The 115,343-nt window shown below is 44.6% G+C and carries 101 protein-coding genes (1 of these 101 running past the window's edge); 39 read left to right on the top strand and 62 right to left on the bottom strand.

Going from position 1 to position 115,343, the window contains the following annotated elements; genetic code table 11:
• From tsaA to AB4558_RS02320, 6 genes are all read left to right on the top strand, one after another.
• A protein-coding gene (tsaA, locus tag AB4558_RS02345) for a tRNA (N6-threonylcarbamoyladenosine(37)-N6)-methyltransferase TrmO (protein ID WP_017063354.1) crosses the window boundary here: on the top strand, positions 1–668 show its 3' portion. The gene continues 28 nt to the left of window position 1, outside the view; only the last 668 of its 696 coding nucleotides appear in the window; the start codon falls outside the window, past its left edge; it ends in the stop codon at positions 666–668.
• A gap of 101 nt (positions 669–769) precedes the next feature.
• On the top strand, positions 770–2,485 hold the full coding sequence (locus tag AB4558_RS02340) for a proline--tRNA ligase (protein ID WP_010436451.1): 1,716 nt from the start codon (positions 770–772) through the stop codon (positions 2,483–2,485).
• Positions 2,486–2,675: 190 nt separating this feature from the next.
• Complete coding sequence (locus AB4558_RS02335; RefSeq protein ID WP_017063352.1) at positions 2,676–3,365, top strand: tellurite resistance TerB family protein; 690 nt, start codon at positions 2,676–2,678, stop codon at positions 3,363–3,365.
• Positions 3,366–3,529: 164 nt separating this feature from the next.
• A complete protein-coding gene (locus tag AB4558_RS02330) occupies positions 3,530–3,733 on the top strand; it encodes a YaeP family protein (RefSeq protein WP_008222923.1) in 204 nt (67 codons plus the stop codon).
• 1 nt (position 3,734) lies between these two features.
• The gene (locus tag AB4558_RS02325) at positions 3,735–3,926 is read left to right on the top strand and encodes a DUF4250 domain-containing protein (protein ID WP_004738555.1); all 192 of its coding nucleotides are present in this window, start codon (positions 3,735–3,737) and stop codon (positions 3,924–3,926) included.
• Positions 3,927–4,156: 230 nt separating this feature from the next.
• Positions 4,157–4,483, top strand: coding sequence for a hypothetical protein (locus tag AB4558_RS02320; RefSeq protein WP_017072003.1), 327 nt, complete (start codon positions 4,157–4,159; stop codon positions 4,481–4,483).
• A gap of 499 nt (positions 4,484–4,982) precedes the next feature.
• On the opposite strand, the gene glyA is transcribed toward AB4558_RS02320, so the two are convergent.
• Complete coding sequence (gene glyA / locus AB4558_RS02315; RefSeq protein WP_017066387.1) at positions 4,983–6,233, bottom strand: serine hydroxymethyltransferase; 1,251 nt, start codon at positions 6,231–6,233, stop codon at positions 4,983–4,985.
• Positions 6,234–6,580: 347 nt separating this feature from the next.
• Between glyA and AB4558_RS02310 the strand changes: the two genes are divergently transcribed.
• Complete coding sequence (locus tag AB4558_RS02310) at positions 6,581–7,183, top strand: YitT family protein (RefSeq protein ID WP_017060757.1); 603 nt, start codon at positions 6,581–6,583, stop codon at positions 7,181–7,183.
• A gap of 180 nt (positions 7,184–7,363) precedes the next feature.
• Here AB4558_RS02310 and treC read toward each other — a convergent pair whose 3' ends face one another.
• The 5 genes from treC to gmhB form a co-directional block, all read right to left on the bottom strand.
• Positions 7,364–9,049 carry an alpha,alpha-phosphotrehalase gene (gene treC / locus AB4558_RS02305; RefSeq protein ID WP_372157910.1) on the bottom strand — a complete coding sequence of 562 codons (1,686 nt, stop codon included), beginning with the start codon at positions 9,047–9,049 and terminating at the stop codon, positions 7,364–7,366.
• A gap of 141 nt (positions 9,050–9,190) precedes the next feature.
• Complete coding sequence (gene treB, locus AB4558_RS02300) at positions 9,191–10,615, bottom strand: PTS trehalose transporter subunit IIBC (RefSeq protein WP_372072552.1); 1,425 nt, start codon at positions 10,613–10,615, stop codon at positions 9,191–9,193.
• 205 nt (positions 10,616–10,820) lie between these two features.
• Positions 10,821–11,765 carry a trehalose operon repressor TreR gene (gene treR / locus AB4558_RS02295; RefSeq protein WP_017060760.1) on the bottom strand — a complete coding sequence of 315 codons (945 nt, stop codon included), beginning with the start codon at positions 11,763–11,765 and terminating at the stop codon, positions 10,821–10,823.
• Between the two features lie 84 nt (positions 11,766–11,849).
• Positions 11,850–12,197, bottom strand: a complete 348-nt coding sequence (locus AB4558_RS02290) for an MliC family protein (protein WP_372072554.1) — start codon at positions 12,195–12,197, stop codon at positions 11,850–11,852.
• 112 nt (positions 12,198–12,309) lie between these two features.
• Positions 12,310–12,894 (bottom strand): D-glycero-beta-D-manno-heptose 1,7-bisphosphate 7-phosphatase, encoded by a 585-nt coding sequence (gmhB, locus tag AB4558_RS02285; protein WP_017060762.1) that lies wholly within the window; start codon positions 12,892–12,894, stop codon positions 12,310–12,312.
• Positions 12,895–13,101: 207 nt separating this feature from the next.
• On the opposite strand from gmhB, the gene metN reads away from it, so the two are divergent.
• From metN to AB4558_RS02270, 3 genes are all read left to right on the top strand, one after another.
• Positions 13,102–14,136: a methionine ABC transporter ATP-binding protein MetN gene (gene metN / locus AB4558_RS02280; RefSeq protein WP_017060763.1), complete on the top strand. Its 1,035-nt coding sequence runs from the start codon at positions 13,102–13,104 to the stop codon at positions 14,134–14,136.
• Positions 14,126–14,809, top strand: coding sequence for a methionine ABC transporter permease (locus AB4558_RS02275; protein WP_017060764.1), 684 nt, complete (start codon positions 14,126–14,128; stop codon positions 14,807–14,809). Before metN ends, AB4558_RS02275 begins: the two co-directional genes overlap by 11 nt.
• Before the next feature lie 66 nt (positions 14,810–14,875).
• On the top strand, positions 14,876–15,685 hold the full coding sequence (locus AB4558_RS02270; protein ID WP_017060765.1) for a MetQ/NlpA family lipoprotein: 810 nt from the start codon (positions 14,876–14,878) through the stop codon (positions 15,683–15,685).
• A gap of 120 nt (positions 15,686–15,805) precedes the next feature.
• Here the strand turns inward: AB4558_RS02270 and AB4558_RS02265 are convergent, their stop codons facing one another.
• A complete protein-coding gene (locus tag AB4558_RS02265) occupies positions 15,806–16,582 on the bottom strand; it encodes a Zn-ribbon-containing protein (RefSeq protein WP_017060766.1) in 777 nt (258 codons plus the stop codon).
• A 4-nt stretch (positions 16,583–16,586) separates the two neighbouring features.
• Positions 16,587–17,132, bottom strand: a complete 546-nt coding sequence (gene syd, locus AB4558_RS02260) for a SecY-interacting protein (protein WP_050633962.1) — start codon at positions 17,130–17,132, stop codon at positions 16,587–16,589.
• A gap of 131 nt (positions 17,133–17,263) precedes the next feature.
• Here syd and queF point away from each other — a divergent pair, with 131 nt between their 5' ends.
• From queF to xni, 5 genes are all read left to right on the top strand, one after another.
• Complete coding sequence (queF, locus tag AB4558_RS02255) at positions 17,264–18,109, top strand: NADPH-dependent 7-cyano-7-deazaguanine reductase QueF (RefSeq protein WP_171732499.1); 846 nt, start codon at positions 17,264–17,266, stop codon at positions 18,107–18,109.
• Between the two features lie 58 nt (positions 18,110–18,167).
• Entirely contained in the window at positions 18,168–20,426 is a 2,259-nt protein-coding gene (locus tag AB4558_RS02250; RefSeq protein WP_102393215.1) for a tetratricopeptide repeat protein, read from the top strand.
• A 118-nt stretch (positions 20,427–20,544) separates the two neighbouring features.
• On the top strand, positions 20,545–22,110 hold the full coding sequence (locus tag AB4558_RS02245; protein WP_081229491.1) for a GGDEF domain-containing protein: 1,566 nt from the start codon (positions 20,545–20,547) through the stop codon (positions 22,108–22,110).
• 243 nt (positions 22,111–22,353) lie between these two features.
• On the top strand, positions 22,354–23,718 hold the full coding sequence (ppnN, locus tag AB4558_RS02240) for a nucleotide 5'-monophosphate nucleosidase PpnN (RefSeq protein WP_372157905.1): 1,365 nt from the start codon (positions 22,354–22,356) through the stop codon (positions 23,716–23,718).
• 94 nt (positions 23,719–23,812) lie between these two features.
• Complete coding sequence (gene xni, locus AB4558_RS02235) at positions 23,813–24,586, top strand: flap endonuclease Xni (protein ID WP_372157902.1); 774 nt, start codon at positions 23,813–23,815, stop codon at positions 24,584–24,586.
• 77 nt (positions 24,587–24,663) lie between these two features.
• On the opposite strand, the gene rlmM is transcribed toward xni, so the two are convergent.
• The 7 genes from rlmM to pomA form a co-directional block, all read right to left on the bottom strand.
• On the bottom strand, positions 24,664–25,755 hold the full coding sequence (gene rlmM, locus AB4558_RS02230) for a 23S rRNA (cytidine(2498)-2'-O)-methyltransferase RlmM (protein ID WP_017070491.1): 1,092 nt from the start codon (positions 25,753–25,755) through the stop codon (positions 24,664–24,666).
• Entirely contained in the window at positions 25,752–26,150 is a 399-nt protein-coding gene (locus tag AB4558_RS02225) for a DUF423 domain-containing protein (RefSeq protein WP_017069500.1), read from the bottom strand. The genes rlmM and AB4558_RS02225 overlap by 4 nt, the downstream gene beginning before the upstream one ends.
• Complete coding sequence (locus AB4558_RS02220) at positions 26,140–26,763, bottom strand: alpha/beta fold hydrolase (RefSeq protein ID WP_017069501.1); 624 nt, start codon at positions 26,761–26,763, stop codon at positions 26,140–26,142. The genes AB4558_RS02225 and AB4558_RS02220 overlap by 11 nt, the downstream gene beginning before the upstream one ends.
• Entirely contained in the window at positions 26,756–27,664 is a 909-nt protein-coding gene (locus tag AB4558_RS02215; protein ID WP_017063339.1) for a transcriptional regulator GcvA, read from the bottom strand. The genes AB4558_RS02220 and AB4558_RS02215 overlap by 8 nt, the downstream gene beginning before the upstream one ends.
• A 671-nt stretch (positions 27,665–28,335) precedes the next feature.
• Positions 28,336–29,784 (bottom strand): tRNA uracil 4-sulfurtransferase ThiI, encoded by a 1,449-nt coding sequence (gene thiI / locus AB4558_RS02210; protein WP_029235325.1) that lies wholly within the window; start codon positions 29,782–29,784, stop codon positions 28,336–28,338.
• Positions 29,785–30,100: 316 nt separating this feature from the next.
• Positions 30,101–31,048, bottom strand: coding sequence for a flagellar motor protein MotB (locus AB4558_RS02205; RefSeq protein WP_372157898.1), 948 nt, complete (start codon positions 31,046–31,048; stop codon positions 30,101–30,103).
• A gap of 12 nt (positions 31,049–31,060) precedes the next feature.
• The gene (pomA, locus tag AB4558_RS02200) at positions 31,061–31,825 is read right to left on the bottom strand and encodes a flagellar motor protein PomA (RefSeq protein ID WP_081229496.1); all 765 of its coding nucleotides are present in this window, start codon (positions 31,823–31,825) and stop codon (positions 31,061–31,063) included.
• A gap of 298 nt (positions 31,826–32,123) precedes the next feature.
• On the opposite strand from pomA, the gene xseB reads away from it, so the two are divergent.
• Genes xseB through dxs form a run of 3 tightly spaced genes read left to right on the top strand, consistent with a single transcriptional unit; the run spans position 32,124 to position 35,176 of the window.
• Positions 32,124–32,366, top strand: a complete 243-nt coding sequence (xseB, locus tag AB4558_RS02195) for an exodeoxyribonuclease VII small subunit (protein ID WP_372157895.1) — start codon at positions 32,124–32,126, stop codon at positions 32,364–32,366.
• Between the two features lie 20 nt (positions 32,367–32,386).
• Positions 32,387–33,271: a (2E,6E)-farnesyl diphosphate synthase gene (gene ispA, locus AB4558_RS02190; protein ID WP_372157892.1), complete on the top strand. Its 885-nt coding sequence runs from the start codon at positions 32,387–32,389 to the stop codon at positions 33,269–33,271.
• 21 nt (positions 33,272–33,292) lie between these two features.
• The gene (gene dxs / locus AB4558_RS02185) at positions 33,293–35,176 is read left to right on the top strand and encodes a 1-deoxy-D-xylulose-5-phosphate synthase (RefSeq protein WP_061038707.1); all 1,884 of its coding nucleotides are present in this window, start codon (positions 33,293–33,295) and stop codon (positions 35,174–35,176) included.
• A gap of 118 nt (positions 35,177–35,294) precedes the next feature.
• Here the strand turns inward: dxs and pgpA are convergent, their stop codons facing one another.
• From pgpA to AB4558_RS02115, 14 genes are all read right to left on the bottom strand, one after another.
• Complete coding sequence (pgpA, locus tag AB4558_RS02180; protein ID WP_050619963.1) at positions 35,295–35,801, bottom strand: phosphatidylglycerophosphatase A; 507 nt, start codon at positions 35,799–35,801, stop codon at positions 35,295–35,297.
• Positions 35,801–36,775, bottom strand: coding sequence for a thiamine-phosphate kinase (gene thiL / locus AB4558_RS02175; RefSeq protein ID WP_372157933.1), 975 nt, complete (start codon positions 36,773–36,775; stop codon positions 35,801–35,803). The genes pgpA and thiL overlap by 1 nt, the downstream gene beginning before the upstream one ends.
• A 114-nt stretch (positions 36,776–36,889) precedes the next feature.
• The gene (gene nusB, locus AB4558_RS02170; RefSeq protein ID WP_004734399.1) at positions 36,890–37,357 is read right to left on the bottom strand and encodes a transcription antitermination factor NusB; all 468 of its coding nucleotides are present in this window, start codon (positions 37,355–37,357) and stop codon (positions 36,890–36,892) included.
• A complete protein-coding gene (gene ribE / locus AB4558_RS02165; RefSeq protein WP_004741508.1) occupies positions 37,357–37,827 on the bottom strand; it encodes a 6,7-dimethyl-8-ribityllumazine synthase in 471 nt (156 codons plus the stop codon). The genes nusB and ribE overlap by 1 nt, the downstream gene beginning before the upstream one ends.
• Before the next feature lie 295 nt (positions 37,828–38,122).
• A complete protein-coding gene (ribBA, locus tag AB4558_RS02160) occupies positions 38,123–39,232 on the bottom strand; it encodes a bifunctional 3,4-dihydroxy-2-butanone-4-phosphate synthase/GTP cyclohydrolase II (RefSeq protein WP_017060784.1) in 1,110 nt (369 codons plus the stop codon).
• A 108-nt stretch (positions 39,233–39,340) separates the two neighbouring features.
• Positions 39,341–39,997: a riboflavin synthase gene (locus AB4558_RS02155; RefSeq protein ID WP_010436361.1), complete on the bottom strand. Its 657-nt coding sequence runs from the start codon at positions 39,995–39,997 to the stop codon at positions 39,341–39,343.
• A 69-nt stretch (positions 39,998–40,066) separates the two neighbouring features.
• Positions 40,067–41,146: a bifunctional diaminohydroxyphosphoribosylaminopyrimidine deaminase/5-amino-6-(5-phosphoribosylamino)uracil reductase RibD gene (gene ribD / locus AB4558_RS02150; RefSeq protein ID WP_372157888.1), complete on the bottom strand. Its 1,080-nt coding sequence runs from the start codon at positions 41,144–41,146 to the stop codon at positions 40,067–40,069.
• A gap of 40 nt (positions 41,147–41,186) precedes the next feature.
• Complete coding sequence (gene nrdR / locus AB4558_RS02145; protein ID WP_004734394.1) at positions 41,187–41,636, bottom strand: transcriptional regulator NrdR; 450 nt, start codon at positions 41,634–41,636, stop codon at positions 41,187–41,189.
• A gap of 156 nt (positions 41,637–41,792) precedes the next feature.
• Complete coding sequence (locus AB4558_RS02140) at positions 41,793–43,043, bottom strand: glutamate-5-semialdehyde dehydrogenase (protein ID WP_372157885.1); 1,251 nt, start codon at positions 43,041–43,043, stop codon at positions 41,793–41,795.
• A 66-nt stretch (positions 43,044–43,109) separates the two neighbouring features.
• A complete protein-coding gene (proB, locus tag AB4558_RS02135) occupies positions 43,110–44,294 on the bottom strand; it encodes a glutamate 5-kinase (protein ID WP_012604650.1) in 1,185 nt (394 codons plus the stop codon).
• Positions 44,295–44,370: 76 nt separating this feature from the next.
• Positions 44,371–44,760: a sigma factor-binding protein Crl gene (gene crl, locus AB4558_RS02130; protein ID WP_017060787.1), complete on the bottom strand. Its 390-nt coding sequence runs from the start codon at positions 44,758–44,760 to the stop codon at positions 44,371–44,373.
• Between the two features lie 144 nt (positions 44,761–44,904).
• On the bottom strand, positions 44,905–46,158 hold the full coding sequence (frsA, locus tag AB4558_RS02125) for an esterase FrsA (RefSeq protein ID WP_017060788.1): 1,254 nt from the start codon (positions 46,156–46,158) through the stop codon (positions 44,905–44,907).
• Between the two features lie 89 nt (positions 46,159–46,247).
• Positions 46,248–46,712, bottom strand: a complete 465-nt coding sequence (gene tet(34) / locus AB4558_RS02120; RefSeq protein WP_009847475.1) for an oxytetracycline resistance phosphoribosyltransferase domain-containing protein Tet(34) — start codon at positions 46,710–46,712, stop codon at positions 46,248–46,250.
• An 84-nt stretch (positions 46,713–46,796) separates the two neighbouring features.
• Positions 46,797–48,086 carry an NCS2 family permease gene (locus tag AB4558_RS02115; RefSeq protein ID WP_017060789.1) on the bottom strand — a complete coding sequence of 430 codons (1,290 nt, stop codon included), beginning with the start codon at positions 48,084–48,086 and terminating at the stop codon, positions 46,797–46,799.
• Positions 48,087–49,149: 1,063 nt separating this feature from the next.
• Here AB4558_RS02115 and AB4558_RS02110 point away from each other — a divergent pair.
• Positions 49,150–50,622: an aminoacyl-histidine dipeptidase gene (locus AB4558_RS02110; RefSeq protein ID WP_372057905.1), complete on the top strand. Its 1,473-nt coding sequence runs from the start codon at positions 49,150–49,152 to the stop codon at positions 50,620–50,622.
• 138 nt (positions 50,623–50,760) lie between these two features.
• Here AB4558_RS02110 and AB4558_RS02105 read toward each other — a convergent pair whose 3' ends face one another.
• Positions 50,761–51,300, bottom strand: coding sequence for a DUF3332 family protein (locus AB4558_RS02105; protein WP_017066819.1), 540 nt, complete (start codon positions 51,298–51,300; stop codon positions 50,761–50,763).
• A gap of 271 nt (positions 51,301–51,571) precedes the next feature.
• Here AB4558_RS02105 and AB4558_RS02100 point away from each other — a divergent pair, with 271 nt between their 5' ends.
• On the top strand, positions 51,572–52,618 hold the full coding sequence (locus tag AB4558_RS02100; RefSeq protein WP_372157882.1) for a succinylglutamate desuccinylase/aspartoacylase family protein: 1,047 nt from the start codon (positions 51,572–51,574) through the stop codon (positions 52,616–52,618).
• A gap of 201 nt (positions 52,619–52,819) precedes the next feature.
• On the opposite strand, the gene AB4558_RS02095 is transcribed toward AB4558_RS02100, so the two are convergent.
• Positions 52,820–53,137 (bottom strand): DUF3622 domain-containing protein, encoded by a 318-nt coding sequence (locus AB4558_RS02095; RefSeq protein WP_017069509.1) that lies wholly within the window; start codon positions 53,135–53,137, stop codon positions 52,820–52,822.
• A gap of 354 nt (positions 53,138–53,491) precedes the next feature.
• On the opposite strand from AB4558_RS02095, the gene AB4558_RS02090 reads away from it, so the two are divergent.
• Complete coding sequence (locus AB4558_RS02090; RefSeq protein ID WP_372157879.1) at positions 53,492–54,499, top strand: adenosine deaminase; 1,008 nt, start codon at positions 53,492–53,494, stop codon at positions 54,497–54,499.
• A 67-nt stretch (positions 54,500–54,566) separates the two neighbouring features.
• Here the strand turns inward: AB4558_RS02090 and AB4558_RS02085 are convergent, their stop codons facing one another.
• Positions 54,567–55,751 carry an NnrS family protein gene (locus AB4558_RS02085; RefSeq protein ID WP_136973734.1) on the bottom strand — a complete coding sequence of 395 codons (1,185 nt, stop codon included), beginning with the start codon at positions 55,749–55,751 and terminating at the stop codon, positions 54,567–54,569.
• 288 nt (positions 55,752–56,039) lie between these two features.
• Between AB4558_RS02085 and AB4558_RS02080 the strand changes: the two genes are divergently transcribed.
• Complete coding sequence (locus AB4558_RS02080) at positions 56,040–56,594, top strand: gamma-glutamylcyclotransferase family protein (protein WP_017060795.1); 555 nt, start codon at positions 56,040–56,042, stop codon at positions 56,592–56,594.
• 46 nt (positions 56,595–56,640) lie between these two features.
• On the opposite strand, the gene AB4558_RS02075 is transcribed toward AB4558_RS02080, so the two are convergent.
• Entirely contained in the window at positions 56,641–56,973 is a 333-nt protein-coding gene (locus tag AB4558_RS02075) for a tRNA-binding protein (protein ID WP_017060796.1), read from the bottom strand.
• A gap of 197 nt (positions 56,974–57,170) precedes the next feature.
• Here AB4558_RS02075 and AB4558_RS02070 point away from each other — a divergent pair, with 197 nt between their 5' ends.
• Entirely contained in the window at positions 57,171–58,169 is a 999-nt protein-coding gene (locus tag AB4558_RS02070) for a substrate-binding domain-containing protein (protein WP_017066816.1), read from the top strand.
• A gap of 224 nt (positions 58,170–58,393) precedes the next feature.
• On the opposite strand, the gene galM is transcribed toward AB4558_RS02070, so the two are convergent.
• From galM to galE, 4 genes are all read right to left on the bottom strand, one after another.
• On the bottom strand, positions 58,394–59,473 hold the full coding sequence (galM, locus tag AB4558_RS02065) for a galactose-1-epimerase (protein WP_017063325.1): 1,080 nt from the start codon (positions 59,471–59,473) through the stop codon (positions 58,394–58,396).
• A gap of 111 nt (positions 59,474–59,584) precedes the next feature.
• Complete coding sequence (gene galK, locus AB4558_RS02060; RefSeq protein WP_017060799.1) at positions 59,585–60,745, bottom strand: galactokinase; 1,161 nt, start codon at positions 60,743–60,745, stop codon at positions 59,585–59,587.
• A 234-nt stretch (positions 60,746–60,979) separates the two neighbouring features.
• Positions 60,980–62,032 (bottom strand): UDP-glucose--hexose-1-phosphate uridylyltransferase, encoded by a 1,053-nt coding sequence (locus AB4558_RS02055; RefSeq protein ID WP_017069513.1) that lies wholly within the window; start codon positions 62,030–62,032, stop codon positions 60,980–60,982.
• A gap of 228 nt (positions 62,033–62,260) precedes the next feature.
• Entirely contained in the window at positions 62,261–63,271 is a 1,011-nt protein-coding gene (galE, locus tag AB4558_RS02050) for a UDP-glucose 4-epimerase GalE (protein ID WP_372157875.1), read from the bottom strand.
• Between the two features lie 393 nt (positions 63,272–63,664).
• Between galE and ebgR the strand changes: the two genes are divergently transcribed.
• The 7 genes from ebgR to ygjK all read left to right on the top strand — a co-directional run bounded on the left by ebgR (position 63,665) and on the right by ygjK (position 76,014).
• Positions 63,665–64,648, top strand: coding sequence for a transcriptional regulator EbgR (gene ebgR / locus AB4558_RS02045; RefSeq protein WP_017069515.1), 984 nt, complete (start codon positions 63,665–63,667; stop codon positions 64,646–64,648).
• A gap of 324 nt (positions 64,649–64,972) precedes the next feature.
• A complete protein-coding gene (ebgA, locus tag AB4558_RS02040) occupies positions 64,973–68,104 on the top strand; it encodes a beta-galactosidase subunit alpha (protein WP_372145637.1) in 3,132 nt (1,043 codons plus the stop codon).
• A 3-nt stretch (positions 68,105–68,107) separates the two neighbouring features.
• Positions 68,108–68,560 carry a beta-galactosidase subunit beta gene (locus AB4558_RS02035; RefSeq protein ID WP_017066026.1) on the top strand — a complete coding sequence of 151 codons (453 nt, stop codon included), beginning with the start codon at positions 68,108–68,110 and terminating at the stop codon, positions 68,558–68,560.
• 142 nt (positions 68,561–68,702) lie between these two features.
• On the top strand, positions 68,703–70,127 hold the full coding sequence (locus tag AB4558_RS02030) for an amino acid permease (RefSeq protein WP_017063320.1): 1,425 nt from the start codon (positions 68,703–68,705) through the stop codon (positions 70,125–70,127).
• A gap of 573 nt (positions 70,128–70,700) precedes the next feature.
• On the top strand, positions 70,701–72,134 hold the full coding sequence (locus AB4558_RS02025; RefSeq protein ID WP_210454591.1) for an amino acid permease: 1,434 nt from the start codon (positions 70,701–70,703) through the stop codon (positions 72,132–72,134).
• A 406-nt stretch (positions 72,135–72,540) separates the two neighbouring features.
• Complete coding sequence (ygjJ, locus tag AB4558_RS02020; RefSeq protein ID WP_372125709.1) at positions 72,541–73,605, top strand: protein YgjJ; 1,065 nt, start codon at positions 72,541–72,543, stop codon at positions 73,603–73,605.
• Positions 73,606–73,620: 15 nt separating this feature from the next.
• On the top strand, positions 73,621–76,014 hold the full coding sequence (ygjK, locus tag AB4558_RS02015; RefSeq protein WP_136973742.1) for an alpha-glucosidase: 2,394 nt from the start codon (positions 73,621–73,623) through the stop codon (positions 76,012–76,014).
• 173 nt (positions 76,015–76,187) lie between these two features.
• Here ygjK and AB4558_RS02010 read toward each other — a convergent pair whose 3' ends face one another.
• From AB4558_RS02010 to AB4558_RS01995, 4 genes are all read right to left on the bottom strand, one after another.
• Positions 76,188–79,304 (bottom strand): beta-galactosidase, encoded by a 3,117-nt coding sequence (locus AB4558_RS02010; RefSeq protein ID WP_372157870.1) that lies wholly within the window; start codon positions 79,302–79,304, stop codon positions 76,188–76,190.
• Positions 79,305–79,465: 161 nt separating this feature from the next.
• The gene (locus AB4558_RS02005) at positions 79,466–80,692 is read right to left on the bottom strand and encodes an ABC transporter substrate-binding protein (RefSeq protein ID WP_372154702.1); all 1,227 of its coding nucleotides are present in this window, start codon (positions 80,690–80,692) and stop codon (positions 79,466–79,468) included.
• A gap of 177 nt (positions 80,693–80,869) precedes the next feature.
• Positions 80,870–81,721 carry a carbohydrate ABC transporter permease gene (locus AB4558_RS02000; protein ID WP_050649668.1) on the bottom strand — a complete coding sequence of 284 codons (852 nt, stop codon included), beginning with the start codon at positions 81,719–81,721 and terminating at the stop codon, positions 80,870–80,872.
• Positions 81,721–82,641 (bottom strand): carbohydrate ABC transporter permease, encoded by a 921-nt coding sequence (locus AB4558_RS01995; RefSeq protein WP_372157867.1) that lies wholly within the window; start codon positions 82,639–82,641, stop codon positions 81,721–81,723. Before AB4558_RS01995 ends, AB4558_RS02000 begins: the two co-directional genes overlap by 1 nt.
• Positions 82,642–82,937: 296 nt before the next feature.
• On the opposite strand from AB4558_RS01995, the gene AB4558_RS01990 reads away from it, so the two are divergent.
• Complete coding sequence (locus AB4558_RS01990; protein WP_136973744.1) at positions 82,938–84,020, top strand: ABC transporter ATP-binding protein; 1,083 nt, start codon at positions 82,938–82,940, stop codon at positions 84,018–84,020.
• A 278-nt stretch (positions 84,021–84,298) separates the two neighbouring features.
• Positions 84,299–85,639, top strand: a complete 1,341-nt coding sequence (locus AB4558_RS01985) for an MATE family efflux transporter (RefSeq protein WP_017060807.1) — start codon at positions 84,299–84,301, stop codon at positions 85,637–85,639.
• A gap of 93 nt (positions 85,640–85,732) precedes the next feature.
• Here the strand turns inward: AB4558_RS01985 and AB4558_RS01980 are convergent, their stop codons facing one another.
• Together AB4558_RS01980 and AB4558_RS01975 are read right to left on the bottom strand one after the other, a co-directional pair.
• On the bottom strand, positions 85,733–87,427 hold the full coding sequence (locus tag AB4558_RS01980) for a solute:sodium symporter family transporter (RefSeq protein WP_102319935.1): 1,695 nt from the start codon (positions 87,425–87,427) through the stop codon (positions 85,733–85,735).
• A gap of 102 nt (positions 87,428–87,529) precedes the next feature.
• Positions 87,530–89,632 (bottom strand): alpha-galactosidase, encoded by a 2,103-nt coding sequence (locus AB4558_RS01975; protein WP_372157862.1) that lies wholly within the window; start codon positions 89,630–89,632, stop codon positions 87,530–87,532.
• A 248-nt stretch (positions 89,633–89,880) separates the two neighbouring features.
• Between AB4558_RS01975 and AB4558_RS01970 the strand changes: the two genes are divergently transcribed.
• Positions 89,881–90,954 (top strand): LacI family DNA-binding transcriptional regulator, encoded by a 1,074-nt coding sequence (locus AB4558_RS01970; RefSeq protein ID WP_372157859.1) that lies wholly within the window; start codon positions 89,881–89,883, stop codon positions 90,952–90,954.
• A 233-nt stretch (positions 90,955–91,187) separates the two neighbouring features.
• Here AB4558_RS01970 and AB4558_RS01965 read toward each other — a convergent pair whose 3' ends face one another.
• Positions 91,188–92,114 carry a LysR family transcriptional regulator gene (locus tag AB4558_RS01965; protein WP_017060808.1) on the bottom strand — a complete coding sequence of 309 codons (927 nt, stop codon included), beginning with the start codon at positions 92,112–92,114 and terminating at the stop codon, positions 91,188–91,190.
• 101 nt (positions 92,115–92,215) lie between these two features.
• Between AB4558_RS01965 and chrA the strand changes: the two genes are divergently transcribed.
• A complete protein-coding gene (gene chrA / locus AB4558_RS01960; RefSeq protein ID WP_372132611.1) occupies positions 92,216–93,364 on the top strand; it encodes a chromate efflux transporter in 1,149 nt (382 codons plus the stop codon).
• A 75-nt stretch (positions 93,365–93,439) separates the two neighbouring features.
• On the opposite strand, the gene AB4558_RS01955 is transcribed toward chrA, so the two are convergent.
• The 17 genes from AB4558_RS01955 to AB4558_RS01875 form a co-directional block, all read right to left on the bottom strand.
• Positions 93,440–94,153 (bottom strand): class I SAM-dependent methyltransferase, encoded by a 714-nt coding sequence (locus tag AB4558_RS01955; protein WP_017065822.1) that lies wholly within the window; start codon positions 94,151–94,153, stop codon positions 93,440–93,442.
• A 9-nt stretch (positions 94,154–94,162) separates the two neighbouring features.
• Positions 94,163–95,092, bottom strand: coding sequence for a glycosyltransferase family 2 protein (locus AB4558_RS01950; protein ID WP_372122405.1), 930 nt, complete (start codon positions 95,090–95,092; stop codon positions 94,163–94,165).
• Positions 95,085–96,866, bottom strand: coding sequence for a hypothetical protein (locus AB4558_RS01945; RefSeq protein WP_372122403.1), 1,782 nt, complete (start codon positions 96,864–96,866; stop codon positions 95,085–95,087). The genes AB4558_RS01950 and AB4558_RS01945 overlap by 8 nt, the downstream gene beginning before the upstream one ends.
• A 21-nt stretch (positions 96,867–96,887) precedes the next feature.
• Entirely contained in the window at positions 96,888–97,889 is a 1,002-nt protein-coding gene (locus AB4558_RS01940; RefSeq protein ID WP_017066696.1) for a lipopolysaccharide assembly protein LapB, read from the bottom strand.
• Positions 97,886–98,857 carry a type II secretion system F family protein gene (locus AB4558_RS01935; protein ID WP_017084215.1) on the bottom strand — a complete coding sequence of 324 codons (972 nt, stop codon included), beginning with the start codon at positions 98,855–98,857 and terminating at the stop codon, positions 97,886–97,888. Before AB4558_RS01935 ends, AB4558_RS01940 begins: the two co-directional genes overlap by 4 nt.
• 3 nt (positions 98,858–98,860) lie before the next feature.
• The gene (locus AB4558_RS01930; protein WP_017066694.1) at positions 98,861–99,826 is read right to left on the bottom strand and encodes a type II secretion system F family protein; all 966 of its coding nucleotides are present in this window, start codon (positions 99,824–99,826) and stop codon (positions 98,861–98,863) included.
• A gap of 9 nt (positions 99,827–99,835) precedes the next feature.
• Complete coding sequence (locus AB4558_RS01925; protein ID WP_017066693.1) at positions 99,836–101,284, bottom strand: CpaF family protein; 1,449 nt, start codon at positions 101,282–101,284, stop codon at positions 99,836–99,838.
• A 33-nt stretch (positions 101,285–101,317) separates the two neighbouring features.
• Positions 101,318–102,538: an AAA family ATPase gene (locus AB4558_RS01920; protein WP_017066692.1), complete on the bottom strand. Its 1,221-nt coding sequence runs from the start codon at positions 102,536–102,538 to the stop codon at positions 101,318–101,320.
• Between the two features lie 26 nt (positions 102,539–102,564).
• A complete protein-coding gene (locus AB4558_RS01915; RefSeq protein WP_372157852.1) occupies positions 102,565–103,062 on the bottom strand; it encodes a TadE/TadG family type IV pilus assembly protein in 498 nt (165 codons plus the stop codon).
• Positions 103,062–103,490: a TadE/TadG family type IV pilus assembly protein gene (locus AB4558_RS01910; RefSeq protein WP_372157849.1), complete on the bottom strand. Its 429-nt coding sequence runs from the start codon at positions 103,488–103,490 to the stop codon at positions 103,062–103,064. Before AB4558_RS01910 ends, AB4558_RS01915 begins: the two co-directional genes overlap by 1 nt.
• A gap of 2 nt (positions 103,491–103,492) precedes the next feature.
• Positions 103,493–104,761 carry a Tad domain-containing protein gene (locus AB4558_RS01905; RefSeq protein ID WP_171732474.1) on the bottom strand — a complete coding sequence of 423 codons (1,269 nt, stop codon included), beginning with the start codon at positions 104,759–104,761 and terminating at the stop codon, positions 103,493–103,495.
• 16 nt (positions 104,762–104,777) lie between these two features.
• The gene (locus tag AB4558_RS01900) at positions 104,778–105,050 is read right to left on the bottom strand and encodes a hypothetical protein (protein WP_061032538.1); all 273 of its coding nucleotides are present in this window, start codon (positions 105,048–105,050) and stop codon (positions 104,778–104,780) included.
• On the bottom strand, positions 105,040–106,494 hold the full coding sequence (locus tag AB4558_RS01895; RefSeq protein ID WP_372157844.1) for a type II and III secretion system protein family protein: 1,455 nt from the start codon (positions 106,492–106,494) through the stop codon (positions 105,040–105,042). Before AB4558_RS01895 ends, AB4558_RS01900 begins: the two co-directional genes overlap by 11 nt.
• Positions 106,495–106,502: 8 nt before the next feature.
• Entirely contained in the window at positions 106,503–107,252 is a 750-nt protein-coding gene (cpaB, locus tag AB4558_RS01890; protein WP_372157841.1) for a Flp pilus assembly protein CpaB, read from the bottom strand.
• Positions 107,245–108,594 carry an AAA family ATPase gene (locus tag AB4558_RS01885; protein WP_372157838.1) on the bottom strand — a complete coding sequence of 450 codons (1,350 nt, stop codon included), beginning with the start codon at positions 108,592–108,594 and terminating at the stop codon, positions 107,245–107,247. Before AB4558_RS01885 ends, cpaB begins: the two co-directional genes overlap by 8 nt.
• A 38-nt stretch (positions 108,595–108,632) precedes the next feature.
• The gene (locus AB4558_RS01880) at positions 108,633–109,163 is read right to left on the bottom strand and encodes a prepilin peptidase (protein WP_372157835.1); all 531 of its coding nucleotides are present in this window, start codon (positions 109,161–109,163) and stop codon (positions 108,633–108,635) included.
• Between the two features lie 195 nt (positions 109,164–109,358).
• Positions 109,359–109,541 carry a fimbrial protein gene (locus AB4558_RS01875; RefSeq protein WP_017067895.1) on the bottom strand — a complete coding sequence of 61 codons (183 nt, stop codon included), beginning with the start codon at positions 109,539–109,541 and terminating at the stop codon, positions 109,359–109,361.
• A 193-nt stretch (positions 109,542–109,734) separates the two neighbouring features.
• Here AB4558_RS01875 and AB4558_RS01870 point away from each other — a divergent pair, with 193 nt between their 5' ends.
• The 3 genes from AB4558_RS01870 (at position 109,735) to AB4558_RS01860 (ending at position 113,494) form a co-directional block, all read left to right on the top strand.
• Positions 109,735–110,478 carry a helix-turn-helix domain-containing protein gene (locus tag AB4558_RS01870; RefSeq protein ID WP_372122396.1) on the top strand — a complete coding sequence of 248 codons (744 nt, stop codon included), beginning with the start codon at positions 109,735–109,737 and terminating at the stop codon, positions 110,476–110,478.
• Between the two features lie 83 nt (positions 110,479–110,561).
• Entirely contained in the window at positions 110,562–112,250 is a 1,689-nt protein-coding gene (locus tag AB4558_RS01865) for an AMP-binding protein (protein WP_372157830.1), read from the top strand.
• A gap of 338 nt (positions 112,251–112,588) precedes the next feature.
• Positions 112,589–113,494 carry a LysR substrate-binding domain-containing protein gene (locus AB4558_RS01860; RefSeq protein ID WP_372157828.1) on the top strand — a complete coding sequence of 302 codons (906 nt, stop codon included), beginning with the start codon at positions 112,589–112,591 and terminating at the stop codon, positions 113,492–113,494.
• Between the two features lie 129 nt (positions 113,495–113,623).
• Here AB4558_RS01860 and AB4558_RS01855 read toward each other — a convergent pair whose 3' ends face one another.
• Complete coding sequence (locus AB4558_RS01855; RefSeq protein WP_372157826.1) at positions 113,624–113,830, bottom strand: DUF1127 domain-containing protein; 207 nt, start codon at positions 113,828–113,830, stop codon at positions 113,624–113,626.
• Positions 113,831–113,933: 103 nt separating this feature from the next.
• Between AB4558_RS01855 and AB4558_RS01850 the strand changes: the two genes are divergently transcribed.
• Entirely contained in the window at positions 113,934–114,884 is a 951-nt protein-coding gene (locus tag AB4558_RS01850) for a LysR substrate-binding domain-containing protein (protein WP_017060830.1), read from the top strand.
• A 45-nt stretch (positions 114,885–114,929) separates the two neighbouring features.
• Positions 114,930–115,142 carry a VF530 family DNA-binding protein gene (locus AB4558_RS01845; protein WP_012604684.1) on the top strand — a complete coding sequence of 71 codons (213 nt, stop codon included), beginning with the start codon at positions 114,930–114,932 and terminating at the stop codon, positions 115,140–115,142.
• Positions 115,143–115,343: the final 201 nt, after the last annotated feature.

Here is a 115,343-nt window from a genome sequence, read left to right as displayed (position 1 = left end):
TTGAGTCTCCTTATAAAGAGAAGTTCGCTGTGCCAAGGCAGCCCAGGTTGGTACCCACATCCACCTCAAGAGTCAGATTGGTTGATGCAGCAAACTGCCTTGAGTCTGTTCGTGATATAGAGCAATTTAGCCATGTTTGGTTACTATTTCTGTTCGACAAGAACCTTGAAGCAGGCTGGAAACCAACTGTGAGGCCACCTCGCCTTGGCGGGAATGAACGTATTGGTGTATTCGCGTCACGTGCCACATTCAGACCAAATGGAATTGGCATGTCTGCGGTTGAACTAAAAGGTGTGTCTCAAGAGAAAGGACAGACTTGGTTGGATCTCGGCAGCGTCGACTTAGTAGACGGTACACCGATCATCGACATCAAGCCTTATATCCCCTATTCAGATTCGATTCCGGATGCATTGGGAGGGTTTGCCGCCGATGAACCAGAAGTGCTCGACGTTAACTTTTCGCAGCAAGCGCAAAGTAAGCTCGCAAGCCATCCACAAGCGCGCCATATCATTCAGGTGATCAAAGAAGTATTAGGCCAAGATCCGCGACCTGCCTATAAAAAAGGCAAGCCTGACAACAAGGAATATGCGGTAAATTTGTTCAATCTTAACGTGAAATTCGTGGTTGAAACGCTTTTCATCAATGTAACTGACATTGAACGCTTTTGAGATCCCAAATAGGCTGATATTATATGCGGCTATATCAGATTTGCTGTGGTTACGAACGACAGCAAGTTTTCTTTTATCAATGATGAAACGGATACCATAGAATGCGTACCAGTAACTACCTTCTTTCTACTCTGAAAGAGACTCCAAACGACGCAGAAGTTATCAGCCACCAGCTGATGCTACGTGCAGGTATGATCCGTAAGCTAGCTTCAGGTTTATATACTTGGCTACCTACTGGTCTACGTGTACTGCGTAAAGTCGAAAATATCGTTCGCCAAGAGATCGATAATGCAGGTGCCGTTGAAATCTTGATGCCCGTAGTTCAACCGTTTGAGCTTTGGGAAGAGACTGGCCGTTCTGAAAAGATGGGGCCTGAGCTACTTCGTTTCACAGACCGTCACTCTCGTCCATTTGTTCTTAGCCCAACAGCTGAAGAAGTGGTAACGAGTCTAGTACGTAACGAGATCAGCTCTTACAAACAGCTACCTCTAAATCTGTACCAAATCCAGACTAAATTCCGTGATGAGCGCCGCCCTCGTTTTGGCGTAATGCGTGCACGTGAATTCTCTATGATGGATGCGTACAGCTTTGATATCGACAAAGAAGGCTTAGAAAAGTCTTACCAAGCGATGCACGATGCTTACTGTAAAGCATTCGACCGCATGGGCCTTGAATACCGCCCGGTATTAGCAGACTCTGGCGCAATCGGCGGCAGCGGCTCTCAAGAGTTCCACGTTCTTGCTGAAAGCGGCGAAGACCTAATCGCATTCTCTTCTGAATCTGATTACGCAGCGAACATCGAGAAAGCAGAAGCACTAGCTCCTACTGAAGAAGTTGCAGCGCCTACTCAAGAGATGGAATTGGTTGATACGCCAAACGCAAAAACAATCGCAGAACTTGTAGAGCAGCACGGTCTAGCAATCGAGAAGACAGTTAAGACTCTATTCGTTAAAGCATCTGATGAAGTAGAAGCAGATATTATTGCTCTAATCATCCGTGGTGACCACGAGCTTAACGAAGTGAAAGCAGAAAACCTTCCACAGGTTGCTTCTCCGCTAGAGATGGCTTCTGAAGAAGAAATCCGCGCACTTGTTGGTGCAGGTCCTGGTTCACTTGGACCTGTTGGCCTAGAGCTACCATTCATCGTTGACCGCTCTGTTGCTGTAATGAGCGACTTTGGCGCTGGTGCAAACGTAGATGGTAAGCACTACTTCGGCATCAACTGGGGTCGTGACGTTGAGCTGGCTCAAGTTGAAGACCTACGTAACGTAGTTGAAGGCGACCTAAGCCCATGTGGTCAAGGTACTATCCAGCTTAAGCGTGGTATTGAAGTTGGTCACATCTTCCAACTAGGTAATACTTACTCTAAAGCAATGAACTGTAACGTGCTTGGCCCTGATGGTAAGAGCGTAATCCTAGAAATGGGTTGTTACGGTATCGGTGTTTCACGTGTTGTTGCATCTGCTATCGAGCAAAACCACGATAAATTCGGTATCACTTGGCCAGACGCACTAGCGCCGTTCCAAGTTGCTATCGTACCAATGAACATGCACAAATCTGAGCGCGTTAAAGAAGCAGCTGAGAAGCTATACGCTGAATTAACAGCTATGGGTATCGAAGTTTTATTCGATGACCGTAAAGAGCGCCCTGGTGTTATGTTTAAAGATATCGAGCTTGTGGGTATCCCTCACACTATCGTTATCGGCGATCGCAGCATGGACGAAGGTAACTTCGAATACAAAAACCGTCGTACTGGTGATAAAGAAGCTATCGCAATGGACACGGTTATCGAGCACCTTAAGGCTCAACTAGCTTAGTAATCCGATTACTGACTAGATAAACATTGAAAGGCTGCCGTTAGGTGGCCTTTTTTGTGCCTGTCATTTCGCTTCAAACTCCCTTCTATTTATCAGTAGAGTAAATAACGTAAGTTAATCCCCTGTTCATCTTTAAATCCGTATATTGGTGTCATCAACTTTTTGGACATGCTCACCATTGGAGGTATCGATGGATATCAAAAGCTTACTGAACCAAGCACTTAAATCAGATCTCGTAAAACAAGGTACTCAGCAACTTTCACAAGGGTCTTCAAGTTTAAGTGGCCTTTCTCAAGGCAGCAATAGCAAGAGTAGCAGTAAAAGTACACTCGGAGCCTTCGGTGCAGGCGCAGTTGGCGGAGGACTGTTAGGTGCGTTAATGGGCTCTAAGAAGACTAAGAAAATGGGTAAGAAAGCGGCTGGGATTGGCGGCGCAGCAGCACTGGGCGCTTTGGCTTATAAAGTCTACAACGACTACCAGTCCAAACAAGGCCAGACACCTAACGCCGAACAGGCTCAGTTTGATGAAAATGATGCAAACCACAGCGTGCTGATTCTACGATCGATGATTGCCGCGTCTAAAGCTGATGGCCATGTTGATGAAGAAGAGATGGCTAAGATAGAGCAAGCCGTCGAGAATATGGGCGCTGATTATCAACTGACTAAATTGGTCTCTGAAGAACTGCATAAGCCACTCGACCCAAGCGAAATCGCTCAACTGGCAACGTCACCTCAACAGGCGAGTGAGATCTACTTAGCCTCTTTGATTGTGGCCGACGAACAGAATTTCATGGAAAAGGCGTACCTGAAAGAGCTCGCGAAACAGCTCAATCTTGCTGATGAAGTCACCTATCAACTTGAACAACAAGTCTCTGGCTAATCGGCAAGTACCAAACGAAGCCGTAAAGAACGGCCTAAGCAGCGAGCTAACCAAGTGAGATATTGAGCAAGGACAAACTAACTCTGAACTTAATCAGATCCACTTTGTTTTTGCTTATCTCTATGTGTATATTGAGATCAGTTATCATTTGGTTAGGTATAAAAATGAAAGTATACGATTGTTGTGATTTGGTGCGTGAACTGTATTCTCAAATTGGCAGTGGCGACCAAGGCTATATCCCTAAAGCGATCACCTGCGCGGTAAAAACATTGAATGACCTTGCTGCAGATGAATCTCTTCCTAAAGAAGCGCGTGAGCGTGCAGCCTTTGCCGCTGCAAACCTGCTGATCTCAGATTTCGAGGACTAATATGAACCTCGCTAATTTTGAAAAAATGGATCCTGTAATGTTGATGAGTATCGTCAACATGAAGCTACGTGACGACTTCGGTGGTGATTTGGATCGAGTGGTCAACTTCTACGAGATCGACAAAGCAGCATTGATCGCAAAGCTCGCGTCTGCTGGTTTTGAGTATCTTCCAGAAGCTAAACAGTTTCGATAGTCGTTAAAAAAATCTTCCTATTTAAAGGCCAACCTCTGTGTTGGTCTTTTTTTTGGTGATACGTAACAAGCAAACATGCAGCAAACCCGTTATAAATTATCTGTCTGCACCTATACTTTTATATCTTAGAGTCAACGAACGCGCCTTGAACCAAAGCGTATTGTTGTATAGGCTACCCAAACTAGCATATAAAACTCATCACCCAACTTGATGATAGTGAAGGATTAACAATGAAAAGACTCGGACTTTTAGCCGTTATCGCAGCCGCACTCACCGCAGGTTGCGCTTCAAATACTCAGCAAGACAACTTTCGCGAAGCCTCTTTTGAGCTGTGTAATACTGAAGTCGATATTTACTCTGTAAGCCATGATGAACGAGTTCGTATCGTCTGTTCTGATGGCTCTAAATTCGCTTTGAACAGCGAAGACACATTAGAAGTGATGCGTGACATCAACATCGACTACTGTGATGGCGAAGGCCTAGGTAAGTTCAGTGAAAGCCGCCACTACTACTCTTTCAAGTGTAAGTCAGGCACCCTACTTAGCATCAAAAAGTAGAATCGACACTACCAAATACCAAAGGGTTAATGTGAAAGCATTAACCCTTTTTAATACCCGCTTTTCTTTACTCTTAATCCCAAATCCACCAGCCACCAGATACAAAAAATAGCTCCTTTAAAGAAGCCTCTAGTATCATTGCTTTTCAAAGTAGTTGTTTGAAATTCTAAGAGAGCACGCAGAGATTACGGGTGTAAGTGAGCATGCTCGACAACAATTTTAAAACTTCCAAGTACAAAAAAGGCCCCTATTAAGGAGCCTCTAGTATCAATATTTTTCAAAGTAGTTGTTTGAAATTCTAGGAGAGCACGCGGAGCTTACGAATGTAAGTGAGCATGCTCGACAACGTAATACCCAAAAAAACAAAAAAAGCTCCCAACAGGAGCCTTTCAAATCGTATTTTTCAATCAAATAGCTTTAGTTCAAGGAAAAGGCGCGGAGTTTACGAATGTAAATGAGCACCTTTGACACAGAAATTAAGCTATTTGAGCCAGAAAAATTAAGCGTAAACAGGTAGACGCTTACAGATCTCTAGTACTTTTGCTTTAGTCGCTTCGATAACAGACTCATCACCCATGTTATCTAGGATGTCACAGATCCAACCTGCTAGCTCTTTCGCGTCTGCTTCTGAGAAACCGCGACGAGTGATAGAAGGAGAACCGATACGGATACCTGAAGTAACGAATGGGCTACGTGGGTCGTTTGGTACTGAGTTCTTGTTTACAGTGATGTTTGCTGCACCTAGTGCTGCATCTGCTTCTTTACCTGTGATGTCTTTGTTGATTAGGTCAACTAGGAACAGGTGGTTCTCTGTAGAACCTGAAACGATGTTGTAACCACGAGCTAGGAATTCAGCAACCATTGCTTTTGCGTTAGCAACAACGCGTGCTTGGTATTCTTTGAACTCTGGCTCTAGAGCTTCTTTGAACGCTACTGCTTTACCAGCGATAACGTGCATTAGAGGACCACCTTGGCCGCCTGGGAATACTGCTGAGTTCAGCTTCTTGTAAAGATCTTCGCCTTCGTTAGAAAGGATTAGACCACCACGAGGACCCGCAAGCGTTTTGTGCGTCGTTGTAGTTACTACGTGAGCGTGTGGCACTGGGTTCGGGTAAACGCCTGCAGCGATTAGACCTGCTACGTGAGCCATATCTACGAACAGGTAAGCACCTACTTTGTCAGCGATTTCACGCATGCGCTTCCAATCACAGATTTGAGAGTAAGCAGAGAAACCACCGATGATCATCTTAGGCTTGTTCTCGATAGCCAGCTTTTCCATCTCTTCGTAATCGATTTGACCCGCTTCATCGATACCGTAAGGGATGATGTTGTAAAGCTTACCAGAGAAGTTTACTGGAGAACCGTGAGTTAGGTGACCACCGTGTGCTAGGCTCATACCTAGAACCGTATCGCCTGCATTTAGTAGTGCCATGTATACAGCGTTATTTGCTTGAGAACCTGAGTGAGGCTGTACGTTTGCGTACTCTGCACCAAATAGTTCACATGCACGTTCAATTGCTAGAGTTTCAACTTTGTCTACGTACTCACAACCACCGTAGTAACGCTTGCCTGGGTAGCCTTCAGCGTATTTGTTTGTTAGCTGAGAACCTTGAGCTTCCATTACACGTGGGCTTGTGTAGTTTTCTGAAGCGATAAGTTCGATATGCTCTTCCTGACGAAGAGTTTCTTCTTGGATAGCTGCGAATAGATCCGCATCGTAATCAGCAATGTTCATGTCACGCTTAAGCATCTGTATCTCCTGACTCAGATTGTACTGAAAGTTTCAAAAAAACCACACAACGACCGAAAGCAAACGTTTCCGTCACCGTTTTGATGTGACGCATTCTACATAATTTGATCTAGGTCATAAAGAGCTAATTGCAATTTTATCATGCAGTTTTTTCATAATCACATATAAGATTCATCATGGTTATTTGGCTTATCCAACCAAAGATGGCGCTTACTGTCAATTTTACGCTTTACACCCTGTAAAACGCAGATTACATAGGTTTACCTTAATTTTGCCCCTCAAGCTACCGAAAGCTAAGGTTTTTCTCTACTATGCACGCCTTTATTGGTTAGGTAATTATAAAAACGATGGAAAAACACTCACGTAAAGAAGATTGGGTAGCGATTCTCACTGGCACGTTTTTAGTGGCGTTAGGCGTCTTCTTTTTACAGTCAGCGAACCTGCTTACCGGGGGCACTACTGGCTTGGCTCTGCTTTTGAGTCAATTCTTGCCTGTAACCTTTGGTATTTTGTACTTTGTTGCCAATTGTCCATTCTATTTATTAGCATGGAAACGATTCGGCCGTAGCTTTGCTATTAGCAGTGCGATTTCTGGTGCTTTAGTGTCTGTGTTTGCCGATCATTTATACTTAGTTATCTCGCTAGAAGTTCATAACGAGATCTATTGTGCTGTTGCCGGCGGCTTACTAATGGGCTTAGGTATGCTAATCCTATTCCGTCACCGCTCAAGTCTGGGTGGCTTCAACGTACTGTGCTTGTTTATCCAAGACCGCTACGGTATCTCGGTAGGCAAAACACAAATGGGTATTGATGCGTGTATTCTGTTTGCATCGTTCTTCTTCGTGTCACCTTGGGTGATTGCCGTTTCTGTATTAGGCACCGCAGTATTGAACATCGTATTGGCAATGAACCACAAACCAACTCGCTACTCGGTGAATTACGCGTCTTAGAGTTCATTACCTGCTCTGTCGTTGCTGGCACTCGATGCTCAAACTTCTCGCAAGTAGACTCGAGGCACGATATTCCAGCCATCACTAAAACAAAAAAGGCTTTGGGGAGCACTCCAAAGCCTTTTAACAGCCGAATCCTTTAAGGGGAAGAGAATCAAGCCGATTGAAATAAAAACAAGGTTAACCTTCAATCAAGAGAATACGAGTCTCGTAAGGACGTAAGACTTGATGATGTAATGCAACTGAAGTGTTCGCTTGTTGATAGTTAGACAACAGACTCTTCGCCTTAGTCATATCAAAACGTTCCGGTAAAACGCACTCCGCCTCTTCACCATAATAGTTGTTAATACACAGCAAGGTTTGCCCTTCGTTCTCACGTGCATATGCAAAAATGGATGAGTGATCAGGCAATAGATCTTGATAGCTGCCATCTGTAATCACTGGCACTTGTTTACGTAACTCAATCAAACTCTTATAGAAATAGAAAACAGAGTCTTTGTCTTCCAGTGCTTGCTCAGCGTTAATCCCAGGGTAATTATTCGCTACATCAAGCCATGGCTGAGCTTGTGAGAACCCTGCGTAAGGCTCACTGTTCCATTGCATTGGTGTACGAGAGTTATCACGAGACTTCTGCGCCAAAATCGCCATCATATCTTCATGAGCCACACCATCACGGTTCACCATGATGTCGTACATATTGGTACTCTCAACATCACGATACTGGCTAATTTCAGTATAGCTAGGGTTAGTCATGCCAATCTCTTCACCTTGATAGATATAAGGTGTGCCCTGCATCATGTGGATAGAAGCGGCGAGCATCTTGGCTGATTCAACGCGATATTGCTGATCGTTACCTAAGCGACTCACCACTCTTGGTTGGTCGTGGTTACACCAGAATAGTGCGCCCCACCCTTTGCCATTCAATCCCGTTTGCCAGTGGTTAAAGATCGATTTGAGCTGTAAGAAATCAAACGGCGCATTGGTCCACTTCTCACCATTGGTGTAATCGACCTTAAGGTGGTGGAAGTTAAACACCATCGATAGCTCACTGTTATCAACGTTTGAGTATTGCTGGCAGTGTTCCAACGTGGTTGAAGACATCTCGCCTACGGTCACGCTGCCGTACTTCTGAAATACGGCTTCGCTGATCTCTTTCAGGTATTCGTGTACACGTGGACCATCGGTATAGAAACGACGGCCATCACCGATATCATCATTAGGAAAGTCTTGCTGCTTCGAAATCAGGTTGATCACATCCAAGCGGAAACCATCAACGCCCTTTTCTGCCCAAAAGCTGATAACGTCTTTCACTTCTTCACGTACAACCGGGTTCTCCCAGTTGAGGTCAGCCTGTTCTTTGGCGAATAAGTGTAGGAAGTATTGCCCAGTCGCCTCATCTAGTTCCCACGCATTACCACCGAACTTAGACTGCCAGTTAGTTGGTGCTTGACCATCTACGGGATCTTTCCAAATATAGTAATCGCGGTAAGAGCTGTTTTTGTCGCCCAAAGCAGATTGAAACCATGCATGCTCTGTCGAGGTGTGGTTTACCACGATATCCATCACGATACGGATACCACGTTGGTGCGCTTCAGACAGCAATAAGTCGAAGTCTTCCATGGTGCCGAATTGAGGATTAATCGCGTAGTAGTCTGAGATATCGTAACCATTATCGATCATAGGAGATGCGTAAACCGGGGTTAGCCAAATCGCATCGACACTCAAATGTTTGAGGTAATCCAGTTTCGAAATGATCCCTTTGATGTCGCCAGTACCTTTACTGCCACTGTCGCAGAAGCTCTTTGGGTAGATTTGATAGATGGTTGCGGTTTTCCACCAGCTTTCATCATGTTCAGTCATCGCCATCTCTAACACTCACTTACCAGAAAATATAAAATAAAAATCACCATGTGAATCATGGTCGAATAGCCGTTATAACTAAAAGAAAAAGCTATAACTAAGAGAAAAAGCGATGGCTCACTTTGGAGTCATCGCTTATTAAATGCATTACGCGTTGGCGGTTTCTAGTTCGCCTTTCATCTGTGCTCGTTTATAGAAGAACAGTGTTAACGTGACGGGTAGTACAATCGCCACCAGCATCGCAATTAAGTAAACAGACCAATATTGAGGTTGAATCGATAGGATGCCCGGCAAGCCGCCGACACCGATACCATTCGCCATCACACCCGCGCTACCACAGATTGCGGCTGCAACAGCACTACCAATCATTGCGCTCAGCATTGGGAATTTGTATTTAAGGTTAATACCGTACATCGCAGGCTCTGTTACACCTAAGTAGGCTGAGATTGCCGCAGGAACCGAGATATCTCGTTCACCTTCACGCTTACTCAAGATAATGATGCCGACTACTGCCGATGCTTGTGCAATGTTTGATAGTGCAATCAAAGGCCAAATTGGTGTCCCGCCTAAGTCTTGCATCAGTTGCAGATCCACCGCGTTGGTGGTGTGGTGAATACCCGTGATAACCAAAGGTGCGTATAGGAAACCAAAAACCACTGAACCAAGAATCGCAAAATCACCTGTCATTGCAGCTTTAGCCGCGAATGCCACACCATCGCCTAACATACGACCGAATGGGCCAATGAAAGCGTGCGCTAGAATCACAGACAAAATAATCGATACAAATGGCACAACCACTAGGTACAAGTAAGCAGGGACGATACGCTTAAGATTGGTTTCAATGAACGCCAAAGCCACACCCGCTAACATCGCTGGGATCACCTGAGCCTGATAACCGACCTTCTCAATCACGAACAGCCCAAAATCCCATACCTCAGGTACCGATTTACCTATCATGTATGCGTTCATGAGTTGTGGTGAAACTAAGGTCACACCGAGCGTGATACCCAAAATAGGGGTTCCGCCAAGCTTCTTAACCGTAGCCCAACACACGCCAACCGGTAGGAAGAAGAAAATAGCTTCGCCGATCAACCATAAGAAAGAGTGAACGGTTGCCCAGAATTGACTGATTTCAACGAGGGTTTTGCCGTCGAACATGCGAATGTCGCCAATCACATTACGGAAACCAAGAATCAAACCACCTGTAATGATGGCAGGCAGCAGTGGTACGAAAATTTCGGCTAAATGGGAGATACCACGCTCAAGGAAGTTCATGTTTTGACGAGCAGCCAGCTTCGCCTCATCTTTTGATGATGCCTCTTTACCTGTCTGTTCAATCAGAAGTGCGTACACTTCATCAACTTCAGTGCCAATCACAACTTGGAATTGGCCTGCATTAGTAAAACAGCCTTTTACTAGCTTCAGTTTTTCGAGTTCAGCTTTGTTGGCCTGCTCTGTATCGTTCAATACAAAACGCAGTCGAGTCAGACAGTGGCTGACACTCGCAATGTTTTCTTTACCACCGACTAACTCGATAAGACGCGCAACGTCTTGCTTCGCTATCTTACTCATACTACCCCACCCTGGTTTCATTCAATTACTCATCTAAACCATGCAAGCTATAATCACTCAGACTTAGATTTATGGGAACATTCCCAATTACGGTTATTATAATGCCCGTATGAATGATAAATTAAAATGGGAACAATCCCATTAATTGAAAGAGATCACACTCTAATTTTAATCTAAGCCGTTCAATTTCGCTTAATTGAGTGGATTATAGAATAGGAGATTGCGTATGATGAGAGATCTCTGAATTGCCTAAAAGCTGAGAGATCAATAGATTAGCAGCCAACTTACCTGCAGATTGGTAACCAGGATCAATGCTAAATACTCGTGGGAATAAGAAAGAGAGAAGATCATTACCACCAACGCCAGTCACCACCACATCTTCACGTTGTAGTTCTTGCAGACGCTTGATTACACCAAGAGCCAGCGTATCACTGGCACAAACGATCGCTTGAGTCGCGGGAGTTAACACCTCATCCACCAGCTGATAAGCACTTTCGTGATGAAGTTGACCAGTACGATAGTTTGCCACTGAACCTGTGTTTTCACACCAATCGAGATAAGCCTTAAGACGCAGTTCACCGGTTGATTTATCACTAGGATCAACCCCGATAAAGCCAACGTCAGAGATCCCTTGATCCGATAAATGCACCAACGCACTATTGATCACCTGTTGGTTATCATAGTTAATCGACGTCACGTTCTCGGTATCCAGAGCAATCACCACCGCTTTGTGTTCCCAAGCTTCGATTGCCGGAATATCGCAGTCAGTAAAACCAAATACAATAATGCCATCAACGTTACGACGCTTTAGAACTTGCAGGTGCTCATTGGCTTTATCTCTATCAAGTTGGCTTTCCATGATCACGACATCGTAATCCGCTCGATACAACTCGGCCAGCATCGTACTTACCGCTTTGTTTTCAGAAGGAGAGTCCAGACGAGAAATGATTACGCCGATGACTTTTTGACTGCCACCGCGCATCGATTGCGCAGATTTTGAAGGCGTGTACCCAGATTCTTGAATTACTCTTTCCACCCTTTCACGGGTTTCAGGTTTCACTTTTGGATCATTGGTCAGAACGCGTGATACGGTTGACTTACCAACACCGGACAGCTTTGCAATATCAAGAATAGTGAGTTTTTTGCTCATAAAAAGTCTAACGTTAAAGGGAAGAGAAGAAAAAGTGAGGGTAGATTCCCTCACTTAACTGTTTGTAAATACTAGCAGTTCTTACTATGACTTACTTTGGCAATTTCGATAGACTACGCGACCAAGTTCTAGACGCGCATTGTCACCTTTCGTGCGCAAAGTGATGCTGTTAATCATCTCTGAAGTGCCATCATCTAAGATGTATTTGGTTCCTGAGCCCGCTGGAACTTGAGTCAGGCGGTATTCATTATCAGGCAAGCGTAGTACCGCTTTTTCATTATCAAGGTAAGACACATCAAACGAGACGTCAGACTCACATTGATAAGTCGCGAATTGATCATTCGATGTTGCGCTATCAGTCTCAGGGGCTGCTGATTTAGAGCACCCAACCAATGCTACTGTACATAGAGATGCTACCAACATAGCTTTCATACTTCGTTCCTCATCTTTATATAGTCAACGACACTTAGCCTATTCACAGGTTCGAACAAACCTAATGTAAGTGCCTAATGATAGGTCCATACCTTAGTGATAAATAAAACGTTTAGCCTTTTAAGAAAGCGGGTACGTCTTTAATGCTATCAAGTACCACGCTAGCCAACGCTTCACCTTTTTCAGTGATGGGTTTACCCGTTCTTACCAAGACTTTAGTACCAACACCTGCTGCTTCTGCAGCCATCATGTCTTCCGCTTTATCGCCGATCATGACCGAGTTAGCCATATCAATCTTCAGAAAGTCACGAGCAGAAATGAACATGCCTGGCTTTGGCTTACGACATTCACAATCTTGCTTGTAGTCACCAATACCGTGCTCAGCGTGGTGAGGACAGTAATAAATGCCATCGAGCTCGACACCATTATCAACAAAGTTCCAATCCATCCACTGCGTTAAAGAAAGAAAACGGTCTTCACTAAACATGCCGCGAGCAATACCAGATTGGTTGGTCACTAGCACCAATAAATAACCCATATCTTTAAACGCTTTCGCCGCTTCAAACACACCATCGATGTATTCAAAGTCATGCTCATCATGTACGTAGCCGTGATCAACGTTAATCACTCCATCACGATCTAAAAAAACAGCAGGTTTAGACAAAATTTTGTTCTCTATCAACTCTCTATTAATCATTAATTATTACACGCTTTATTTGCTTCATCACTATCTATTTAGTTTTGCGTTCGTTAACGATTTGTTTCTAGCTTAGCCATACAATCGACGTTTAGCCGTCTAGACGTAAAAATATCTATTGACTTAGATCATAGAACACCATAGCATCGTCTGTAAATCGAGCGAGCTATCGACATATTATTCTGTTCTACCTGCACGGGTTTCTCTATGATTAAAGTGAATCAAGTCAACAAGGTTTTTTATCAAGGCACTAAAGAAATCAATGCCTTAATTGATATCAACCTCCACATTCCTCAAGGTCAAATCTTTGGAGTCATCGGCTCTTCTGGTGCAGGCAAAAGTACCCTGATCCGTTGTGTAAATATGTTGGAAGCTCCGACCTCTGGTGAAGTGATTGTTGACGGTATCGACCTAACAAAACTCAGCAAATCAGAACTTAGCGAAGCGCGCCGTAACATCGGCATGATATTCCAGCACTTCAACCTGCTGTCTTCTCGTACTGTATTTAACAATGTAGCACTGCCTCTAGAACTTGCTGGTAAAGATAAAGCGATTATTGAAGCGAAAGTCAGCGAGTTACTTGAACTGGTTGGCCTTGCTGATAAGCGTGACACCTACCCGGCAAACCTAAGTGGTGGTCAAAAGCAGCGTGTGGCGATTGCTCGCGCACTGGCCTCTGACCCGAAAGTACTGCTATGTGATGAAGCCACCAGCGCATTGGATCCAGCAACAACTCAATCTATCCTTGAGCTGCTGCGTGAAATCAACCGCAAGCTGAACATCACTATCCTGCTTATTACACACGAGATGGATGTGGTTAAAAGCATTTGTCACGAGGTTGCGATCATTGGCGGCGGTGAATTGGTAGAGAAAGGTACAGTCGGTGACATCTTTGCTCATCCGAAGACAGAGCTAGCGCATCAGTTTATTCGCTCAACGTTGGATCTGACGATCCCTGAAGATTACCAAGCACGTTTGCAAGAGACTCGCGTAAACAGCAGCTACCCGCTGGTGCGTCTTGAGTTTACTGGTGCAACGGTTGATGCTCCGCTAATGACGCAAATCGCACGTAAATTCAATATCGATGTCAGCATCTTAAGTTCTGACCTTGATTACGCCGGTGGCGTGAAGTTCGGCATGATGGTCGCTGAACTGTTCGGTAATGAAGCAGATGATAATGCTGCTATCCAATTCCTACGCGACAACAATGTAAAAGTAGAGGTGCTTGGTTATGTCCTTTAGTTTCAACGAGATTGCTGACTGGATCAGCCTTAACGGTAACCTTCTTTTAGGCGCAACAGGCGAAACGCTTTACATGGTTGCTGTTGCAGGCATTGTTGGCTTCGCGGTCGGTATTCCACTAGGCGTGATTCTGCATACGACTAAAAAAGGTGGCCTGTTAGAGAACACCAAAGTAAACAAGATTCTAGGTGCGATTGTGAACGTGGGTCGTTCAGTACCTTTCTTAGTTTTGATGGTTGCGATTATTCCACTGACTAAGATGCTGATTGGTACCTTCATCGGTACAACAGCAGCGATTGTTCCACTGACGATTGGCGCTATCCCATTCGTGGCTCGACTTATCGAAAGTGCACTACTTGAAGTACCAACAGGTCTAGTGGAAGCGGCCCAATCAATGGGCGCAACACCAACACAAATCATCAATAAGGTTCTGCTTCCAGAAGCACTACCGACTATCATCAACTCAGTAACGATTACGCTAGTGACTCTGGTGAGCTACTCAGCAATGGCCGGTACTGTAGGCGGAGGTGGCCTAGGTGATGTCGCGATTCGTTACGGATTCCACCGCTACGATGTGACCATCATGGCTGTGACAGTAGTGATGTTGATTGTGCTGGTACAAATTATTCAATCAATCGGTGATTCATTAGTTCGCCGTGTTGACCACAGATAAAGACTCACACATAAAGAGTAGAGTCGTCTGAACCTAATTAAATAGATTTATTAAAAGGAGATTATTATGAAATTTAACCTTAAAGGTTTACTAACTATCGCAGCAGCAGCTTCAGCGCTAGTTCTAGCAGGTTGTGGCGATAAAGAAGTGGATACTTCTAAAGTAAAAGTTGGCGTAATGGCAGGTGCAGAAGCGCAAGTTGCTGAAGTGGCAGCTAAAGTAGCGAAAGAGAAATACGGCCTAGACGTTGAACTGGTTACTTTCACGGATTACGTAACACCAAACGCAGCTCTAGATGATGGTTCTATCGACATCAACGCATTCCAACACGCACCGTACCTAGATCAGCAAGTGGCTGACCGTGGCTACAAGCTAACTATCGCTGGTAACACGTTTGTTTACCCAATTGCGGGTTACTCTAAAGAAGTGAAATCGGTAGACGAAATCCAAGACGGTGCTCGTATTGCTGTACCAAACGACCCTACAAACCTAGGTCGCTCTCTACTTCTTCTTGAGCAACAAGGTCTTCTTGAACTTCGTGAAGGCGCAGGTCTTCTAGCTACAGTTCGCGACATCGTGGGTAACCCTAAGAACCTAACGATTGTTGAACTAGACGCAGCTCAACTGCCACGTTCTCTTGATGATGTTGCTCTATCTATCATCAACACAACTTACGCGAGCTCTATCAACCTGACTCCACAAAAAGATGGCGTATTCGTTGAAGACAAAGATTCTCCTTACGTAAACCTAATCGTTTCTCGTGAAGACAACCTAAACGCTGAAAACGTACAAAACTTCGTTAAAGCTTACCAAACTGAAGAAGTGTACAACGCAGCTTCTGACATCTTCCAAGGTGGCGTCGTTAAAGGTTGGTAATCAACTAAACGACAGCACTGTATAGATACCCGAAGGGGCTGACATAACGTCAGCCCCTTTTTTAATGATAAAGATTTGCTAGAAAGTAAAGCATCTCAGATTTAAGCGAAACAAAGTCGATTACTTCAGGTGATCCCAAGAGATGTTTGACACCAATCGGCAGTCATCACACTTGAAATAGAAAATATCGTGGATAGGCGCATCTAGCAGCCATTCACCACCACATTGCGGGCATTTGCGCTCTTTTTCATCTTTCAGGCTGATCCCACCGACACGGTATAAGTAGTAGTAGGTTGGAACCTTAGTCAGATACTCAATGCGCCCTCTTAGACCCCAACCGCGTTTAAACAGCACACTCTTCGTGTCACTGATCTCGGTTAGCGTTGCATGTTCCGCGCGACAACCACCACCCATTTGTACTTCATCACAGGCTTGCCATTCGGTCTGCCATTTCAACACGGCTTTATGGTCACCATTGAAGGTTGGCGGGTTGCGATACAAAGGGATTGGTAGCAAGCTATCGCCACTACGCAGCGGTGAACAGGTGTGCACGAATGTCGTGTATAACACCTGCCAGCTTGGTGTTTCATCTTCTGCCACTTCTTCTGAGTTCAGATCTCGACCGAGCAAACGCATTTTAGGCGCTAGTAGGCTCGCGTTAGACAAGCGATCAAAACACACTTTCACAAAGTCTGAGTGATTTCGCGGGTGCAAGCTATCTTGCTCCGGGCACACAACGCGAACATAGAATTCCCCATCGCCCATCACGATTGGGAACTCACGACCTAACACTTGTCCGTTATAACGAAGTGCATCCATTAAGCCATTAACCGCCTTGTCGACAGCGCTTACCGTTGTGTTATCAAAACACTCAAATTGAAGTTCTAGTACGTACATCTATTTATACCGCTGGTTGTAGCTTTTCTAAAAATTCTGCCAATGTCTCGGCGAGCACATCACGATTTTTGGTACCTAAGCGCTCCAAAATCACGTTACCCGTTAGGTTACAGATAGAGATAACATCCAGCTCAGCATCGGTCGCGGCAATGAAAACCGTTGGTTTTAGCTTCAAGCGACGCTGAGTTACTAGGTGACCCAAAATGTTTTCTTGTAGGCATTCGAAGTCTTCATCACTCCAAATCTGTAACAGAGTCAATTCGTTACCATCGAAAGTTGCGTTCATATCTGCGCTGAATTGTGCGCCGTAGAAAGTTTTGATGTCTTCATGCAGAGTCAACTCAATACCGGTTTCAACGTTGGTGAAATCCGCGAATTGCTCACGTGGATAGTGCTTCCACAACACGGCATCGCCACTCTTTTCTTCTACGCATGGCGATACGATGTCCACCAACTCCTCATTACGAGGTAAGCTTTGGTGTTTCTGCTGCCACGCGTCAACGTATCGCTGACTAAAAGAAAGTAGTGCGTCTTGAGCACGTTGAGTCATGAAAATCTCCTAAACACAAAATAATAAATAGAATCCGAGCCCTTTCCGCGCCGATAAAGCGATGACTTAATGACAGGGTAAGGGGGATTCAGTAAAATCGCCCCCATTCTAATCGAATTTGAAACGAAAGTATGAGCAAATATTCTGACGCAAAAGAGCTAGCGGGTTTAACCCTTGGCCAAAAAACTGAGTACTCTAACCAATACGATGCAAGTTTATTGCAACCAGTGCCTCGTAGCCTTAATCGCGATGATCTTGCGCTAAACGGCGAGCTGCCTTTTGTTGGTCATGATATTTGGACGATGTACGAGCTTTCGTGGCTAAACACCAATGGTCTACCACAAGTGGCTGTCGGTGAAGTTTTCATCCCAGCAACCAGCCCAAATTTAATTGAATCAAAATCTTTCAAGCTGTACCTGAACAGCTACAACCAGACTCAATTTGAAAACTGGGATCAAGTAACCGAGCGCCTGACCCAAGATTTGTCGGCATGTGCAGGCGAAACGGTGATTGTGAATGTAAACTCAGTAACCGACTACACTAACCAACCTATCGTGACGATGGCAGGTGACTGTATCGACAACCAAGACATCCAAATCACTAGCTACGACTTTGAAGCGTCGCTGCTTGAAGGCGCTGCTGGCGAACAAGACGTTGAAGAAACACTGCACAGCCACCTATTGAAGTCGAACTGTTTGATCACCAATCAACCGGATTGGGGCAGCGTTGAGATCGCATATTCTGGTAAGCAAATTGACCGTGAAGCTCTGCTACGCTATTTAGTTTCTTTCCGTGAGCACAATGAATTCCACGAACAATGTGTTGAGCGTATCTTCACTGACATCATGAAATACTGTGCACCTTCGAAGCTAACTGTGTTCGCACGTTACACACGTCGTGGTGGTCTGGATATCAACCCATACCGTTCAACAGAGCAAGATAGACCAAGCCACAATAAGCGTATGGCTCGCCAATAATCAGGCGAGAACCACCCACACTTATTTGAACCTACCAAATCTTTAAAGGGACATTGAAATGCGTTGGTTATACGTTGTTAGTCTATTTATTTTAAGCTTAAGCACATCGGTCAATGCGTCGGTTTATTCGTCGGCGCTACTCAATGAAGCCAATAATTTGGTTGAGATCGAGCCGAGCCAAGCAAAACAAATGGCCAACAGCTACCTAACGCTGCGTGTCCTTTCTGATCAACGCGAGAAAAGCCCTTCAGCTATTTCTCGCGAAGAGACAGACTCCTCGATTCGAACACCAAACAGCAGTATCGATGCGTATAAGATCTTAGCCAAAGCGGAATACAACCTTGGCAATATGCGTATTGCGATTCAGCACATCGACAAAGCCTCCGAGCTAGCGCAAACCTATAAGCTTGATTACCTAAAAATAGATCTTCAGATCCTAAAAGTTCGCTTACTTTGGCTGAGTGATAGAAAATCAGCCAAAGCAAAATCAGAGCTCACTAACATTGAAACAAATCTAGAGTCGGTGAATAAAACCTTACGCTTAACGGAAGGCATTACCTATCGCTTGATCATGTTGAAAGCCGACATCGCCTCTTACGACAACAAGATCGATGAAGCCGAAAAGTTCTATCAAGAAGCCAAAACCTATCTCGATCAACGTTACTCTGAAAAAGTCACCATCGACTACCATATCTCCGTCGGCGAGTTTTATCTGACTCACAAAGAGTACAACCACGCGTTATCCGAGTTGTTGTATGGCTACTGGAAATCAGTAGAGGGCAATCTAAGTTCACGTTTGGCCAAGGTCAACCGCCTACTTGCGCAGCTTTTCTTTGAGCGCCAAGTGTTGGATAAAGCGTTAGAACACCTATCTCAAGCCGCTGATTTCTATGACAACTTTGAAAACTCGCCTGTCTTAGCACAAGTGCTTAAGAAAATGGGGGATGTGTACTTCTATCAAGGGAAATATAACCTTGCCTTGGTACACTTCTTCAACGTTCTTGATCACGAAAGCACTGACCGAGATATCCACCAAGTCATTGATATCCGACTAAGTCTATCGGCGACCTACTTACGCCTTTATAACTACCCTCTAGCAGAACAGTACCTAACCCGTGCCCTTGAGCTGCTGGAATATACCGACATTCCAAAGCTGGAAGGCCGTGCTGCACTGTTATCTGCAGGGTTAGCGTATCACCTACAAGAAAGCGAAGACGTGATAAAGCATGCGACACGTGCACTTGAGATCTCACGCCAGATAGAGAACATGCGCCTTTCACAACGCTCGTACTACTTACTTTCTTTGGGTTATGAACAGGCAGGTCGTCCACAGCAAGCATTGGCAAACCTCAAGCAATACAACAGCCTTGTCTCTCTAGAGCAGCAAAAACTCAACCGTGTTGGCGAAGACGCGTTCCGTCAACAGAAAGAATTTGCCGAACAAACCCTGCACTACGCAGGCCAAGCGCAAGAGCTAGAAAAGTACAAACTAGAGCATCGCAAGTTCCAGAAAATATCGTTCGCCCTATTCTTGTTCAGTATTATCTTGTTCTTCTTTGTGCTTCGCCGTGGCTACCTCATTCAAACCTTAGCCAAAGAAGTCGACTCACTACGCACCGACCTATTTACGCACTCACGTTCAAAGCTCCCGAACCTCAGAATGCTGAATGCCAAGCTGTCCAATTCGCTAGAACAAACCAGCCAGACCTTCGAACAGTGGCAACTTGGCGAATTGATTCATGAGCCACTCAACGACCGCTTACGCTTCGTGATGATTGATTTACCGTTCTTACGCAATATGTACACGCAGAACGGTTACAAAGCCGGTCTAGAACTGGAAGACGCTTTCGGTGAATTCCTAAAATCTAAGCTTGAAGGCCCAGCTCGTGTCTACCACTTCTCGGATGCGAACCTGCTTTATATCGAGCCAAACGCGGACCGTGATTTGTCGCCTGAGGACATGTTCAGAAAGATTCAGTCTTGGGTGAATGACTTCGAAACAGAGCGAAACATCAACCGAACGGTCCGTATGGGCATCGCTGACTACCCATTCTTGCCACGCGCTTACACCGCAATTAACGATCAAGAGCTGCTCGACGTATTGTTGATGTCGACCAATCTCGCCCGTGAGATCAGTCTCAAAGAGCGCAGTAGCCAATGGGTCTATCTAAAAGCTATCGATAATGCACCAGCAGCGAGCCTTGCAACTGGTAACATAAGAGAAGCGTGTAAACATGCGATTAATCAAGGGTTAATAAAAATACAATCCTCGTACCAGAATGAGGACAACATCAAAAAAATGCTAAAAGATGACTGATTTGCGAGCGGTTAAGAGCAGCAAGTCGTGACCTTATTTTTAGTTTTGTTATTATCGATGTAACGGAATTTCATCAAAATGATCGAGATCGGTCTACGCGGCGCTAATAAATACATCTATGGGCATTCTTGAAAAAGACATTCAGGCGCAACTCCACCAGCTGAAATCTCAGTTGGAGCAGGTCCGTTTGACGCAAAGAGACACCTCGTTCAAGTTTATTAGAGAACAGAAAGTTCTAAAGCGTATCGTCACGTCTTTAAGTGATGCATGTGTTGGTAGTAACAGCCATTTAGATGAAAACCTCATTGCCCTTAGGGAAGAGCTAGAAAAGCAAAAAGACATTAGCTCAATGATCCCAAAACTGGCAGTATTAGAAAGGATGCTTAAGCAGAAAACGTTGGCTATGGATAAACAGAACGGGTATCTGGACGATAGCATTAAGCACAGTGGGGAAACGCTGCAGCGCATAACTGGCCTTCCAGCACAGCTCAAACGCGACCTACGAAACTTACTTAGCTTCTCCGAATGCAATGGCAGTCAGAAAGTCGACCACGCCATGAAACTTCTCGGTATTTATGAGCGTGCCATAAAGATTATGGCGAATAACTCACGCACCCATTTTGCTGACGCTGCGCACTCTCCGGAACAAGAGCTCCTTTCCGACCTATCAAACGAACTACAACATCTGATCACTGAACTCGACTTCGAGGGTGAATCGGGTGATCTGCTTACCGATATTCGAGCGAAGCTGCTGCTTGGTGTTTCCACACAAAACCTACTTGAGCTAACACTTCAGATCCTCAAACTGGTTATTGAAGGCACCAACCTAGAACGTAAGAAGTCTGAACAATTCATCGATCAGCTTAATTCTTCTTTAGCGTCCAGCATCAAAACGGCAGACCAAAATGCCGACCAGAGCCAGAGCTACTTTGAGCACCGACAAGGTCTAAACTCTGAGTTAAATGAACTAGTCACTAGAAGCCAAAGCTCGGTAGATAAAGCGAAAGATATTGATAGTTTAAAGCTGTCGATTAATCCGCTACTCAGTGAAATCGCCTCTCTTTCGGAAAGGCTGAACCACGCAGAGCAAAAAGAACAAGCTCTGATAGAGAGAATGAGTTACGGAAAGACTCAGTTAGATTCACTCTATGAAGTGACGCAAGATTACCGTAAGCGCTTGGAAGATCAGGCTCAGCGTATGCTGCTTGATCCTCTAACCAAGGTTTACAATCGCACTGCCTTTACTGATCGCTTAGAGCTTGAGTATCGCCGCTGGATCCGCGCACAACACTCACTGCGCGTAGTACTTCTGGACATCGACAACTTCAAAGCCATTAACGATAGCTTTGGTTATACCGCCGGCGATAAAGCGCTTAAGATCATCGCAAGAACCATCACCAAAGAAGCAGGCACGACCGATACTGTGGCGCGTTTTTCAGGTGAAGAATTTGTCTTACTATTGCCAGAGCAAACCGATGAATATTGTCACCAAGTGATTCAAAACATTCAAACTCAAGTAAGCCGCTTACCCTTTAAGTTCCGTGACCAACAAATCACGATTACTTTATGCGCGGCAAGTACTCAGTTTAAAGAGTCAGATACACCTGAAGAAGTGTTAGAGCGACTCAATACAACACTAAATAAAGCAAAACAACGCGGTAATAACCAACTTGTTTGGCACTAGGCCAGCCCTAGATTTAATTTATTTCATTTTTTCAAATACTTATCACATACCATTTCCCTCAATGTTTGCTAAGCTAATGATTAACATTCGCTTAACAAGCATTCTTGGCAAGCAACGCTGTCGTATCCGTTTCGTCTGGTTAACTCTCCCCCACCTTTAACCAAACACTTTCAACGTTTGCTTCTCACTCTCGAGCCAGAGGGTCACTTCAACGTCCTCTGCTCTTTTCAACAAGGAGGCACTATGATCACTCATATCAGCCCTGCCGGTAGCATGGATTTACTCTCTCAACTTGAGGTTGAGCGTCTTAAGAAAACCGCGTCTAGTGATCTGTACCAACTGTATCGCAACTGTACGTTAGCGGTCCTGAACTCGGGTAGCCATACCGACAACTCCAAAGAGTTGCTCGACAAATATCTGTCGTTCGATGTCGAAGTCGTTCGCCGTGAGCGTGGTATTAAGCTCGAACTAAGCAACCCACCAGAGCATGCCTTTGTCGATGGTGAAATCATCAAGGGTATTCAAGAGCACCTATTTTCAGTGCTGCGTGACATTGTTTACGTCAACATGCAATTAGCCGATAACCAAAGGCTCAACCTGACTAATGCCACTCACATTACTAACCTTGTGTTTGGTATCTTGAGAAATGCAGGTGCGTTGACGCCAGGCATCGAGCCTAACCTGATTGTATGTTGGGGTGGTCACTCTATTAATGCCAGCGAATACCAATACACTCGTGAAGTCGGTAATGAGCTCGGCCTCCGTGAACTGAATATCTGTACCGGTTGTGGACCGGGTGCAATGGAAGGCCCAATGAAAGGGGCTGCCATTGGTCACGCGAAGCAGCGTTACACCGATCATCGTTATCTTGGGCTTACCGAGCCTTCGATCATTGCGGCTGAGCCACCAAACCCAATCGTCAACGAACTGGTGATCATGCCAGATATTGAGAAGCGTCTTGAGGCGTTTGTTCGTATGGCACATGGCATCATCATTTTCCCAGGCGGCCCCGGCACGGCCGAAGAGCTGCTGTACATCTTAGGGATCATGATGCACCCGAATAACGCCGAACAGCCAATGCCGATTGTGTTAACGGGCTCGAAAGAGAGTGAGGCTTACTTCCGCTCAATCGATAAGTTCATTGGGGAAACTCTAGGGCCTGATGCTCAGAAACATTACGAGATCGTGATTGATGACCCAGCACGCGCTGCGAAAATCATGAAACAAGCGATGCCAGATGTGCGTTCTCACCGTAAAGAGACCGGTGATGCCTACAGCTACAACTGGTCACTGCATATTGAGCCTGAGTTCCAACTGCCATTCGACCCAACACACGAATCTATGGCGGCGCTTGATCTTCATATGGACCAAAAAACAGAAAGCCTAGCCGCTAATTTACGTAAAGCGTTCTCAGGCATTGTGGCTGGTAACGTCAAAGCAGAGGGTATTCTGGAGATCGAGAAGCACGGCCCATTCCTAATTGATGGCGACAAAGAGCTAATGACCAAGATGGACCAACTGCTGAATGACTTTGTTGAGCAACATCGAATGAAGTTACCGGGAGGGACCGACTACGTGCCTTGCTATAAAATCGCCTCACGTGATTAAGGCGTTTACGTTACCAACGTTTCAACTCACCAAGTGATACGTTACTATAAGGGGCTAGCAGCCCCCTTTTTTATTGCCTATTTAGTGGAAACTTATGTCTATCCATCTTGTTATTATCGATGCCTTAAACCTCATCCGACGCGTGCACTCTGTTCAGCCGGATCCAACCGATATAGCAAGAACCATTACCACCACAACTCGCACTCTCAATAAGATTCTGAATGAATCAAAGCCTACCCACATCATCGCGGTATTTGATCACCATTTACAAGACCGTGGTTGGCGCGCAGATGTGCTTCCTGCTTATAAGCAGAACCGTAAACCCATGCCTGAGCCATTGATGAAAGGCCTTGATGCTATTCAACAAGCTTGGTGGGAGTTAGGCATTGATTCACTGCTGTCTGATGGCGATGAAGCGGATGATCTCGTCGCAACACTGGCAAAGAAAGTGGCTGACCACGGAGAAACCGTCACCATCATCTCGACAGACAAAGGGTATTGCCAGCTGCTATCACCCACTCTGCAGATCCGAGATTACTTCCAGCACCGCTGGTTAGATAAACCCTTTATCGAAGCTGAGTTTGGCGTTAAACCTGAACAACTGGCGGATTACTGGGGATTAACGGGCGTAAGCTCAAGCCAAGTACCGGGCATCCCAGGTATCGGGCCAAAAGCAGCCAAAGAGATATTGACCACTTACCCAGATATCGAAGCGGCCTATCAAGCAGAAGATCTGCCGAAAAAATATCGTAAGAAGTTCGACGAACACATCGAATCCGCTCGTGTATGTAAGCAAGTATCGGCACTCAAAACCGATATTGATTTAGGGTTCAACCTGCAAGATATTCGTTACGAAGCAAGCTCTTAAGTCGCTGTGACTCGATAATATTGATACAAAAAAACGCTCCTAACAAGGAGCGTTTTTTTATGTTCATTAACCGCGTATTAGTGCGGTGAGATGTTTGAAAGCGCCTGAATATGAACCGTGATCTCTTCGCGATCGTGGTAAAGGTGCTTAGCCTGCATCTTGAACTTCACTTTGTTCTCAATAAGGAACACTTTTAGGTTCTCGATATCTTGCAGTACTTCATCGTAACGGCCTTTCATAGGCAGCTTAAGGTTGAACAGTGCTTCTTTCGCCCAGCCTTTAATGATCCACTCACCCATAAGGTGTGCAACACGAGCTGGCTTCTCAACCATGTCACAGATAATCCAAGTTACGTTCTTACGGTCTGGTTCAAACTTAAAGCCATCCACCATGTGGTGCTTAATTTGACCCGTTTCCATTAGGCTATCTGCCATCATGCCGTTATCAACACAGTGAACGAACATCGAGCGCTTAACCAATTGGTAAGTCCAACCACCTGGGCACGCTCCTAAATCAACACCCCACATGCCTGGAGCCAGACGCTCGTCCCACTCATCACGAGGGATGAATACGTGGAATGCTTCTTCTAGCTTCAATGTAGAACGGCTTGGCGCATCTGATGGGAATTTCAGACGAGGGATACCCATAAAGAACTGTGAGTTGTTCGTTGGGTAGGAGTAACCGACAAAACAGTGACCCGGAGCGATAAAGCATAAATGAAGCACAGGCTTCTTAGCGTTATCTTTCGCTGTCATCAGGCCTTTACCACGCATCGCTTGACGCATCGGCACGGTAAATTTACGGCAGAACTTCAAAAGCTCTTTTGCTTCGTTAGTATCTGGCGTTTCAATACGGATATCACCACAACGAGGGAAACCTTCTTTCTCAGAAAGCGCCTCAAGAATTGGAGAAATACGGTCATCGGTTGGCAGGTCTTTAATTTCAACAGCCACTGCCAACATTTGACGAGCAAAGATCAGTGATTGGAAATCGATCTCTTTGATCAACTTGTCCGCTTCACCTGCTTGGTAACATTCAAACAATACAAAACCTGTATTGTTCTTTAGGCGAGGAAAACCAAACACTTCCAGTTGTGTTGCCTTGTCTTGAATTTCGCCAGCACATTCTTTTTCAAAACCAGAGCGACAATAAAGTAGTACGTGTTTCACTGAGTTACCTCTTTTATATTCAAAGCAGCGAAGGAGAAGACTCCCCAACCAATGATAAATAGTAGACCACCAAACGGTGTTATAGGGCCAAACCATTTTATTCCTGTCAGTGCTAAGCCATAAAGGCTGCCACTAAAACAAAGGATGCCGATGATAAAGCAAATTGCCGCAATGAAAAAATATTTTTGTGATTTAGCACCAAGTTTCATCTGTAGCAGAGCACCACACGCCAATATTGCTAGTGTATGGATAAACTGGTACTGAACACCTGTCTCAAACACGCCTAGCAGATACTCTGGCAAGACAGCTTTTAACCCGTGAGCGGCGAAGGCACCTAGCATTACGGCTATTGCGCCAGAGATACCTGCAAAAGTGAGTAAATACTTACTTCTCATTAAGCACCTCTTTGATAAACGCCGATAGTTTCTCAACGGTTAACGCTATGTTCTGCTGTTCGGTGTAGCCAGAGCTCTTACGAGGCTTAAAGCTGTGATCGCCATCAGGAATAAACTCAACACGAATCGAATCCGACAGGTCGAAATCAGCAAACTCTTCTCGCTTACCAAAGGTATCACGTTCACCCTGCAGAATAAGACACGGCTTTGCTAACTCAGCCAAGTGCTCACCTTTGTATTTCTCTGGTTTGCCTGGCGGATGAAAAGGAAAGCCTAAACAGGCCATTGCAGCCACCTTATCAACTTCAGACAAATGGCTCGCCATACGTCCTCCCATCGACTTACCGCCAATCACAAGCTTATCGGCATCTACCTGTCCGATAATATCTTGGTAAGCTTCGAGCAGTTTAGGGGCTCGATCAGGTGGACGACGCTTACCATCTTCAGCACGTTTGATCATGTAAGGGAAATTAAAACGAATCACTCGTATCCCTTTAAACGCCAACCCTTTTGCTACCGACTGCATGAACTCATGATCCATACCTGCGCCAGCACCATGTGCAAAGATAAAGGTTATTGGGTTGTCTTCACCATCAATGATGAGGTTATTCATCAAGTAAGTCCTCTTGTTCACTTTGCGCTTTCGCCAACATCCAATCACGGAAAGTCGCAATACGCCCCATGTCAGCTTGTTTCTCATGACACACTACATAGAAGGCGTTCTTACTTACCAACACTTCATCAAAAGGTGCAATCAAACGACCTGCTTCGATTTCAGGTTGCGCCAACACATTATTACCCAAAGCAATACCTTGCCCGTGAGCGGCCGCCTGCAATACCATGGTTGAGTGACTGAAGATAGGGCCATGATTAACGTTTACCCCATCAATACCATTTTGCTTAGCAAACTGTTTCCAATCCTTTCGAGATGTATCATGCAGTAGCGTATGACATGCCAAATCACTGAGAGATTCTAAAGGTTTAGCTCCTAGCAGCACGGAAGGTGAGCAAAGAGGGATCAAGTATTCTTGGTAAAGCTTATCGGCTCTAAGCCCCGACCAATTACCTCGGCCATAATAGATAGCGACGTCTACATCATCGGTTAGCGAGCCTTCATCCATATCAACGGCTTTGATTCTTACATCAATATCAGGCTCTTGCTGATTAAAGTCAGCGAGCCTTGGTACCAACCATTGAATAGCAAAACTCGGCGGTAAACTGATGGTCAATGCGCCCTTCTCACTTCGCTCCAGCACTTTGTCTGTCGCTTCTGCTAGTGATGTGAAAATATCTTTGATATCTAAGAAGTAGCTTTGACCTTCTTCAGTTAGCAGCAAAGAGCGGTTTCTTCGGCGAAACAGCTTCAAAGATAAGAATTCTTCAAGCGCTTTGATCTGATGACTGACTGCCGCTTGAGTAACAAACAACTCTTCTGCAGCACGCGTAAAACTCAAGTGTCGAGCTGCAGCTTCAAACACTCTTAGCGAGTTTAATGGGGGTAATCGACGAGACATAGTTACTCTCTAAATAAGCATTAGTTTTTTTTATCTGAAACATTATAATTTGTCCATTGCCTAGCAGCCAGAGAAATTCTATATTTCATCCCGCAGCAGCTAGCCTGAACGGCTTGATTCTCTCTAGAATCAATTGGCTTAGCTCCTGCGATGTTGTGTTTGCAAACTCGTTCTTTTCGAGTTGGGTAGAGTTCTACCAAATGTTTTGTTGCAGTTTATACTGAAACGAGGCATGTACTTCCTGTATTTATTTTGACCTGTCTGTCAAATTTGTTTACACCGCCTTATGGGCGGTGTTTTTTTATGTGCAAAGAAATGTAACAACAAGTTTATCAATAGCTGTGCTAATTAATCTTTATTATTTTTCATCGCCAATCACAGAATCAGACACCCACTCAAATAATCAACTGAACACATACAAATAGCACCATTGAGTTGCACTAAAAAGTAACAGAATACTTCAAGATACTCACACTTCTTCGGTACTTATAAACCCGTTTAGAACACACTCTTTCTATCAATCAAAAATTTCAAAGCTGAGCATGACGATAGCACGCCCAAACTCCCGCCTCTGTCTGACTACTGTAAATCATTCACAATAGAAAATAAAAAAGCCGCTTACTTTTCAGTAAACGGCTTTGCAAAATGATTAACGCTTGGTCAACACACCACTATGGGCGGTAAACCTTAACGTTATGGAAGCCCTGCTCTTGTAGGTAAAGTGCCTGTAGACGGCTCATTACACCACGGTCACAGTACAGCAAGTACTCTTTCGCTTGGTCTAGGTCGCCAAACTGAGTCGAAAGCTTGAAGAATGGGATGTGTTTAATTTCAACACCCTCGATCTCTAATGGGCTTTCGTCTTCTTCTTCTGGGCTACGGATATCAAGAACGATAGCGTGCTCAGCAACAGCTTGAACTTGTTCAACTTCAGGCGCTTGCTCTTGGCTCTCTTTCTCGATGTCACGGATATCCATAACACGAGCGTTCTCGATCACTTGATCCAGCACTTCAAAGTTAAACTTAGCTTCTTCTGCTTCCAGTTTGCCTTTCTTCGCTTTCACTGTTGGCTTCTTAGAAATAACACCACAGTACTCAGGCATTACCTTAGCGAAGTCTTCAGTACCGATGATACGAGAAAGGTCGATGATGTCTTCTTTATCCCAGTTGATAAGCGGACGAAGAATCAAAGTATCTGTCACGTTGTCGATGTGACGCAGGTTAGTTAGCGTTTGGCTTGATACCTGACCTAGTGCTTCACCAGTAACCAACGCTTCGATCTTGAACTTGTCTGCAACCATACCACCAGCACGCATGAACATACGCTTAAGAACAACGCCCATTTGGCCGTCTTCTACGTTCTCAAGGATTTCAGCAACCACAGGTTCAAAGTCTACAGAAATGAACTTCACCTTTGCAGATGAGCCGTATTTATTCCATAGGTAGTGAGCCACTTGTTTAACACCAATCTCGTGCGCTGGGCCACCAAGGTTGAAGAAACAGTAGTGAACCTTAGAGCCGCGTTTGATGTGCAGGTAGCTTGAAACACCAGAATCAAAGCCGCCAGAGATCAAGCTCAGTAGATCTTCTTGAGTACCAAGAGGGAAGCCACCGAGGCCTTTGTGACGAGCTAGAACTTGGTTTAGCTTGTCGTTAGCCACTTCAACCTTAACGGTTACATCAGGGTTCTTAAGTCGAACTTTCGCTGACTCAACTGCTTGGTTTAGACCGCCGCCTACGTAGCGCTCAAGTTCAATAGAGGTAAAGTCATGCTTACCACGACGCTTAGCACGTACAGAGAAAGTCTTGCCTTCAATGTCAGCACGGCTGCGTTCTAGTACTTGCTCGTAAATATCGTGCAAGTCTTTGAATTCAGACTGTTGAACTTCAAGAGAGTGGTGAATACCTGGAGTGTGAGTCAGAGCCTCTAACACTTCTGCGTAGTACTGGTCACTCTCAGACGTCACTTCAATATGATCGCGACGGTTGAATACCGCAACACTTTCACAGCGACGTTGAATAACGTTACGAATGTTGCACTCTAGAATCCTTGTGAAGCGCTTACGCACCGATTCACTTTTTACAAAAATTTCCGGATGGGGCTTAACAATAAATTTCATAGTACTTTCACAACATTAATGTTCAAAATTTTGAAAACGCTCATCGCCAAGTAAATTAGAGAATTTACACAGCACTTGAAGCAAGAATAGATCATATCTAAATCTAAGGGCGCGAATTATACATGAGAAAGTGAAGCAAGGAAAAGAGTGCTTGCTGTAACACCATCATTAAACCGCTTGTTATTAACAGTAGCAGGTTTCGAAACGACATAAATGCCGCAGAGAACCATTGAAGACCAGCAAACAAAAAGCCCAACCTCATTATAAGATTGGGCTTTCGATGCTATCTGCATGCTACCGCGTGAGCACGTATAGGCTATTCAGTAATAACAGGTACTTCGTCACTGTAAAGCGGCTCACCCTGCATGATGCTGATTTCAACGCGGCGGTTGAGGCTACGTTGCCATTCAGTATCGTTCGGCTCGACTGGCTCGGTATCCGCCATGCCACGTACTCTCAAGCGTTGATGAGAGAAACCACGCACCTTTTCCATCTCTTGAGCAACAGACACCGCTCGCTGTGATGACAAGTCCCAATTAGAGCGATAGAGCTCAGAATCAAGACGTTGATTATCGGTATGCCCTGAGATTCGGACAATACCCGGAACATCTTTAACCAGTTCAGCCACCTGTCTCACCAAAGGTCGGAACTTAGGCTGTAGGAAAGCAGAACCCGATGGGAATGCACCCTTCTCACGAATTCGAATCACAATCTGCTGGCCAAGATTTTCAACTTCAATCGCGCCTTGGTCGATCTCTCGTTCCAACGCCTTCTTGATGCTTTCCATCAAGGTTTCCATCTCTTGCGATTGAGCTTCAGCTTGTTGTTGCTGTTGGTCTGACTCAGAGTTTTGATTGTCGTGAGTCGAGACTTCTGGCGACTTGCCTCCGGTCATCTTGCCTTGGTCACGCATGGTACCGCCAGCACGCTCAGATTCACCTTCATGAAATTCAAGCGTTTGCTGCGTAATATCAATCGTCTGCTGCATGATCACATCAATCGGTGTCGGCTCTGGGCGACCTGGACGGAACTCTTGTGCAATGATGCTGGTGCCTTTGGGAATGTCTTTCACTTCCAAGCGGTTTTGTACACCAAACGCAAATTTCATCGAGCCAGCGATCTGTTTGAACTTCAGTACGTCCATCTCAGAGAATGAGAGCAGCAGTACGAAGAAACACATCAGCAGTGACATCAAGTCAGCAAATGTCCCCATCCATTGAGGCAACCCCGGAGGAGGACATTTACATGGATTTTCTTCGTCCATCTTCAACTCCTCTTACGCAGGTTCACCATCAATCGTACGCTTACCTTCGTTTAGGTAGCTCTTCAGGTAACCATCGATTACTCGTGGGTTCTGACCATCTTGAATCGCGAGTACGCCATCCATAACCAAACGACGGTTGAGTGTCTCTTGGTCTCGACGCAGCGCAAGCTTGTCAGCAATAGGGAAGAACACCATGTTCGAAAGAATCGCACCATATAGAGTGGTCAAAAGTGCTACCGCCATCGCCGGACCGATCGCTTTTGGATCATCCATGTTCGAAAGCATCGCAACCAGACCAACCAAGGTACCAATCATGCCCATCGCAGGGGAAACATCACCAAATGCAGAGAACACTTTCGCGCCTTGCTCGTGACGCTCTGTGGTTAGTGCGATGTCTTTTTGCAATGCAGCACGAACTACATCGCCATCATGGCCATCCACCAATAGGTCGATGCCCTTTTGCATGAAGCTGTTGTTAATTTCCATCTCTTCCAGTGCTAAGAAACCACCTTTACGAGCCGCATCAGCCATTTCTACAATCTTAGCGATAAGATCTTCAGGCTCGTCCGCTTTAAACATAAAAGCTTTGCCTGCGATTTTAGTCGCACCAAAGAACTGTCCCATGGTGAACTTCATTAGAACAACAAAAGTTGAGCCACCAACTACGATCAAAATGGATGTCGTGTCATAGAACATCCCGAGGCTTCCACCTAGGATCATTGCCATAATTACAAAGGCAAATCCACCAATCAAACCTATTAGGGTTGCTAAATCCACTGAGCACTCCTCATGCTTTTTTGTAGCTCTATGTCGACGATAATCTTTGTATCGGCAAGACTATAAGATCTTTTAGTAAATTCTTGGCCTAAGTATCACACTTTTCGTTTTTGAATCCCAACTATTGGCTTACTTTGCTCTTATACGTAGCGCATAAACTCGATAAAGCTAAGGTTATTCAAGCAAAGTGCGTTCAAGCCCCTTAAAAACGAACTTTCTAGCAAAATTTCTTGGTTACATTTGACCATCTCAGCGGCCTAGGGTAACGTTCGTTCATCTTTCCAAACGCAGATTTATTATGGCTACTAAGAAACCTGAAAATATGAGCTTTGAAGCAGCAATCGAAGAGCTTGATGGCTTGGTTGATCAACTAGAAAATGGTGATCTAGCTTTAGATGATGCGCTGAAAAAGTTCGAACGAGGCATCTCCCTCGCTCGTGCCGGTCAAAGCAAACTAAATGATGCTGAACAGCGTGTTAGCATCCTACTGCAAAATGATGAAAACGCAGAACTTAGTGACTTTAACCTACAACCAGAATAACGAATTGTATGAGATCCCCTATGATCGAGACTTTATTGTCTTATCAAGCACGTAATAACGAGCAACTGAATCTTTGGCTTGATCGCCTGCCACACCAAAATCAGAACCTGATCAACGCGATGCGTTATGGGTTACTTTTAGGCGGTAAACGCGCGCGTCCATTTCTTGTCTACATTACAGGGGAAATGCTCGGCTGCACCGATGAAGAACTCGACACTCCAGCATCTGCAATCGAATGTATTCATGCCTATTCTCTGATTCACGACGACCTTCCAGCAATGGACGACGATGAACTGCGTCGTGGCCATCAGACTTGTCACATCAAATACGATGAAGCAACGGCAATTTTAACGGGCGATGCACTACAAACTCTCGCGTTTACTATACTTGCGGAAGGTACATTAAGTGCTGACGGTGAAAGCAATCGCGTTCGAATGATTCAACGCCTAGCTGAAGCCTCTGGTGCACAAGGTATGTGTATTGGACAAGCACTTGATATTGAAGCTGAAAACCGCTCTGTCACGCTAGAAGAGTTAGAAGAAGTTCACCGCAATAAAACGGGCGCGCTAATGAAATGTGCGATTCGTTTAGGTGCGCTTGCTGCTGGTGAAAAAGCGCTTGAAGTGATGCCTCAATTAGACAAGTACGCCGATGCCATTGGATTAGCATTCCAGGTTCAAGATGATATTTTAGATATCACTGGCGATACTGAAACTTTGGGTAAACCACAGGGTTCTGACCAAGAATTGAACAAAAGCACCTACCCTTCTTTGTTAGGTTTAGAGGGTGCTCAAGAAAAAGCGCAAACTCTGCTACAGGAAGCGCTTCAAGCTTTGGCAGCAATCCCATACAATACCCAGTTACTCGAAGAGTTCGCCCGATACGTCATCGAGCGCAAGAACTAAGACAATAAGCGCGCATTACCTATGACTCTTGATATATCAAAGTACCCAACTCTTGCTTTGGCTGATAAGCCAGAGGATTTGCGTCTACTTCCAAAAGAGACGCTGACACAGCTTTGTGATGAATTACGTACCTATCTTCTTAACTCAGTGAGCCAGTCAAGTGGTCACTTAGCGTCAGGTTTAGGTACAGTAGAGCTGACAGTTGCTCTGCATTATGTGTACAACACGCCTTTTGACCAGTTGGTTTGGGATGTTGGCCACCAAGCATACCCGCACAAAATTCTTACAGGTCGTCGCGACCGCCTGTCGACTATCCGTCAAAAAGATGGACTGCACCCATTCCCATGGCGTCAAGAGAGCGAATACGACACTCTTTCTGTTGGTCACTCTTCAACGTCGATCAGTGCTGCACTTGGTATGGCTATCAGTGCGAAGAAAGAAGGCAAGAACCGTAAAGTCGTGAGTGTGATTGGTGATGGCGCGATTACTGCGGGTATGGCATTTGAAGCTATGAACCACGCGGGCGATATTCACAATGACATGCTGGTTATCCTGAACGATAACGAGATGTCGATCTCTGAAAACGTAGGTGCGCTAAACAACCACCTAGCTCAAGTTCTTTCTGGCAGTCTTTACACGTCAATTCGTGAGGGCGGCAAGAAAGTGCTATCAGGCGTTCCGCCGATTAAAGAGCTGGTTCGTCGTACAGAAGAACACCTAAAAGGCATGGTTGTCCCTGGCACCATGTTCGAAGAGTTAGGCTTTAACTACATTGGCCCAATTGATGGTCACGATGTCAATGAGCTGATTAAAACGCTTAAGAACATGAGAGACCTAAAAGGCCCTCAGTTCCTGCACATCATGACTAAGAAAGGCAAAGGCTACGAGCCAGCTGAGAAAGATCCAATCGGTTATCACGGTGTACCGAAATTCGATCCAGCACACTCAAGTCTGCCTAAGAGCACCAGCTCTAAACCAACTTTCTCTAAGATTTTTGGCGATTTCCTGTGTGATATGGCCGCGCAAGATCCTAAGCTAATGGCGATCACGCCTGCAATGCGTGAAGGCTCTGGCATGGTGCGTTTCTCGAAAGAGTACCCAGAACAATACTTCGACGTAGCGATTGCTGAGCAGCATGCTGTGACGCTAGCAACGGGTATGGCGATTGCGGGTGATAAGCCGATAGTCGCTATCTACTCGACGTTCCTACAACGTGGTTACGATCAACTGATCCACGATGTGGCTATCATGGACTTACCGGTCATGTTCGCTATCGACCGTGCTGGTCTTGTCGGCGCTGATGGTCAAACACACCAAGGTGCGTTCGACTTAAGCTTTATGCGTTGTATTCCAAACATGGTGATCATGGCACCAAGCGACGAGAACGAATGTCGCCAAATGCTTTACACAGGCCACCAGCACACTGGTCCTAGTGCAGTACGTTACCCTCGCGGTAATGGTATGGGCACTGAGATACAAAGTGACTTTACCGCGCTTGAGATTGGCAAAGGTCGTATCGTTCGCGAAAGCGAAAAAGTAAAAGATGGTTCGAAAGTCGCTATCCTAAGCTTCGGTACTTTCCTTGAGAGTGCACTTCAAGCCGCTGACGCCATCGATGCGACAGTTGCAGATATGCGCTTTGTAAAACCGCTCGATGAAGCTCTGATCAAACAACTTGCTGCTGACCACGATGTACTGGTGACTATCGAAGAGAATGCGATTGCAGGTGGTGCGGGCGCAGGTGTGATTGAATTCTTGATGCAAGAGAAACTGCTGATGCCAGTATTGAACCTTGGCCTACCAGACAAGTTCATTGCTCAAGGTACGCAAGGCGAACTGCACGAAGAGCTTGGCTTGGACGCGAAAGGCATTGAGAAGTCTATCTCTGACTACCTTGCTAAATAGCTTTCACAAGCAAACGGCATAAGCGATAAAACAAAAAAGGTTGGCCCTAGGGTCAACCTTTTTAGTATCTGCTAATTAGTTTGGTGTATCGCCAACTAAACCTAATCTTTCAGTTAGCTCACACTAACCAACCAGCGAAATGCGCCACGGCATACAACGAAATAGCCGCCATAATACCCGCTACAATATCGTCAATCATGATACCTAAGCCGCCGTGAATTCGTGCATCTAGCCAACCAATCGGCCATGGTTTTACCATGTCAAAAAAGCGGAAAAGCACAAAACCAGTCAGAAGCCATTTCCAGTCATCGACAGGGATATTCAGCATAGGCACTAAGCTCATGGTGATCCAAAAGCCCGCAAACTCATCCCAAACGATAGAACCGTGGTCATGCACGCCCATATCATCAGACGTTACTTGGCAGATCTTAATACCAATAATGCAGCTTACCACCACCACAGCTACGTAAGCAGGAAACGGTAGCTGAACCAACAATAGGTACAACGGAATTGACGCAAGCGTGCCCATTGTGCCGGGAATAATAGGCGATAAGCCACTGCCAAAACCCGTTGCTAAGAAATGCCAAGGATTTTTAAGAGAAATAAGAGAAAGTGGGTTTGTCATCAATTAACCTTAAAGTGATCGTAACCAGTTAAGTTCCAACTCAGTGGTTCACCATTATTGTGTAATTCAAAATATTCTACAGGTCTTATCTGGCCAATGCAGGTGACTTTTGTTCCAGTGTGTGACAAAGCACTTTCCAATGAACCTTTATTCTCTTCCGGCACAGTAAAACACAGTTCGTACTCTTCACCACTGGTCAACGCATACTGTTGAGCCGAAGCAATATCAGATGCGAACTGGCGTAGTTCTGGAGAAATTGGCAGCGTACTCACATCAATGCTCGCACCAACCTGAGAGCGCTTAAGGATATGTTTTAAATCAGCAATAACACCGTCAGAGATATCAATAGCAGACGAAGCAAGGTTCACGAGCGCTTGACCAGCCAATACTCGAGGAACGCTCATATAGTGCCTTTCTTCAAGCTCAAGAGCATAAGGTTTGACTTTGTTCTGTTCTGGCTCAAGCAATACTTCTAGGCCGGCTTTGCTATCACCTAGGTTACCCGTTACGTAAATCCAGTCGCCCACTTTAGCACCATCTCTACGCAGTGCTCGACCTTCTGGCACAAAACCTTGTACAGTCAATGTCAGACTCAGTGGCCCTTTGGTTGTGTCACCACCAATTAACTGAATACCAAAGTAGTCAGCGAGCTTGAAAAAGGAGTCACAGAAGGGAGCAAGCCATGCTTCATCGATTTCAGGCATGGTTAAAGCAAAAGACACCCAAGCAGGCGTCGCGCCCATTGCAGCAAGGTCACTGATATTGGAAGCCAACGCTTTGTGTGCCACCCAAGCCGGATTCGCCTCAGCTAAGAAATGGGTACCAGCCACTAAGGTGTCCGTGCTGATCGCTATCTCAACATTGCCCGGCGCTTTGACCAAAGCACAATCATCGCCAGCAGCTAGAAGAACGTCTTTACGTAGTGGTTGTCGATTTACAAAATATTTTTCAATCAGGTTAAATTCGCCAGACATCACATGCCCTATCTTTAGTCTCATAAAAATCGCCGTAATCATGGATATTACAGAAATTTAGTTACAAAAAAGGCCAGCATAAAAGCTGACCTTTAGATTCAACATACGAACGTCTTATTTCTTACGAACGTGCGGTGCAGCTTTATCAAGCACACCGTTAACAAACTTATGGCTGTCTTCTGCTGCAAATACTTTTGCAAGCTCGATAGCTTCGTTGATAACCACTTTGTATGGTACATCTTCGCGACGAGTCATCTCGTACATAGCTAAACGTAGAAGCGCTAGTTCCATCAGATCCAGATCTTGCATAGGGCGAGATACGAATGGACGAAGCTTGCTATCAAGTTCCATGTGGCTAAGAGCAACACCAGTTAGTAGGTCGCGGAAGTATGCAACGTCTGTTTCTGGCATAGCTAGAGCAGGCTCTGCAGCATGATGCTCTTCTTCATCGTACTTACCACCAGATAAGAACTGTTCTTCAACGGTAGCAATATTTTCTTTAGTAATTTGCCAAGAATAAATTGCTTGTAGAGCAAATTGACGTGCGTTACGACGTGCGGCTGGTTTCACACTGGCCCCCATTAGGAATCGATTTCAGAAAGAACGTTGATCATCTCAAGTGCGCTAAGTGCTGCTTCTGCACCCTTATTACCAGCCTTGGTTCCTGCGCGTTCAATAGCTTGATCGATCGTATCAACAGTAAGAACACCAAACGCTACTGGAAGAGAATATTCCAGAGACACTTGTGCCAAACCTTTATTACATTCACTACAAACATAGTCAAAGTGAGGTGTACCGCCACGAATTACTGTACCAAGAGATACAATCGCATCGAACTTACCTGTTTTTGCAACGCGCTGCGCTACAAGTGGAAGTTCTACTGCACCAGGGCAACGAACAACAGTGATGTTGTCTTCGCTTACTTGTCCATGACGCTTTAAAGTATCGATTGCACCAGAAAGTAAACTTTCGTTAATAAAACTGTTGAAACGAGCAATAACGATAGCAATTTTTGCATTTGGCGCTGGGAAGCCACCCTCGATCACTTTCATAAGCCTTCCTTTAACTATTTTCATCAAGTGAGAATCGCCGGATTCTAGCACAAAACTGTGAGCAATATCTAATGGTAATTTAGAAGAACAGACACCGGCAATGTAAAGATGATAATGCAGCGCTGATCCCAAGCATATAGGAACAGCGAGTAACCAAGTTTGTGTGTTGAACACGTTTTGAGTCGGACTTGGCTACTTTGCTCTTTTGGCAAGATTTATCACCAAAAGAGCCACTGAAATCATCGGTAAATTATGTTGCTACAAACGGAGAAACGTCTGCTTGCTAACGCATGGTTTATTCGCAAACGTACTCAACAACGTTAAGGCCAAAACCACCCAATGCGTGGTAACGCTTAGTGCTTGAAGAAAGCAGACGCATATCGTGCACACCTAGATCTTGAAGAATCTGAGAACCGACACCAACACGACGCGAGGTACCCTGCTTCTTCGCCATAGTTGGCTGCTCGTTCTTGTCTTGCGCTTCGAATGTCTTCACTTTGTGAATCAAAGAATCAGACGACTCTTCGTTGCCAAGAATAACCAACACACCGCCTTCGTCGCCAATACGCTTCATCGCTTTATCTAGCGACCAGCTGCGTTCAGTACCACGGTCTGAATGAAGCAGATCGGTGAACGTGTCATGCAGGTGAACACGTACCAAAGGAGCACCTTCAGATAGGTCGCCTTTTTGCATCGCGTAGTGGATCTGGTTATCAATTGTATCGCGGTAAGTCACCAGCTCGAAATCACCAAACTCTGTTGGTAAATGGCATTGTGCTACACGCTCAATCGTTGTTTCTGTGTTGTTGCGGTATTCAATCAAGTCAGCAATCGTGCCTAGCTTGATGTCGTGTTTTTCAGCAAACACTTCAAGGTCAGGGCGACGAGCCATAGTACCGTCGTCGTTAAGGATCTCAACGATAACCGATGCTGGCTCGCAGCCTGCAAGACGTGCTAAATCACAACCTGCTTCTGTGTGTCCTGCGCGAGTCAGAACACCGCCATCTTGCGCTGTCAGTGGGAAAATATGACCAGGTTGAACAAGATCAGCCGCTTTCGCATCTTTCGCCACTGCCGCTTGAACCGTCACTGCACGGTCTGATGCAGAGATACCCGTTGTTACGCCCTCTGCCGCTTCAATCGAAACAGTAAAGTTAGTGGTGTACTGTGCGTTGTTATCTTGAACCATAGGCGCTAGACCCATGCGGTTTGAACGCTCTTTGGTTAGCGTCAGACAAATTAAACCACGGCCGTACATCGCCATGAAGTTAATCGCTTCTGGCGTCACATGTTCTGCTGCCATGATCAGATCGCCTTCATTTTCGCGATCTTCATCATCCATCAGGATAACCATTTTTCCTAGGCGAATGTCTTCAATAATTTCTTGAGGAGTACTAATTGGCATTGTTCTATATCCTTTGAAATGGTTCTGCTTCCTAGAACCGACACTATTTAAACCTGATGATATTGCTTCGCTTTACAAAGTCTCGCTTAACGCACTTTGTATCAACGGTTAGGCAAAACCATTCTGCTGTAAGAATTCCATCGTTAATCGAGATTCAGGCTCAGATTCTTGTTGCTGACCTTGCAGTAAACGCTCCATGTAACGTGCTAATACATCAACTTCTAGATTCACTTTACGACCGACATTGAATTGGTCGATGGTGGTTTCTGAAGAAGTATGAGGAACGATAGTCAGCTTGAATGCGTTCTTACGTAAATCGTTCACAGTCAGGCTAATGCCATCAACTGTTACTGAGCCTTTTTGAGCCACGTATTTTGAGATTTCTGCTGGCATTTCTACCCAGAATTCAATCGCACGGCCAACTTGGTTACGTTCAACAATCTCACCCACGCCATCAACGTGACCAGACACTATATGTCCACCGAAACGCGTGGTTGGTAACATTGCTTTCTCAAGGTTAACTTTATCGCCCGCTTGGTAATCGACAAAACCCGTTTTTTTCAGGGTCTCAAGCGAAAGATCTGCACTGTAGCTGTGGTCGTTATATTCAACAACTGTCAAACACACACCATTGGTAGCGATACTGTCGCCTAACTTAACGTCAGCCATATCAAGCTTACCAACATTAACCGTTACGGTGATGTCTTCTCCGCGGGGAGTGATTGCACTCAATGTACCTACGGCTTCTACAATTCCTGTAAACATTTTAAAACTCTTTTTGTTGTCAACGACACGTATGTAGTTGGAGTAACTATTTCCACTGTGGTTTCGTTACTATCTGTTTCGAAATACGGGTTTCGCAACGATGCGAATATCCACACCAACCTGTCGAACATCTTTAATTTCTAGGTCAATAACGTCAGACATTGAAGTGAGCCCTAATGCACCCATCAAACCTCGTCCGTCACTGCCCATAAGTTTAGGTGCTAAATAGAGGATTAGCTCATCCACCAGCTGTTCTTCAATCAAGCTTTTTGCCAATGTCGCGCCCGCTTCGACCCAAATATGGTCGATATGATTCGCAGGTAATTGACGCATCAGATCGTGCAAATCGAGCTGACCTGCATCTGTGGTTGCGACTTCAATATCAGCAGACGCTTCAGCGACTCTCAATACCGATGTTGGAGTTTGGAATAACTTGAGCTCAGGACGCAGTTGATTTTGACGATCAAGAATCACGCGAATCGGCTGACGCAGCTCGTCTTCAGCGTAATGATCTTTGATACTGCTTGGCAACTCTGCCCAACGAACATTCAACGACGCGTTGTCTTCAATCACCGTCTGGCTAGTTGATAACACAGCGCCTGATTTTGCCCGGTAGTTCTGGACATCACGACGCGCTTCTGGCGATGTGATCCACTGGCTTTGACCATTTTCCAATGCCGTTTGCCCATCAAGGCTAGCGGCCATCTTTAACTGAACGAATGGCATGCCAGTTTGCATACGCTTGATAAATGCAGGGTTCAAGTCGAGAGCGTCTTGCTCTAGCAAACCGATTTCAACCTCAATACCCGCATCGCGTAGCATTTTGATACCACGACCTGCGACTTTTGGGTTTGGGTCCTGCATGGCACAAATCACTTTGGCTACTTGAGCCTTAATCAAACCTTCAGCACAAGGCGGCGTTCGACCGTAATGAGAACAAGGCTCTAGCGTGACATAAGCCGTCGCGCCTTTTGCCTTATCGCCAGCCATTCGCATGGCATGTACTTCAGCATGAGGTTCACCGGCTTTGGCGTGAAAACCTTCACCAACGATCTGACCGTCGGTTTGTACAATGACACAACCCACATTAGGGTTCGGGGCAGTGGTGTAAATGCCGCGTTTTGCTAATTGAATAGCACGCGACATCATTTGAAAATCTAGGGGAGTAAAGTTTGACATGATTGAGGCGTTAATCCTCTAATTTAGCGATTTCTTCGCCAAACTCTCGGATGTCTTCAAAGCTGCGGTAAACAGAGGCAAAACGAATGTACGCCACTTTATCCAATTCTTTCAATTGGCCCATCACAAGATTACCAATCATCTCGCTTGGTACTTCACGCTCACCAGTTGCACGGAGTTGTGACTTAATCGTACTGATCGCAAGTTCAATCGCGTCAGCACTCACTGGGCGTTTTTCTAGGGCGCGCTGTACACCACCCACCATTTTATCTTCATTAAATGGTTCGCGGTTTCCATTCGACTTTATGACTTTAGGCATCACAAGTTCTGCCGATTCGAACGTAGTAAAACGTTCACTACATGCAAGGCATTGACGGCGACGACGAACCTGATGGCCATCGGCTACCAGTCTTGAATCGATTACTTTAGTGTCGTTCTCTGAACAAAAAGGACAATGCATATCACCTCCAAATAATTGAATATCAGTGTAACGGAATTGCCAAACGTTAGGAAAGAAAAAGGGCCAATTAAGGCCCTTTTGTGTGGTGATTCATTGATTATTGCTACTCGACCGCCATTTCAAAAATGAGCTGAGGAGTAAAATTAACGACCAGCGTTAACCGCGGACTAAATAGTTCGCTTTACCTACCCATTTGTAGCTTGTCAGCTCTTCTAAGCCCATTGGGCCGCGAGCATGCAATTTCTGAGTAGACACGGCAACTTCAGCACCTAAACCAAACTGTGCTCCATCAGTGAAACGTGTTGATGCATTCACATAAACCGCTGCAGAACCAACAGAGTTAATGAAACGCTCTGAGCTCTCTAAGCTATTGGTCATGATCGCATCTGAATGACTCGCGTTGTGTACACGCATGTGGTCAATCGCTTCTGCCACATCCGCTACCACTTTCACGCCTAGCGTGTAGCTTAGCCATTCAGTGTCAAAGTCGCCTTCAACCGCATCACGTTGGTCTTCAAAACCCGCTAGCAGCGATTTTGCACTGGTATCAGCAACTAAGGTTACCTTGCCGGCTAAACGCTGTTTCAGCTTAGTTAGAAAAGCTTCAGCAACCGCTTCATGCACTAGCAGTGTATCTAACGAGTTACACGCTGATGGGCGCTGAACTTTAGAGTTTTCGACCACATCGACAGATTTATCAAGATCAGCGCTTTCATCAACGAAGATATGGCTGATACCAAAGCCGCCGATGATAACTGGAATGGTGCTGTTCTCTTTACACATCTTGTGTAAGCCAGCTCCGCCACGAGGAATGATCATATCCACGTAGTCATCCAGTTTAAGCAGTTGAGAAACGAGTTCACGATCAGGCTTCTCGATGTACTGAACAGAAGCCGCAGGAAGTTCCGCTTTCTCTAATGCAGACTGGATAACCTTAACCAGTTCCATGTTCGAGAAAAACGTCTCTTTACCACCACGTAGAATGCTTGCGTTACCTGTCTTCAGACACAGAGCTGCAATATCGATGGTTACGTTCGGACGCGCTTCATAGATAACACCCACCACACCAAGTGGCACGCGGCGGCGAGACAGTGACATACCGTTTTCTAGTACTTTGCTGTCAATTTCGCTGCCAACTGGGTCATTCAGGCTAATCACGTTACGAACATCGTTAGCGATACCGGTTAAGCGCTCTTCGTTAAGAAGTAGACGATCGAGCAGTGCGTCAGTTAAACCCGCTTCACGACCCAGTTCGATGTCTTTCGCGTTCGCTTCTAAAATCGTTGTTGCGTTTGCTTCTAGCTCATCAGCGATAATCGCCAATGCTTTATTCTTTTGCGCCGTAGATGCGGTCGCTAGGTGGAAAGCAGCGTCTTTTGCTGCGATGCCCATGTTAGTTAAATCCACGTTTAACTCTCCCTAAATTCTGTCTGTCTTTGGATGCAAAAAGGTGATTCACCTTATCATCACGAGCTACTCTTGGATTACAACTAGGTCGTCACGGTGAATGACTTCTGACCCATAATCGTATCCAAGGATGTCGCCAATATCTTTACTGTGCTTGCCTGCAATTTTTGCTAGGTCTTGGCTTGAATAACTGGCGATACCACGCGCAATTACTTTGCCTTTGCTGTCTGTGACTTGGGTAACTTCACCACGAGAGAATTCGCCTTTAACTCGAACAACCCCTTTCGCCAACAAGCTGCTGCCTTTGGTGTTGACTGCGTTTACTGCGCCGTCGTCAACCACGATGTCACCTGCTGAAGCAGGGCCCGCTAAAATCCAGCGTTTACGGTTTTCAAGCGCTTCCGCTAAAGGCAAGAAACGTGTGCCTTGTGGGTTATCACTCAGTGAATCAAACACCACATTTTCAGCACTGCCCGCAGCAATAATCACTTCGATGCCTGCGCGACGAGCAATGTCAGCCGCCTGCAGTTTTGTCGCCATGCCGCCAGTACCCAGCGTAGTACCGCTGCCACCTGCGATCTTACGCAGCGTGTCATCAATGGTTTTCACTTCTTTGATGAGCTCAGCATTTGGATCTTTACGAGGGTCAGCCGTAAACAGGCCTTTTTGGTCTGTTAGTAGCAAAAGCTTATCAGCACCGCACAAAATACCCACTAAGGCCGACAAGTTATCATTGTCGCCCACTTTAATTTCGTTGGTTGCTACTGCGTCGTTTTCGTTTACTACCGGAATAATATCGTGCTCAACCAGTGCGTTGATCGTGTCACGTGCATTAAGAAAACGCTCGCGATCATCGAGATCAGCACGAGTCAGTAGCATCTGGCCAATCTTAAGGCCATAGATAGCAAACAAAGACTCCCAAACTTGAATCAACTGACTTTGCCCAACTGCCGCAAGCAACTGTTTGCTCGCCATTGAGTTGGGAAGTGCGGGGTAACCAAGGTGCTCACGTCCTGCAGCAATTGCGCCAGACGAAACCATAACCACAGAGTGGCCTTGTTTTTTTAATTCAGCACATTGACGAACCAGCTCAACCATATGAGCGCGGTCTAATGCCAATGTTCCACCAGTTAAGACACTGGTACCCAGTTTAACAACGACAGTTTTACGCTGTGTTGTTGTCCCGCTTTGATGATTTGTTGTCATGAAGTCTTTTATGGATAAAACAAATAAGAGGTGATGTTTTAGCAATCAAAAGGGGAATTCACAAGCAGAAAAGGTGCGAAATCGCACCTTTTTGCTTTATATAGAAGAGTAACCTTTAAAATTAGACGAATTCGACAGACTCTTCGTCTAATTGGATGCTGATTTCAAACTTACTTTGAAGTTCATCAACCAGTTTTTTGTGGAAGGCTTCTTGAGTTCGAGAGACCTCAGCGACCGCCTTTTTAGGTAACGGCAAAGAATCCCAGTTACCATCGATGTTGTACTTGCCGATATTGTACTTCGCCGAATATCCCTCTTCCGACTTATCCAATTCCAGCCACCAGCCCCAGAACTCGCGTTCTTCTGGTGATTTTTTATCGTTCACACATACAGACAAGCAATCAAAGATATAGTGGCCTTCTTCTGATTGCGGTTCCCTTAAGTAAGGCCCGATCGCCTTTAAAACATTCAACAAGCGGTAATGCGTAGGTTGTTGTGTCACTTCTGACATATTGAATCTCCATTTTCAATGTTAAGAATGACGTTACTCAGACTGCAATACGTAGAAAGTACGCAATTGGATTTTATAAATTACCTCTGAGTATCAGGTACTTAGTTTGTACATTTTTCATGCTTAACTAATTTAGGAGAAATGTCATCTAAATAATTCATCCTCAAGCCACTTTATCGCCAATTCGAGGGATTGCTCATAACCTTGTGTAATTGACTTAGCTTTGATTTTCTTCGCTTTTCCGTAATCACTGTAAATAGCAACCAGTTGATTATCCATTGGCGGTGAAACCGGGTCGCCTTCCAGAGCCAATGCCAAGATAGGAACACTGGTTTTACTGTTTGACAGCAAACCTTGTACCTTGAGTGACCACGCCATCAACTGCCCAGAAAGGCTATTGATATCGACCGCCCCTTTACCAAGGCGCGAAGCCAACACATCTAGATGCATTTTAGGCATCTGCTTAAGTTTGTCTGCATGAACAAAGATATCGTGAATTGGCGCGCCTAAAGAGATACACGCTTTAATCTTATGTTGCTCAAGGAAAGATAATCTCACCATCGCATTGCCACCGAAGCGGAAACCAAACAAGCCGACTTTGTGGTGATCGACCCATGGGATGTTAGGCAGTTCATTGAGCACTGCTTGGTGAAGACAAGATGAGTCTTCTGTTAACGGCCAATGTGCACTGTGCCCTATTGATGGCATGTCTACCGTTAACATAGCAATGTTCTTAGGTGCTAAATAATCCCTAAACAGGCGCCACATATCGGTTTGCAAGCTATCTAGACCCGCGCTGACAATCACAACCGGTTGTGGTTTATCTGTCTTGGTTAGATGCAAGTTCGCTTTGATCTTCTTGTTTTGGTATGGAATATCAATCTGCTTGACGATCAACTTAGTGTGCTTGATCGCTTCAGAATACGCTGCGTTGGCCAACACTTGAGCCTGAGCTGCCAAGTTGTCGTTCTTGAGGTGTGGGTAACCCGCAATACTGAAGCACAACGATGCGGAAAATAGCTCTTCAGCCATCTCTTCACCATTCTTCTCATTAGAACGATTTTGATGCTGCATACCCAGCTTGGTCCATTCGTATGCCCAGTTACCACTTCGGTAACCCATGACCGTATCAAGCCACTCATCGGTTGTACGAGAGTTATCTGATGACGCGATGCGAGCCAATACCGCTTCCTGCTCTATTGGATTAACGCCTTGCCATACCCACTGAAGACGTCTTAGGTTTCGATACCATGATGAGTTTTGCTGTTCACGTTTCTCATCCAATAGCGCTTCAGAGCTTGGCATGTATTGTGTCAACATTGAGGTCTCTTTCGCTTGCTTGTGCTTTACAAACAAAGTTTCCGAAAGGTTCGAGCTCGTTTCTTCTGGTTCAGACATTGGGATACTTAATAAGAAATGGTTGTCACTAATAATATAAAAAAAAATGACCCTATAAAGGGTCATTTCTCAAAAAACTAAGTTTACGCTTATTTTGACTTGCGATTTACTGGCTCTACGTAGCTTAGGCTAGTATCCCAAGGTTGCTCAATCCATGTGTCTTGAGCGATATCAACAATGTACTCGTCTAGCAAATCAGCGCCAGATGGTTTTGCACATACAGCGATCAGTTTCGCTTTAGGGTACATTTCGCGAAGCTTACGTGCAGTGTCACCACTATCAACCAAGTCTTCAACGATTAGGAAGCCTTCGCCGTCACCTTCAGGTGCTTTAACTACTGTCATATCACGTTGGTGATCGTGGTCGTAGCTAGAAATACAAATCGTATCTACGTGACGAATACCTAGCTCACGAGCCAAGATTGCACCAGGAACCAAACCACCACGGCTTACTGCCCAGATGCCTTTCCACTGCTCTGCTGGCATTTGCTTTTCAGCAAGTTGACGGCAGTAAGTCTGCATGTTGTCCCAAGTGATAACGAATTTGTTGCTCATAGTATAAAACCTAATAATTTTGTCATGTTATTAGAGGCTATTTCAAACATAGCCTCTTCAGCGATTAAGCAGAAATCTAGACGATTAAGCGAAAATGTATTTAAGAATAAAGATAGCCGACATTACCCACACAGCAGGTGAAACGTCGCGACCTTTACCACTTAGCAGCTTAATTGCAGCGTAAGCGATGAAACCTAGTGAGATACCCTCAGCGATAGAGTACGTCAGCGGCATAAGCAGACATGTTACCACGACTGGTGCTGCTTCCGTAAGATCACGCCAATCAATGCCAACTAGGCCAGACATCATCAGAATTGCTACATAGAAAAGTGCACCTGATGTTGCGTAAGCCGGAATCATACCTGCAAGTGGCGAGAAGAAAAGAGCCAGTAGGAATAAGATACCAACAACAACAGCCGTTAGACCGGTACGGCCGCCTTCAGCAACACCCGCAACACTCTCAACATAAGAAGTAGTATTTGATGTACCTAGCAGTGCACCAATAGATGTTGCTGTAGAGTCAGCAAGCAGTGCTTTGTTCAAGCGAGGTAGTTTGCCGTCTTCTTTGATTAGGTTTGCTTTCGTTGCAACACCAACCAGTGTACCCGCTGTATCGAACAAATCGACGAACAAGAACGCGAATACCACTGAAATCATACCGATTTCAAATACAGCAGAGAAATCAAGCTGCATGAATGTAGGAGCAAGGCTTGGTGGTGTAGACATGATGCCGCCGTATTGAACGTCACCAATAACAATGCCAAGAGCTGTGATAGCTAGAATCGCAATCATTACTGCCCCTTTCACGCCACGGTGAACAAGAGCAATCGTTAGGAAGAAACCAAGTGAGCCTAGGATAGGAGCAATCGCGGTAATGTCGCCCAGTGAGACTTTAGTTGCTGGGTTAGAAACAACGATGCCTGCATTGCTAAGCGCAATAAACGCTAGGAAAAGACCGATACCTGCAGAGATACCAACACGCAGAGACATAGGGATCGAGTTGATAATCCATTCACGGATCTTAAAGATGCTTAAGAAGATGAAGATTACGCCTGATACGAAAACCGCTGCCAGAGCAACTTGCCACGTATAACCCATACCCATTACAACAGCGTAGGTAAAGAATGCGTTCAAACCCATGCCTGGAGCTTGAGCAATTGGGTAGTTAGCAACAAAGCCCATGATGAAACAGCCAATAGCAGCCGCTAAACAGGTTGCTACAAATACAGCGCCATGGTCCATACCAGCATCAGCTAGAATCATTGGGTTTACAAAAATGATGTAAGCCATTGTTAGGAAGGTTGTTAGACCTGCGATGATTTCAGTGCGCACATTGGTGCCATTTTCACTGAGTTTGAATAGCTTTTCGAACATTATCGAATCCTATAAGGGTAAAAAGTAAACGGTTGCGTAATCGATTGGCTGTGGATTATAAAGTTATCAAATAACAAATTCCAGATAGAATTAAGGCTCTAATCGATATTTATCAGAATGCCGTATGAAACAAAGCGATTAAAAATGAAGATATCATCGATAAATAACCATTAAAAACAAACAATTAACAACAATAGACTCACTAAAACTAGTTGGTTGTTTTTTCTACCATCGGTTATTTTCATTGATAATCTAGCCAGTAAATTCTGAATTCAAACTCACAATAGTTATGTATTTTTCAACAGGATCAGTAATAAGGCGCAAATTGATATTTCGGCGTTTAAAAAACAACCACGCAGAACAGCAAGGAAAGTGACAAGCGAAAGCGGTTTGGAAAAGTAGCAGGCAAAAAAAACGCCACTCAAAACTGAGTGGCGGTAGAATCTGTCAACCAAAAGGGCTGTAAAAGAATTCCAATATATAGGGGTGAACAAAACTGTTCGAGTTACATGCTTACGGTATTAGTAACCAAAGCTTGTAGGGTATGCAAAGTTGCTAGTGTAAACAGAGCTGTTAATCCAGAACATTGCAGATGGTAAACCTTTCATAACTATCACCTTAATAAATCAATAAAAAACGAATTTGATTTCTCGGTTCCTTGGAGGCGATAAAACGGACTCATCCTTTGAGCATTTACTCTTCATCTCAGAAGTTGGTTATTAATATACCCTAAAGAAAAAAGATTACAAGTATTTTTTGCTATACGTCACATTTTTGGCCATTTACGGTTATTTTACAAACTTATTTTGTAATAAAACTACAAAACAGAATTAAACAAACGTTTGCCTGCTCCATTTATAAGCATCAAGGCGCTTAGCTGTGATCAGATGGACAAGATCGCTTTCAAAATTTGAGCTATTTGAGGTTTAGAACCGCTACTCGTCAAAACGCTCAAGTGGTATGCTGTTGCCATCAAAACAGACCCATATTTTAGATTTTTGTTCTAGGTTTTTCCCCATACAAAACCTAAATATATGGTTATTAAATAAAAAAGGAGTCATCCGTGTCTGAATTCCATTCTGAGATCAGTAAATTATCCCCTGCCCCTATCTGGCAGTTCTTCGATAAGATTTGCTCAATCCCACACCCTTCTAAGCATGAAGAAGAGCTTGCTCAATACATTATTGCTTGGGCAACAGAGCAAGGCCTAGATGTACGTCGTGACCCAACGGGTAACGTATTCATCAAAAAGCCAGCAACGGCGGGTATGGAAAACAAAAAAGGTGTAGTGCTACAAGCTCACATCGATATGGTTCCACAAAAGAACGAAGACACAGTTCATGACTTTGCTAAAGATCCAATTCAACCATACATTGATGGTGAGTGGGTTACAGCTAAAGGCACAACGCTTGGCGCTGATAACGGCATGGGCATGGCTTCTTGCCTAGCGGTTCTTGCTTCAAACGAAATCCAGCACGGCCCTATCGAAGTTCTACTAACAGTAGATGAAGAAGCAGGCATGACTGGTGCTTTCGGTCTTGAAGCGGGTTGGTTAGAAGGCGATATCCTTCTTAACACCGATTCAGAGCAAGAAGGCGAAGTGTACATGGGTTGTGCTGGCGGTATCGACGGCGCAATGACATTTGAAATTGCTCGTAATGCGATTCCAGCTGACTTCGTAACACGTAAGCTAACGCTAAAAGGCCTAAAAGGCGGTCACTCTGGTTGTGACATCCACACAGGTCGTGCAAACGCAAACAAACTGCTTGCTCGCTTCCTAGCGGGTCACGCAAAAGAGCTAGACCTTCGCATCGTCGAATTCAAAGGTGGTAGCCTTCGTAACGCGATCCCTCGTGAAGGTTTCGTAACGGTTGCTGTTCCTGCGGCAAACCAAGAAAAACTGGCTTCACTATACAACTACTACACTGAGCTGCTTTCAACAGAGCTAGGTAAAGTAGAAGACAGCATCGTGACTTTCAATGAAGAAGCTTCTGTAGAAATTGGCGCACTTGCGTCAGCAGACCAAGCTCGCTTTATCGCGGCACTTAACGCATGTCCAAACGGCGTGATTCGTATGAGTGACGAGATTGAAGGTGTTGTGGAAACGTCTCTAAACGTAGGTGTTATCACAACAGAAGAGAACTCAATCACAGTACTTTGCCTGATCCGCTCTCTTATCGATTCAGGTCGTAGCCAAGTAGAAAGCATGCTTCACTCTGTTGCTGAACTAGCAGGCGCTAACATCGCGTTCTCTGGTGCTTACCCAGGTTGGAAACCAGACGCAGATTCAGAAATCATGCATATCTTCCGTGACATGTACGAAGGTATCTACGGTCACAAGCCAAACATCATGGTTATCCATGCTGGTCTTGAGTGTGGTCTATTCAAAGAACCTTACCCGAACATGGATATGGTTTCTTTCGGCCCAACCATCAAGTTTCCGCACTCTCCTGATGAGAAAGTGAAGATCGACACCGTTGAGCTATTCTGGAACCAAATGGTTGCATTGCTTGAAGCGATCCCAGAAAAAGCTTAATTCGATAAGCTATGTTTGTTCAGTAAATGGTGTTTTACAGTAAACACCGTTTATCTGAGACAAAATAAAACAGGTACTCAATGAGTACCTGTTTTTGTATCTAATCTTTGTAGCTACTACTTGTGACTAAATAAACAATTAAGCGCGTGAAGCCGCGTAGCTTTCTAGCTCATCAATTGAAGTTTGTGCCACAACTTCGCCATCGATGAAGTACGTCACCATCTCGCCATCACGAACACCGATTAACGTCGCACGCTCACCAGACTGGTAAGTAATGTCCATTTGGATCGTGTTTTCATCAATCTGCTGCATTTGACCTTTTTCGATCACATCTGCACTCGTGATAGGACCCACTGGCGCTTCCGTTAGAGACGGATCAAGTTGGTGGTTGATGTCTAGGTAAGTATCAGTCTTTGTATCAAAGATGTGCGGAGAACCAGTTAGTGGGTTGCTACCAGTCCAGAACTCTAGTGAGTTGAATACCAGGTAATCGGCAGCAACTGTTAGGCCGTAAGCAGGCGCTAGTAGCATGTTCAAGCCACCACGTGCGTAACGGTTATCAACAGCCTTAACGTTAAACTTCATTAGGTAACCGGTTACTGCGTTACTACCAACACAGCCAGATAAAGCGACAGAAACCACCGCCAGTGCAACGACTTTTGAAATTGTTTTTTTCATTTTTATCTCGATATATGAATTTGGCCGCCAAAAAATGGCGATGAATAATACCAACCAACCGAACAATAAATATCAGCGTTAAATCAATGTATTGTCAGGAAATTCACAATTCTAAACCCCTTCTAACTAGCCAAATCAAAAACAGAAACCAATTAAGAAACGCCTCCATAAAAAAGTTTTGTCGTCACCGTAAAGCGATTGATTCGTACTAAAAATCAACGATTGATACATTCCGTGTTAACGAATTATCACCATGTTGAGAACAACCTAAATGGCAAGACTAAAACCTAATCAACCCTTCGAATTACTTGGTTATACTGTTCAGCCAGGACAGAGAATGGAGATTGAACTGCAAGCGGCTCAGCTTTACACGCATTCTCCACTTTCGATCCCGATTGAAATTATTCATGGTCGTCAAGCGGGCCCAACACTGATGGTAAACGCGGCGATCCACGGAGATGAACTAAACGGTGTTGAGATTGCACGACAGCTGACCAATGCGATTGATCCAAAGAAACTGAAAGGAACACTACTTGTTGTGCCTATCGTTAACGTATTTGGTTTTATCCATAAGTCTCGTTACCTACCAGACCGTCGTGACCTGAACCGTTGCTTCCCTGGAAGTGAGAAAGGATCACTGACATCACGCATCGCTCACACCTTCTTTGAGAACGTAGCGAAGCACTGTGATTACATTCTGGATCTACACACCGGCGCGATTCACCGTACTAACTTGCCACAGATCCGTGCAAACCTGTCGAACCCTGAAACACTGCGCATCGCAAAAGCGTTCGCAACACCCGTGATCATAGATTCTCCACTGCGTGATGGTTCACTGCGTAGCGAAGCGGAAAAGCTGGGTATTCCTGTATTAACTTACGAAGGTGGTGAAGCGCTGCGTTTTGATCACCTAGCGATTCGTGCGGGTTACCTTGGCGTGCATCAAGTGATGAAAGAAATCGGCATGCTGCGCCCTAACCGTAAGAAGTTACCAGAGCCAGTATTGAGTAAATCGACCAGTTGGGTCCGCGCTGAATCAGACGGCATTTTGCGTAATATGGTAAGGCTTGGCGAACAAGTTGAAGCAGGACAAACCCTGGCTTACATCAGTTCTCCATTGGGTCACCAAGAAGGCCAAGTGATCACAACCAAAGGCGGTATCGTGATTGGTCAGCAAACTCTGCCTTTGGTCAACGAAGGTGATGCTGTGTTCCACATCGCTTACTTCAAGCAAGACGATGAAGAAGTAGGACAATCAGTAGAAAGCTACATTGAAGAAGTGGCAGAAGACGATTGGCTAACTGCACTGAATAACTGATCAGACAATGCTTAACAGTTTAAGAGCTCGACGTTAAAAGCGAGAAGCCAAACCGAGCTCTTAAACACAATAAAACAGAACTCCACAAACTAAAAAGCCCCAAAACACTTTTAACTCGAAAGAAAAAAGTTGTATCGGGGCTTTTTTTCACAAATCCCTTATCTTAAAATTAAGGGATCTATAAATTAGTCATGCACTGAATTATTCAGCGTCTTGTTGCTCTTCTGCACGAGCTTTAGCGCGCGCTTCACGTGCTTGCTCAGCTTTAAGCTCTTTAGTGTGACGTAGTTCGTCACGCTCTTTACGTTGCTCTGATTTACGCTCGTTACGTTCAGCTTGGTTAGCGATGAAAGATGCTAGCTCTTTCTCTGCCCACTCTTGTGCTAGAGCTTCAGTTTCGAAACCAGACTCACGCTTAGATACTGTAGTGCTGCGAGACGTTACTTGACGAGTAATCTCTGCACACCAACCGTTGCGTTTTTCTGTAAGGCGGATATCAAATTTTTTGTTCTTAGACATGTTCTATTTTTTCCTAAGGGAGATCATTAAGGGATCGGTCAACTTTGATAACTCCATCTAAGTGAGCATCTTTTAACACCATCCCTTGGTAAGCGCGGTATTAGAGCACAAATCAATGAATATTGCTGCAAATATTTGCAGCGGATCACACTCCAATGCTGCAAATCGTTTGCGCCTAATTTCAATCGGTTCATAACTCTCGGTTCACCATCAACTTCTATCCTATTTTATCGATAACAATGAAATGAACTATGCTCAAACAGAGATAAATGAAAGAGATACCTGCTTGCTCAGGTTTATAGACTCTACTGTCTCACCTACTCCGCTCATAATTAAAATAGCTAAGGAGTTGCTATGGATAGCTTCATCAAAAATTTACCCAAAGTTGAGCTGCACTTACATATAGAAGGCACATTAGAGCCAGAGCTGATGTTCCAACTCGCCAAGCGCAATAACCTGTCGATTCCCTTTGAGACCCCAGACCAAGTTCGAGACGCGTACCAGTTCCACAATCTTCAATCCTTTCTCGATATCTATTACCAAGGTGCAAACGTACTGATTCATGAACAAGATTTCTACGACCTGACGTGGGCTTATCTGTTGAAGTGTCAGCAAGATAATGTGGTTCATACTGAGATCTTCTTCGACCCTCAGACTCACACTGAACGCGGCATTGACTTTGAAGTCATCATAAGTGGGATTACTCAAGCTTTGAATCAAGCCGAGCAAGAACTAGGGATCAGCAGCCAACTGATCATGTGCTTTCTGCGCCATCTTGATGAAGACAGCGCTTTTGAAACACTCAAACAAGCCCTTCCCTACAAAGATAAGATCATTGCCGTCGGCCTGGATTCGTCGGAAAAAGGAAACCCACCGGAGAAGTTTAAGCATGTGTTCCAAGAGGCGATCAACCAAGGGTTCCTGACCGTCGCGCACGCCGGAGAGGAAGGCCCTGCGCAAAATATTAGTGACGCACTGAGCTTGTTAGGCATTACCCGAATTGATCATGGCGTTCGCTGTGTAGAAGATGAAGAGTTGATGGAACAGCTAATAGCAAAACGTACACCACTGACCGTCTGCCCGCTGTCGAATACCAAGCTCAAGGTGTTTGAGACCATGCAAGAGCACAACATCGTCGAGTTGCTGAGAAAAGGGCTGTGCGTCACCATCAATTCCGATGATCCGGCTTACTTCGGCGGCTATATGAATGATAACTTCCTCGCCGTCGCCAATGCTCACCCAGTGACCAAAAACGAATTGGCGCAGTTCAGTATTAATGCCATCGAAGCCAGTTTTATCTCGCCTCACGCCAAGGAAGATCTCATCACACAGGTACGCCAATACCTTGCTGCGAGTACTTAATGAGTTATCAAGATCAAAAAGGGAAGCTCTGAGCTTCCCTATCTATATCAATAGATAACTAATTGGCTTAGCCCGGGTGACCATCCACTCTTGGCGTTAACAGCATCATCCCAAATTTCCAGATAAATAGACCGAACGCTAACGTCCATAAACCCGCGCTGATGTTAACCATCTCAAATAAATACGCCGGGAAGAATGTCACACCTAAACTACGAACGAGTGCCGCGATAAATATAGCCGAGAACGCCAAAGCCATACTTGGCCCTTTATAGATAGCACGGCCAGTATGTCCCATTGTCACGCGCGTGATCATCGCCAGAATTAACCCACTCAAACCGCCAATCGCAAACAGGTGCAGCATGTTATGGCTCGCGAACGGGTTATCTAGCAAACCGCGTAACAGCAAGCTGAGAGGGATACATAGGTAAGCCGCATGCAGCGACCACACCAAGGGCTCTGATAGTGTTGTCCAAGGCTTCCAGCGGATAAAGCGCACCAACTGTGTCACACCTGCAAATACCATCAACTCATTGCCGACTTGAGCAAAGGTCAATGGGAAGAAGCTCAACACAAATAAGCCAACCAAAGGTAGATTGGCTAACCATTCCAACCAAACCAAGGGCTGCGCTTTTTCGAAATCAAAACGACGCGCTGTAAAGAATGGGAGCACTCGCCCACCCATCACTGATAACAGCAAGGTAAACCACCACAACATAGCCTGCCAAACTGCAGACGATGGGAATGGAGGCATCCCCTTAATGGTCGCGTAACTAGCAAAGTTCGCCACGATAGCCAATATAAACAGTGGCACAAAGAATAGATTCTTCCAGCCTTTCGACTTCACGACTCGGAAACCAATTTCGTAGGCGGCGAAGATTAAGAACAGCGCCTCAACCGACGAGATCAGCCATAACGGAGCGGGTGTCCAAAACAGAATACGAGGTGCGAGCCACAAACCGACTAGCGCAGCTAATCGATAATGCTTGGTGCCATTGACACCCGTCCACGTTTGTACTGCCGTTAACACAAAACCGACCACTATCGCCATTGAGAAACCAAACAGCATCTCATGCACGTGCCACCACAGTGCGGGAACTTTTAAAATCTCAGGCTGACCGTTTTGGAACATGATGACCCAAGCGACAATCGCGATCACTGCATAGAGACTGCCTAAAAAGAAGAAAGGTCGAAAGCCTAAACGCAGGTAGGCTGGAATCGCGTCTTCTACACTTTTATCTGTGATATTTAACAAACTCGCTCCTAATTCTCAGATAAGCGGCCAAGGTATTACCTAAACCAAATTTTGTGTGCATCAAATCCGATGCAATATGCAGATCACATTGCATGAAACGCGCCAATTAGATAAAACCAGTAAAAACAGCGACTCACGAGATTCAATAGCCAATAAATAAGTCAAAAAAACACAACCAAAAGAGTCATAAAGACACATGCATGTATAAATAGAAACTTACTGACTTTTGGTATCTCGCCACATATAGTAAGACTAGACTTAAATGGAACAACTCAGACAAGGAATGCGATGTATATTTTTGGTTATGGCAGTTTAATCAACTCATCTTCACGTCAGCTTACCGGTCAGACAGGGCAAGCGATCCCTGCGATTGTTCATGGCTTGATTCGCCATTGGAGCAAGATCGATGACAGCTATGTCTTATCCCCTTTGATCGTCAATCTCGGCGAAGGACAAGTGAATGGTGTGTTGCTTGAGGTGGATGATATTGCACTGGCTGAGTTTGATCGCCGTGAGCGTGGTTATCACCGTATCGAATTAAAGGCCTCTCAGATAGAAAGCCAAGATGAATTCAAACAGGATCAACCGATCTGGGTTTACATCAAAGACGAGATTGAAGCACCTTGCGAAAACAGCCCTATCGTTCAAACCTACGTCGATACTGTATTAGCAGGATGTTTAGAGGTGTCTGAAAGCTTTGCGGCGCACTTCGTTAAACACACACAAGGTTGGCATCACCCATTAGAAAATGATCGCCACCAGCCTAAATACGGCAACCTTGCTGGGGTTTCCGATCACCATCACAGTGTGATTGATGGCTTGATACTAACTGTACGCAGCTAGTTGATTTAGGTTGGTGAACACATTGACTCACCAACCTAAAGTGAGCTTAAACGACACGAATACCTGCTGGCATCGCACGTTCAGGTGTTAGCAATACACTTTCAGATTCATCTTCCGTTTCTGCACAAAGCAACATGCACTCAGAAGTGTGGCCTCTCATCTTCGCCTTCGCTAGATTGCACAAAACAACAACCTGCTTACCCATCAACTCTTCTTCTGTGTAGTAAGGGACTAGGCTGGTCACCGTTTGCAGTGTCTTGTCACCAACATCCACTTGCACTATGTAAAGCTTGTCGGCGTTTTCATGACGCACAACCTCAATGATCTTACCCACACGCATTTCTAACTTAGCAAAGTCACCATAAGAGACAGTATCCATTTCTCACTTCCTATATTGGTTTATTTTCACCCATTAAATCATTTACTAAAATTAAGTAAAATATAAATGTTTACACTAGCATTAAGCCTAATAATTACAAGCGGTAAAGATCTCATTACTGGAAGTAAAATGAGAGTTTCGTTGCCTTACTATCATTGTCGGTGTTAAATAGATGAAGCAATGTATAGAGGTTAAAAATGGCAACAATTAAAGATGTAGCAAAGGAAGCTGGTGTTTCTGTTGCAACCGTATCTCGAGTGATCAACAAGTCTCCCAAGGCGAGTGCAAGCTCGGTAGAGTCTGTAACTAAAGCGATGTCTAAACTTGGCTATCGACCGAATGCCAATGCTCGAGCGCTGGTAAGCCAAAGCACGAACACTGTTGGTGTATTGGTCGGTGACATCTCCGATCCCTTTTTTGGCACGCTGGTTAAGGCTGTCGACAATGTCGCTCGTGAGAACGGAAAACATATCCTTGTCGGTAATGGCTCGCACGATCGTGAAGAAGAGAGACAAGCGATTGAATTGCTGATTAACAGCCGTTGTGACGCCCTGGTGATCCACTCTAAAGGCCTCACCGACGAAGAACTGATTGCCTATGCAAAAGAGGTCAAAGGCTTAGTACTGATCAACCGTTATATTGCTGAGATTGCCAACCACTGTATTTTCTTAGACAACAAAAAAGGTGCGTATCTTGCGACGGAATATCTGATCCGCCATGGCCATAAGAACATTGCCTGTATCGCCTCATCGCATAGCATTGAAGATGCCGATGAGCGTATCCAAGGTTACTTAGCGGCACTCTCAGATTACAAAATAGCGCTCTCTGACAGCTATATTGAATACTCAGCGCCGACCAGTGACGGTGGCGAATACGCCATGACTAACCTTCTGACTAAGTCACTGCCAATCACTGGCATTGTGGCGTACAACGATTACATGGCAGCTGGTGCTTTGTCTGTCCTTGATGAAAACGGTATTCAAGCGCCGGACAAAATGTCGATCATCGGCTTCGATGATGGCTTGATTGCCCGCTATGTTCATCCAAAGCTCACCACTATTCGCTATCCGATTCAGATGATGGCAGAGAAAGCGACACGACTCGCGTTGCACTTAGCCAAAGGTGAAAACACCTCAACGGAACCAATGATGTTCTCTCCAACTCTGGTTCGCCGCAATTCGGTAGAGAAAGTCTAAGTTCTAGTCTGGTCTGGTCACCAAGCAATAAACAAAAAAAAGCCCTAACAGAATCGCTTCTGTTAGGGCTTTCCTACCTTACTCAGATACTCAACAATCGCGCTTAATAAACCGCACTCTTGTTGAGCGCCACTTTTGCTCATCCCCCAAGAACAACGCGATAATTCACATCGTCCTATTCACAAACAAAAGATATTGACGTAACCGCTTTGAGCTAGAGCGTACTAGTTTGAAGAATCCCCCGAAAATTCAAACTGGTAACAGGTACTGTAGTTATATTCTTGTTCAGGCTTGAGAATACAACTGTCCTGCTTCCACTCTGGGTGGTTAGGAGAGTCAGGTAAGAACTGGGTTTCTAGCGCCAAACCAGCGTAGTCTTCATAGCTGCCACCACTTCGGTTTGGTGTGCCACCAAGCCAGTTTCCGGTGTATAGCTGCATTGCAGGTTTGGTTGAAAATACTTTTAGTGTGACGAGCGCATCTGGTGAGGTTACGGTCGCGGCGCATTGAGTGCGTTTGCAGCCATCAGCCAATAAGAAAGAGTGGTCGTAACCCTTTGCTGCTTTCTGCTGTTCATCGCCCAACAAACGCTCTGAGATCATCATAGGCTGATTGAAGTCAAAGCTGGTCGATTTCACTGATTTAAGGTTACCTAACGGAATACCCACCGAATTGGTCGGTAAGAACTGATTAGCATTGATACTGACAATGTGTGACAAACAGTCGTGTCCAGCTTCAGCGCCAAGTAGATTGAAGTACGCATGATTCGTTAGGTTGACTACAGTCGGCTTGTCTGTGGTTGCAGAGTAATTAATGGAAACTCGATTGTCTTCGGTGATGTCATAACGCACCGACACATTCAAATTCCCCGGAAATCCTTGGTCGCCATCAGCAGACTCTAGACTGAACACCACTGACGTTTCGGTTTGCTCGGCAATATTCCAACGGCGTTTATCAAATCCGTTCGGGCCACCATGTAAGGTATTGCCCGCTTGGTTGGTTTCCAGCTTGTAATTCTGACCATCAATTTTGAAACGACCATTAGCAATGCGGTTAGCATAACGGCCAACGGTTGTGCCCATATAGCTGGCTTGTTTATCGAAGTTCTCCATTGAGTTAACACCCAACAACACTTCTCTTTTGTTTCCCTTTACTGGCAGGATACAGCTCAACCATGTTGCACCAATATCCATGAATGTCACTTGAATCCCATGCGTATTTGATAGCGTCACTAACTGAGCGGGTTGGCCATCATAGGCTGGAGTCTGCGCCATGGATTGATGCAGGTTTTGCTCTTGTGTCATTCTAAATTCCTTCTAGTGCCAGTAAAAAGCCTCTACCTGAAGTAAAGGCTTTAGCATTTGGCCTACCATGATCTTTTTACTTGGTAAGCTCTATATTAAGTCTCGAAGCCGTTAGATTACTTCAACTAAGCCTGCTCCGTCTTTCGCTTGGCACACATAAATAGATTCTTTTAGCCCCGTCGCCGCTTGATATTTCTGTTCAACGGTTGTTTTGATTTCATCAACCAATGCAGGTGGAACCAATGCCACAATACAACCACCGAAACCACCGCCAGTCATACGCACGCCACCTTGTTCACCGATCACTTCTTTGACCATATCAACCAGCGCATCAATCTCTTTCACCGTGATTTCAAAATCATCACGCATTGATGCATGCGATTCAGCCATCAACTCGCCCATACGCTTCATATCATGAGTGCGTAGAGCTTGAGCCGCTTCAACAGTACGGTCATTTTCAGTAATCACGTGACGAGCACGTTTCGCGACCATTTCATCCAATTCAGACTCTTTCGCTTTGAATTGCTCAATGGTCACATCACGAAGTGCCGGAACACCAAAGATGCGCGCCGCTTCTTCACACTGTTCACGACGTGTGTTGTATTCGCTGTCGACTAAGCCGCGTTTCTTGTTTGAGTTAATGATAACCACAGCCATATCTTCTGGCATTGAAACCGCTTGAGTCTCTAGGCTACGACAATCCAAAAGCATCGCGTGGTTTGCGCGACCTTCTGCAGAGATCATTTGGTCCATGATGCCGCAGTTACAGCCCACAAATTCGTTTTCGGCCTGCTGACCATTTAGCGCCACTTCAGCTTGGCTGATCTCTAGGTTATAAAGCACCTTGAATGTTTGACCAATCACCACTTCCAGCGCCGCAGAAGAACTTAAACCTGCACCTTGAGGCACGTTGCCCGTTACAGAGATGTCTGCACCTGTAAATTCAAAGCCGCGACCTTTTAAGCACTTCACCACACCACGAATGTAGTTCGCCCACATCTTGTCTTGTTGGAATGTGATCTCTTGAGTTAAATCGAACTCATCGACTGCATTACCGTAGTCCACTGATACTACGCGAACAATGTTGTCGTCACGCTTAGCCGCGGCGACTACCGTTTGGTAGTTAATGGCACACGGTAGAACAAAACCATCGTTGTAGTCAGTGTGCTCGCCGATCAGGTTCACACGACCTGGTGCTTGGATAATATGAGTCGCTTGGTAACCAAGGACTTGCTCAAAAGATGCTTTCACGTTTTGGATTAGGTCAGACATAAGTAAACTCTCTGGTTAAACTCTTTGTTCAATTGGTTATGGCCCCTTTACGGCACCACTTTAATTCTTTTAGATTCCCTATATCGTTCGTCGCTCACGGTAGGGAATGACAACATCAGCGACTAAACTTTTAAGCTTCTAAGCTCTTAAACTTATGGGCTTTTCATCTGCCGTCATTCCAGAATCGAGGGACGAGATATCAGGAATCTCGCTTGTTATCTACGAAGCAACGTATTACTGCTCTTTATAGTGAACGTCACTCAAATCACGCAGACGCTGCGCTGCTTGTTCTGCGGTTAAATCACGCTGAGACTCAGCCAACATTTCGTAGCCGACCATGAACTTGCGAACCGAAGCACTACGTAGCAATGGCGGGTAGAACAACGCATGCAGTTGCCAGTGATCGATGTCCGTGCCTTCTTCAAAGAACGGCGCATAGTGCCAACCCATTGAGTACGGGAATGAGCATTGGAACAAGTTGTCGTAACGACTGGTCAGCTTCTTAATCGCAAGCGCTAAATCATCACGCTGCTCGTCAGTCAGTTCGCTCATACGGCGAATGTGCGTTTTTGGTAGCAACATGGTTTCAAATGGCCACGCCGCCCAGTAAGGCACCACCGCAATCCAATGTTCAGTTTCAACCACAGTGCGAGAGCCGTCTTTCATTTCAGCTTCAACGTAATCCACTAAAAGATTCGAACCTTGTTGTTCGAAGTACTCTTTTAACAATTTCTCTTTGCGTTCAATCTCGTTGGGCAGAAAGCTGTTTGCCCATATCTGACCGTGCGGATGAGGCTGAGAACAGCCCATGGTCTCGCCTTTGTTTTCAAACGCTTGAACCCATAGGTAGTCTTTACCTAGCTCTTCAATCTGTTCATTCCATGTGTCGATAACACCGCGAATCTTGTTTACTGGTAACTCTGGCAGCGTTTTGCTGTGGTCCGGAGAAAAACAGATCACGCGGCTCAACCCGCGAACACCTTGAGTCTTGAATAGAGGGTTTTCAGACTCTGGAGCGTCAGGCGAATCGGGCATCAAGGCCGCGAAATCATTACTGAATACGTAAGTGCCGTCGTAATCTGGGTTTTCGTCGCCCGAGATACGCGTATTGGTTGGGCACAAGAAACACTCTTTCTCGTACGCAGGAAGCTGCGCGGTCGATGGTTTTTCATCTTGGCCACTCCAAGGACGTTTTGCTCGGTGCGGTGATACTAAGATCCACTGGCCCGTTAATGGGTTATAACGACGATGCGGGTGGTCTACTGGGTTAAATTCAACTTTTGACATGTTTAGATTGCTCTCAAATTTTGTGTCTTGGTCAATTCACCAAGATGAATAATTCTTCTACAAGGAGATTCCCTATCACGCTCGTGCCTCGCTGTAGGGAATGACGTGTAATCTCGTTGTGCTAGTTGTGCAAAGGCAACCACTTCATAGCCTTATGCTCATCCGTCATTCCAGAATCGAGGTGCGAGATATCTGGAATCTCTCTTTTTTCAATAACTTAAAAGTTCTTTAGTAACCTTGTGGGTTATTCGACTGCCAATTCCATGTATCCGCCGTCATCTCCATCACGCTACGCGTCGCCTTCCAGCCAAGCTCGCGCTCTGCTTTTTCAGTACTTGCCCAACATTCGGCAATGTCACCCGCGCGGCGTGGGCAAAGTTCATAAGGAACCGGTTTGCCCGATGCTTGTGCGAAGGCTTCAACCATCTCGAGTACACTTGAGCCTTTGCCCGTACCTAGGTTGTAAATGTGTAAGCCCGCTTTCTCGCCCACGGCTTTTAATGCTGCTACGTGGCCATCAGCCAAATCCATTACGTGGATGTAGTCTCTAACACCAGTTCCATCCGGTGTTGGGTAATCGTTTCCAAAGATAGAAAGCTTCTCTCTACGGCCTACAGCAACCTGTGCGATGAACGGCATTAGGTTGTTTGGAATGCCTTGTGGGTCTTCTCCCATGGTGCCTGATGGGTGTGCACCAACAGGGTTAAAGTAGCGCAGTAAAGTCACGCTCCAGTCGTTTTCAGCGTTGAACAGATCGCTCAAGCACTCTTCCACCATATATTTGCTGCGACCATAAGGGTTAGTTGTCGCGCCAGTTGGTGAAGTTTCAGTAATCGGCACTACTTCTGGATCGCCGTAAACGGTAGCCGAAGAACTAAATACGATGCTTTTTACGCCCGCTTTCTTCATGCTTCGAGCTAACACCAATGAACCATTGACGTTGTTATCGTAGTATTCCAAAGGCTTAGCCACCGACTCCCCTACCGCTTTCAGGCCAGCAAAGTGAATCACGGCTTGGATATCGTTTTCTGAAAACACGCTATCTAGAAAAGATTGGTCACGAATGTCGCCAAGATAAAACGTTGGTCGCTTGCCAGTTAACGATTCGATTCGTTCCAGCACTAGCTCTTTGCTGTTGCAAAGGTTATCAACAATGATCGGCTCCATACCTGCCTGTATCATTTGAATGCATGTATGACTTCCGATGTAACCCATGCCGCCCGTAACCAGTACTTTCACAATCAACCTCTCTTTGTCGTCATTCGTGGGCTAACTCGAACTGACATTCAGCTCAGTAGCACCGTATGTCAGAAATAGTAGCAGCCATTTTGACTATAATTCTGTGATCAAAACCACGAAGTGTAAACGTTTACACTAACTTTCATCATTGGAACTGATCATGACATAGAGAGAACGTATAGCTATTAACCTCTAATTAATTGAATTTTAATAAGATAATTATAGACAGTTAGATTTGAGACATCACAGATGAGTTGAGCATTTATTTTACTAAAAGTTAATGCAATGACGTCCAGTTTGATTACAATAGGTCTGTAGAATAAAGAGGTGCATTGCTTTTTTACTAAATACCAATTTCAAAGCAGCGCAATGTTCCAATAACAGGAAGTGAGTATGGCAACGTTAAAAGATATCGCGACTGAAGCGAATGTATCATTGGCTACAGTTTCAAGGGTTCTCAATGAAGATCCAACATTAAGCGTCAAGGAAGAGACCAAAAGGCGTATCTTTGAAATTGCAGAGAAGTTGGAATACAAAACCAGCAGCTCACGAAAAACCGTTAGCAGTAAAAAACAAAACCATCACTTCCTAGCACTGTATAACTACAAGCAAGAAGCGGAAGTTAACGACCCTTACTATCTATCGATTCGCCACGGGATTGAAACCCAATGTGAAAAGATGGAAGTTAAGCTAACCAACTGTTATGAAAGTAAAATACAGATCAATTCAGCACCAATCACAGGTGTTTTGTTGGTGGGTAGAATGACACCAGAGGTTATCGAGCAAGCTAAAAAGCTGAGCGATAATATCTGTTATGTCGATTTTACCGATCACTCAGAACCTTATGACTCTGTCGATATCGACCTGGCTTTGATCAGCAAAGAGATCACCAACTTCTTTATCAACCAAGGCTATGAGCGCATCGGCTTTATTGGTGGCCAAGACGACGTCAATACCCCTGATATTCGTGAAGTCGCTTTTGCTGAATATGGTGGCCTCAAGAACGTTGTCAGTGAGCAAGACATCTACCGTGGTGACTTCTCTAGCTCATCAGGTTACAAGCTTGCAAAACAGATGCTCGCGACGGGCGACTACCCTAAAGCCATGTTTATTGCGTCAGATTCCATCGCAATTGGCGTTTTACGAGCAGTTCATGAGCACGGATTAAACATCCCTGAAGATATTGCGCTGATCAGTGTAAACGACATCCCAACAGCTAAATTTACCTTCCCATCTTTATCAACTGTTCGTATTCACTCTGAATTGATGGGAATTCAAGGCGTTAATCTGCTGATTGAGAAAGTACGCGACGGCCGAACCATCCCACTACGTGTCTATGTACCAAGCAAACTCAAGCTGCGCGATACAACAAAATAATTAAATATATCAAGTAGATAAATAAAGGCTACCTTTGTTGAAGGTGGCCTTTTTTGTGCCCGTCACATACATCAATCTCCACGTATCCCCCTCTTTAATCTGCTACATAAATCAGCCAATAGCATTCTTTTAAGTGGATCACACAGCACCGTAAAAAGACCATAAAAAACGTGATGAAGTTAAAGTAAAACGTTTTCACCAATTTCATTTAGTAAAACTTTTACTAATAATTACCTCAGTCCAAAAATACTCGTATTCACTACGACCCAATTACGCATAAGAACGTCGGTCAGCAAACTGCATTCAGACCGAGAGAGAGGCAACGTGAACAACTGGGAAAACTTCCTGAACTTACATGAGAACCGTATGGCACCGCGTGCATACTTCTTCTCGTACGCATCAGAAAAAAATGCAAAAACGTTTCAGCGTGAACTGAGCAGCCACTTCCAACTATTGAGTGGCCAATGGAATTTCAGCTATTTCACCAATCCGCTATTGGTTCCTGAAGAGTTCTATTCTCAGGAAATGAGCGACTGGGGAAACATCACGGTTCCAAACATGTGGCAAATGGAAGGCCACGGCGATCTTCAATACACAGATGAAGGTTTCCCATTCCCAATTGATGTGCCTTTCGTACCATCAGACAACCCAACCGGCGCATACCAACGCTCTTTCTTCCTTGGCGAAAGCTGGGACGAGAAACAAACCATCATCAAATTTGATGGCGTTGAAACTTACTTCGAAGTTTACGTAAACGGCGAGTACGTGGGCTTCAGCAAAGGCAGCCGCCTAACCGCTGAGTTCGATATCTCTAGCCAGGTAAAAGCAGGCAACAACCTACTTTCTATTCGAGTGATGCAGTGGGCCGACTCTACCTACATTGAAGACCAAGACATGTGGTGGACGGGCGGTATCTTCCGTGACGTTTACCTAGTAGGTAAAGAACAACTGCACGTTCAAGACGTTACCGTTCGCACTGACTTCGACGACGCTTACCAAAGCGCGACCCTGTTATGCAAAGTGGAACTAGAAAACCTAGCAGCAGCGGCAAACGCAACCCTTGAGTACGCATTGCTCGATGGCAGCCAAGTTATCTCGCAAGGCTCTGTAGATAACTTAACTGTTCCTAACCAACAGACTGGCGGCAATGCGAACACTCAATTCTCTATCGATGTCGTGAACCCTGTTCAATGGAATGCTGAAAACCCATACCTTTACCAACTGTTGCTGACGCTAAAAGACACAGACGGCGAAGTGCTAGAAGTGATTCCACAGCGCGTTGGTTTCCGAGACATTAAAGTTCGCGATGGTCTGTTCTACATCAACAACAAATACGTGATGCTGCACGGTGTAAACCGTCACGACAACGACCACCTAAAAGGTCGTGCGGTTGGCATGGATCGCGTAGAGAAAGACTTAGTGTTGATGAAGCAGCACAACATCAACTCAGTACGCACGGCGCACTACCCGAACGACCCACGCTTCTACGAACTGTGTGACATCTACGGCCTGTTCGTGATGGGTGAAACCGATGTCGAAACTCACGGCTTTGCTAACGTTGGCGACCTAAGCCGCATCACTAACGATGCAGCATGGGAAGCGGTGTTTGTTGAACGTATCGAACGTCATATCCACGCTCAAAAGAACCACCCTTCTATCATCATGTGGTCTTTAGGTAACGAATCAGGCTACGGCTGCAATATCCGCTCTATGTACGATGCGGCAAAAGCGATTGATGACACCCGCTTGGTTCACTATGAAGAAGACCGCGATGCTGAAGTGGTCGACATCATTTCAACCATGTACTCACGTGCTCAACTGATGAATGCCTTCGGTGAATTCCCACACGAAAAACCACGCATTATCTGTGAATACGCACACGCAATGGGTAATGGCCCAGGTGGCTTAACCGAATACCAAAACGTGTTCTACAAGCACGATGCAATTCAAGGTCACTACGTTTGGGAATGGTGTGACCACGGCATTCTAGCGCGTGATGAAGCGGGTACTGAGTTCTATAAGTACGGCGGTGACTACGGTGACTACCCGAACAACTACAACTTCTGCATGGACGGTTTGATCTACCCAGACCAAACACCGGGGCCAGGCTTAAAAGAGTACAAGCAGGTTATCGCACCAGTGAAGCTTCGCGATTTCGATGCACAAACGGGCACCTTCACGGTAGACAACAAACTTTGGTTCTCAAACATCGATGACTACACCATCACTGCGGAAATCCGTGCTGAAGGTGAAACCATTGCTGTGCAACACATCAAGATTGAAGAACTGGCAGAAAACTCGAGCCGTGAACTGACACTTAACTTGCCACAACTTGATGAGCGCGAAGTGTTTGTGAACTTTACCGTGCGCAAGGATTCTCGTACGCCTTACAGCGAAGCGAACCACGACATCGCGGTGTATCAATTCCAAGTGAAAGAGAACACAGCACAGCTAGAAGCCTTCACTAACAACAATGCGACAGCACTGAATGTGGAAGAGTCTCGTTTAGCTTACCTAATCAAAGGCCACAACTTCGCACTGAACTTCTCGAAAGTGAACGGCAAGCTGACGTCATGGTTGGTCAATGGCGAAGAGATGATTAAGTCAGAACCACGAATCAACTTCTTCAAGCCAATGATCGATAACCATAAACAAGAGCACGATGGTTACTGGGAGCCTGCACACTTGCAAATTATGCAGGAGCACTTCCGTAGCATTGACCTTGAATGCGTTAACGTTGAACAGGTAAATGGCAAGGTAGAGATCACCACCACCAGCATCATTGCTCCACCAGTATTCGATTTCGGCATGCGTTGTGAATATCGCTACCAAGTTAATGCTGAAGGCCAATTGAACGTTGAGCTAAGCGGCGAACGTTACGGTGAGTACCCTCATGTAATTCCTGTGATTGGTTTTGATATGGGCATCAACGGCGACTTCGACCAAGTCCAATATTACGGACGCGGCCCTGAAGAGAACTACCAAGACAGCAAGCAAGCCAACATGATTGATGTGTACCAATCAACCGTTGCAGACATGTTCGAGAACTACCCGTTCCCACAGAACAACGGCAACCGCCAACACGTTCGTTGGGCTGCGCTTTCAAGCCGCGCGGGTAATGGTATTGCAGTAAAACCACAGCAAGAAATCAACTTCAGCGCATGGTTCTACACCAACCAAAACCTGCACCAAGCACAACACACCATTGAGCTAGAGAAAAGCGGTTACATCACGTTAAACCTAGATCACCAAGTGATGGGCTTAGGCTCTAACTCTTGGGGCAGCGAAGTGCTCGATTCTTACCGCGTTTACATGGACGAGTTCCGCTACGGTTTAACTCTGATTCCATTCCAAGCAGGCGATTGCGATGCGCAGCACCTAATCAATCACAACTTTGGCGATGAGTTTTTTACGGTGAATGCACCAAAAGCTCAACCACAACTGAACGAGGCATAAGCGATGATCGTTTTAGAGAACTTAGAACAATTTAAAGTCGTCTACCGCGATGGTCGTAAATGGCAACGCTGTGTAGAAGCGATTGAAAACATCGGAAACATCAAAGATGGCGTGATGTATTCAATTGGTGATTCACTGGCTTACATGATTGAAGACGGTGTGGCTCGTAACACAGAAAACTTCACCGGTAATCGTCGTTACTTCGACGTGCACTACTACCTAGAAGGCCGTGAAACGGTTGAATTCGCAGCGAAATCAGAGCTAGAGCAGATCCAAGCTTATAGCGATGAAACCGACCGCGAACACCTAATGGGGAACGGTGAAACTCGTGAGCTAGCTGAAGGCCAAGTGGCGATCTTTGACAACAATCAGGCTTACCGTTTCCACGGTGATAACCGAGTTCGAAAAGTGGTACTGAAAGTGACCATTGAAGACGGTTACTTCCTCAATAAATAAACAATAACGCTATCTATTCACAGTATGTATCGAGCCTTGCCGTTCAAGGCTCCAACATGCTGAACAAAGCCTCAATGCTTCCTCCCTACAAGGAAGCATTGAGAAATAACGACTATAATTACGTGATTCCTTGGAGGACACTATGTCTGAATCTGTACGCGGTAAGTTAGGCAAATTTGCCCTACTCTCCATGACATTTGCAGCGGTATTTAACGTTCGCAACATTGTAAACAACAACATCGAATTGGGATTGAGTTCAGCCCCTATCTTTTTGCTCGCGACCCTTATTTACTTCATTCCGTTCGTGTTCATCATTGCTGAATTCGTATCAGCAAATAAAAATTCTGAGTCAGGCATGTATGACTGGCTAAAAAAACCACTAGGCTCAAAAGCAGCCTACCTAGGTTCCTTCCTATACTGGTTCGTAAACCTTTTCTGGTTTGTATCCCTGCTACCAAACGTAATCGCCTATGCGTCTTACGCGATGTTGGGCTATGAATACGCCTTCTCGCCAGTCGTCACATCGGCTATCTCGATTGCTCTGTTTGCTGCAGCAACTCACATCTCAACCAAAGGCGCGAGCTGGCTAGGTAAGATTGCCGAGATCGTGGCCTACGGTGTATTCGCTCTGTTTGCAATCTACGTTATCGGTGCACTAATGGCACTGGGCGGCAACCATGAGCCAGTAGAACCAATCACGCTTGAAGCAATGACACCGACCATCAACTGGGCAACGCTAGGTATCATGTGTTGGATCTTCCAAGCAGCCGGTGGTGCAGAAACCGCAGCCGCTTACCTAAACGATGTTAAGGGCGGTCACAAGTCTTTCATCAAGGTTATCATTGGTGCAGGTATCGCAATCGGCGCAATGTACGCAGTGGGCTCTCTTCTAGTAAACGTATTCGTTGCTCGTGATGAACTGACCTACGCTGGCGGCATGGTTGAAATCTTCACAGGTATGGCGAACTACTTCGACATTTCACAATCTCTAACGGGTCGCTTCGTCGGTATTATCCTATTCGTTGCTATGTTCGGTTCGATGATGATGTGGACAGCAGCTCCAGTAAAAATTCACTTCTCTGAAATCCCTAAAGGTGTTTACGGCGAGAAGACAACAGAGCTTAACGAACACGGCGTGCCAGTACGTGCAGCTTGGTGGCAGTTCGCGTTTGTATTCGTGATGCTTGTGGTGAACGGCTTCGGCTCTGAATCTGTACAAGACATGATGAATACAGCAATCAATCTAACAGCAGGTACCGCAATGCTACCGCCAATCTTCATCATGGTGGCCTACTTTGTATTCCGCTTGAAACACGACGACACACCGCGTGATTTCCGCATGGGTACTCGAGTTCAAGGTATGGCAGTAGTATCGGTACTGATTGGTATCTTCATTGTGAGCATGACAGCATCGGCATTCCCGACAGGTGTTGACCTTGTTCAAGCCTTCTTCATCAACGTCTTCATGACAGCGGTATTCTCTGGTATCGCATGGTGGTGGATCTCTCGCTTTGAAAAGAAGCAAGCAGGTAAAGAAGCAAAGCTAGAAACGGCTAAGCAGTCGTAATCCAGAATCTATACATCTAGTTAAAAGCGCCTTAATTGGCGCTTTTTTTGTTTTAAATCAGATAATTAAAATAAAAACCCCAAAAATAAAAACGGCGTTCCGTCAAGGTTTCAGTTCACGAAAAACACCAATTAATAGGTAATAAAACTCAAATAAAAACCAAGGTAAAACATTAACTAAATTTATTTACTCAAGGTCACATATTTGATCAATTTCGATTAACTTCCCGCCGCTTAATCTTTAATCTTCTTGCTGAAGAGACAAACTGATTCATATAAAGAAAGCGACAAAAAGCCCCTACACGCCTTATAAATCGTCGCTCATGAAACAAGCAATCTCTTCAATGAACTTCTTAATCTTTAACTCTTTGTTTTGGTAATAAGTTTACTGAAATACCAAAGAAAAAAATCCCAAAGAAGTCCGATCGTTAATCTATAAAAACAACAATGAGCCAACCCTGACAAAACAAAGCGGGTGTTTGCCAAACCAACATAACAATAAAAGTGCGGCCTAGAGCTTCCCTCTCTAGGACCAAGTTATAACGATCATCAACGTGATTCACCGGAGAACATCATGTCCGAAAATAAACGCAGTACGATAGGCAAATTTGCCCTACTGTCTATGACCTTCGCGGCGGTATACAGCTTCAATAACATCATTAATAACAACATCGAGATCGGCCTTTCCTCGGCTCCGATGTTCTTTCTAGCAACCATCTTTTACTTTGTGCCATTTTGTTTGATCGTTGCAGAGTTTGTGTCACTGAATAAAGACTCTGAAGCGGGTGTTTATTCTTGGGTTAAAAGTTCTCTAGGCGGCCGCTGGGCGTTTATTTCAGCTTACACCTACTGGTTTGTTAACCTGTTCTTCTTCACCTCTCTGCTACCTAGAATCATCGCTTACGCGTCTTATGCGTTCTTAGGTTTCGAGTACATCTTCACGCCAATGACCACCGCAATTCTGAGTACCATTTTATTTGCGGTCGCAACTCATATCTCTAACAACGGCGCGAAATTACTGGGCCCTATTACCTCACTAACATCATCACTGATGCTGCTGCTAACGATGTCTTACATCTTGTTATCTGGCGGGGCTTTGGTAGGCGGTATCGAGCCAGCTGATCCAATCACCATCGAAGCAATGACACCAAGCTTCAACTGGGCATTCCTTGGCGTAATCACTTGGATTTTCATGGCGGCAGGCGGTGCAGAATCGGTCGCGGTTTACGTTAACGACATCAAAGGCGGTCACAAGTCTTTCGTTAAAGTGATCATCATCGCGGGTATCTTCATCGGTGCGCTTTATTCGGTAGGATCTGTGTTAGCGAACGTATTTGTTGCTCGTGAAGAACTTAAATTCACTGGCGGCTCTGTTCAGGTATTTGAAGGACTAGCAAGACACTTTGGACTGTCGGAAATCCTGATGAACCGTTTCGTTGGTGTGGTTTCATTCACTGCGATGTTGGGCTCTCTACTTATGTGGACGGCGACACCGGTAAAGATCTTCTTCTCTGAAATCCCTAAAGGCATCTTTGGCGAGAAGACTGTCGCGCTTAACAAACAAGGTGTACCAGAGCGTGCAGCTTGGGTTCAGTTCTTCATCGTGATTCCACTGATGTTCATCCCAACGTTGGCGTCTGACACCGTTCAAGACTTGATGAGCACCATCATCAACATGACTGCAGCAGCTTCTATGCTACCGCCACTGTTCATCATGATTGCTTACCTGCACCTGCGCGTGAAACTGGACCACCTACCACGTGATTTCCGCATGGGTTCTCGTACGGTCGGTATTACTGCTGTGTCGATTCTTATCGCTATCTTCACCGTTGGTTTCTTCGCCTCTACCTTCCCAACAGGCGCAGACATCATGACCATCATCTTCTACAACGTGGGCGGGATTGTGATCTTCCTTGGCTACGCATGGTGGAAGTACGGTCAATACGAGAAAAGCTTATCTCCAGAAGAGAAGAAACTAGAAGCAAAACCTGAAGCGGCGAATGCTTAGTTTGACTCCACATTCTGATTGAAAATTAAGGCACTCACATTTGGTGAGTGCCTTTTTATTTGTCGGTACATTCCCACTCAACACCTAAATTTCACCAAAGCCTTCAAGAAAGAAGACATTCGAGTCAACAATCGAACCGCCTATAAAGTAATTCACCAACTGAATAGCTATCACCCTAGCCATACCTCTGCAAATTCAACTGAAAGTCAAAATAAAAACAAAGTAAATATTTACTAAAAATAGATCACACTTTTAAACTTAATTAATTTTAAACATCAAAATTATCATTAATATTGGTTTTGCGATCGTAAGTAACCTGACCAATACGCCTTGAAGAGCACCCCATATTAGAAGTCAGAACTGCTTGCGAACCTTCATTTATAACCCCGACACAGAAGTGATTAAAATGAAAAGTAGTTTTACTAAAAACACTCTTATTACAAGCTGTATTCTTGCTGCCTTAAGTACCACTGCCCACGCGGAAGAGTCCGCAGCAAACCACAGTGATACTCAGCCTCCTCAGACAGAAACTGAAACCCTATTTAACTTTTATGGTGAGCTTGGCCTTGGTGGTCACGTGGCACTCGAAGGTGATGATAAAGGCCGCTACGCAGACGGTACTTACATTGAAGCTGGCTTGGCTATCGAGCACGGTAATTGGTTTGGTCTTGCTTATATGGAGGGCTGGACAGTACAAGCCGATGACGAAGGCAATGCTTGGGCAACGGGCCACGGCTGGGGCGGTTTTGAAGGTGGTTTCAACCGCTTTTACGCTGGCTACCGCACAGATAACAAAACAGAATTCATGATTGGTCGTATGGACTCTTCATTAGATGACGTTCAATGGTGGGGTGACCCTACGGTTGAATACGGCTACGCGATCTCAAACACGCGAGACGTGCACCTTGGTGTGAAGATTCAAAACCTAGAAGGCAAGCTTCGCTACAGCGTTTCTTTCGCGCCAGAGTCTGACTTCTCGGAAGACGATGCTCTTGTTCACTTCGGTAAATACGACAGCTTCGCAGACCAATGGAAAGATAAGAACGCCATGGTCAATGGTTACCTTCAATACGATCTGACCGACGACTTAACCCTAATGGGTGGTGGTGAAGTTCGTAACAACGATGGTGGTGAACTATTGCTATTGGGTGCTGAGTACAAAAACTTCGCCACTCGTGTTTGGCTCGATACAGATAAAGGCAACCAAGAGTCTTTCGGTAGCGAGTCTGGTATTCAAACCAGTGCATGGTACGAAGCGGCACAAGGCGTTTACCTATCTGCAGCCTACAACTACGCAAACTTTGACGGTGACAATGGCGACAAAGAAATCACCTCTTACATCAATGCTGGCGTTTGGTATGAATACGGCAACGGCGCGTTTGCGACTGCTTTCGATAGCCGCTTTGGCGTAGGCAGCGACACTGAAATCGGCGACGCTCAGGTGTTCGCAATGCAATACTTCTACTGGTAATAACAGGAATTGATCATGAAACTGAATAAATCATTCGCAGCTCTCGCTATCGGTGCAGCCCTTGTCGTTACTGGTTGTGCTTCAAACTCAATCTCTGGCTCAGGCTCTGACACAGAGCAACTGCAAGCCAACGAATTTAAGAACGTTATCGACCGTACTGGCTCACCTGAATACATGCGTGACTACGACTTCGATGACCACCAACGCTTTAACCCATTCTTCGACCTAGGTGCATGGCACGGTCATCTGCTGCCAGACAGTGCAGAAGGCATGGGCGGATTCCCAGGTACAGCACTGCTTACCGAAGAATATATCAACTTCATGGCTGATAACTTCGACCGCCTAAGCGTGTTCAAAGACGGCAAAAAAGTGGCTTTCACTATGGAAGCTTATAGCCTACCGGGCGCATTGGTTCAGACGCTAAAATCTGACGATGTGACCGTAGAAATGACGATGCGTTTTGCTTCAAACCGTACCTCTCTGCTAGAAACAAAAATCACTACCGACTCACCGGTTGAATTAGTGTGGGATGGTGAACTGCTAGAAAAGACGCACGCCAAAGAAGGCGTGGCACAAACCGACAAAACAATCGCTGAAACTTACCCTGAGTATGACCGTCAAATCGTCGCAACCGACGATGGCCTAAAGGTGACCTTCGGTAAGGTTCGTTCGACATGGGATCTACTGACTTCTGGTGAGTCTGAATACCAAGTTCACAAGTCGATTCCAACGAAAACCACGGTTGATGGTTTAGCGTTTACTTCAACGGCAAACATTGAAGCATCGACGACTATCTACACCACATACTCGCATGTTCTAACGGCAGAAGAAGCGCAAGCGGAACAGCCTGAAATCAAAAAGATCATGGCAAACCCTACCGACTTCTTAGCCGCATCAGCAGAACGTTGGGAAGGCTATCTTGAGATGGGTTTAACCAACCCGAACGCGACACCAGAGCAAGAGCGTGTTGCGGTTAAAGCGATGGAAACCCTAAACGGTAACTGGCGTGGCGCTGCAGGTGCGATGGAGTTTGACTCTGTGACACCATCCGTGACGGCGCGTTGGTTCTCGGGCAACCAAACTTGGCCTTGGGACACATGGAAGCAAGCCTACGCAATGGCTCACTTCAACCCAGATGTAGCGAAAGATAACATCCGCGCGATGTTCGCTTACCAAATTCAGGCTGACGATGCCGTTCGTCCTTGGGATGAAGGTTACGTGCCCGATCTACTCGCTTACAACCTAAGTCCAGAACGTGGCGGCGATGGCGGTAACTGGAATGAACGTAATACCAAACCAAGCCTAGCAGCATGGGCAGTAATGGAAGTCTACAAAACCACAAGCGACGAAGCTTGGCTACAAGAGATGTATCCAAAACTAGTGGCATACCATGATTGGTGGCTACGCAACCGTGACAACAACGGCAATGGCGTTCCAGAGTATGGCGCTGCTCGTGACAAAGCACACAACACACCTGAAGGTGAAATGTACTTCACCGTGGTTCGTGGCGATAAGCACGAAACAGTTGTAGGACAAGCAGCACTGGATAAAGTGGTAGCAGAAGGCAACTACGATTACATCGAGAGCCCCGCACAAACGGCTGCATCTTGGGAATCAGGCCGTGACGATGCAGCCGCATTTGGCTTCATTGATAAAGACCAGCTAGACGCATACGTTGCAAACGGTGGTAAGCGCAGCGATTGGGATGTTGAGTTCGCTCAAAACCGCGCTGAAGACGGCACTTTGCTTGGCTATTCATTGCTGCAAGAGTCCGTTGACCAAGCAAGCTACATGTACAGCGATAACAAGTACCTAGCAGAAATGGCTGACATTCTAGGTAAAGACGCAGAAGCGAAAGAGTTCCGTGAAAAAGCAGAACACCTATCGAACTACATCAACACCTGTATGTTCGACGAAGGCACTAACTTCTTCTATGACATTCGTATTGAAGACAAGCCTTTAGCCAATGGCTGCGCAGGCAAACCGATTGTCGAGCGTGGTAAAGGCCCTGAGGGTTGGTCACCACTGTTCAACGGTGCAGCAACACAAGCTCACGCTGATGCCGTGGTCTCTGTGATGAAAGATACCTCAGAGTTCAACACCTACGTTCCACTGGGCACAGCAGCGCTTTCTAGCCCAGCATTTGGCCCAGATATTTACTGGCGTGGACGTGTATGGGTAGACCAGTTCTACTTCGGCCTAAAAGGTATGGACAGCTACGGCTACCGTGACGATGCGATTGAAATGGCAGGCGCATTCTTCGACCACGCCGATGGCTTGGTACAAGACGGTCCTATCCGTGAGAACTACAACCCGCTAAACGGTGAACAACAAGGTGCTCCAAACTTCTCTTGGAGTGCTGCCCACCTATACATGTTATACAACGATTTCTTTACTGACGCAGAGTAAGTAAAAACCTATACCTGTCTTCTGAAATTCAATGAAAATCTAACCTCATAAATTTCAGACTTTGGCACTCAGTTTCTCGCTGAGTGCCTTTTTTATACCTGAAGCAAATAATCTAAAAAAAAGTATTTAGACTATTTGGCCTACTATGATCCTTTTACTCTATTCGCTGCACATTAGCCTATATCACCACAATGGAAGCGCACCTGATAATGGTAATGCTCTTTCAATAATTTAAATTCATCATGGACACTTGGCGTCCACGAGTCATCACCGCCAACCCCCATATGGAAGCCATCCACATAAACAAACAGCTGTTCTTGTTCGGTTAAGTCACAAGTATGTTTTGCCTTCTGTAGCTGCTGTAACCCCAAACGACTGACTGAGAAATGGAAGTCTCCTTGCAATTCGAATGCGCCCACTTTTGCCTCACGAACATCACAACGCAAGCCGCAATCAGATGGGAAAATATAAGGGGTATGCATTTGTTCAATACTTTGCTGATATAGCCCCATATGTGCGGACATCTTTCGATCTGGGTAGTTTTCGTGTGGCCCACGACCAAACCATTCCACCCCATCAGGCACATGCTTCAAAGCAAACTCAAATCCGACTCGTGGCAGAGACGGCAAGCCTTTCGCCGCTTGAACATCCACATCTAATTTGACCTCACCATCGGCAAATAATTGGTATTGCCAAGTCGACAACAAACGAACCTGATCTTCCACCGTGTGGGCAATTCTTGCAGTCACCGACACCCTATTTTTCTGAGTGATGGATGAAAATTCGATGCACTCTGGAGTGAGCCTATCTAACCTCATAGCCTGCCAGCGTGCGATCCATGAATTGGGGTCTACACGGTTTGCTTCACTGACACCGATATCGTTGTCTAATGGTGCGCGATAAAAGTTATCTCGAAGGCCACTAGCAAGCTGTTCCACCCCTTTGATTTTCCAGCTTTCTAATGTCCCAGACAATCTGTCGAACTCTACTTGATAAGCATCACCAATCACCGTCAGCAGCGTGTCGGTTTCAGTCACTTTCGGTGGAAATTGAGAGAGGTTAGCATCCAACATCAATTGTGGTTGAGTAGGTAAGCTAAGCTGTTCAATCGCCGTCACATGACCTTTATCCGCCCATGCAGTATTGGTGTTTAATACCACTTCGAGATTAAGGTAATTAAGCGCGTTGGCCGTATGAGGAATCGTCACACCATTGAGCTCTATCTGAACACTCTCGCCCGCACCAACCATCAATTCGATACAACCATCGCTCATTACTACACCATTCTGAGTAACCGTCCAATTCAACGTTTCAATGCTGCTGGTCACAAATAAATATTCGCTGTGCACCTCTATCACCAGAGGCGAAGTCGAAACCAGTCTAAACTGGTAAAACTGCTGTGCTTTTTTCACTTCCTGAAGCGTTGGATGTACCGTTCTGTCTGGGAACACCAAACCATTAATGCAGAACTGGCGATCATTAATCTCGTCGCCGAAATCACCACCATAGCCCCAATATTGTTTGCCGCTCGAATCGGTTTTGGTGATCCCTTGATCTACCCAATCCCAGATAAATCCGCCCTGTAATCTTGGGCTGTCTCTAAACGCTTGCCAATATTTATCAAAGCTACCCAGACTGTTCCCCATTGCATGGGCGTACTCACAGAGAATAAGAGGACGATGCTCGTTTGGTAGAGCGATAGCTTTACGAATACCCACGCGAGGTGTCACCTCAGGTTGACTCTCAACCACAGGTAAATCCCAATCAACGCGCGCATACATAGGACATAAAATATCGGTCGCTGCTGTATCTGCCCCGCCACCTTCATACTGAACCAGACGTGTTGGATCAGTTTGTTTCACCCATTGATACATCGCATGGTGATTACGACCAATACCCGATTCATTACCCAGCGACCAAATGATCACGCTGGCGTGGTTTTTATCGCGCTCAACCAGCCTTGTCATTCGGCTCATGTACGCATTCAACCATGACGCATCATCGGATAAACGGCACATCGGAAATTGACCATGAGTTTCCACATTCGCTTCATCAACCAGATACAGACCATACTCATCACATAATTCATACCACAATGGATGATTCGGATAATGAGCGGTTCTAACGGCATTGAAGTTATTTTGTTTGAGCAGTTTGATGTCTTGAATCATCCCCTCTCGAGTCATGGTGTGACCCAATTCAGGGTGATGTTCATGGCGATTGACACCACGCATCAGCAATGGCTTTCCGTTAACTTTTAGCAAACTATCGGTAATTTCAACACTTCGAAAGCCGACATCGTAAGCCTCACAATCGACAAGCTCATCATGTTCATTGAGCAATGACACCACACAGCGATATAAGTAGGGTGACTCGGCACTCCACTTGTTCGGGTTCACCACTGAAATGCTGTGTTCTGCGACTTCAGACCACGGCCCTTTTTCATCAACATAACGCTCACCAAAACCCACGATTTGAGGTTCGCAAGCCAACTGTCCTTGAGTATCATAAAGTTCAGCTTTCAGCTTATAGCAGCTTTCTACATCATTGCTGTGCTTGGTTATTTGCGTAGAAATATTTAAAACTGCATCGCGATAGCAAGCATCTAGCTGAGTCTCAATGCCAACATCCTCGATTGCGACCTTGGGTTTTCTCAATAAAGTCACATCACGGAATATGCCGCTGAGCCACCACATGTCTTGGTCTTCAAGGTAAGAACCATCAGACCAACGCAGCACCATCACTACCAGCACGTTCTCGCCCACTTGCAAGTATTCAGACACGTCAAATTCAGCCGGTAATCGACTGTCTTGCGAATAGCCAACCCACTTGCCGTTGCACCACAAATAAAAAGCAGAATTCACGCCGTCGAAGGTCAGCCTATGGGTATCTAATAACTCCGGTTCCGTGCAGTTAAAACGCGTTCGGTAGAGCCCTGTTGGATTATCGCTAGGGACGAAGGGAGGGTTATCAGCGAAAGGATATTTCACATTGGTATAGATCGGTTTATCAAAGCCTTGCATCTGCCAGTTGCTTGGCACTGAAATCGACTTCCATGAAGAATCATCAAAATGTTCCGATACTACCTCTTCGCAAACCAACTCTGGTGAATCGAACAGCTGAAACTTCCAAGTCCCATTGAGAGACATAACACTCGACGAGCTCTTCGTCATAGCCTCAACCAACGAGGTGTAACTATTTAAAGGAGCATGAGCCTCAACAACATTATGATGGGTGATGTGTTGATTTTCCCACTCACGGGCAGAGATGATTTGAGAGAAAGTTCTCATGACGTGTTCCTTACCAAAAGCCGTTTAACGTGAACCATTGCAAGTGATGCTCAGCGCCTCATTGCGTTCAAACATTACGAACGCCAACTAAACAGCTCTTGCAATAATCCCTTAAGAGAAGAAAAAAAGCCGCAGCCAGAACAGCTGCGGCTATTGAAATATTACTTAAAGGTACGCTTGCTCACTTTATCGAGTTTTTTCAAGATTTTATCGATTCGTTCAGGGTGAACCATAAACTCTTGGAAGCCTTTCATGCCTTCTTTGGCCATCGCAGGATCAGTGTCTCGGTCATAGAATTGAGCCGTACCATCACTGGATGCCAACATCGCGACGCCTTTGTCTAAGAACGGGTCAGACTTCGCTTTAGCTTTGTTGTTGGTTGGAATCTGTAACAGCATCTCATTGATCAGCTGCTGGTTTTCAGCGCGAGCAACAAACTCTAAGAACTTACGAGCATCTTCTTTGTTTTTCGCTTTTGAAGGTATGTGCAGCGTATCCATTGGTGCATCTTCAGACATAGGAACACTTGGGTCGATCACCGGGAACTGGAAGAAATCCATCTTGCCATCCAACTCAGCTGGGAAGTTAGGCGTGATGAAGTTACCCATCAGGTACATCGCCGCTTTACCGTTGTACAAGAAAGGTTGAGCTTCTTGCCATGAATAAGACGCGTGGTTTTCTAGGAAATAACCAGGTTCAACTAACTCCGCCCAATTAGCGAAGGTTTTCTTCACTCGCTCATCAGAGTAAGGCACCTGGCCTTCCATTAACTGAATATGAAAATCCAAGCCGTTAGTACGCATGTTGATGTAATCAAACCAACCTGCGGCGGTCCAAAGATACTTGGTACCAATAGCAAACGGCGCTACACCATTTTCTTTAAGTGTTGCAGACGCAGATTTCAAATCATCCCACGTTTTCGGCTCCGCAATTCCATATTGCTCAAAGATGTCTTTGCGGTAGTAGATACCCCATTGATAATACGTGTACGGCACACCAAACTGCTTACCTTGTACTGTCATCGCAGGCGCGGCAGCCGCAAAGTCTTGCTTCATGTTGTTGTCAGCCCAAATATCACTGACATCCTCAAACAGGCCACGGTCAACAAAGGCTTTCATTCGGTTACCCGCATACCAAAAAACCACATCCGGCGGCGAAGTGACCAGCCAATTACGAATCGTTGTTTTATACGACTCGTGATCGTACAAGTTGTACTTCACCGTAATATCTGGGTTTTCTTTTTCAAAGCGGTTAATGATCTCGCCCCACGCCTCTTTTGGCGCAGGATCAGAAGCATCAGAGTTGATAACGAGTGTTCCTGCAAACGATGTTGCAGACATGGAGGCAGCGAGCACTGCACTGGCAGCGATATGTTTCACGTATTTCATATTGAGGTCCTTGTTATGGAGCTAAGCTCTCTAAGTCCAATTCTTATTGTTTTATCTCGTAGGGTTGTTCGTGTTTTAGTTTCTCTTCAATGATTCATCCATTCGGGATGTCGGTAGCAATAACGACTTAAAGCCTTCGCTATTGCTAGATTCGTGTATCGATTCTTATCTCGTGATTTACCCTTTGGTCGCACCTAATGTTAGGCCTGCGATAAAGTGCTTTTGCATGGTAAAGAACAGCACTACCGGTGGGATAGCCGCGACCACGGCACCCGCTGACATAAACTGCCAAGACGCCAGCCATTGGCCTTGAAGTGAGCTCAGACCCGCAGTCACAGGACGAACATCATCACTCTGAACCAGTACTAGAGCCCAGAAGAAATCGTTCCAAATAAAGGTAAACACCAATACGGCTAACGCCGCTAAAGCAGGGCGAACCAGAGGGAGTACGACATGCCAGAATATTTTCCATTCACTCACCCCTTCAACACGCGCCGCTTCGATCAGGGCATCAGGGATCCCGACAATAAAGTTACGCATGAACAAGGTACAAAAACCGGCTTGGAAAGCGATATGGAAAAAAATCAATGCCCAGTGAGTGTCGTATAGACCGAGTCCAATCGTTAAATCACGAACTGGAATCATCAGAATTTGGAACGGAACAAAGTTACCCGCGATGAACATCGCAAAAATCCACACATTGGCTTTGAAGTTGTATTTAGCCAAGGCATAACCAGCCAGTGTCGACAACGCCACGGCACCAGCAACCGCTGGCAATGTGATGATTAAGCTATTGATGAGGTACTGCCCCATCGACGTCGAGGTAAATACTTGGGTGTAGTTTTCAATGAACTGAATCTCACTAGGCCAGCCCCAGTAGTTACCTTTGTTGATGTCTTCCATCGAACGAATTGAAGTCATCATTACGGCGATAAGTGGTAATAACCACATCACAATGGAAATAGGCAGTGCGACTCGGTAGCTAATGTTGGTAAAGCGACCTGCTTTTTGAATTGGTTGTGGATACATTATTTTTCACTCCTTAACATACGCCACAAGAAGTAAGCGATATAGATATCCATAATCAGGAACAACACAACGGAAACCGCCGCGCCATAACCCATTCGATAGTTAAAGATAGACTCTTCATACATCTGGTACGCAAGTACTGTCGAGCTGCCCCAAGGGCCGCCTGCCGTCATGGTCGCCACTAGATCAAATGAACGCAGGGCACCAATTACGGTGACAACCACGGCGATAAAGGTTGCGGGTCTTAACTGTGGAAGCACCACATACCACAACATGCGCCACTTCTTTGCACCATCAAGTCGAGCCGCTTCTAACTGCTCAGGATCGAGGTTATTCAGCCCAGTTAAATATAAGATCATGCAATAAGAGATCTGAGGCCATAAGCCAGCAGCGATGATTCCGTAGGTCACATAGTCTTCATCAGCAAGTATCGAAATTGGCTCGAAGCCAAGCGACCCGAGTGCAATATTGAAAAGGCCAAAAGAGGGGTCATAGAACCAAGCAAATACGAGGCCTACCACCACTTGAGAAATAACGAATGGGAAGAAAAACAGAGATTTTACGATACGAATGCCTTTCACTTGTTGGTTGAGGAAAAGGGCAATCGCTAAGCCACACGGTGGCGCAAGCATAAAGAAGATCAACCAAAGAAAGTTATTCGTTAACGAAGTATAAAAAGCATCTGAGTCAAAAAGCTCACGATAGTTCTCAAGCCCCACCCACTCCTTTTCACCTAATCCATCCCACTCAAAGAAGCTCAGCCAAATACTGTCCAAGATGGGATAGATAACATAGAGAGAGAAGATAGCGATAGCTGGTGCCAAGAACAGCCAAGGCGAGACCTTGGAACTGATGCGCCTTTTCTTCTTCGCTGATGGGGTGCGATTTTCTGGGTATATCGTTTTCACAGATTGCTCCATTTCCCAAAATTCCTTGTATTAAAAGCTTGGTTTACTACTTGGTTAACTTCCATCTGAATTTATAAATCCCAATCAGTAGCTCAGCATTTATAATGATTACGTTCAAATATTAGGCTTATTGATAACATTACGCACAGTTATGTTTTATTTATGTAAACGTTTTCACAAAAATCAGTATAGATCGCGGGATTTATATGACGATGATCAATAAATCATGCGAGGCACCTAACAAATTTCTGATGAAAGCGTATGTTTTAAAGGCAAAGAGATGTAGTCCAACGAAGCAAGGAGAGAGCATGGCTGATATCAGCTTAAAAAAGGTCATCAAACGATATGGTGATATACAGACCATCCATGGTGTTGATCTAGAAATAAATAATGGCGAATTCGTCGTATTCGTTGGACCATCAGGTTGCGGAAAATCAACCCTCTTACGCTTAGTTGCTGGCTTAGAAGAAATCACTGAAGGCGAGATTCATATTGGAGACGATCTTGTTAACGATGTCGATCCTGCTGAGCGTGGTGTCGCTATGGTATTTCAATCCTACGCACTCTACCCACACATGACCGTGGAAGAAAACATGGGCTTTGGCCTCAAAATGAATGGCGTAGCGAAGGAAGTCGTTGAAAAGCAAGTCACCAGTGCGGCAAAAACACTCCAATTAGAGCCTTTATTGAAGCGTAAACCGAAAGAACTGTCAGGTGGGCAGCGTCAACGTGTCGCTATCGGTCGAGCAATAGTTCGTAACCCTCGCGTATTCTTATTCGATGAACCGCTCTCGAACCTCGATGCTGAACTTCGTGTCGATATGCGCTTACAAATCGCCAAATTGCACCAAGATCTGCAAAATACCATGATTTACGTCACGCACGATCAAGTCGAAGCCATGACGCTTGCAGACAAGATCGTGGTATTGAGAGATGGTCGTGTTGAACAAGTCGGTTCTCCACTCGATCTATACCACTCTCCACAAAATGAATTTGTGGCTGGCTTTATTGGCTCACCGAAAATGAATTTCTTACCGTGTGTTGTTAACAGCACCTCAGAAACGCACGCCCAACTCGCCGTTAACGGTGTCAGCCAAATCACCCTTCCCTTACCAAGCGATGGATTAAAAGAGGGACAAAGTATCACGCTGGGCATTCGACCTGAACATTTAGAGATTAACAGTGGCTCTGATATCACCATTGAATTTCAAAGTGAAGTGGTCGAGCGACTAGGGAACAGCACTTATATGTTTGGCCAGTCTTGTGGCGTGGATAGCTTTAAGGTGCACCTACCAGGAGACCAAGAGGTCACTCGATACCAATCACTTGAGCTGAGTTTCTCCTCAAAAGATTGCCACCTATTCGATGATCGAGGGCAACGAATTAACTAGACTTTAAAACGGTAGAGCTAGCTCGATGTCGCTAGCTTTGCCACTTTTCAAACTCACTTTCCGGTCGTTTCAAGCAATCACTTGCTTCCATTCTGATCCTCTTAATAGCTTATGAAATCTTACTCAAAAATTTCATCACTCTCACTGAAATATTGGGTTCTGAAGACTTATTCGAATTTTATTTATCCTTATTAGCCTTCCGGACATTAATTTGATAGTCGTTTACTAAATAATAGCTAAACTATAGTGTCGCCTACCCCTTTTTTGAGAAAACCTAAATGCCTAATGCTGATTCCACCCTAAACAAACGTATGGGAATCGTTGCGCTCACCTGGCCAATTTTTATCGAAGTTCTTTTAAGAACCGCACTCAACACCAGTGATGTATTCATGTTATCGGGATACTCGGACAAAGCCGTGTCTGCCGTTGGTGTTATTTCTCAGATATCCTTTTTCCTGATCATTGTCTCGACCATGGTCAGCAGTGGTACGGGTATTCTAATCGCGCAATACAATGGTGCTTCCCGCACTCAAGAGAGCGCTCACGTGGGTGTAGCAAGTATCATTCTGGCCATTATTGCCGGTGTGCTACTGAGTGTGATTGCCGTTCTTGTTGCTGAATATTTTATCCCGCTTTATCAACTCGAACCTCAAGTCGAACAGTACGCGCAAGAATACCTGTTCATCAGTGGTGCTCTCACCTTCAATGTAACCATAGGTGTGGTTCTCACCACTATTTTGCGCAGTCATGGCTATTCAAAGTCACCGATGGTGATCAATATGATTGCAGGTGTCATCAACGTATTCGGTAACTACTGTGCCTTATATCAACCTTTTGGTTTGCCTGTATACGGCGTGCAAGGGGTTGCGACCGCGACCGTCATTAGCCAAGTAATCGGAATGTTGATCTTGATTGGTGTGGTCAGAAGCAAAGGGATTTATCTACCAGTGAAGCAGTTTAAATCTGTGCCGAAAGCCATCTATCAAAAAATCATGAAGATCGGCTCGATGAACGCTGGAGAAGTGCTCTCTTATAACATGGCTCAGATCAGCATTACCTTCTTTGTAGTGCAGATGGGTACGTCTTCACTGGCTGCGTTTACTTACGCACAAAACATCGCTCGCCTCTCTTTTGCGTTTGCACTGGCAATTGGTCAAGGCAGCCAAATCCAAACAGGCTATTACATTGGTAAGGGTTGGATCGACGAGATTACCAAGCGCGTGCAACGTTACTTTGTGGTTGGCTTTATCGCGTCAACCGCGATCACCTGCATGGTGTATGTGTTCCGTTTCGAAATTCTCGATCTGTTCACGCAAGATCCAGAGATCATTGCGCTAACGGCGGCACTGATTGCAGGTTCCATCATTCTTGAAGCTGGACGAGTATTTAACCTTATCTTTATCTCTTGTCTAAAGGCTGCTGGCGACATTAAATTCCCGATCAAAATGGGCATTCTCAGCATGTGGGGCATTGGGGTTGCCATGAGCTATTTGCTTGGCGTGCATTGGGGTTATGGCGTATTGGGTGCTTGGATGGCAATCGCGATGGACGAGTGGTTCCGTGGAATCATCATGGCCTATCGCTGGCGAGCTAAGAAATGGACTCGATTCTCTTTTTAGACTTTTTAGCCTTCCATTTATCTTCACAAGATCGAAAAACGCCGCTCCTATTTCCAAAGAGCGGCGTTTTCGTTTTTAATTACCCGAACTCATCTACGCGGTCGCAAGTGCTTTCTTTCGCTTTGCTAGTCGTCCAAAAATACCGAGCAACATAACAATGCCACACACGCCATAAACTTGCATGATGGTTGGATCGTCCGATACAAAACCCACATCCGAGAACATAACGTAAGCACCAAGCACCATGTAAAGAATAATAGCCGAAGCCTCGAAACGGAACTCCCAAGGTGTCACATCAATATTCTCATTGACTGGCATCACGTACTCAGACTCACGCGGCATAAAGTAACCAATGATGAACATCAACGCGGTACATACCACGAACAGAATCGCTAATTGATGTAGGAAGTGAATCGGAGTTTTGAACACCAACTGCATTGCAGCGTAAGAACTTACAAACACCACCAACGCCACTTTCGCCGCTACAGCTGGTACACGTTTAGAGATATAGCCGACAAACACGATAGTGAAGATTGGCACACTGAAGAAACCTGCCACCATTTGTAGATATTGGAACAAACCTTCTGGTGCGTACATGATGAATGGTGCGATACATACCGAGATAATCGCAATCACGACACCAAAAATACGCCCTTTACCCACTAGCTCTTCATCGGTTTTACCTTGTCCGAATAGCGGCTTATACACGTTCAATGCAAACAGAGTCGTTGAGCTGTTCAACACACCATTAAAGGTACTCAAAATCGCACCAAACATCACCGCAACGAAGAAGCCCACTAGCGGCTTAGGCAAAACTTCATTAACTAAACGGGTGTACATGGTGTCTGGATTACCCGCATCAGCGCCAAACATATGGAAAGCAATGATACCCGGAATGATCAAAAACAGCGGAGAGATGACCTTAATCGCACCGGCAAGGATTACACCTTTCTGACCTTCTTTCAGGTTCTTAGCACCCAATGCGCGTTGAATGATAGATTGGTCAGTACCCCAGTAATACAAGTTCACCAAAAGCAGACCTGTGAACAATGTTGAGAACGGCAGTGGATCGGTTTCTGTACCCACCGATTGGAGCTTCTCTGGCGCGGCATAAAGCAGAATATCTAAGCCAGCACCGAAACTCCCCTCGCCCAACACCATTAAACCAAATACAGGGATCATCATGCCGCCGACAATCAAGCCTACACCATTAATGGTATCTGCAATTACAACCGCCTTTAGGCCACCATAAATCGCGTAAAAGAAGCCAAGTAGACCAATCGTCGCCGAAATCAGTGCAATTGAACTAAACTCTGAAATATTTAGCAGGGCCTGAACATCGAAGATTTCACCCAAAACAACAGCGCCCGCGTAAAGTGTGGTAGGCAAAATGTTGATCACGTATTGGCACAAGAAAAGTAACGTCACAAACTTCTTCACCGACATGTCGTAGCGGCTCTCTAAGAAATCAGGAATGGTGGTGATACCTTGTTTCAAATAACGAGGAACTAACATTAAAGCAATAATCACCAAGGTGACACCAGAAGCCACTTCCCAACCCATGACACTCATGTTGTGGGTGTAAGATTGTGCGCTCATGCCCACGAAACTGGTGGCACTCAAGTTCGTTAAGATAAGTGAGCTGGCAATTAAGCCACCGGTTAAGCTTCTTCCGCCAAGAAAGAAACCATCTTGTGAGGTGTTTTTGTCATTTTTCACTTTGTTGTAGGTAAACGCGACTACAAACCCAGTAAATAACAAAAATGACAACAGAACGGTAATAGACATTTTGTTTTCCTTAAGTTGAGTTATTGCGGCAGCAATACCTCGCTGCCGATTATAATTTTTATATTTAGATTTTTATTTGTAGGGGTACTCAGAGTCAGAGATTCACATCTTTTTTAGATGCACAATCAAGGCAGACTCTGGGTCGAGAATAGGTAAGGTCAATCCAATCTCTTTGAGGTTATCGCCGCTTAAAGTCAGAGTTTTATCTAACCATTGAGGGCGTTGCTTCATGAGTTGGAAACTGGTTTGTGGCATCTCCACTAACTTCACTTGATACAGCGCACTGTCTTCCACGCAGCTAATACGAAGTGGTGATGGCAGAGCGTATTCAGGCATGGCCAACTGACACACGGTGATCAGCATTTCATCATCATTCTGCACCCCATAGATGTTCTGGTTTTTGTCCGCGGGATCCATGCGGAAACTACGACCTGAGTGCAAAATATGGCGGAACTGCTTATGCAGAGAGATGTAGTGAGAGAAAGCTTGCTTCTCTTGTTGCGACTCTTTAACCGGGTCAAGTTCAACGCCCATGTGCCCCATCAAAGCGGTGACACCACGCATATTGATACTGTGACGACGATTGGTTGAATGGCACTCAGCAGGGCCAATGTGCGCACCCATAACTTCTGGTGGGAAGAAGTAGCTCATGCCTTTTTGAATGGCTTGTCGTTCCAATGCATCGTTACAATCGGATGCCCAGAATCGATGTGTTCTTTTAAGGATTTCAAAATCAATGCGACCACCGCCTGATGAGCAAGATTCAATCTCGACCTTAGGGTGTGCTTGATTCAGTTGATCAACGAGACGATACAAGGCTTCAGTTTGACCATGCACCGCCGCCTTACCTTGGTGGCCCGGCTGAACTAATTCACGATTCATGTCCCACTTTAAGTAGCCGATATTGTACGTAGTCAGAAGCGTATCAAGGCGAGAGAACAAGTAGTCAAAGCACGCTTCATTCTGCAAGTCTAAAACATACTGCCAACGACCAGACGGTTGATGATAACCTTGCAAACCAAGCACCCAATCAGGATGGTTACGGTATAGGTTTGAGTCTTGGCTGACCATCTCAGGTTCAACCCACAACCCGAACTCCATCCCCTGTTGGTTAACGTGTTCAATCACAGGTTCTAAGCCATTTGGGTATTTCACTTCATCGAGATACCAATCGCCTAAGGCCGTTCGTTCGCCATCACGACCAATAAACCAACCATCATCAATAATGAATCGTTCAACACCCATTGCGCCGGCTTCGGTTGCCATCTGCATGATGTATTCCGGTTTATGGTCGAAGTAGATGCCCTCCCAAGTATTTAAGTGCACAGGGCGAGGTTTATCGGTAGGGAATTGAATAATGTTGTCACGAACAAACTGCTGAAAACGTTGAGCAATACCGTTCAAACCAGAGTTGCTGTAACAGCCATAGAGCCAAGGTGTCTGGTAAGTAGCCTCTGGTTCTAGAATCGATTCACCCGCTAACAATAACTCTCCCGCTTGTACAAAGCGGCGGCCATCACTGCGAACATCAGCACGCATTTGGTGGTTACCACTCCAACCTAAATGGAAGCCCCACACCAAACCATTCTGTTCTGAGAAACCTTGCGTTCCTGCAAACATGCCAGGGAAGTTTTCATGTGAAGTACGGCCGCGACGGTTCTCTTGCATGAAGCCACCATGCTCAAAACGCTGACGTTGCGTTTGGAACTCATGACACCAACGACCATGGAACGTCATCAATTCATTGGCGTGGTTTGGCAGCGGCAACGTTGATGACAGCTTATTTAAATAGTATTTACTGCCCCCTTTGTTGGTTACTGTGATGCGCTTTTGAACCACATCCGATTGGTAATCAAGCTTAATTTCGACGGTCAGTTCAAGCTTGGCTACCGTGTCTTCTAGAACAAAAGTGGCTTGCTGAACCTGAGCTTCCACGCGGACGGTATTAAAAACGGGTGCCCAATCAAAACCATCACGATGCCCTTCTATTCCCGGCGCATTAAAATGACCGCTACCCAATTCAGGACAAAGAGAAAGCGGTACATCGACATCAAGGCGCGCTTGAGAAATCGGCCTCTCGGTTGATAACAGCAGATCTTCATCAATGCTGGCGATCTTCGCCCCCCAATGCAGGATCTCTGGAACACGCCCTGATTTGATGATCAAACTGTGGTTTTTACTTGTTAGATGAATAAACTCGCTCATAGCCAATCTCATATTGTTTTCGTAAACATAATTTGAGATTAATAGTGAGCCTAGAGATTATAATTAGTACTAATTCGAACAAATAACGTGATCTAAAATCAGTTATTCCTTATCAAAATTTGCACAAGATCGACTGTTTTCGGAAACATAAATAGTGTTTCAAATGACATTTATTTGAAGGTGTACAAGGTTTATTTCATCAAGATTGGTTAGGCTTATTTCATTGTCAAAGTCTGATGGGCAGAATAATGAGTGTCACCTTTAAAGATGTCGCAAAGCTAGCGGGTGTCTCTACCCAAACCGTTTCTCGAGTGACAAATGGTTCAGAGAGCGTCGCCGAATTAACGCGTAACAAGGTTAATGCGGCCATTAAGCAGTTGGGGTATGTGCCAAACAAGGGCGCGCAAATGCTCAGCCGAGCTAAGTCCACCAGCGTTGGGTTGGTGACTCTCGATATGGCATTGCATGGTGCAGCGATGATCGCCAATGGTGTGCGAATGCAGGCTCATGACATGAATTATGGTGTCGCTTTCTCTGTTGTGTCAGAGCCCAACCTCACTAACACACGTGGAGCTATCCGTGAATTGATGGCTCAACAGGTCGACAGCATCATTCTGAATGTACCGTTAAAAAGTGCCGATGCAGAGTTATTAGTCGAACAGTACCAACACTTAAATCTTATCTTCATTGATGTCCCTTCTAACAGCCAAGTGAACTATGTTTGCGGTGATCACGCAGAAGGAGCAAAACTGGCTGCTCAACATCTGATAGAGAGTGGGCGAACTAACTACCTGTTGATCACAGGTCCGAATGAATCCAGTGCATCACGGATTCGTCACCAGAGTTGGTTAGCAGCGTTATCAGATGCCGATTGCAAAGTGCAATATCAATACCAAGGAAATTGGCAAGCTGAAAGTGGTTACCTTGGTGTTCGCGAAGCTGTCGCCAAGCAAGCCGTATTTGATGCTGTGTTGGTGGCAAGCGATCAGATGGCATTAGGCGTATTACGCGCACTGCAAGAACTGCAGATCCCTGTGCCTGACAAGGTCGCAGTCGTCGGTTTTGATGGCATCGAAGACAGCGCTTTCTTTAACCCACCATTGACCACCATCAAGCAAGACTTCACGACCATCGGTCGACAAGCTGTGGTACTTGCGGAGAAGCTCAACGCTAATTCACAAGATGCTTTGCTACAACACTATATCGAAACTACATTACTCCCAAGAGAAAGCAGCCAACCTAAGGTGACTGCTCATTATGAGAAACAAGAGATAGAACAACTGCTGAAAAGAATTCAGACCCTTTTGCCAGAATCGACATAAAAGAAAAAGCGCTAGGGGGAGCTAGCGCTTTAAGACCAACTAAGTCCGTTTAGCCTGGTAGTTTTTTAAGCTATATCATGAGGATATAACCAATTTTTTTACTTAGGTAAATCAAAAAGCCTATTCTTTACGACTGCCTTGAGTCGTAAATTAAGTATAGTCGGGTTCTTATAATAAACCGGATTTTTCTAAAATTAATTCATATGAATTTGACGATTAACCGACACAATAAACTATTCGGAAATCACAGATGAGATCGCATTAGTAATCAACTTTCTAAGTAGTTTATTTTTATCATCTAAATGCTTTGCCTTTCTATAAACAAGCTGGATATCAAAATCTGGAACATCAATAGGTGGCTTCACAGCTAGTAAGGTTTCTTCACTATCAATATCCTTGCGCGCGACTAGCTTGGGGACAATACACAATAGTTCTCTGCCACGAATGAGTCGTTTAACAGTTAAAAAGTTACTGGAAGATATCGCGACTTTCCGGCTTAAGCCGAGTTCACCTAAACGAGTGTCCACTCCCGTCTTTAAAGCCCCTGCAGGGGAAACAAGCGCGTGCTCGACAGCAACAAATTGTTCTAGCGACATCGGCTCCTCAATAGATAGAACCGATTGATCAAGTAAACAAACATGTTGCTCCGTATACAAATGCTTTGTTCGATATTGCTTTGGTACCTCACCAAAGCTGCCTATCGTCATATCAAGCTTGGCATCGTCAAAGACTTGCTGATAGTTAGATCGATTTACGTTGAACAACGCAATTTGAGAATCAGGAGAGGACTGTTTAATGAGATCAAACAACACTGGAGCAAACATCTGCTCGGCATAATCGGTAAGACCAATCTTCCAACTGCCTTTGTAAGTTGTTGCATCAAATGATTTAGAGAGTAGTACTTCAGATTGAATGGTATTGAGCAAGGCATCGACAGTACTGGATAATTCAATCGCTCTATCCGTTGCTTCCATCTTGCTACCTACCCGCTCAAACAGAGGATCATCAAACAACTTTCGAAGTCGTTGAAGGCTATGACTCATTGCAGACTGACTGACATAACAGCGCTCAGCCGCTTTACTTACACTGTTCGTTTTGTATAACGCTTGCAGAGCTATCAATAAGTTAAGATCGATACCTTTCCAGTTAAAATCAGCCATCCAGAAGAACCTATTTCATTAATAGTTATAATTAAAACAATTAATTTGAATCATAGTGCAAGTCACCATAAATTACGCTAAACATTTATCTGGAATCGATCATGCTTTCAATTTTTAAAACATTTTTCTGGCTTGGCTGGATTAGCTTTGGTGGGCCAGCTGCGCACATTGGCTACTTCCGTAAAACCTTTGTTGAGAAGCTTAATTGGCTATCTGATGAAGAGTACGGGCAAATTGTCGCGCTTAGTCAATTTCTACCCGGCCCAGGTTCAAGCCAAGTTGGCTTCGCGGTTGGTTACAAAAAAGGTGGCTTAACCGGTGCGATTGCCGCATTTGTAGGCTTCACCTCCCCTTCTGTCATCCTAATGTTGATATTGGCCTTAGTGAGCAATCAGTTGTTGGAAGCACCGCTTTTCATTTCTATCATCCACGGACTTAAGCTACTCGCGGTCGTGGTTGTGGCTGACGCCACTTTCGGCATGTACAAAAACTTTTGCCAATCAAAGATAGCAACAGCACTGTGTGTGATCACCGCGATTGTTCTGCTTTTAATTCCTGGGATCTGGCCTCAGGTATTAGTTCTATTGTTTGCTGCTATGGTTGGCAGTAAGTTCTTAACCTCACACGAATTAAAAACAGTACCTTCGACGCACAAGATATCGTTAACACCACTCGTGATTTTCGTTGCTTTACTGGTTGGTCTGCCTCTATTCAGTGCTTACTCTCAAGGCATTGAAGTATTTGGCTTGTTCTACCAAGCAGGTAGCTTAGTATTCGGTGGAGGCCACGTGGTACTTCCGTTGCTACAAAATGGTATTGGTGACCAACTGTCTCAAGATGCCTTCCTAACAGGTTATGCAGCAGCACAGGCAGTACCAGGGCCTATGTTTACACTTGCTACTTACTTAGGTTATGTATTGATGCCATCGGCACCGATCACTGGCGCACTACTCGCAACGATTGCTGTGTTCTTACCGGGCTTCTTATTACTACTGGGTGTACTGAAGAACTGGCAGGCGATTGCAAGCAAACCTTTAGTGGCAGGCGCTCTTACTGGTGTGAATGCGGCGGTAGTCGGGTTACTACTTGCGGCTCTGTATCAGCCAATCTTCACAAGTGCGGTGAGTGGCGGTTTAGACTTCGCTCTGATCATCATAGGTGTGTGGCTACTGAAAACGGTCAAGATGCCAATCGTAGGGCTTGTCGGCATGTTTATGCTATTCGGCGCTCTTACTGGCTTTGTTAACTAAAGATCTAACCGAAGCAAGAAGTTAGTGAATACCTAACTTCTTGCTTACGACTGAACGATAGGAGCCGTCGAACCTTTAACTAGCAGGCTTGATTCCATGGAAGTTAAAAAACAAATTGCAATCAATTAGCGGGATTGGGCTTAACGGCCAAAAAGAGTGTTTATTATCAGGGAGATAGTACTTTAAAAAGGCGATCAAATTATTGCAGGGATTAACATGTTCTCTCGCCATAATGTAATCGTAGTTCCACCCCTTTTTCACTCCAAGTTTTCTTGTCGTCATATAACGACCAACCTTCCATGCAATACCTGGGTCTGTAGGAATCAAAATGGACAAAGTGCCGCCCGGCTTTAATACCCTAAGCCATTCTTTAATCACAAGATGAGGCTCATAAAGGTGTTCCAATATATGTGTCGCAATAACACGATCAAAGCAGTTGCTTTCAAAGTCTAACGCTCGTGCATTCGTTACATTAAAAACGAGCTTGTCATAAGTACTGGTGTTACTGAGTTGCCTTTTTGCCACTTCAAGTGCGGCAGAATCGCCATCACTGACCGTATACTCGTCAAAACTATGCTGAACATGTCTCAAGTGTTCACCCGTTCCTGAACCCACTTCTAGCACCTTCGAGAAATGCTCTCTGTTACTGAAAGGCTTCTCACACGCTATATGACCCGCCCTCATCACATAGCCTGTTGTACTGCTTTCGTAGACTCGCTCGTCATATTCATCACTGAAACGGGACAAATAATCGAGCCACTCCTTGTCTTCATCCTTGTTTATTCTCATTCCTGAATCCTATTGAGATGGCTTGTGATCGTGACTTCTTAATATTGAAAGGATCCTCATCTCTCGTCTGCCGCGCGACACGTTGTCGAGTATCAAGCCGCAAAAGAAAGACATCACCGCGATAAGTGCAATTGAACTAGACAGAATAGCTGTTGGGACTCTTTCAACGAGCCCGGTATCAATAAAATCGATAATAACGGGAACCCCTAATCCCAATGAGATAAAGCAAAGCAACACCGACAAAGCACCGAAAAAAAACATCGGCTTTACGTCTCGTAGCAGGAACAAAATAAAGTTGAGGATTTTGATCCCATCACTCAATGTATTCAGCTTACTCGCCGTGCCTTCAGGCCTTGAGTGGTAATGAGTGGGTACTTCTTTGATCGACATATTATGGTGCAATGCATGCACGGTTAGTTCCGTCTCAATTTGAAAGCCATCACTGAAAATAGGAACCGTTTTTACAAACCGGCGACTCATCACTCGATAGCCAGAGAAAACATCATTCAATTGAGCATTGAACCCTTTATTTATCAGGGTCGAAAACATCTTATTACCCAAAATATGTCCTGCAGGATAAGCCTCGGAAGAGCGCTCTCGACTGCCAATGATCATATCGAGCTGTTCAGTAACCAGTTGTTCAATCAGTGTAGGGCTAATGGAGGCGTCGTAGGTATCATCACCATCAGCCATAATATAAATATCAGCATCAATATCTGAGAACATCCGTCGCACAACTTCACCTTTGCCCTGACGATACTCATGGCGAACAACAGCACCAGCTTGCAGCGCCTCTTCGACCGTGCCATCAGTAGAGTTATTGTCGTACACATAAACCGTCGCACTTGGTAGTGCACGTTGAAAGTCAGCCACCGTTTTTCCAACCGCTCCGGCTTCGTTATAACATGGGAGTAATATTGCTAATTTCTGTTTATTCATACTCACTCCTTACTTTAAAAACTCGGTAACCATCCGCAATTCCATCGTAGGTAACTTCTAGCCAAGCAGGAATATTATCCCCATGAAGCCTTCTAACTAAAGAATCATCGCCTCCAGAGTTCTTGAGGAGAGATAAGTGAGGGTCATTACCGATCAATATATAGTCAACCTTTTTATCTACTATTTTTTTTCTTGCCAGAAACATGTTCTCTTCTAACATCACTTCGATTAAAAATTGGTTGCCAACAATATTTCTATGATAAGGCGCTGCAATTATACTGTTGTTCGTTTTAGCTAATACAGGTGCGCCAGTTTCGATTCCAGAAAGGATAGTATGTGAATTGATACCGTTATCTTTTAATACATTAAAGATACTTGGTGACTTGTATTCATCATCAAAGGTAGTGGTAATTTCACCTGTTGGTGACAATGAAATAATAAAAAATGCTACAGATAATGGAGATCCAGAAAAGATAATGCTGACTTTTAACATTGTGAACCTGACATATTCAGATAGTTTAATAATAAAATAGGCTTGGAAAGGTGCAGCTAAAACAAAGCACAATCTTATTACTCTAACCTGCCAAAATATCGCAAGGGCTAGATTAAACATGAATATTAGATATAATATTGTACAGTGGTGATTTTTAATTCTGAAAACTGGGTATAGAATAGCGGGGACCAATAGTAATGTATAATTATCTACAGAAAAGAAACCCTTAATTGCTATGTAATCAACTACAGATTTGGCCTCGGTGACCTGATCTAGCCAATACAGCTTAAGTATCGGTGGATAATCTATCAAGAATGCACTGGTGAGTGATGGGTAGAGAACGGCTACAGGGACTAAACATAACAAACTAAGGGAAAGTAATAATATTAACTTTTGAGTCGAGCTCTGTTCTTGATTCGCCAATCGATTATATAAGTTAACAAAGGTCCATCCGCTAAAGAATAGAATAACAAGAATAAATGAGATCTCGTCATACTTGAAAACAAAGAACTCATCGTACGGTCTATTCAATAGGACAGTAAAAGTACCAAAAACTGCACAGGTCAAATATAACCTAGATACATAGCTAAACCACTCACGACGAAAAAAACAGAAATACACCGTATAAGAAACAAGGAATGCCATAAATAACAATATATTATCCATCCCCGTCCACAGAGATAGAGACATAAAAACGGCCTGAGCATACACTCGCCATGATTGTTTTAGGTTGCTGAACGTAATTGGTGTTACTGATAAGAAAAGTGTTGCTAAAACAAGTTGGATATTATGATGGTCAATAGAGCCAGGTAGGAAGTGTATGATAGCAGGAGAAAAAACTGCGAACATCATACTTACAAATCGATACTTCTCTCCAAAGTAATGTTCGCATAGATAAAAGCATGAGAGCGCATACAAGAATAAGTAGAGTAAAGGGACAATGGAAATTGAGATTGTATACGCAGTACTGTCATCAACCATAAATAGCAATGGGAAAGCCACTAAAGATAGTATTAGGTCAGGAAATCGAGACCAATGAATAATAATACCATCAGCGGCATTGAAGTTGGTCATCGGCTCTAGGTACCAATGGCCGTTCTTCATCCACTCTTGAAACTGAACAAAACGCATATAGTCGTCATTGTCATTCAAGTTGAGTATTGAAACGCTTTCCCACTTATAAATAAATATCACTGTGGCACAAACTAGCCAAAGACCAGAAATTACAATGATATCTTTATTAAAGCTTTCGCTTTTAGGCAATATGAATATCCTTTTCATTGAGCCAAAATCAAATCCCTATTACTCCATCTCTCTCACTTCCGCTAGTGCTCTGTTTAAGTTTTCATTAGCCACTTTATAGTAAGATGATTTTTTATTGATAGCTTGTTGTAAATAAGGAACTGCCTGATCGGGCTTTCCTTGTAATATCAAGAAGTAGCCGACATTATTTAACGCCTCCGGAGCGTCCATATGCCTCATGAATACGTTGGTTGCTTTTTTAATATCCCCAGACGCTAAATAAATAAGTGCCAGATTATTCTGAGCTTTTTCATTATTCGGATCCAACTCTAAAGCTGAACGCGTGTATTGATAGGCTTCCTTGTAGTTACCGTACATGTAGTGGGAGTAGCCCATATTCAACAAAGCTTTGACTGAACTTTTATCTATCGTCAGTGACTTTTTAAAGTACTCTTGTGCGATCTGATGCTTTCCGTCAACATCTTCCAGTACGCCAATCCCCATATAAGCTAGCGCTGGAGACATACTATCGACCTTCAAACTGGCCACTTCACTTTGGTTCAATGCTTGGTAATTCTGGATAGTTTCACTGCTTTTTAAACGAATTTGGTCTGAATTAATCGCTTTAAAGAAATAACTCCGCCCTTCATCTGTACGACGTTGTTTGGTGTATAGCACACCTAACTGTTCCAGCACTTCAGTGTGGGCAGGGTTAAAATCTAGCGCTGCAAGGTAAGCTTTCTCGGCCAACGCATAGTTACCGCGAGACGAATGTATTTGGCCAATAGTGAACAGAGTTTTATCGTGAAACTCTTTTTCAGGGAAAGACAAAGAGCGTATGTATTCATACAACGCCAAGTCTATATTGTTGTCTCGCAGAGCAATGTCACCGCGCATGATTGCTTCTTTTTCATTTAGCGGTGGATCATCACTAGTCAAACTATCGATTGGTTTACCCGAATACAATTCGGCATCAAATTGGTTGGTTGGTTCATCAGAAGATGCGCAACCAAGTAGCAAAAATGGCAATAATAGAAGAAGAAACTTATTGTATAAAATCATAAACTTGCTCCCGGCGCACTCAATGCGTCCATTACAATCAAGAGTCCAGGGCCAAGTGCGACAATGAAAAAACAAGGCCAAATAAATATCAACATGGGGAATAACATTTTAGTCGGTATTTTCGCCGCGATTTCTTCAGCGGCTTGCTGACGCTTATCTCTAAAATCTTCAGTATAGTCACGGAGCGTTTGCGCTAAGCTTCCGCCCATTCTCGATGCATGAGAAAGCAAAGAAACCAAACCTTCCAATTCGACTAAACCGGTTCGTTCGATAAGCTGCCTAAGTGCGTCAGGCATAGTGACACCCGCTTGAATTTTAGCAAATACCGTCTCTAGTTCATCCGCGAGTTCAGGCTGAGAGACATAGAGCTCTGATGCAACACGACCAAGAGCCGCATTAAAACCAAGCCCTGATTCAGTACATACAACAAGAAGATCTAATGCATCAGGAACACCGTTTCTGATTTTTTTCTGACGCTCTTTTTGTAGCTTAGATAGAATAATATTAGGTGTGAATGTACCAAGAAAAACACAGATCATGATGAGTAAATTATTGTACTCTCCGCCCAACGCTATGTAATAAACCATAAAAGCAGCGACGATACCTATCAAGCTAGATAGAACCTTCAACGCATAGAAAACCGATAATGAACTCTTTTCATGAAACCCGGCATGCATCAACTTTTCCGAGTAGGTTTCATTATCTTTTTTATTACCTTTACTTAAAAAAGGGCTTAATGATTCGAGCGTATTAGAGAAGTTATAAGGTTTCCTGCCAGTCGGAGATCCGTCTTCTGATATTTGTCTCAGTTTCTTATCCAAAGGAGAGCGAGCTCCTAAAAAAAGAAATCCAAGCGTTAGTGTTAACAAGACTGTTGTAAGCAAAATCATCGAATAGATAACCATCTGAGAGCTGACCCCAAAGTCTGCTAACATCTGCTTCCAAACTTCAATATTTAATAATTCCATAGGTTAAATCTCTATGCTGATGATCTTTTTAATCCACAAGGCTCCGATAGCCAAAAGAACTATACCGACACTCACCATAGAGAGACCACGTGGATCTGTGTAAAGTGGCTCGATGTATTCGGGACCAGCTACCCGCATAGCAAAAAACAAACCAAAGGGTGATAACGTTAAGATCCATGCTGACAACCGACTCTCAGCCGAGAGCGTTTTGACTTTCCTTTCCAGTTTAAAACGCGCTCTAAGTACTTCAGATACCTTTTGCAAATTCTCGGATAAGTTTCCCCCAGTCTCTTTCTGCAACATTACGGCGCTAGAAAAAGCTAGCATTGAAACGGTTGGGACTCGCTCTGCCATTTGTAAAATTGCCAAACGTAAGTCATAACCATAGTTGAGCAGGTTATAAGTGTTCTTAAACTCGGCACCTATAGGATCAGGAAGCTCTTCGCCAACCTCGTTAAATGATTGAACCAACGGTTGCCCGGCTTGCAATGCTCGTCGGATAACATCTAAAGCCTCGGGAAGCTGTTCCTCAAATCGAGCCATTCGGTAGGTCACTCGATTTTGCACAAATAGATAGGCGACAACCCAAACAAAAATGAATGCCGCGACACTAATGAACCATACTTGGTTGGTCATTATCGCTATCAATGTAAGCGACACACCACAAAGAGAAACTATGAGTAAAAAGCGGCTCAATGCTAATTTAAAGCCAGCTAGTTCCAACATTTTCTTTAAGCCAGCAAAATATGGAATGACGATTAACTTGCGGTCTACTGGAGATAAATCTTTGTTATAGTGTTCTTTTAGTAATGACAAACTCTCTGCATCGATATTACGTTGCGTCTCTTTCAAACGTCGAGACAACTCTTTGTGCTTCGCTTTTTTCCCTGCAGCAGGGAGCAACAAAGCTTGCGAAATAAAAAGCACCGCAATGAATAATAGACCTAATGAAACGCTTACATTGTCCATAATATATCCTTAGACTTTGGTCTCACTAAAGAGCTCGAAAGGCAGGTCGAGTCCACGTTTGACTAACTGGTCATGGTATTGAGGCACAACCCCCGTTGCTGTGAAATAACCGATAATATTGCCGTCTTCATCAATACCTTTACGCTGAAAACGGAATATTTCCGACATCGTAATCACCTCACCTTCCATGCCGTTGATCTCTTGGATACTCACCATACGACGCTTACCATCTTCTTGGCGTTCCATTTGAACAACAAGGTGGATAGCCGAAGCAATTTGAGCTCGTAAGTTTTTGGTTGATATGTTCCACCCTGCCATCGAGAACATATTCTCGACCCGACTCAAGGCATCACGGGGGGTATTCGCGTGAATGGTAGCCAGTGAACCATCATGACCGGTATTCATCGCTGCTAGCATGTCAACGGCTTCGCTACCACGCACCTCCCCAACCACGATTCGATCTGGTCGCATACGCAAGGTATTTTTAACCAATTCGCGCTGGCTGATTTCTCCCTTCCCTTCTAGGTTAGCAGGGCGGGTTTCGAGACGAATAACATGTGGTTGTTGCAGTTGTAATTCGGCCGAGTCTTCTATGGTAATAATTCTCTGGTCTCGCGGAATGAAACCAGAAAAGATATTCAGTGTGGTTGTTTTCCCTGACCCCGTCCCTCCTGAAATCAATATATTGAGCTCACCTTTCACAGCAGCCTCCACAAACTTAGCCATTTGAGGCGAGACTGAGTCGTAACCAATTAAGTTATCCATGGTCAAACGATCGACAGCAAAACGACGGATCGAAACGGAAGGGCCATCGAGTGCGAGAGGCGGGATAATCGCATTAACACGAGAACCATCAACTAAGCGGGCATCTACCATAGGTGATGCTTCATCAATCCGGCGACCAACCTGACTGACAATACGATCAATAATGTTTCTTAAGTGACGATCATCTAAAAACGTATACGGTGTTTTTTCTAATTTACCTCGGCGCTCAACGTAAACACTTTTAGGGCCGTTGACCAATATATCCGACACAGTTTGATCAGCTAATAAGGGCTCCAACGGCCCCAGACCAAAAACTTCATCTTCTATCTGTTTGATGACCCGCTTACGACCTTCTGCGCTGAGTGCATGACTACCATCATCAGCCATCAACTGAACGATAGCTTCATGCAAATCTAGCTTGGCGCGCTCTTTCTCCAAGCTAGAAAGTAACCCTAAGTCTAACGTTTCAAGCAACTGCTTGTGAAAGAAGTGTTTGATTGACAATTCTTGCTCCAGTACTTTGCGAGCCTCGTCAATCGCCTTCTCTTTTTCAACGCTCGCTTCTGTCCGAGAGTGACTGGACATCTCAACACTTGATAAACGTTCAACAGGATTGGCATCTTCTGAATCATGCGAAATCTGTTCTACTTTTTTTTCAAACTCTGGATTTACATTTTTTCGTTTAAAGAACATCACAATCCCTCGTGTTTACTTTTCGTCAACCCATTATGAAAACAACTTTTTCAGCCACCCTTTCTCTTCCTGCTCCGGTGGTGAAAGAACATGAGATAAGTCGATGATAGAGCGAGTAATAGAGCTTTTTTTTCTCGACTGAACTAACGGCTGCCCCAAATTGGCACTCTCTAGCGCGACTTTAAAATCATTTGGCATAAGGTGTATGTCGTGGTTGCCCACTGCTTGCTCAATGTCTTTCAACTTAATTGAATGTCGCTTTTCATAACGGTTGAGAATGACCTCTATTGAGTCACTTTGTAAGCCGTACTCAAATTTCAGAGATTTAATTAGTCTGCTTGTGTTTTTTACTGACACTAAGCTCTGTTGCAAAACCAAAAGTACTTTAGTCGCTGGTGATATTGCTGATGCAAATACGTGATCTAAGCCTCTAGATAGGTCAATGATCACATAAGGGTAGAAACGACGCAGAATTGGAAGTAATCTGCCAATTTTCTGAGCCTGCTCGAAATCATCAGCGTTATTTTCATGTTTAAAGCTTAGAACATGGAGACCTGATTCGTGTTTATTTACCAAAGAGCCCAAAGACATTTCATCCAAATCATTCGAACTGTTGATCGCATCAGAAACGCTATAAGTCGGTACTATGTTCAAATAGTCTGGAATCACGCCAAACTGAAGATCGATATCGAGTAAAAGAACTTCATTCGGATGTTGAGTGGCCATCTCAATGGCAGTATTTAACGCCAAGGTGGTTGCCCCCATCCCTCCTTTGGTATTCAAAAACAAGATAAACTCTCCGTAACTGGAGTTCTCAAGCTTTTCGGAAGCGGTTTTCTTCAATAATGGAAGTAAGTCCGATAGAGTCACATTATGAGACAGAAAATCTGAAGCCCCCAAGCGAAGTGCGATTTTTAATGATCCATTATCACTTTCATCACCGAGCACAACTAAAGACAAATCCTTGTCTTCTAAAGACAAATCATACCCTTGTAACTCAACCATTTTTTGAGCCCAATTCCCATTAGCTTCAACAAAAATAAGCTCTGGGACATCTGCACTTTTTAGGTATTCTTCACTCATTGCCGCAAGAGAAAACGAGGTCACATGAACATTTCGGCATTTTTTTAGTTCTTGACTCATATGCGAATGAAAGCCGTCAGTACTGTAGACTAACCAGACCTTTAGATTCGTTCTTAAACGCGTCATATCTTTATCGTTTTCATTCGGCGTTATTTTGATCGCTTCCCCCATACATTTATCTCCTTTTAAATAACCTCTTATGGGCATCTATTCCATATGTTAGTGCTAGTTTCAGTTTCAGGCCTCACCACTCCCAAACTTTCTGCTGGCAGTATTGTTTCAAACGCAGGGGCGGCTAAAAACCCACTATTTCCTAAAAAGCTTAGGTTACTGATTAGCTGAATGCCATAACCCGTAGCCCTAGCACGCACAAATTTAATATCACCAAAGTTCGCTTCAAAATCAGAAGCAATCTCTACCCCGCTCGCGTCTAAGTAAGCCACTTCTAAGTTCGCATTAGTAAACCCAACAAGAGGAATATCATCCACCACCATTCCCGCAATATTATCTCTATCTAAGACGTAACAGACCGTCGCTAACCTAGCAGCCTTCCTAGTCGCTTCACTGACCATTTGCAGCGAAAATATATAGACACCCAACGCTAAAATGAGAAACAGCAGTAGAAAAATTAATGATGAGACCAAAGTGAACTCAATAATGGCAAGCCCTTTGGTTTGTCTTTTAAGCCTTATCATCACAGCACCCTCATCACGGAAGTCACACTTAATGGAAGAGCAAAACTCTCGTTCGAAAAAGGAATAGACAAGAAGAGTGGAACATAATCATACGTCACACTGACTCGTACATAACTGTCTCCTGAAGGGGGGGTTACAGTCACATCCGATGTCGTCAGTGAAGATAATACAGCTGTTCCTACGCTGTTCTGACCATAGACCACGACATTCTGAATTTCAGACGTCGGTGCGATGGTTCCACCAATGGTTCCATACACTTCACTAACCGCATAACGAGCGCCATTTTGCACTGACTTCGATATCACATTGTAGTGAACAAGAATATTGCCAAGCTCTAGAACTAAGACTAGAAAAAACAGTAACACGGGAGTCGCAATGACCATCTCTACGGCAGAAAATCCCTGTTGAAATTGATTAGATTGCTTCATGATCAAGACTCCCCACTATCAGGGTCCTTATACAAAACAATCCTATAAGTCCCTTCTGTTGTAGAGGTCGTACTACCCGCCCCACCTGTCACACTGCAGGAGTGAATAAATTCACCAAATACGGCTGGAGTACCTGAATTATTTGTCGGCGCTTTTTGTAGCAAGAAGAAACAACCAATTTTGTTCACCGTAAATTCAGTCGCACCGCCACTTTTACCTGAACAATCCACCATAGGTATAGGTAATATACGACGCCAAGCAACACCATTAGCCGCACACCCAGAACCATTATTAGCTATGCATGTGTTAGTCGCTGATTCATATTGAGCATAGGTATAACTGCCGTCAAAATCGATATCTCCCGTACTAGCATCGATCGTAATCTCATTAGTAGGCTCAGTCGTTACATAATCAGTGGGGTAATCTGATGCCGATAATCCTCCACCATAATCACCAAATCGAGTATTTAAGCCATCACCGGTAGGACCAACCGTTCCTCCTGGTTTGGTGGTTATATCGTCACCTATTGCAACAGGATAACTATAGTCCCCCCCTAAACCTTCTTTCACCGTTTTACCACCAGATCCAAAATCAAGAAGGTGGTAATTACCGTTCCCCATTTCAGATAAGCTACTGTCGCCGACCTTTAACGCATGAACGGTGCCAACTTCATAACCAAAAACACTGGTTATTTCCTCACCAGTAACATCATGGTACCCATCTTCTGGTGAGACATCATTATCCGACGTGCCATCACCAATACACACACCAATTGGCACAACATTATTAACAACGACCTGACCAGAACTAGGGCCAGCAACCGCACTCGCCGAAACGGTTTTTTCTAGTCCAAACATTTGAATGAAAAACTCATCCATATCCAAGGAATCGACACGAACACGCACATAGACATCATCATCTGCACCGAACGTTGCTGTTCCTGTAAAATCCTTAGGATCATTTGAATAATCAATGTTTACAGAAGCCGTACTAAAATCAAATTCATGATTACCTGTGGCGGCTGCCATAGCATTTAATGCGGTGCCAACCTCTGCATCTACGGCATCTTTATCCTTACTATTGTCTAAAATAGTTGCGGCAGCTAGCGCAGCAGAATCGACTGCATTTTGTAACCGCGTTTTATTCACAACCATATGGTTTATATCGACAGCTAACGCTGAGACAGCTAAAAAAACCAACAAAGCGGCTGTAATCATGACTACGACTAAGCCTTGTTGCTTTTTGGGGCTTTGTGATACTCGATACAACATGTGAGTACCTCCAGATTTAGTTAAACTCTTCTAGGATCTGGCTACTACTGCTTCCGGACAGATCATTTTCACCTCTGCCAACATATCGGTCGTAACCAGCCTGCATCCGCTCCCCTGTACCGTCCGGTACTTCGAGTAGATTCTCTTGGGTCGCATTAGGGTTATATGTTTGTTCTGTTTTCACTAGTGCTACTGAATGTCCCAAACGGGCATCATTAGCACAGCCAACTAGCACCATCACGAGAAAGACCATCATTATTCTAATCATATCTATCTCCTTATAAATCATGACCAAATGAGCCTTCACTACCGCCGTCGGTTGGCGATACGGCCTGTGCTGATTGAGATTGCTCTGAAGTGGATTCAGACGGTTCAGCAATGTAAGCGCTTCGGCCTAACAAATAATATTCCAAGTCATTAGGGTCGACGAAAGCATCTGTTGGTAATGTCACTTTCGTGCGGTCGATTGGCTTGGCAAGCCTTGGAGTCACAAGAATAACCAGTTCGGTTTCGCCAGATACATACTCTTGGCTGTTGAAAAGCTGCCCTAAAATCGGCACATCACCAAAGCCTGGCATCTTGTTGCTGATATCTCTCACATTCTCACTCAGTAAACCTGCAATACCGATAGTCTGGCCATCTGCTAACTCAAGAGTTGAAGATGCACTACGACGCGTAATAGGTGGAATGAAGTAAGTCGCGTTGGTAGTACCAGGATCAATCGTTAGCGAGCTACTATTCGCAATTTCACTCACATCAACAGCCAAGTTCAGGTTGATTTTTTTATCACTAAGAACCGTTGGGATGAATTTCAGCCCTACACCATATTCTTTGTATTCAATGGTGATGCCGTCTTCATCAGGCACAGGGATTGGGAACTCACCGCCCGCTAAAAATTCAGCTTTTGAACCACTTAACGCGGTTAGATTCGGCTCAGCCAAAACTTTGGCTACACCATTCTGCTTTGCAACATCCAAAGCAAAGGTAAACAATGTATTGCTATCGATAAAAGAACCTAAAATCCCATAATCTGTTGAGGTGGGAATATCAAAAATCGGCGTTGCACCCAATACACCAGCAGGCACAGAAGACGCTCCCCATGAAAAATCAGAACCACTGGTTTGGAAGAAATGGAAGTTAGCATCGAATTTTCGAACTAAGCTTCTTTGCACTTCAGCGACAGTGACCTCTAGCATGACTTGCTGAGCACCACCAATCGACATTAAGTTGATGACCCCAGTCGCCGCAGCTTGCTCACTACCACTCTCTTTTGACTCATCTGCGGTTTGCCCGGAGGAGTAAGTTTCTGCAATTCTCATCGCGACATTCATCTGCTGTTGGTTGCTCACCTGACCGCTCAGCAACAAACGGTTTTGCGCACTATGTACTTCGATAGTTTCATCAGGAAGGAACTCATATAACTTCGCCTTTAAACTATTAAGATCATGAGTAACCTCAATATTGATAGACTCAATCAACTGTCCTCGAGCGTCCCAAGCCATTAGGTTGGTAGCACCTAATTTATTACCTATCAAAAATAACTCGTTAGATTTAAGCATCACAATATCAAGGACATCAGGGTCACCAAGTGACACCTTGCTAGCCTTACCCGATAAAACGACATGCGTTGATTTGTGATGAGGAACCGTGACGGTTTTCCCAGTTTGAAGAGCGGCAAAGCTCAATGTAGAAAAACAAACTAGGCTCAAAACACACGCTAATAATATTTTCATATCTCACCTCAATCCTTGACGCGCACACTAGATGTTTCTGTACCTTTGATAATGGTGACACTTGGTCTAGGCACATATCGACGAACCACTTTTTTCTCTACTTCATGTGGATTTCTCAAGGTCAGCTGAATACTACCTTTGCTTTTAGCCGTGAGAAGCTTCTCTGCCTCTTTTGGCGTCATCTCAAGTGTTACCGCACGGACGATAATCGGACTGTTTTCTTTCGTTTTAGCCGTTTGGTCGACGGCTAAAACCTTAATGTCTTTTAATACCGTTTGAGTCGCTGCAGAATTTTTTCCGTAAGAAACGGTATTGAGAATATCAACCTTATTACCCGGTAATAAGAAACCGGCCACACCAATAACATCATCAACTCGTATCGTTACCGCACGTTTATTTTCAGGGATAAGAGCAGCCAATGTTGACCCTTCTCCTGGTACAGTAAATCGTAACTTGTGAAGCACCTCTCCGGCATAGATAGTATTCGCAACAACCTTGCCAATCAGCTCCGCTTTATCTGAATAGTTATTTTCATTAATCCAATCAACTTCCATCAACTTGGTGGTTAAGAACTGATCCTCGATAATGGTTCCGGCTTCAATTTCTTGTGACGCCACAACAACGGGGTGGCGCTCGATCGTTTCAACTTCAACGGTTGGCTGAACTTGATCATCCATCCACTGCTTAGCAAAAAATACAGCCGCTAAGCCGAATACTACGGACAGTAAAAACAGTAGGAAAACTTGACTCTTATTCATTATTCTCTTCCTCGTGTCCATCAGAGGTAAAATAGACTTCCCATGCCATGGAAAGAATATCAAATGTGATAACAGGTGGGAGTTGCTCAAACGAAAGAATGTCTTTACTTATACCAACGAGATCTTTAGGTAAACAAGGGAAAAGTGGCACCTTGAGAAGCGTGTGCATTTGAGACAAACGCTCAAAAAAACCATCTTGAAGCTCCATCTCTTTTTCAGCGACGACGCTCATCCATAAAGCTTCATAATCTCGCTGATTCAGCGGCTTGAATTCAATTTTGTAACCTAAACGACGTAAAAATGCAGGATCGCTTATTTTCTTGGGATTTAAGTTGGTAGAAAAGGCAAGCGTTAGAACAAACGGCATCGTGATTTGCTGTCCGTTAGGTAGCGATAAATAATCAAAGGAATATTCCATCGGTACAATCCAACGATTAAGCAAAGCATCGACTGGCATTGGCTGACGACCAAGATCATCAATGATAAAAATCCCATTGTTTGCCATCATTTGAACCGGTGCTAACCAGACTCGACTGTTCTCAGAATGATTGACTTCAAGCATATCCATGGTGAGCTCTCCGCCCACCTGAATATTTGGCCTTTCACAATTAAGCCAACGCTTGTCGTATTGATCTTTGAGGGAGATACTTTGATCACTGCCGTTGTTATCCAACGGTTTATGATGTTGTGCGGAAAACACCTTAATGATGTTACCTAATGCATAAACAGCATAAGGAATGAAAACAGACGTATGCAGCGCATTGACAATACGTGAAGCTACAAATGTTTTACCCGTCCCCGCATGCCCATACAGTAATAAGGCACGCCCCGAATTAATTGCTGGCCCCAATACCGAAATCATTCTATCGACACCATATACATCATTCAGTGCTGCTTCGACATGTGGCCGAGTCACTAACTCTACTCTTAGATCTTGCTGCTTTACCACATCACTATATTGAGTAAGTGAAACAGGTGCGGGGCCTAAATAAGCATCACGTTTAAAGGCAAGATCAGCATCTTCAAGTCCTTTCTCAGAAAGGGAATAGCGGACGTGGCTATGAGATGTCGATGAGAGAGAAAGGTTAGAGGTTGGTTGAAAAACTTCAATCAATGACTTTGTTCTCAACACAGCCAACGCACTTTCAACAATATGTGTCACAACACACAAATAGTTAGAAAGCTCTAAAACATCCGACTTGGGATAGGCTGATAGGTGCTTCAGAACAAGGTTTTCAATAACGACTTCAGGAACACCCAACATATCAATAGATGTAGGTACGGCTGGAGCTGAAATTTGAGGCTTCAAAGTTGTTGGAGCAGTACGCCCTATAATATCCATATATTATTCCTCTCCATAAGAACTATCCAACAACATTTTTAAGTAAAATAACTATACATAGCCAATCCTATAGCAACAGAAGGTGCAAAAGGCATCGTTACTTTATTTGAATACCTAGCATGCAAACTCGCACTTTCATCTAATACTGGTGCGACTCCACCAAGCACAAATAACTTGTTTTCAAAATAGCCTTTGATACTAAGACTGTTCGAGTTGGAAAAGTTATATAGCAGGTAGAAAGTTCCAATCACTCCAGAAGAAAGTAAGATAAAGTACGACGCATCAAGTAATTGTCCCCACCCGAGATACATCCCTACAATACCTAATAGCTTCACATCTCCTGCAGACATAGCTCTTAAAAAATATAAGAGTAATCCAAAACAAAAAAACGCCACGAATCCAACGAAGGACATTAAAAAAAATTCAAAGGTATAATTACGGTTAAACATTGATAAAAAATACACAAAAAAAAACATAATCAATATTTTGTTTGGTATGCGATGTTTCTCAACATCGCATACCGAGACTGCAATTAATAACACCCAAAAAGCAGAAGGTTCATTAATCATATATTCAACTCATATACTAGATGTAACGCTCTGGAGTTTACTGATTAAAGCTGTTCCCATCCCAGAAAACACTAATACAATGAAAAGAACAAGCGAGGCTGCACCTATCACATACTCAATCGTTGTCAACCCTGCTTGCTGTGTCATGCTTGTACTATTCATACCTAAGCCATCCTTCACAGTTACGCGAAGCCACTAGGCACCATTACCAATATTTCCAATAATAGTATTCAGTTTGGTTGAAAGTTGTGTGCCTAAACCTGTAAATACGGTTGTTATAGCGAGAACCAACAATGCAGCACCGATTACATATTCGACAACTGTCAACCCTTCTTCATCTTTCATGAATTCTTTGCAATTATTCAAAAACTTACCCATGACAACCTCTCCTTGATTTTCATAACAGGCTTCGTTTACCTGTAAAGTAAATCTAGAGGTGAGTCACACATTCGGTTAGGATTTTTTTGCCATTTACTTGCACTTTTTTGTTGTACTTCTAATCTCTGTAATAACTCCCTTATTTCTAAATTTTCACATCTGGCCCTTTATATATGATACAGGTTTAGTATAAATGAAATTAATAACACCACTGCTATCAGATATAGATAGCGAGTTTAATTCAATTATTATAAATAAAATTAGTCGCTACTTCCCTGTGGAAAATTTTCAACAAGATATATCAGTTATCAGTAACTTAGATGTAAGAATTGTATTTTTCATTTTAAATAGAGAAAGTGAAATTCAATTACTTACCATGGCATTATCTATTTGTAAAAACCTAAACAAGCGGATAGTTTTAATTTCTCCATTTGAGATACCTAATATCATTCGAAATCATAAGAATATATTTTTCATTATAGAAACGAGTAACAATCATCTGACCAGTGCCTTCGAAGAATTAAAGAGTAAAACACAGCATATCTTTGATCCTCACTTCGATCTTGACCGAAAAACGAATAACAACAACCAACTGTCAGCAAAACTGTTCACGTCTGAAGTCGTAAACTTTGTAATGGATAATATTAACAAGGAGATAAGAGAAACGGAGATTGCAGAGAAATGTCACTGTTCCACCACCTACTTTTCTAAGAAGTTTCATCTACACTTTGGGGTAAGCTTTCGTGACTTCGTGTGTGATAAACGAATCTTATTAGCCAAGAAGCTAATCGAAGCCGATACCGAATCAAAAATAGCGGTTATCTCTTATCAATGTGGATACAAGGATGTGTCATATTTCTCAAGAATCTTCAAGAAAAGAACTGGCGTAACGCCTGCAAGTTACAGACGAGCCTGCACGGATAACATAAAACGCTAATTTTACTCCAAAAAAGAAAAAATCATGGTACATTTAACATGATTTTAACAAAAATAACTTAGCGAAAAACATGGAGTTAGACAATGATTCAGCCTAACGAGTTTAGCCAAGAACAAGCAACAGCTCTCCCTACACCTAATGATATGATTCTTAAATGGGCAGAAGAACGTCCAAATGAGGTCTATTTAAAACAGATTATTAACCGCCAATTTGTCGAATTTACTTATAAAGAAGTAGCCGACAAAGCACTGAAACTGGCATCAGCATTAGAAGGACTCGGCGCCCAACCTGGCGATCGAGTCGCTCTCGTATCGAAAAACTGTGCAGAATGGTTCATCTGCGATCTTGCCATGATGTTAGGAGATTTTGTCAGCGTCCCAATCTTTCCTACAGCGGGTGCAGATACCATTCAATACTGTATTGAACACAGTGAAAGTAAAATTGTGATTGCGGGTAAGCTTGACGATCCTAAAGCCACTCAAAAAGTACTTGATGACAATCCGAGCTTAGTGAGTATTTCACTGCCATACGACAGTGCAGCGAAGTGCCAACACACTTTCGAACAGCTCATTGATACACATGAACCATCAACCAAACGCCCACAGCATCACGACGATAAGCTTATGTCACTTGTTTATACATCGGGTACATCAGGGTTACCAAAAGGCGCAATGCTCACGTACGGTGCGTTTACTTGGTCTGTTCAAAGGTTGATTGACCATATTGGGATCCAACCTGGCGATCGCCTGTTTTCTTACCTACCGCTTGCTCATATTACAGAACGCGTTTACATCTTTGGTTCTTCAGTTATGGGGGGCGTGGTTACGGCTTTCCCTGAATCTTTAGACACCTTTATTGATGATGTGAAAATGCATCGCCCTACATTGTTTATCTCAGTTCCTCGCTTATGGACTCTATTCCAACAACGAATCCAAGATAAACTTCCACAGAAAAAACTGAACTTCTTACTTAAAATTCCGTTCGTGAATAACCTAATTAAGAAGAAACTGGCTGATGGTCTGGGGTTAGACCAAGCTCGCGTTCTTGGCTGTGGCTCAGCTCCAGTATCACCAGCTCTACTTGCATGGTATGAGAGTGTTGGCCTACACATTACCGAAGCTTGGGGAATGACTGAGTCTTTCGCCTACAGCACGATTAACCACCCGTTTAGAGCAGACAAAATTGGCACTGTAGGTAATGCTGGTCCGGGCATCGAACTCAAAATTGCAGAAGACGAAGAGATTTTAGTTCGAAGCAAAGGCATGTTCTCTGGTTATTACAAAAATGACATTGCAACTCAAGAATCTTTTAACTCAGAAGGTTGGCTTCATACGGGTGATATTGGTGATGTTGACAGCGAAGGCTATTTAACGATTCGTGGGCGTAAGAAAGATACCTTTAAAACCGCGAAAGGCAAGTTTGTCGCTCCTGTACCCATCGAAAATAAACTGTTTGAGTACAGTCGTGTAGAAATGATGTGTTTGATAGGCTTAGGCTTGCCTGGCCCTATCCTGCTCGTGGTACCGCATGACTTCCCTAATTTTGATCGGGCTCGTTACGAAAGAACAAGCAAACGCGTCATTGAAAAAATGAACGAACAGTTAGCTTCGCATGAGAAGATCAAAGGCGTACTGATGATTAAGGAACCATGGAGCATCGATAATGGTGTTCTTACTCCAACTCTCAAGATAAAGCGACATATCCTTGAGCAGAAATACCATGAAGTCGGTCATAACTGGCCGAAAGATAAATTGGTAGTTTGGGAAGAGTAATCAAAATCGAGAAGGAGCCAGTACGGCTCCTTTTTTGTAAGCTCAACTTATAGGTATTTAGTGTAATCAGCCGCATCATTGCTCCCATTGTCCAGACCGATGTCCTCCCTCATTCGGCTGCTAAGCGATTCCGAACTAACAACTTGTCTCGATTTAGCCGTCTTACTCATCTTGGTTTTATCATTAACTTTAAGCATCTGATTAACAAATCTGCCGACCCAACAGGTTATTGTTTTCATTTTATCTCTCTTGTATTCCTTGTTTATTTGTCGCTATTATGGAAATAACCTGTTCGATAAGCGAACAACCATTGTTAACAAGGACTATAAGCTGAGATTATGGATAATAGACTGCGCCACCTTTCTGGTCTCCGTTATTTTGAAGTTGCAGCACGCTTAAATAGCTACAGTAAAGCTGCTGAAGAACTGTGTGTTAGCCAAGCAGCCGTCAGCCAAAAGATCCGCCAGCTAGAAGAACAGCTTGGATGTAAGCTTTTTATTCGTAAGGGACGCGTAATGGCCTTAACACAAGAAGGACGTACCCTTTTTAAGCATGTCTCGGACGGGTTCGAAGAGGTAATCGTAGGATTAAATAAGATCCAATCAGAGCCCCTTCAAGGCGTTCTTGTTGTTAGCAGCCCTCCTTCATTTGCTTCCCGCTGGCTGCTGCCGAGGCTTTGGAAATTCTCAGTCAAACACCCTGAGATTCCAATCAAGATCCTTACAGGCTGCGACACACCAAACTTAAAGCATGGAGAAATTGACGTCGCTATTCGACAAGGTGAAGATCTATGTGTTGAGGAAGGCTTGAGTCTTGAGATGCTAATCAACGAACCCATCTATCCTTTTTGTTCACCTGAACTGGCCAACTCTTTAAAGTTCACGTCACCAGAACAATTACTCAAATGTTGGTTAATTCAATTTAATAGCGGATGCTTCCCTTGGGAAGAGTGGTTCAAACAAGCCAACATATCCACTCAAGGCAAAGCGATGCAGTGGATGAAAGTAGGTACCTTTGATATGGGGTTAACGACTGTCATGGCTGGACATGGGGTCTGCCTTGCTACGGATAGCTTGGCTGGTGATTTTATCGAACGCGGTCTACTCGTTAAGCCATTCAATATTGGGATGACGCCCGGTGTTCAGGTCAACCTATGCTTTGATCCTAGCTCTCCAAGAAAAGAGCGAGTGACAGCGTTTACTCATTGGTTACATGAAGAAGTAAACGAGGTATTGGAGAACTAGCTCTGCCTATCAGCTCCTGAAATAAACAGTTCCCCAATAACTAAATACAGAATAGCAATGTAACTCTTCCATACCGACAAAGCTATGTTGAGTAAAAACTGCATTGAGTAAAAGCTACGTTGCCTTGAATCACTCCCAAAATGACTTCTTCAGTTCTTTCTCGACTTGTTCCGACGTAATCCCGATATCTCTAAGTAAATAATCGGGTAGCTCAGACAGCTGCTTTCTAGTTCTACGATTTTGAAAGTACAGGCCTAATTTAGAATAGAATTTCTTAATTGATAATGATGAAAAAAATGAATGGTTGGTGTTTGCTGTTGCTGTGATCGTATTCATAGCCTTTCTCCTGTTGATCTTTTGTTTTGTTATGGTCAATAATTAATCAACAGAGCAACATCGACAAACGATAGATACTGGCATTCAGTTAAGGAAAACTAATGTGAGAGAACGAGCCCCACCATTCCAAGGGATCTACTATTTTTACACGGCGGCTGAAACTGGCAGTTTTAAGCTCGCTGCACAAAAGCTATTTGTCACGGCAGCTGCCGTCAGCCAACAAATTCGCCAACTTGAAGAGTCGTTAGGTGCAGACTTGTTTATTCGCCAACACCGGAAAATAGTATTAACCCATGAAGGCGAAGTACTGTACCTGCAAGCGAAGAAAGGCTTTGCCCATATTCAAGATGGGGTAAGACGCATCAACCAAGATCCTAATCCCACTCAGCTATCGATCTCTACCGTACCTTCCTTTGCTCAGCATTGGCTCGTACCGAGAATTGGCAACTTTCGCGATCGCCACCCTGATCTATCTATGTTAATTGAGCCGACCAATAAGCTAGTCACATTTGAAGATTCTAATGTCGATATCTGTGTTCGATATGGTCATGGAAATTACCCTAACATCGAATCACGCTGGTTGATGGACGAGGTCATTTACCCGGTTTGTCACCCTATCTATCAAGAGAAACACGGTATCTATGACATCGACGATCTGCATAAAGCGGAACTGATTGAAGACCGTTGGCCTGATATGGATTGGAATCTCTGGTTACAAGTCGCAGGAGTAAAAGCTGGCCGCACATCATTGCAATTTGATGGCTCTCATTTTGTGTTAGAAGGTGCACTATCCGTTCAAGGTGTCGCGCTTGTTAAGCACAGCTTGGTATACCGCTATTTACAAGAAAAGAAATTGGTGCGGATCGGAAACATAGCGCTGAAGCCTAAATACAATTATTTTTTGTGTGCGCCTCCAGGTTACTTTCATCGAGAAAAGATAAAACGCTTCGAAGAATGGATGCAGGCTCAAGTTAAATTGTTTGGTGACACTGGTAGAGAAGAGCTGTCGATTATCCACACCGATTACGAACTTAAATGGTCTGATAATTCATAAAGCGAAACTGGTATACTGAGCTCAAATAAATGGCGAGAACATCTCATGACACAAGACAATAATCCACTTCACGGTATCACTCTACAGAAGCTACTGACTGAATTGGTTGAACATTACGGTTGGGAAGAGTTGAGTTACATGGTGAACATCAACTGCTTTAAAAAAGACCCGAGCATTAAATCGAGCTTAAAATTTTTGCGTAAAACAGATTGGGCTCGTACCAAGGTAGAGCAGATTTACATCGACTTAAAGCGTTAATCTCTCCCTACTTTATCTGTCCCGTGTTGATTAAATACGGGACAACCCCTGTGTCTACTTTTTAGGGGCCATATCAATATCACATCTCGCATCTCGCATCTCTCGCATCTCTCGCATCTCTCGCATCTCTCGCATCTCTCGCATCTCTCGCATCTCTCGCATCTCGCAGTATGTTACAAGCAATAAAAAGGTTCATCGCGG

The organism is Vibrio sp. 10N.222.51.C5 (assembly GCF_041474575.1).
Classification (GTDB): Bacteria; Pseudomonadota; Gammaproteobacteria; order Enterobacterales; family Vibrionaceae; genus Vibrio; species Vibrio crassostreae_C.
Note: the sequence above shows the minus strand (reverse complement) of the source record. Positions and strands in the feature narration are given on the sequence as shown.

Bases quoted from the DNA above. Each gene is read 5' to 3' on its own strand.
- AB4558_RS02340 (WP_010436451.1), top strand. From the start codon at position 770: ATGCGTACCAGTAACTACCTTCTTTCTACTCTGAAAGAGACTCCAAAC.
- AB4558_RS02335 (WP_017063352.1), top strand. From the start codon at position 2,676: ATGGATATCAAAAGCTTACTGAACCAAGCACTTAAATCAGATCTCGTA.
- AB4558_RS02330 (WP_008222923.1), top strand. From the start codon at position 3,530: ATGAAAGTATACGATTGTTGTGATTTGGTGCGTGAACTGTATTCTCAA.
- AB4558_RS02325 (WP_004738555.1), top strand. From the start codon at position 3,735: ATGAACCTCGCTAATTTTGAAAAAATGGATCCTGTAATGTTGATGAGT.
- AB4558_RS02320 (WP_017072003.1), top strand. From the start codon at position 4,157: ATGAAAAGACTCGGACTTTTAGCCGTTATCGCAGCCGCACTCACCGCA.
- glyA (WP_017066387.1), bottom strand. From the start codon at position 6,233: ATGCTTAAGCGTGACATGAACATTGCTGATTACGATGCGGATCTATTC.
- AB4558_RS02310 (WP_017060757.1), top strand. From the start codon at position 6,581: ATGGAAAAACACTCACGTAAAGAAGATTGGGTAGCGATTCTCACTGGC.
- treC (WP_372157910.1), bottom strand. From the start codon at position 9,049: ATGGCGATGACTGAACATGATGAAAGCTGGTGGAAAACCGCAACCATC.
- treB (WP_372072552.1), bottom strand. From the start codon at position 10,615: ATGAGTAAGATAGCGAAGCAAGACGTTGCGCGTCTTATCGAGTTAGTC.
- treR (WP_017060760.1), bottom strand. From the start codon at position 11,765: ATGAGCAAAAAACTCACTATTCTTGATATTGCAAAGCTGTCCGGTGTT.
- AB4558_RS02290 (WP_372072554.1), bottom strand. From the start codon at position 12,197: ATGAAAGCTATGTTGGTAGCATCTCTATGTACAGTAGCATTGGTTGGG.
- gmhB (WP_017060762.1), bottom strand. From the start codon at position 12,894: ATGATTAATAGAGAGTTGATAGAGAACAAAATTTTGTCTAAACCTGCT.
- metN (WP_017060763.1), top strand. From the start codon at position 13,102: ATGATTAAAGTGAATCAAGTCAACAAGGTTTTTTATCAAGGCACTAAA.
- AB4558_RS02275 (WP_017060764.1), top strand. From the start codon at position 14,126: ATGTCCTTTAGTTTCAACGAGATTGCTGACTGGATCAGCCTTAACGGT.
- AB4558_RS02270 (WP_017060765.1), top strand. From the start codon at position 14,876: ATGAAATTTAACCTTAAAGGTTTACTAACTATCGCAGCAGCAGCTTCA.
- AB4558_RS02265 (WP_017060766.1), bottom strand. From the start codon at position 16,582: ATGTACGTACTAGAACTTCAATTTGAGTGTTTTGATAACACAACGGTA.
- syd (WP_050633962.1), bottom strand. From the start codon at position 17,132: ATGACTCAACGTGCTCAAGACGCACTACTTTCTTTTAGTCAGCGATAC.
- queF (WP_171732499.1), top strand. From the start codon at position 17,264: ATGAGCAAATATTCTGACGCAAAAGAGCTAGCGGGTTTAACCCTTGGC.
- AB4558_RS02250 (WP_102393215.1), top strand. From the start codon at position 18,168: ATGCGTTGGTTATACGTTGTTAGTCTATTTATTTTAAGCTTAAGCACA.
- AB4558_RS02245 (WP_081229491.1), top strand. From the start codon at position 20,545: ATGGGCATTCTTGAAAAAGACATTCAGGCGCAACTCCACCAGCTGAAA.
- ppnN (WP_372157905.1), top strand. From the start codon at position 22,354: ATGATCACTCATATCAGCCCTGCCGGTAGCATGGATTTACTCTCTCAA.
- xni (WP_372157902.1), top strand. From the start codon at position 23,813: ATGTCTATCCATCTTGTTATTATCGATGCCTTAAACCTCATCCGACGC.
- AB4558_RS02225 (WP_017069500.1), bottom strand. From the start codon at position 26,150: ATGAGAAGTAAGTATTTACTCACTTTTGCAGGTATCTCTGGCGCAATA.
- AB4558_RS02220 (WP_017069501.1), bottom strand. From the start codon at position 26,763: ATGAATAACCTCATCATTGATGGTGAAGACAACCCAATAACCTTTATC.
- AB4558_RS02215 (WP_017063339.1), bottom strand. From the start codon at position 27,664: ATGTCTCGTCGATTACCCCCATTAAACTCGCTAAGAGTGTTTGAAGCT.
- thiI (WP_029235325.1), bottom strand. From the start codon at position 29,784: ATGAAATTTATTGTTAAGCCCCATCCGGAAATTTTTGTAAAAAGTGAA.
- AB4558_RS02205 (WP_372157898.1), bottom strand. From the start codon at position 31,048: ATGGACGAAGAAAATCCATGTAAATGTCCTCCTCCGGGGTTGCCTCAA.
- xseB (WP_372157895.1), top strand. From the start codon at position 32,124: ATGGCTACTAAGAAACCTGAAAATATGAGCTTTGAAGCAGCAATCGAA.
- ispA (WP_372157892.1), top strand. From the start codon at position 32,387: ATGATCGAGACTTTATTGTCTTATCAAGCACGTAATAACGAGCAACTG.
- dxs (WP_061038707.1), top strand. From the start codon at position 33,293: ATGACTCTTGATATATCAAAGTACCCAACTCTTGCTTTGGCTGATAAG.
- pgpA (WP_050619963.1), bottom strand. From the start codon at position 35,801: ATGACAAACCCACTTTCTCTTATTTCTCTTAAAAATCCTTGGCATTTC.
- thiL (WP_372157933.1), bottom strand. From the start codon at position 36,775: ATGTCTGGCGAATTTAACCTGATTGAAAAATATTTTGTAAATCGACAA.
- nusB (WP_004734399.1), bottom strand. From the start codon at position 37,357: ATGGGGGCCAGTGTGAAACCAGCCGCACGTCGTAACGCACGTCAATTT.
- ribE (WP_004741508.1), bottom strand. From the start codon at position 37,827: ATGAAAGTGATCGAGGGTGGCTTCCCAGCGCCAAATGCAAAAATTGCT.
- ribBA (WP_017060784.1), bottom strand. From the start codon at position 39,232: ATGCCAATTAGTACTCCTCAAGAAATTATTGAAGACATTCGCCTAGGA.
- AB4558_RS02155 (WP_010436361.1), bottom strand. From the start codon at position 39,997: ATGTTTACAGGAATTGTAGAAGCCGTAGGTACATTGAGTGCAATCACT.
- ribD (WP_372157888.1), bottom strand. From the start codon at position 41,146: ATGATGTCGCGTGCTATTCAATTAGCAAAACGCGGCATTTACACCACT.
- nrdR (WP_004734394.1), bottom strand. From the start codon at position 41,636: ATGCATTGTCCTTTTTGTTCAGAGAACGACACTAAAGTAATCGATTCA.
- crl (WP_017060787.1), bottom strand. From the start codon at position 44,760: ATGTCAGAAGTGACACAACAACCTACGCATTACCGCTTGTTGAATGTT.
- frsA (WP_017060788.1), bottom strand. From the start codon at position 46,158: ATGTCTGAACCAGAAGAAACGAGCTCGAACCTTTCGGAAACTTTGTTT.
- AB4558_RS02115 (WP_017060789.1), bottom strand. From the start codon at position 48,086: ATGTTCGAAAAGCTATTCAAACTCAGTGAAAATGGCACCAATGTGCGC.
- AB4558_RS02105 (WP_017066819.1), bottom strand. From the start codon at position 51,300: ATGAAAAAAACAATTTCAAAAGTCGTTGCACTGGCGGTGGTTTCTGTC.
- AB4558_RS02100 (WP_372157882.1), top strand. From the start codon at position 51,572: ATGGCAAGACTAAAACCTAATCAACCCTTCGAATTACTTGGTTATACT.
- AB4558_RS02095 (WP_017069509.1), bottom strand. From the start codon at position 53,137: ATGTCTAAGAACAAAAAATTTGATATCCGCCTTACAGAAAAACGCAAC.
- AB4558_RS02090 (WP_372157879.1), top strand. From the start codon at position 53,492: ATGGATAGCTTCATCAAAAATTTACCCAAAGTTGAGCTGCACTTACAT.
- AB4558_RS02080 (WP_017060795.1), top strand. From the start codon at position 56,040: ATGTATATTTTTGGTTATGGCAGTTTAATCAACTCATCTTCACGTCAG.
- AB4558_RS02075 (WP_017060796.1), bottom strand. From the start codon at position 56,973: ATGGATACTGTCTCTTATGGTGACTTTGCTAAGTTAGAAATGCGTGTG.
- AB4558_RS02070 (WP_017066816.1), top strand. From the start codon at position 57,171: ATGGCAACAATTAAAGATGTAGCAAAGGAAGCTGGTGTTTCTGTTGCA.
- galM (WP_017063325.1), bottom strand. From the start codon at position 59,473: ATGACACAAGAGCAAAACCTGCATCAATCCATGGCGCAGACTCCAGCC.
- galK (WP_017060799.1), bottom strand. From the start codon at position 60,745: ATGTCTGACCTAATCCAAAACGTGAAAGCATCTTTTGAGCAAGTCCTT.
- AB4558_RS02055 (WP_017069513.1), bottom strand. From the start codon at position 62,032: ATGTCAAAAGTTGAATTTAACCCAGTAGACCACCCGCATCGTCGTTAT.
- ebgR (WP_017069515.1), top strand. From the start codon at position 63,665: ATGGCAACGTTAAAAGATATCGCGACTGAAGCGAATGTATCATTGGCT.
- AB4558_RS02035 (WP_017066026.1), top strand. From the start codon at position 68,108: ATGATCGTTTTAGAGAACTTAGAACAATTTAAAGTCGTCTACCGCGAT.
- AB4558_RS02030 (WP_017063320.1), top strand. From the start codon at position 68,703: ATGTCTGAATCTGTACGCGGTAAGTTAGGCAAATTTGCCCTACTCTCC.
- AB4558_RS02025 (WP_210454591.1), top strand. From the start codon at position 70,701: ATGTCCGAAAATAAACGCAGTACGATAGGCAAATTTGCCCTACTGTCT.
- ygjJ (WP_372125709.1), top strand. From the start codon at position 72,541: ATGAAAAGTAGTTTTACTAAAAACACTCTTATTACAAGCTGTATTCTT.
- ygjK (WP_136973742.1), top strand. From the start codon at position 73,621: ATGAAACTGAATAAATCATTCGCAGCTCTCGCTATCGGTGCAGCCCTT.
- AB4558_RS02010 (WP_372157870.1), bottom strand. From the start codon at position 79,304: ATGAGAACTTTCTCTCAAATCATCTCTGCCCGTGAGTGGGAAAATCAA.
- AB4558_RS02005 (WP_372154702.1), bottom strand. From the start codon at position 80,692: ATGAAATACGTGAAACATATCGCTGCCAGTGCAGTGCTCGCTGCCTCC.
- AB4558_RS02000 (WP_050649668.1), bottom strand. From the start codon at position 81,721: ATGTATCCACAACCAATTCAAAAAGCAGGTCGCTTTACCAACATTAGC.
- AB4558_RS01995 (WP_372157867.1), bottom strand. From the start codon at position 82,641: ATGGAGCAATCTGTGAAAACGATATACCCAGAAAATCGCACCCCATCA.
- AB4558_RS01990 (WP_136973744.1), top strand. From the start codon at position 82,938: ATGGCTGATATCAGCTTAAAAAAGGTCATCAAACGATATGGTGATATA.
- AB4558_RS01985 (WP_017060807.1), top strand. From the start codon at position 84,299: ATGCCTAATGCTGATTCCACCCTAAACAAACGTATGGGAATCGTTGCG.
- AB4558_RS01980 (WP_102319935.1), bottom strand. From the start codon at position 87,427: ATGTCTATTACCGTTCTGTTGTCATTTTTGTTATTTACTGGGTTTGTA.
- AB4558_RS01975 (WP_372157862.1), bottom strand. From the start codon at position 89,632: ATGAGCGAGTTTATTCATCTAACAAGTAAAAACCACAGTTTGATCATC.
- AB4558_RS01970 (WP_372157859.1), top strand. From the start codon at position 89,881: ATGAGTGTCACCTTTAAAGATGTCGCAAAGCTAGCGGGTGTCTCTACC.
- AB4558_RS01965 (WP_017060808.1), bottom strand. From the start codon at position 92,114: ATGGCTGATTTTAACTGGAAAGGTATCGATCTTAACTTATTGATAGCT.
- chrA (WP_372132611.1), top strand. From the start codon at position 92,216: ATGCTTTCAATTTTTAAAACATTTTTCTGGCTTGGCTGGATTAGCTTT.
- AB4558_RS01955 (WP_017065822.1), bottom strand. From the start codon at position 94,153: ATGAGAATAAACAAGGATGAAGACAAGGAGTGGCTCGATTATTTGTCC.
- AB4558_RS01950 (WP_372122405.1), bottom strand. From the start codon at position 95,092: ATGAATAAACAGAAATTAGCAATATTACTCCCATGTTATAACGAAGCC.
- AB4558_RS01945 (WP_372122403.1), bottom strand. From the start codon at position 96,866: ATGAAAAGGATATTCATATTGCCTAAAAGCGAAAGCTTTAATAAAGAT.
- AB4558_RS01940 (WP_017066696.1), bottom strand. From the start codon at position 97,889: ATGATTTTATACAATAAGTTTCTTCTTCTATTATTGCCATTTTTGCTA.
- AB4558_RS01935 (WP_017084215.1), bottom strand. From the start codon at position 98,857: ATGGAATTATTAAATATTGAAGTTTGGAAGCAGATGTTAGCAGACTTT.
- AB4558_RS01930 (WP_017066694.1), bottom strand. From the start codon at position 99,826: ATGGACAATGTAAGCGTTTCATTAGGTCTATTATTCATTGCGGTGCTT.
- AB4558_RS01925 (WP_017066693.1), bottom strand. From the start codon at position 101,284: ATGTTCTTTAAACGAAAAAATGTAAATCCAGAGTTTGAAAAAAAAGTA.
- AB4558_RS01920 (WP_017066692.1), bottom strand. From the start codon at position 102,538: ATGGGGGAAGCGATCAAAATAACGCCGAATGAAAACGATAAAGATATG.
- AB4558_RS01915 (WP_372157852.1), bottom strand. From the start codon at position 103,062: ATGATAAGGCTTAAAAGACAAACCAAAGGGCTTGCCATTATTGAGTTC.
- AB4558_RS01910 (WP_372157849.1), bottom strand. From the start codon at position 103,490: ATGAAGCAATCTAATCAATTTCAACAGGGATTTTCTGCCGTAGAGATG.
- AB4558_RS01905 (WP_171732474.1), bottom strand. From the start codon at position 104,761: ATGTTGTATCGAGTATCACAAAGCCCCAAAAAGCAACAAGGCTTAGTC.
- AB4558_RS01900 (WP_061032538.1), bottom strand. From the start codon at position 105,050: ATGATTTATAAGGAGATAGATATGATTAGAATAATGATGGTCTTTCTC.
- AB4558_RS01895 (WP_372157844.1), bottom strand. From the start codon at position 106,494: ATGAAAATATTATTAGCGTGTGTTTTGAGCCTAGTTTGTTTTTCTACA.
- cpaB (WP_372157841.1), bottom strand. From the start codon at position 107,252: ATGAATAAGAGTCAAGTTTTCCTACTGTTTTTACTGTCCGTAGTATTC.
- AB4558_RS01885 (WP_372157838.1), bottom strand. From the start codon at position 108,594: ATGGATATTATAGGGCGTACTGCTCCAACAACTTTGAAGCCTCAAATT.
- AB4558_RS01880 (WP_372157835.1), bottom strand. From the start codon at position 109,163: ATGATTAATGAACCTTCTGCTTTTTGGGTGTTATTAATTGCAGTCTCG.
- AB4558_RS01875 (WP_017067895.1), bottom strand. From the start codon at position 109,541: ATGGGTAAGTTTTTGAATAATTGCAAAGAATTCATGAAAGATGAAGAA.
- AB4558_RS01870 (WP_372122396.1), top strand. From the start codon at position 109,735: ATGAAATTAATAACACCACTGCTATCAGATATAGATAGCGAGTTTAAT.
- AB4558_RS01865 (WP_372157830.1), top strand. From the start codon at position 110,562: ATGATTCAGCCTAACGAGTTTAGCCAAGAACAAGCAACAGCTCTCCCT.
- AB4558_RS01860 (WP_372157828.1), top strand. From the start codon at position 112,589: ATGGATAATAGACTGCGCCACCTTTCTGGTCTCCGTTATTTTGAAGTT.
- AB4558_RS01855 (WP_372157826.1), bottom strand. From the start codon at position 113,830: ATGAATACGATCACAGCAACAGCAAACACCAACCATTCATTTTTTTCA.
- AB4558_RS01845 (WP_012604684.1), top strand. From the start codon at position 114,930: ATGACACAAGACAATAATCCACTTCACGGTATCACTCTACAGAAGCTA.